Consider the following 112,107-nt stretch of genomic DNA (forward strand, 5'->3'; position numbering starts at 1 on the left):
GACCGGACCTAGCCTGAGCGCCATGTCCGACGCCGCCGACGCCTCGACCGGCGGGTCATCACGGCGTCGACGCCGTCGTCCACGGCTCTGGCGGGAGGGGCGCTCGACGACCCGCCGCTGGGACCTCGGTCTGCTGGCCTGGGCCGTTTGTGCGCTCGGCGCGGGCCTTCTGGCCCAGCGGGCGGCATCCGCGCTGTTCCCGCCGGAGACGGCCGGGGCGAGCGCGCGGACCATCGTGTGGGTGGCCCTCGGTGTGCCGGTCGGCGTCGCCTTCTCGCGCTCCCGGCCGCGCGGGTTGCTTCGCCTCCGTCCGGTCGACGTGCTCTACGGCATCGTCTTCGGCGTCGCTCTCCGCGCGATGCAGGGCGCCGTCGCCGGAATCGGGGGCGTCCCGGCCGCGTGGCCCTCCACCTTCTCCTCCGACGGATCGCTGCCGGAAGCGTTCCTCGCCGAGGCGCTCGCCGACACGATCGGCGCCGCGATGGTGGAGGAGTTCTTCTTCCGCGGGGTCGTGCTCGTCTGCGCGTACGTGCTCCTGCGGGAGCGCAGCGGGCGCGTCCCGGCGGCGATCGCCGCCGTCGCCTTCTCGACGGCGCTGTTCGTGCTCGCGCATCAGTTCGCGGCGGGACAGGACCATCTCGCGCCGATCGCGCTCGCCGCGGTCGGCGCCGTGACCGGGGCGTTCGTGGTGGCGACCGGGCGCGTCTGGCCGGCCGTCGCGGTGCACATGGTCTTCAACGCCACGGGGTACGCGCTGGTGGCTGCGGGCACCCTGCTCTCGTAGGGACGCACGCGCCCCGCCGTCGGGGGGTGCCGTCGGCGTTTGGCGATGGCATCCGGATGCCGTAGTCTTGCTCTTTGGTGCCCGCCTCCCTGCGAGCGGGTCGCCCGAACGTGAGCCCTCCACCGGCCCTGTTCCCCCGTCATCGGCGGGGCAACGGACCACCGGAGCGGGATTCACGAACTCCTCCGTTCGATCAAGAAAGCAGCACTACTGTGACGCGCACTTTCACCCCCAAGGCCGCTGAGGTCACGCGCGAGTGGGTCGTTATCGACGCCACCGACGTCGTTCTCGGCCGCCTGGCCTCGCACGCGGCGGTCCTCCTCCGCGGCAAGCACAAGCCCACCTTCGCCAACCACATCGACTCCGGCGACTTCGTCATCGTGATCAACGCCGAGAAGGTGGCGCTCACGGGTCAGAAGCTCCAGAACAAGAAGGCCTACCGCCACTCGGGCTACCCGGGCGGCCTCAAGTCCGTCACCTACGACGAACTGCTCGAGAAAAACCCCGTCCGCGCGGTCGAGAAGGCCATCCGCGGCATGCTGCCCAAGAACAGCCTCGGCGCGGCGCAGCTCAAGAAGCTCAAGGTCTACCGCGGCGCAGAGCACCCCCACGGTGCCCAGCAGCCCACGGCATACACCTTCGACCAGGTCGCCCAGTAAGCGCCGCCGGATAAGGACGAAACAGTGTCGAACATCGACTCCAGCAACTACAGCACCGAGACGCCGGCCGAGCAGTCGGTCGTCGCGGCCGAGCGCCCCGTGCTCTCGGTTCCCGGCGCAGCCGTCGGCCGTCGCAAGCAGGCCATCGCCCGCGTGCGTCTGGTTCCCGGCTCGGGCACGATCACGGTCAACGGCCGCACGATCGAGGACTACTTCCCGAACAAGCTGCACCAGCAGCTGATCAACGACCCGTTCACGGTGCTCGAGCTCGCGGGCTCGTACGACGTGATCGCGCGCATCTCCGGTGGTGGCCCCTCGGGTCAGGCCGGCGCGCTGCGCCTGGGCATCGCCCGCGCGCTCAACGAGATCGACGCCGAGAACAACCGCCCGACCCTCAAGAAGGCCGGCTTCCTCTCGCGCGACGCTCGCGTCAAGGAGCGCAAGAAGGCCGGTCTCAAGAAGGCCCGCAAGGCGCCTCAGTACTCCAAGCGCTGAGTTCGACCCTCCGTATGCCTCTCTTCGGCACGGACGGGGTGCGGGGGCTGGCCAACGGCCTCCTCACCGCCGAACTCGCGCTGCACCTGGCCCAGGCGACTGCTGTCGTCCTGGGCCAGGGCCGTTCTGCGGAGGCGCGGAAGGCCGAAGGCCGCCGGCTCACCGCCGTCGTCGCGCGTGATCCGCGGGTCTCGGGGGAGTTCCTCGCGGCTGCGGTCGCCGCAGGCCTGGCCTCGTCGGGCGTCGATGTCCTCGACGCGGGCGTCATCCCCACCCCCGCCACCGCTTTCCTCATCGCCGACCATGACGCCGACTTCGGCGTGATGGTGTCGGCGTCGCACAACCCCGCTCCCGACAACGGGATCAAGATCTTCGCGCGCGGGGGCACCAAGCTCCCGGACATCGTCGAGCAGCGCATCGAGCGCGCCCTCGAGGGGGAGCGTCTGCAGCCCACCGGTGCCGGTGTCGGTCGCATCCGACGCTTCGCCGATGCCGAGGACCGCTACGTGCTGCACCTGCTCGGCTCGCTCCCGCACCGGCTCGACGGCATCCACGTGGTGCTCGACTGCGCCCACGGCGCGGCGGCCGGGGTGTCTCCCGAGACGTTCAAGGACGCCGGCGCGCAGGTTACCGTCATCGGTGCCGACCCCGATGGCCTGAACATCAACGACGGCGTGGGCTCGACCCACCTCGACGTGCTCGCGGAGGCGGTGGTGCGCCTCGGCGCCGATGTCGGCATCGCCCATGACGGCGACGCGGACCGGTGCCTCGCGGTCGACGCGCAGGGCAACGTCGTCGACGGCGACCAGATCATGGCCATCCTCGCGGTGGCGATGAAGGAGCGCGGCGCTCTCGTCGACGACACCCTCGTGGCGACGGTCATGAGCAACCTCGGTCTTCATCGCGCGATGCAGGAGCACGGCATCCGGGTGCTGCAGACCGCGGTCGGCGACAGGTACGTGCTCGAGGCCATGAACGAGGGCGGCTACTCCCTCGGCGGCGAGCAGTCGGGTCACGTGATCATGAGCGAGTTCGCCACGACGGGCGACGGATTGCTCACGGGTCTGCACCTGGTGGCCGAGATGGCGCGCCAGGGCAAGACGCTCGGCGAGCTCGCCTCGCTGATGACCGTGTACCCGCAGGTACTGGTCAACGTGCGCGGTGTCGACCGCGACGGCGTCGCCGACGAGGTCGTGCAGCGCGAGGTCGCGGCATCCACCGCAGAACTCGGCGACTCCGGTCGCGTGCTATTGCGCGCCTCGGGGACCGAGCCGCTGGTGCGCGTGATGGTGGAGGCGGCATCCGAGGATGTCGCCCGCGCCCACGCCGACCGTCTCGCCGAGGTCGTGCGCGAGCGTCTGGCGCTGTAGGTCCGGTCGATTCGACAGGCCCAGGGACCCCGTGCGGGGTGCCTGGGCCTTCGTCGTCTGTGCGAGTGAGTTCGCGGGCGGGGCCCGGTCCCGTCGACAGGCTCAGGGGTCTCGGTGTCGGCGGCGGGTGGCGGGGCGCGGAGCGCCGCAGCGGTCAGTACTCGAGCGACTCGATGTAGCGCAGGAGCACGCCCTCGCGCAGCGCCCAGGGCGAGACCTCGAGCTCTTCGACATCCATGGCTTTCATCGCACGCTCGACGACGACCGCCGCCGCGACGATCTGGAATGTGCGATCGGCGGTGATGCCCGGCAGGGCCTCGCGTGCGTCGGCCGGGATGCGGGCGAGCCGGGGGATCCAGTCCTTCAGCTCTTTGCGCGGCAGCACCATACGGTCGATGCCCGACCATCCCGGCACCGGGTAGCCGGCGAGTTTCGCGAGCGAGCGGATGGCCTTCGACGACCCGATGACGTGGTCGGGGCGGGGGAGCGCGGCGAACCGCTCGGCCACAGGAGCGAGGACGGATGCCGCGTGCTGGCGGAGGGCGTCGATCTCGGCGTCGCTCGGGGGGTCGTGCGGGAGGAACTGCACGGTCGAGCGTCCGGCGCCCAGGGGCACCGATTCGGCGAGGTCGGGGAGCTCATCGGCGCCGCCCGCGATCTCGAGCGAGCCGCCGCCGATGTCGAACAGCAGGATCTGCCCCGCCGACCACCCGAACCAGCGTCGGACGGCGAGGTAGGTGAAGCGCGCCTCCGTCTCGCCGCCGAGCACCTGGAGCGGTTGCCCGAGCACCTCTTCGATCCTGGCGATCACGTCTTCGCCGTTCGTCGCGTCGCGCACGGCCGAGGTCGCCGTGGCGAGCAGTTCGTCGACCCCTTCGGCGCGGGCGCGCTCGCAGGCGGCGGTCACGGCATCCACGAGGCCCTGGACGCCCTCGGGCGAGATCGATCCGTCGGGCAGCAGATAGCGCATGAGACGGAGCACCGAGCGGTGGGAGCTCGTCGCGGTCGGCCGTCCTCCCGCCCGGGCGTTGGCCACCAGGAGGTGGACGGTGTTCGAGCCGATATCGAGGACTCCCAAGCGCACGGTCCGAGCGTAGCGAACGGCGCCGGGCGTGCGTCGCCGGGTGGTGCGGCCCCCGCGGGTAGCATGAGCGGGTGTCCGCCGCCGAGACGACCGCTTCCGCACCGTCGCTGAGCCCCTACCGTCAGATCGACCGCGACGACTGGGCCCGCATGGCCGGGGGTCTCCAGCAGCCGTTGACCGAGAACGAGATCGTGCAGCTGCGGGGCATCGGCGACCGCCTCGATCCGCGCGAGGTCGCCGAGGTGTATCTGCCGCTCAGTCGTCTGCTCAGCCTGTACGCCCGGGCCACGCGGCGACTGGGAGCCGACACGAGCGAGTTCCTGGGCGAACCGGATGCCACGACCCCCTTCGTCATCGGCGTCGCCGGATCGGTGGCGGTGGGGAAGTCGACCATCGCCCGCCTGCTGCGCGAGCTCATGAGCCGGTGGCCCGACACCCCGCGGGTGGAGCTGGTCACCACCGACGGGTTCCTTTACCCCAACGCGGAGCTCGAGCGCAGAGGGCTCATGGACCGTAAAGGATTCCCCGAGTCGTACGACCGTCGGGCGCTCGTGGAGTTCCTGAGCGAGGTCAAGTCGGGGGCGGAGGAGGCGCGGGCGCCGTTCTACTCCCACGTGCGGTACGACATCATGCCCGATGCGCACGTGAGCGTGCACCGGCCCGACGTGGTGATCGTGGAGGGTCTGAACGTGCTGCAGCCGCCGCCGTCTCCGAACGAGGTCGCGGTGAGCGATCTGTTCGACTTCTCGATCTACGTCGATGCCGACGCCGCCCACATCGAGCGCTGGTACGTGGATCGGTTCCTCGCCCTGCGCGACAACGCCTTCACGAACCCGACCTCGTTCTTCCGCGTCTTCGCCGACATCAGCGACGAGGAGGCGGTGGAGCGGGCCCTCTGGTACTGGCGCGAGATCAACCTGCCCAACCTCGAGGAGAACGTGCTGCCCACCCGGCATCGCGCCAAGCTCGTGCTGCAGAAGGGCGCCGACCACACCGTGGAGTCGGTGCTGCTGCGCAAGCTCTGACCGCATCCCCGCGGTCCGACGGGCGGCGCCGCGCCCGGTCGCCGCTCGGGGCACGGCGCGGAGGGGTTCCCTCAGCCCCGCCGCGTAGACTCGGTGACCATGTGCGGAATCATCGGTTACGTGGGTCCTCGGCAGAGCCAGGACATCCTTCTGGCGGGCCTTTCGCGTCTGGAGTACCGGGGGTACGACTCCGCGGGCATCGCCGTGATCGACGGTGACGGCGCTCTCGGCATGCGCAAGCGCGCCGGCAAGCTCGCGGTGCTGCGCGACGATCTCGAGTCCTCGCCGATGCCGAACGGCACGACGGGCATCGGGCACACCCGCTGGGCCACGCACGGCGGACCCACCGACGCGAACGCGCACCCCCACCTCGCCGATGACGACAAGCTCGCCGTCATCCACAACGGCATCATCGAGAACTTCGCCGAACTCAAGAGCGAGCTCGTGGGCGAGGGCTTCAGCTTCCGCAGCGAGACCGACACCGAGGTCGCAGCCGTCATGATCGGCCGCGAGTACGCGCGGTCCAAAGACCTCGTCGCCGCCTTCCGCGCCGTCGTGTCGCGCCTGGAGGGCGCCTACACGCTCCTCGCGATGCACGAGGACCACCCCGGCCTCGTCGTCGGCGCGCGCCGCAACTCCCCGCTGGTGATCGGCCTCGGCGAGGGCGAGAACTTCCTCGGATCCGACGTCGCCGCCTTCGTCGAGCACACCCGCAACGCGCTCGCGATCGGGCAGGACGAGATCGTGGCGATCACCCCCGACGGCGTCGAGGTCACCGACTTCTCCGGCGCCCCGGTCGAGGTCGAGGCCTTCGAGGTCACGTGGGACGCGTCGGCGGCCGAGAAGGGCGGCTGGTCGTCGTTCATGGCCAAGGAGGTCTCCGAGGAGCCCGAGGCCGTCGCGAACACCATCCGCGGCCGCATCCACGAGGGTCGGGTCGAGATCCCCGAGTTGGAGGGGATGGACGACTTCCTCGCCGACATCGACCGCATCCTCGTCATCGCGTGCGGCACCGCCGCCTACGCCGGAATGGTCGGCAAGTACGCCCTCGAGACCTGGACCCGCGTTCCCGTCGACGTCGAGCTCGCGCACGAGTTCCGCTACCGCGACCCGGTGCTCTCGTCCCGGACGCTGGTGGTGTCGATCAGCCAGTCGGGCGAGACCATGGACACGCTGATGGCCGTCAAGTACGCCCGCTCGCGCGGCGCGAAGACGCTGTCGATCTGCAACACCCAGGGCGCCACGATCCCTCGCGAGTCGGATGCCATCGTCTACACGCACGCCGGCCCCGAGGTCGCCGTGGCCTCGACGAAGGCGTTCGTCGCGCAGATCACCGCGCTCTACCTGCTCGCCCTGCACGTCGGGCGGGTGCGCGGAGCCATCGACCCCGTCGTCGCCGTCGAGGCCGTCACCGAGCTCGAGGCGGTGCCCGGCAAGATCGCGCGCGTCCTCGAGTCCGAGCAGACCCGCATCGAGCAGCTCGCGCACTGGATGGCCGACACCCGCTCGGTGCTGTTCCTCGGCCGCAACGTCGGCTACCCCATCGCTCTCGAGGGAGCGCTGAAGCTCAAGGAGCTCGCGTACATCCACGCCGAGGGCTTCGCCGCGGGCGAGCTGAAGCACGGGCCGATCGCCCTGATCGAGCCCGGGCAGCCGGTCTTCGTGGTCGTGCCGAGCCCCCGCGGCTCGGGCGAGATGCACAAGAAGGTCGTCTCGAACATCGAGGAGATCCGCGCGCGCGGCGCCCGCGTCATCGCGATCGCCGAAGAGGGAGACGTCGCCGTGCTCCCCGCCGCCGACGAGGTGCTGCGCATCCCTCTCGCGGCTCCCCTCTTCGAGCCGCTGCTCGCCGTCGTGCCGCTGCACATCTTCGCGATGGGACTGGCCGAGGCGAAGGGCCTCGACGTCGACCAGCCGCGCAACCTGGCGAAGTCGGTGACGGTCGAGTAGGACCGCCGATGGAAGGGGGCCGGATGCCGTGGCATCCGGCCCCCTCGTCGTCTCCGTCTACGGGGTCCGAGGCGTCCGCCCCGCCGCGGGCCGCATCGGACGCCGATCCCCCTGCGTCCGGCGCCGACAAGGGCGACCGACGTCGGCGGACACCGGCAGAATGGACAGGATGCCGGGAGGAGGCCGCATGATCGTCGGAATCGGCGTCGACCTCGTCGACGTGCCGCGGTTCGAGGAGCACCTCGCGCGGACGCCACGGCTTCTCGCGCGCCTGTTCGCGCCCGCGGAGCGGGTTCTCAAGCCACGGTCGCTCGCCGCGCGGTATGCGGCGAAGGAGGCGCTCATCAAGGCGCTGGGCGGGTCGGACGGCGTGCACTGGACCGATATCGAGATCGCCTCCGAGCCCTCGGGGCGCCCCGTCTTCGCCCTGCGGGGCGAGACGGCGTCCACCGTCGCCGCGCGCGGCATCACGGCGCTGCACCTCTCGATGTCGCACGATGCGGGGCTGGCGACGGCGTACGTGATCGCCGAGGCGGTTCCGGCCACGACTCCCCACGCGGGCGGAGAGCCCTCGCATCCGGCATCCATTCCCGTTCCGGCCCGAGAGGACACCGCATGAAGATGGCACCGGGCGTGCTGCGCGAAGCGCTGGTCGACGTCGACGCGATCACCGAGAACGTGCGGCACCTGCGAGCGCTCACCGGCGCCGAGGTGATCGCGGTGGTCAAGGCCGAGGGCTACGGGCACGGGGCGCACCGGTCGGCGGTGGCCGCGTTGCGCGGTGGGGCCGCGCGGATCGGCGTCTCCGACATCTCCGAGGCCCTGGCGCTTCGTCGGGCCGGCATCCGCGCTCCGCTCTTCGCCTGGCTGCACGCCCCCGGGGCGTCGTTCGACGAGGCCGTCCGTGAGGGGATCGAGCTGGGGATCTCCGACCTCGATCAACTGCTGCGGGCGGCTCAGGCGGCGACGGAGGACCGCCCCGCGGCCGTCCACCTCAAGATCGAGACGGGGCTCTCGCGCAACGGCATCGCCCCGGCGGACTGGCGGGTGGTGTTCTCCGAGGCGGCCCGTCTCGAGCGCATCGGCCGTCTGCGCGTCGTCGGGCTCTTCTCGCACCTGTCGAACACCAGCCTCGACGACGACCGCGCGGCACTGGCCCGATTCGAGGAGGGCGTGGTGCTGGCGGCGTCGACGGGCCTGCAGCCGCCGTTGCGGCACATCGCCGCGACGAACGCCGCGATCGCGCTCCCCGAGGCCCGCCTGGGCTGCGTGCGCATCGGCATCGGGCTCTACGGCGTCTCGCCCTTCGCCGACCGCACCCCGGCCGACCTGGGTCTGCGGCCCGCGATGACCCTGCGGGGCGCGGTCGCGGCCGTGCGTCGCGTTCCCGCGGGGACCGGCGTCTCGTACGGCTACGACTACCGCACGTCGGCCGACACGACGCTGGCACTGGTGCCGCTCGGCTATGCCGACGGCGTTCCGCGTCAGGCGTCGGGCCGCGGGCCGGTGTCGATCGGCGGTCGCCGCTTCACCGTCGCCGGTCGCATCGCGATGGACCAGTTCGTCGTCGACGTCGGCGAGCACCCCGTGGCCGTCGGCGACGAGGTCGTGCTCTTCGGTGATCCGACGCTCGGAGCGCCCTCGGCGCGGGACTGGGCGGATGCCGCGGACACGATCGACTACGAGATCGTCACGCGCGTGGGTGCGCGCGTCCCCCGACGGGAGGTGCACGCGTGAGCGTTCCGGAGGCGCTGCTGGGTGAGCGGGTGGTCGAGGCCCCCGCCGACATGGAGGAGCTCGGACGACGGATCGGGCGAGCGCTCGAGCCCGGGGACGTCGTGGTGCTCACGGGGCCCCTCGGCGCCGGCAAGACGACGCTGACCCGCGGCATCGGCGAGGGACTCGGCATCCGGGGGCCGGTGCAGAGCCCCACGTTCGTGATCGCGCGCACGCACCCCTCGCTGGTCGGCGGGACGCCATTGGTGCACGTGGACGCCTATCGACTCGGCGCCGCCGTGGAGCTCGACGACCTCGACATCGACGTCGCCCACAGCGCGGTGATCGTGGAGTGGGGCCGTGGCGTCGCCGAATACCTGGCCGACGCGTGGTGGGAGATCGAGATCTCGCGGCAGACCGGCGGTCGCGGCGTCGACAACGCGTGCGGCGAGATCGCCGTACACACCGTCGAACTCGACGCCGACGCCCCGCGCATCGTGACGATCTCGCATCGTCCCTGACGGCACGGCCGCTCTCGTCAGGTCGCCGGCGTCGCGCGCCCGCGTCGGGGCTCGGCGCCACGGCGGCGCGGTCGCGGAGACTGCGGCGTCCGTGCGGCCGCCCAGACCTCGCGCAGGGCGCGCAGCGTCTCGGCGGGCTGCTCGACGTGGGCGAAATGCCCGCTGTCGGCGAGGACGCGGTCGTCGACGTCGCGCATCAGGCGAGCCCAGGCCCGGGAGTCCTCCGCAGCGACGAAGACGTCGTGCGCGCCGCGCACAGAGCGCATCGGGCAGGCGATGCGGCGCCAGACGCCGTCATCGTGCGTGCGCGACATGCGCGCGGCGGTGAGGAAGGCCGACGGGCGGATCTCGTCGGCCAGTGCCGCGCTCACGGCCGGGTCGACGCGCTCCGGATGCCGGAACAGCGGCCGCGCGAGCGTGCGCAGCGCCCCCGTTCGACGCAGGACGCGTAGCAGGGGGCGGGCGAGACGACCGAGTGCGCGCAGGATGCGCATGGCCAGCACCATGCCCGCGAGCCAGGGCAGGCGGACCCCGCCGATCAGCGGGCGCTGCATCACCGCGCGGGCGCCCGCGCCGCTCGGGGAGACGACGCCCACGGCGACCGTCTCGGCGGGGAAGCGCGCGGCGACGTCGAGGGCGATCACTCCGCCCAGCGAGTGGCCCACGATGCGCCAGCGGGGATAGCCGAGCGCGCGCGCCACCGCCGCGACGGCGACGGCGAGGTCGGCGGGCGCGGGAACCGGGCCGGGGGACTCGCCCCAACCGGGCAGGTCGATCGCGACGATGTCCGAGAGCGGGAGCCCGAGATCGTCGGACGCCGCGATCATCGGCGCCCAGGTGGCCCACGACCCCGCCGCGCCGTGCAGCAGCACGGTCGCGACCGGACTGCCCGACGCCCTCCCCGCGCGCACGACGACGGGGCCGACCCCCGTGGGGACGACCATGCGGCGCAGCCCGAGTGCCGTGGCATCCATGCCCTTTCTTCGGAGCGGAGGGGCCGGCGGATGCCGTGACGCTCGGGGGAGGAGGGCGGCGGATACCCTGGAACGGTGATCTTGGGCATCGACACCTCGCTCGGCACCGCCGTCGCGGCGATCGCGCGCGACGGGGAGGTGCTCGCCGACGAACAGAGCGCCAATCCCCTCGGGCACGCCGAGGTCATCGGCGACCTGTTGCGCCGCGCATCGTCCGCCGTCGCCCCCACCCACGTGGCGGTCGGCATGGGCCCGGGTCCGTTCACCGGTCTGCGGGTCGGTATCGCCACGGCGCGCGTCTACGCGCTGGGCCGCGGCGTCCCGGTGGTGCCGGTGCCCAGCCACGACGGTGTCGCCCTCGGCGTCCAGCTCGCGGACGCCCTGACCGGCACCGAGACCGGGCGCTTCGCCGTGGTGACCGATGCGCGGCGACGCGAATTCGCCTTCAGCGTCTACGACGGCCTCGACGACGACGGTCTACCGGTGCGCCTCTCCGACGCCGCCCTCAGCCCGCGTGACGACCTCGACGCGCGCCTCGACGAGATCGGTGCCCGGCGATACGACGCCACGAGCGTGTCGGCGGCGATGATCGCCCTCGTCGCGGCGCGGGCGCTCGACGCCGACCGCACCCTCACCGGCGCAGAGCCGCTCTACCTGCGCAGCCCCGATGTCGTCGCCGCCCACGCGCCGAAAAGGGTCAGCTGATGTCGACCCGCGCGGCCACCGCCGCCGATCTCGACGCGATCATGGACCTGGAGCGCACGTCGTTCCCCACCGACGCCTGGAGCGCGGCCATGATGCGCGAGGAGCTCGCCTCCCCGCACGGCTTCTACGTCGTCGTCGAAGAAGCCGGGCGTCTCGTCGGGTACGCGGGCCTGCGCGCGGTGCGGGGGGCTCGGGATGCCGACGTCCAGACCATCACGATCTCGGCGGCCGCTCGCGGACGCGGGCGCGGGCGGGCCCTGCTGACCACGCTGCTCGATGAGGCCGTCGCACGCGGTGTGCACGACGTGTTCCTCGAGGTGCGCGCCGACAATCCGGTGGCGCAGGCGCTCTACGCGTCGGAGGGGTTCGCCGAGGTCGGGCGACGCCCCCGCTACTACCAGCCCGACGACGTGGACGCGATCGTGATGCAGCTCGACCTGCGGGGGTGGGCCGCCCGGCGCGCCGAGGTCTCGGGCGGCGCGGCGCCCGGTGTCGCGGCGTCCGACGCGCCGTCGGCTTCCGCGACCTCGTCGCCCACCGGAAAGGGATGGTGCTGATGGACGCGCCCCTCGTGCTCGGCATCGAGACCAGCTGCGACGAGACCGGCATCGGCATCGTGCGCGGCCGGACGCTGCTGAGCAACACGATCGCCTCGAGCATGGACGAGCACGCCCGCTACGGTGGCGTGGTCCCGGAGGTTGCGGCGCGCGCCCACCTCGAAGCGCTGCAGCCCTCGATCGACGCCGCGCTCGCCGAGGCCGGCGTGACGCTCGCCGACCTCGACGCCGTCGCGGTGACGAGCGGCCCGGGGCTCGCCGGAGCGCTCATGGTCGGGGTGGGGGCGGCCAAGGGCCTCGCCGTCGCGCTCGACAAGCCCCTCTACGCGGTCAACCACCTCGTGGGCCACATCGCCGCCGACATCCTGGATGCCGAGGCGGGGGAGCTCGAGTACCCCACGGTCGCCCTGCTCGTCAGCGGAGGGCACACCTCGCTCCTGCTGGTCCGCGACCTCACGAGCGACGTCGAGCTGCTCGGCGAGACCATGGACGACGCTGCGGGCGAGGCATTCGACAAGGTCGCGCGGCTGCTGAAGCTCCCCTACCCCGGGGGGCCCGAGATCGACCGCGCGGCGGCGAGCGGCGACCCCACGGCGATCCGCTTCCCGCGAGGGCTCTCACGCGCTTCCGACATGGCATCCCACCGCTACGACTTCTCGTTCTCGGGGCTCAAGACCGCGGTCGCCCGCTGGGTCGAGCAGCACGAGGCGACCGGTGAACCGGTACCGGTCGCCGATGTCGCGGCATCCTTCCGCGAGGCCGTCGTCGACGTTCTCGTCACCAAGGCCCTCGACGCGTGCGCGCGGTACGGCGTGCCCCGGCTGCTGCTGGGCGGAGGCGTGATCGCGAACAAGCGCCTGCGCGACGTCGCCCTCAAGCGCGCGGCGGCGGCGGGGGTCGCTGTGCGCATTCCGCCGCTGCGGTTGTGCACCGACAACGGCGCGATGATCGCCGCTCTCGCCGCGGAGCTCATCGCCTCGGGTCGGCGCCCGTCGACCCTCGCCTTCGGAGCCGACTCCACCCTTCCCGTCACCGAGATCCAGGTCGCCGAAGACCCGGATGCCCCCGCTCCGGATGCCGAGACCCGGTCGCCGTGACGGATCAGACCCCGCCCACGCGCCGTGCGCGCAAGGAGACCCCCGAGTCGGCCGCGGCGCCCATCGACCCGCGTCGGCCGTGGATGGTGCCCGCGGGCGAGCGCCCGGAGATCGCGGATGACGACCCCGAACGCCTCCCCACCGCGCAGCTGGAGATGGCGGCCTTCGGCGACCACCTGATCCCGTACGTCCCGCCCGCGCCGAAACCCCCGCCCTCGCTGGCGCCGTGGGCGCTCGCCGTGGCGATCCTCGCGCTGGTCGCCGCGCTCATCACCGGGTGGCTGCTTCCCCTGGGTGTGATCGGGGCGATCCTCGCCATCCTGTCGCTAAGACGCGCGCACGACAGCCGGCGCGTGGCCGTGTGGGCGTTGTCCCTGTCGTTGCTGGCCGTCGTGTTCAGCGCAGGGTGGTTGATCTGGGGGTTCTCGCAGCTCGCCGTGCGCTGAGGCGCGGGAGCCCGGCGGGCGTCAGACGCGGTCGGCCAGCAGAGCCAGGCGCGTCGACCCCACGCGGGTGAGCAGCAGGGTCGCCGCTTCGTCTCCGCGGAGCGAGAGCTTCCGGCGGAGCGCCGCCGGGTCGACGTCGACGCCGCGCTTCTTGATCTCGAGCGTGCCGATCCCGCGCGCCCGCAGCGCCTGTGCGAGCTTCTTCGGGTCGGCGGGCAGTTGCTCGCGCACCCGGAACGACTGCACGAACGGACTCGTCAGCGGTGCGTCGGAGGTGAGGTAGGCGATCTGCGGCGAGAGCATCCCCGCCTCGAGTGCTCGCGCGACCTCGCCGATGAGCCGGGCGCGGATGACCGCGCCGTCGGGCTCGTGCACGAAGGCGCCCAGGTCCCTCGGCTCGGCGTCGGGGCTGTCCGCCGGAGCCGTGAGCTCCCACGCGTCGGTGCCGCGCACCACGAGCGCGGCCCGTCGCACGTTCTCGCGCGCGAGCGCCCCCGCCCAGAGGACGAGCTCGATGGTCGAGCCGTCGGCGCTGATCCATTGGGCCTCGACGTCGTGGGGGATCCGCGCGCGATCGAAGCCGGGGCCGAGCTTGACCCCGCCCGGGGTGCTCCGCAGCAGCTCGAACACCCAGTCCAGCGACGGCGACCATTCGCCGGAGGCGACCTGCCGCGTCTCGGAGTGGCCCGCCGTGCGGCGTGCAGGGTCGAGCCACACGGCATCCGTCCCCGTCAGGTCGACCTCTTCGGCGCGCGCGTGCGCCACCGTGGCGGCGTCGCCGAACGGGGCGAGGTTGTACGCCGCGATGGCGGCGGTCACCTCGTCGGCGTCGACCGCGTGCACCCGGATGCCGAGTCCCGCCAGCCCGAGCGCGTCACCGCCGATACCGCAGCCGAGGTCGGCGACGCTCGACACGCCCGCGGCGCGGAAGCGGCCCGCGTGACGCGCGGCGATCGGAAGGCGCGTGGCCTGTTCGAGCCCCGCGCGGGTGAAGAGCATGCGGTCGGCGAACGCGCCGAACTTCGCGGTCGCTCGGACGCGGAGCCGGGCCTGGCCGACGACCGCCGACACGAGGTCGGGGGAGTGCCCGGCCGCCCGCAGCCGCGACACCGCGCGGGCGGCCTCGTCGGTCGAGCCGATGGGACCGAGCTCGTCGAGCAGGCGCAGGCCGTCGGGCGTGAGCAGGGCGGTCAGCTCGCTGGTATCCACCGATTCAGCCTAGGCGGGGGAGTGTGCTGGCACTCGCGTTGCGTGAGTGCCAGCGCTTCTCTACACTCGGATTAGCACTCTCCCCGCGTGAGTGCTGACAAGTCTTCTGTAACGAGAAAGAAGAGGTAGACCGTGTCGGTTTCCATCAAGCCGCTCGAGGACCGCATCGTCATCAAGCAGGTCGAGGCTGAGCAGACCACCGCGAGTGGTCTCGTCATCCCCGACACCGCCAAGGAGAAGCCGCAGGAGGGCGAAGTCGTCGCCGTCGGCCCCGGCCGTATCGACGACAACGGCAACCGTGTCCCCCTCGACGTCGCCGTCGGCGACCGCGTGCTCTACAGCAAGTACGGCGGCACCGAGGTCAAGTTCGGCGCCGAGGAGTACCTCGTGCTCTCGGCTCGCGACGTCCTGGCGGTCGTCGTCCGCTGATCGCGTGACTCGATCGAAGGCCCCGGGTGCTCGGCATCCGGGGCCTTCGTCGTCCCCGGGGGAGGGCGGGGGCGCGCGTCGTCCCCGGGGGTCGATGGACGATGCGGAGCGCTCGCCACGCGATGGCAGGAATGCGCGGGTGCGCGACCGTCGCCGCCTCGGGGGCGCGCGTAGGCTGTATCGGTGACCCCCGCTCCCTCCGCTCCGACCGGCGGGAGCACCCGCGGCGCCCTGTACGCATTGGGCGCCTACCTGCTGTGGGGCGTGCTGCCCATCTACTTCCTGCAGCTGAAGCCGACCGGCCCGTTCGAGGTGGTGGCCTGGCGCATCCTCCTCGCGTTCGTCTTCTGCCTGCTGCTTCTCACCGTGCTGCGCGCGTGGCGCCCGTTCCTCGCGATCGTGCGGCAACCGCGGCTGATGCTGTTGACCGCGGTCGCCGGTGTGCTCATCTACGTCAACTGGCAGACGTACCTCTTCGGTGCCCTCACGGGGCACGTCATCGAGACGAGTCTCGGCTACTTCATCAACCCCATCGTGACCGTGCTGCTGGGTGTCGTCGTGCTGCGCGAGCGTCTGCGGCTCCTGCCGTGGATCGCGGTGGGTATCGCCGTGGCCGCGGTCCTGGTGATCGTCGTGGGATACGGCGCCTTCCCGTGGATCGCGCTGACCCTCGCCTTCTCGTTCGGCTTCTACGGACTGGTGAAGAAGCAGATCGGTCCCGCGGTGGATGCCGTGAGCGGGCTGACCCTCGAATCGATGTGGTTGCTGCCGGTCGCCGTCATCCAGCTGATCTTCGTGGCGAACCTGACGGGCATCACGCTGGGCACGGCCGGGGTGCTGCACACCGTTCTCCTTTTGCTCGCCGGCGCGGTCACGGCCGTACCGCTGCTGCTGTTCGCATCCGGTGCCCGGCGCGTCCCCCTCACGGTGATCGGCCTGCTGCAGTTCGTCGCGCCGATCATCCAGTTCATCATCGGCGTATGGGTGCTCCACGAGCCCATGACGCTCGAACGGTGGGTGGGGTTCGCGCTCGTGTGGGTCGCGCTGGTCATGTTGAGCGTCGACTCGATCGTGGCCGCGCGGCGCCACCGGCGCGTGGTGGACGACGTCGCCGAACCGGTCTGATCCCCTCGTCCGACCCGCCGTCGCGTCCTCCGTTCGGTCGACAGACAATGTCGGCGGCGGGTGGGACGATGAGGGCGCGGAAGATGTCGTTCCGCGTTCGTCCTGCCCGATCCGGCCGTTTCTTCGTTCCGGGTCCGGCGACCCGTGCTCCTTCGGGGTCGCCGTCAAGACGCGGGCTGAACCGTTATGCGGCCGTGACCGCTTCGACGCACATCGTTAACGAACGGCAACACGCGGAAAATGCGCTGCCGATTAGGTTTAGGACACCAGGTGGCCCATAGGGTCGCCCAACGTTCATTCACAGCAAGGAGCACTATGAACGTCATTTCGCGCACGCGCGGCGCCAAAATCCTCGGCGGCATCGCCCTGGTCGGCGCCAGCGCGCTCGTCCTCGCCGGATGCTCCGGTGGCGGCAACGATGCCGCTGCACCGAGTGCATCGTCGGGCGGCGGCGGCGCCGTGTCCGAGGCCGACGGCACGTTCAGCGTCGGCACGATCCTGCCCGCCACGGGTAACCTCGCCTTCCTCGGCCCGCCCGAGGTCGCCGGTGTGAAGCTGGCCATCAAAGACATCGAGGCCACGGGAGACGCATTCCCGTTCAAGACCACGCTGACCGAGCGCGACTCGGGCGACACCACGACCGACATCGCGACCCAGTCGGCGTCCGAGCTCGTCAGCGCCGGAGCCGACGTCGTCATCGGTGCCGCGTCGTCGGGTGTCTCGTTCACCTTCATCGACCAGCTGGTCAACGCGGGCATCGTCCAGATCTCGCCGGCCAACACCTCGCCCGACTTCACCACCTACGCCGACGACGGGTACTACTGGCGTACCGCGCCCTCCGACGTGCTGCAGGGCCGCGTGCTCGGCAACCTGATGGTCGGCGACGGTGCCGCCAACGTGGGCATCATCTACATCAACGACCCCTACGGCACCGGCCTGAAGGACAACGCGACCACGGCCATCGAGGCCGCCGGTGGCGAGGTCTCGGTCGCGGTCCCCTACAACCCGGGTGACACGGTCTTCACCTCGCAGGTCGACCAGCTGCTCGCCTCCCAGCCCGACGCGATCGCGGTCATCGCGTTCGAGGAGACCTCCTCGATCATCCCGCAGCTGGTCAGCACGCAGGGCTACGCGGCGTCGAAGGTGTACTTCGTCGACGGCAACCTGTCGAACTCGTACGAGTTCCCGGCCGGCACGCTCCAGGGCGCGAAGGGCACGCTGCCCGGCAACCCCGCCGACACCGACTTCCAGTCGCGTCTGAAGGAGATCGACCCCGCGCTCACCGACTACAGCTACGCGCCGGAGTCGTACGACGCGGTCATCGTCGCGGCTCTCGCCGCGGCGCAGGCCAAGGACGACTCGGGCACGGCCATCCGCGACAACATGCAGTCGGTCTCCGAGGGCGGCGAGAAGTGCACGACGTTCGCCGACTGCCTCGCGCTGATCAACGACGGCAAGGACATCGACTACGACGGTGTCTCCGGTCCGATCACGTTCGACGAGAACGGTGACCCGACCGAGGCGTACATCGGCATCTACCAGTACGGTGCCGACAACAAGTACACCCTGCTGAACACGGAGTTCGGCTCGCTCAACGAGTGACCTGACTTCACGCGAGGGGCTCGGATCTGCGGATCCGGGCCCCTTTCGCATGCTCCGGAACTCGCTCGCACCCCTCCTCTCCGGGCAGAGGAACCCGGCTCACGGCGCGGGGGTCAGGCCGCACACCTGGGCGGTGAGCACGAGCAACGCGTCGGCGACGTCCTTCGAGCGCTCCAGGGGCACCACGATTTCCCGCCCGTCGACGCGGGCGACGAGGTCGAAGAGGGTGCCCACCTTGTCCTCGGCGATGGCGTGCGCGTCGCAGCGCTGCGGCACCACGGCGACCTCGACGACCGACGGCGCGTCACGCGCGGACACGCTCACCCCGAGCGGTGCCGCAGCGCCCGCGGCGAAGCGCAGCAGCACCGTTCCGCGCAGAGCGACGAGCTCGGCCGTCCCCTCGCCGCTCTGCGACGGCTCCACCGCCAGACGCAGGGTGATCGAGCCGTCAGGGCCCACGGCGGCTCCGGTGGCCGTCACCCGCACCACGGATGCCAGCTCCGCACGATCGCACGCGGTGGCGCTCGCCCGGTGCAGGAAGTCCAGGTCGTCGGACAGGGTCACGGTCGTCGTCGCGCCATCGGCCGTGACCGTGGCCTCGGGAACACCCGAGGCGTCGGTGCAGCGGATGGCGGGGAGGAAGACGGGGAGGTCGACCGTCCGCCCCGCCGCGAGGGTGGTCGGCCGTGTGGCATCCCATTCCGCGGGCCCGTCCAGGACGGGGGAGGAGAAAGATGCCTCTGTGAGCGTGGTGGCCACGGGGGAGGTGTTCGTCACGCGCAGCTGCACGCGGTCGACGGCGATGTCGCCGCGCCGCTGCACGAGGGCGACCTCGAGCGATGGCGCGGGCGGTGGGGAAGGCGCCGAACACGCCGCGAGTGCGGCGCCCACCAGGGTGAGCGCCGCACTCGCGGCGTATCGGCGGCGGATCAGGCCTCGGGGCCCTTCCCGTCGCGCTTGGCGTCCTCGTCGGCGGCGAGAGTGCCCAGGTACAGCTCGATGACGCGGGGGTCGGTGAGCAGCTCGCGACCCGTGCCCGTGTACGCGTCCTTGCCCTGGTCGAGCACGTAGGCGCGGTGGCAGATCTGCAGGCAGCGGCGCGCGTTCTGCTCGACCATGATGATCGTCACGCCGGCGCGGTTGATCTCCGCCACGCGAAGGAAGGTCTCGTCCTGTCGCACGGGCGAGAGACCCGCGGAGGGCTCGTCGAGCAGGAGGACGGAAGGATCCATCATCAGGGCGCGTCCCATGGCCACCATCTGACGCTCACCGCCCGACAACGAGCCCGCGCGCTGGCGACGCCGCTTGCCGAGCTCGGGGAACAGGCCCGTGACGAACTCGAAGCGCTCGGCGAACACCTTGGGGCGCTGGAAGAGCCCCATCTGCAGGTTCTCCTCGATCGACAGGCTCGGGAATACGTTGTTGTTCTGCGGAACCATGCCGACGCCCTTGCCGACGAGCTTGTCGGCCTTCAACGAGGTGATGTCCTCGCCGTTGAGCAGGACGGCGCCGCCGCGGATCTTCACCTGGCCGAAGATGGCCTTCAGCAGGGTCGACTTGCCGGCGCCGTTGGGGCCGATGATGCCGATGAGGTCGCCCTGGTAGGCGTCGACGGTGCACCCGTTGAGGATGTTGACGCCCGGGAGGTAGCCGGCGACGAGATCGTCGGTGCGCAGGACCGGGGTGCGGGTGGCGGTGGTGTCGGTCATCAGAGCTTTCCGTCCTTCTCGTCGGCGGTGAGCTCCGCCTCCGCTTCCGCGGCGGCCTCGGCCTGGATGGTCTCGAGCTGCGACGTGGTCATGTCGCCCAGGTCGGTGTCGTGGTGGGCGCCGAGGTAGGCGTCGATGACGGCCTGGTCGCTCATGACCGTCTCGGGCGGCCCCTCGGCCACCACGCGGCCCTCGGCCATGACGACGACCCAGTCGGAGATGTGACGGACCATGTGCATGTCGTGCTCGACGAACAGCACGCTCATCCCCTCCTTCTTCAGGTCGAGGATGTGGCCCAGGAGGCTCTGCGTGAGCGCAGGGTTGACACCGGCCATCGGCTCGTCGAGCATGACGAGCTTCGGGTCGCTCATCAGAGCGCGCGCCATCTCGAGGAGCTTGCGCTGGCCGCCCGAGAGCGACGCGGCGAAGTCCTCGCGCTTGGCATCCAGCTTGAAGCGGCGCAGCAGGTCGTCGGCGCGCTCGGTGTTGGCGGCCTCCTGCGAGCGCCAGGTGCCCGGGATGAGGGCGCGGAACAGATTCTCGCCCTTCTGCCCGCGGGCGCCGAGCAGCATGTTCTGCAGCACGGTGAGCCGACCGAGCGACTTCGTCAGCTGGAAGGTGCGCACCATCCCGCGGCGCGACACCTTGAACGCGGGGACGCTGGCGAGGTTCGAGCCCTCGAAGCTCCAGCGACCCGTGTTCGGCTTGTCGAAGCCGGTGAGCAGGTTGAACAGCGTGGTCTTGCCGGCGCCGTTCGGGCCGATGAGGGCCGTGATCTGCCCGCGGGGGATCTCGAGGTGCTCGACGTCGACGGCTTTCAGACCGCCGAACTGGCGGGTGACGCCGTCGGCGACGACGATCGGATCGACCTTCTCGCAGCCGGGTCGGACCTCTCCCTTGACGAGAGGATGGGTGACGGTCGTGTCAGACATTGAACGACAGCTCCTTCTTGTTGCCGAAGATGCCCTGTGGTCGGAAGATCACGAGGAGCATCAGTCCGATGCCGACGAGGATGAAGCGCACCTGGCCCGTCTGCGTGCTGGACATGAAGCCCAGGATGCCGACGTCGCGCAGTCCCACGATGATGCCGTTCGACAGCGAGAGCAGCACCCAGAAGAGCATCGAGCCCACGATCGGGCCGAGGAGTGTGGCGGCTCCACCGAGCAGGAGCGCGGTCCAGATGAAGAACGTCAGAGCCGTTCCGTAGTTACCGGGCTGCACGGCGCGGGGGAGGATGAAGACCACGCCCGCGAGTCCGCCCATGACGCCGCCGAGCACCAGCGCCTGCATCTTGTAGGAGTACACGTTCTTGCCGAGGCTGCGCACGGCGTCCTCGTCTTCCCGGATGCCCTTGACCACGCGACCCCACGGGCTGCGCATGAGCAGGAACACGAGGATCGTCGCGATGATGACGAGGCCCCAGCCGAACAGGCGCACCCACCAGTCGTTCGCGGAGTAGGTCCACGGTCCGATGCCGTACGTACCGGCCGGCAGCGGGTTGATCGCCTGGAACTCGCGGTTGTACCCGTTCAGGCCCTGGGACCCGCCGGTGACGCTGGTCAGACCCACGGTCGAGACGACATAGCGGACGATCTCCGCCGCCGCGATCGTCACGATCGCCAGATAGTCCGCCCGCAGACGCAGGGTCGGGATGCCGAGGAGGAAGGCGAACAGCACCGAGGCGACGATCGCGACGAGGATCGCGAGCCACACCGGGGCTGCGAACGACAGGGTCGCGATGGCGAAGGCGTAGGCGCCGACGGCCATGAAGCCCGCCTGACCGAAGTTGAGCAGCCCCGCGTAGCCGAAGTGGACGCTCAGGCCGATGGCGGCGAGGGCATAGGCCGCGGTGGTCGGGCTGATGAGCTCGCCCGCGGCGTTGTTGAAGATCGAAAGCCAGTCCATGTCGTTCTTCCTCAGCCGATCCGCTCTTTACGACCGAGCACACCTTGCGGCCGGAACAGCAGCACGCCGATGAGCACGATCAGGGCCACCGCGTACCGCAGGTCGGGTGGGATGACGATGGTCGACAACTCCGTGATGATGCCGATGATGAGCGATCCGACGAGGGCGCCGAAGGCGCTGCCGAGACCACCGAGGGTGACCGCCGCGAACAGCAGCAGCAGGATCGCGAAGCCCATGTCCCACGTGACTCCGCGGTACAGGCCGTACAGCACGCCGGACAGACCCGTGAGAGCGCCCGCGAGCACCCAGACGATGCGGATGACACGGTCGACGTTGATGCCGGACGCCGCGGCAAGCGATGCGTTGTCGCTGACGGCGCGCGTCGCCTTGCCGATGCGGGTGCGGGTCAGGAAGTACGCGACGAGTCCCAGCATGACGACGCTGATGCCCATGCTGATGATCGAGGTCAGGGTGACCGTGACCGGGCCGATCGTGACGTTGTCGGTGATGCCGGTGTCGATGTTGCGCGTGCCGCCGTCGAAGAAGTAGAGGTACAGGTAGCGCAGCACGATCGAGAGGCCGATCGTCACGATGAGCACCTGTACGAGTCCGACGCCGCGCTTGCGCAACGGTTTGAACAGCACGGCATCCTGCGTCCATCCCAACGCCGCCGAGAGGGCGACCGTGAGAAGGATCGCGAGGAGGATGTTCCACCCCATCGCCGTGAAGACGTAGAAGATGATCGCGCCGAAGGTCAGCATCTCGCCGTGGGCGAAGTTGTTCACGCCGGTGGTGCCGAAGATGAGCGAGATGCCGATCGCGGCGAGGGCGAGCAGCAGGCCGAAGTTGAGCCCGTAGAAGAAGCGCGAGAAGAGCGTGTCCCAGATGGAGCCCGTCGCAGCCGTGCCCTCACCGGTGGGGAAGAGGACGTTCACCGTGTTGGTCGTCCCGATCGTCACGTCGCGCGTGACGTTGTCGGGGTCGCGCGGGGCGACGCCGTCGGGGAGGGTGTCGACCTGCAGCGTCGCGGTGTAGGCGCCGGGTCCGGGGACCGCGACCGCCCAGCGTCCGTCGGCGCCCGTGGTGCCGATCTCCGAGAAACCGGAGCCTTCGACGCTGATCTCGACGCCTTCGACCGGTTCGTCTCCCGCGCGGATGATGCCGCCGATGGAGTACTGGGTGGCGACGTCGCCCGTTCCCGCCGAGGCGGAGGGGGTGGGGGCGGGCGTGGTCTGGGCGTTCGCGGGTGTCGCGAAGAACAGGCTCAGGACGGCGATCGTGCTCGCGAAGAGCGCGACGATCACGGCCAGTCGGGATAGGGTGCGCGATCGTATCGCGGTGGGGGAGGAATGACCCACGGAGTCTCCAGTTCGGCAGCGCTGACGAAGTCGTCCCGTCAGCTTCGACGGTCGACGCTACGAGCGTAATGTGTCGACGGTGTTTCGCAGACACTGTCGTTAGCGAACCGTGTCATCCGCGGTGCGTGCAGCGGCCAGGCCCACGGGAACAATTCCGGGGCCGCCGACGCTTTAGAATTCCAGGCGGAGCGCTTTCCCGGGCGCACCGGCCGACGACGTCCTTTCATCGAGCAGGCGCCGCGCGCGCAGGAGGATCCATGGAGCAGCACGACCCCTTCGGTTTCATCGGACTGACCTACGACGACGTCCTGCTCCTGCCGGGGCACACCGACGTCATCCCGAGCGAGGCCGACACGTCGTCGCGGCTCACGCGTCGGATTACGGTGGCCACCCCTCTGCTCTCCAGCGCGATGGACACCGTCACCGAGGCGCGCATGGCGATCGCGATCGCCCGCCAGGGCGGTATCGGCATCGTGCACCGCAACCTCTCGATCGAGGACCAGGCCGGCATCGTCGACCAGGTCAAGCGCAGCGAGTCGGGCATGGTCTCCAACCCGATCACCACGAACCCGGATGCCACGGTGGCCGAGGTCGACGCGATGTGCGCGCAGTACCGCATCTCGGGTCTGCCCGTGGTCGACCCCGACGGCGTGCTCGTCGGCATCATCACCAACCGCGACATGCGCTTCGTCTCGGGCTTCGAACGTCAGACCACGAAGGTCAAGGACGTCATGACCCAGGACGGCCTGATCACCGGGCACGTCGGCATCCACGCGAACGACGTCATCGCGACCTTCGCGAAGCACCGCGTCGAGAAGCTCCCCCTGGTCGACGAGAACGGCAAGCTCGCCGGTCTCATCACGATCAAGGACTTCGACAAGAGCGAGAAGTACCCCCTCGCCACCAAGGACGACCACGGGCGCCTCCGGGTGGGTGCGGCGATCGGCTTCTTCGGCGACGCGTGGCAGCGCGCCGAGGCCCTGCGCGACGCGGGCGTCGACGTGCTCGTCGTCGACACGGCCAACGGCCAGTCCGCCGGCGTCATCGACATCGTCCGTCGACTCAAGGCCGACGCGTCGTTCGACCACATCGACGTCATCGGCGGCAACGTCGCGACCCGCGAGGGCGCTCAGGCGCTCATCGACGCGGGAGTGGATGCCGTGAAGGTGGGTGTCGGACCGGGCTCGATCTGCACCACGCGCGTGGTCGCCGGCGTCGGCGTGCCCCAGGTGACGGCCATCTACGAGGCCGCGAAGGCCGCGATCCCGGCGGGCGTGCCCGTCATCGCCGACGGCGGTCTGCAGTACTCGGGCGACATCGCCAAGGCGCTCGTCGCCGGCGCCGACACCGTCATGCTGGGTTCGCTGCTCGCCGGCACCGACGAGTCGCCGGGCGAGATCGTCTTCCAGGGCGGCAAGCAGTTCAAGCAGTACCGCGGCATGGGTTCGCTCGGCGCGCTGCAGACCCGGGGCAAGAAGACGTCGTACTCGAAGGACCGCTACTTCCAGGCCGACGTGCCCAGCGACGACAAGCTGATCCCCGAGGGCATCGAAGGCCAGGTGCCCTACCGCGGACCGGTCTCCGCCGTCGCCTACCAGCTGATCGGCGGACTGCGTCAGTCGATGTTCTACGTCGGAGCGCGCACCGTGGAGGAGCTCAAGGCCAAGGGCAAGTTCGTCCGCATCACGTCGGCGGGGCTGAAGGAATCGCACCCGCACGACGTGCAGATCGTCGTCGAGGCGCCGAACTACAAGAAGTAACGCGCTTCCCACGAAGGGCCGGGTGGGCGACCACCCGGCCCTTCGTCGTGCACGGCGACGCGGATACGCTGAGCGCATGATCCGGAGCAGGAGTCACCCGGAGGCGTCCGTGTCGACGCGCCGCACCGAGGCGTTCACCGACGGGGTCTTCGCGATCGCGGCGACCCTGCTGGTGCTCGGGCTGACGGATCAGTCGCTCGGGACGGTGCGCACCGACGACGACCTCGTCACGGGCCTGCGCGACCTGGGCCATCCGCTCTTCTCGTTCGTCATCAGTTTTCTCATCCTGTGCGTGATGTGGATGACGCATGTGCGCCAGTTCGAGTGGATCGTCCGCATCGACAATGCGGGCATGTGGATCAACAACGTCCGCCTGCTTCTGATCGTGCTGGTGCCGTTCACGTCATCCCTCGACACCACATACAGCGACTTCCTCCTGGGACGTGTTCTCCTGCCCGTGAACTTCTTCCTGGCGATCGTGCTGGGGTGGCTGCAGTGGATGTGGGCGGTGCGATCCGGAGCCGTCACCGACCTGTCGGCCGTCGACGCCCGCCGTCTGGGGCGGGCGAGCGTCAGTGCGGTGGTCATCAGCGGGCTGGCGATGGCGCTCAGTCCCTGGCTCGGGTCCATCGGTTTCGTGCTGTTCGCCCTCGACGGACCGCTCACGCGGCTCCTGCGCGGCGCCGATGAGCCGTCGTCGCCGCCGTGGGTCGCTTCTCGCGACGGTGGAGGATCCGACGGGGATGTCGGGGGGCGCGGGTAGGCTGGTCGGGTGACCATGGAGATCGACCTCGGCCGCGCCAAGCGCGCCCGCCGCGCCTACACCTTCGACGACATCGCCGTCGTGCCGTCGCGGCGCACGCGCAATCCCGAAGACGTCTCGACCGCGTGGACCATCGACGCGTTCCCGTTCGAGATCCCGGTGCTCGGAGCCCCCATGGACTCCGTGGTCAGCCCGCGCACCGCGATCGAGCTGGGGCGCCTCGGCGGCCTGGGCGTGCTCGACCTCGAGGGTCTCTGGACGCGCTACGACGACCCCGAGCCGCTCCTCGCCGAGATCGCGACCCTCCCCGAGGCCGACGCCACGCGGCGCATGCAGCAGCTGTACTCCGAGCCGATCAAGCCCGAGCTCGTGCGCGACCGCCTCGCCGAGGTGCGCGCCGCCGGTGTCACCGTCGCCGGTGCCCTCACCCCGCAGCGCACGCACGACCTCTACGAGACCGTCGTCGCCGCCGGCGTCGACCTCTTCGTCATCCGGGGCACCACGGTGTCGGCCGAGCACGTGTCGAGCGTCGCCGAGCCGCTCAATCTCAAGAAGTTCATCTACGACCTCGATGTGCCCGTCATCGTCGGCGGGGCTGCCACGTACACCGCGGCCCTGCACCTCATGCGCACCGGAGCCGCGGGCGTGCTCGTCGGCTTCGGCGGGGGAGCCGCGTCGACGACCCGTGCCACCCTCGGCCTGCACGCGCCGATGGCGACCGCCGTGGCCGACGTCGCCGGCGCCCGCCGCGACTACCTCGACGAGTCGGGCGGACGCTACGTCCACGTGATCGCCGACGGCGGTGTGGGAACCTCGGGCGACATCGTGAAGGCCCTCGCCATGGGCGCGGATGCGGTCATGCTCGGCGTCGCGCTCGCGCGGGCCACCGATGCCCCCGGCCGGGGCTTCCACTGGGGCCCCGAGGCGCACCACGCCAAGCTGCCGCGGGGACGCCGGGTCGCGGTCGACCGCGTGGGTCCGCTCGAGCAGATCCTCTACGGCCCCGCGCCCGTCGCCGACGGCACCGCCAACCTGATCGGCGCGCTCAAGAAGTCGATGGCCACCACCGGGTACTCCGACCTCAAGGAGTTCCAGCGCGTCGAGGTCGTCGTCGCCCCGTACGGTCACTGACGCCGGAGACCGCATGACGTCCACTCCCGCGACCGCCCCCGCACCGCCTCAGATCTTCCCGCCCACGCTGCGGGAGGTCATGCTGCGGCCTCGGTGGATCGCCCTCCTGGCGTTCTCGCTCGTGGTGGCGGGAGCGCTCGCGTGGCTCGGGCAGTGGCAGCTCGGGAGAGCCGTCGACACGTCGCCGCCCGAGCCCGGGCAGACCGAGGTCGTGCGTCCGCTCGACGACGTCGTGCAGTCGGGCGACTACCTGCCCGAGCCGCTCGTCGGGCAGAGGGTTGAGGTGACCGGCACGTGGGTGGCATCCGAATTCATCGTCGTGGCGTCGCGCTTCAACGACGACGTCGAGGGCTACTGGGTGACGGGCCAGCTCCGCGTCTCGGGGACGACCGAGCCGACCTCGATCGCCGTGGCGACGGGGTGGACGAGCGATCTCGGCCGGGCGAACGCCGCCGCCGCGCAGTTGCAGGCCGACGCCCAGGCCGACCCGGGTGCCGAGGTCGAGGTGACCGGTCGCCTGATCTCCGACGAGGGCCCCTCGGTCCCGCCCGCCGGGGCCGATCCGCAGACGCTGGTGAAGATGTCGCCGGCCATGCTGCTCGGGCGCTGGAGCGATACGGCGGGGTTGAACGTCTACCGGCAGTACATCGCGTCGCAGACGGCCATCGGCCCCCTCGACGCCATCGCGTCGCCGGCGCCCGACGAGCGCTCGCGCGTCAACTGGCTGAACATCTTCTACGCCGCCGAGTGGGCGGTCTTCGCGGGTTTCGCTCTCTACCTCTGGTACCGCCTGGCGCGCGACGCCTGGGAGAAGGAGGTCGAAGACCTCGAGGACGAACAGTTCGAGGGCGAGCAGCCCGACCCCCTCGCGGCAGAACCCGCGGAACCCCGCGACTAGACTGGCATCCATGCCCCGCGCCCCCAAGCTCGCCTCGTTCCCGGCGATCCGCGGAGCCCTGAAGTTCTACCAGATCTGCTCGATCATCACCGGTGTCGGCCTGCTGCTGCTGGTCGCCGAGATGATCCTGAAGTACACGCCCATTCATGTGGAGCTGTTCCTGGGCGGATCCGGCGGCTTCCTGTGGTTCGCGGATGCCGTCCCCGGCCCCGACTGCCAGTGGTTCTCGCTCTTCGTGCCCGGCGGCAGCGGGTGCGAGATCCTGTCGACCGGCGACGGCGTCAACGTCTCGCTGGCCATCCTCGTCGCCCACGGCTGGTTCTACGTCGTCTACCTCTTCTCTTGCTTCCGCGTCTGGAGCCTGATGCGGTGGCCGTTCCGTCGGTTCGTCTTCCTCGCCCTGGGTGGCGTGGTGCCGTTCCTCTCCTTCATCCTGGAGGTGCGCACCGCCCGCGGCGTGCGCGCCTATCTCGCCGAGCGCGAGGCCGCCCCGGCCTCGGCTCCCGTCTCCGCCCCGGAGGGCACCCGGTGACCGAACAGACCGAAACGTCCCAGCGACCCGTCCTCGTCGTCGACTTCGGCGCCCAGTACGCGCAGCTCATCGCCCGCCGCGTCCGCGAGGCCGGCGTCTACAGCGAGATCGTGCCGCACACCGCCTCGGCGGAGGAGATCGCGGCCAAGAACCCGGTCGGCATCATCCTGTCAGGTGGTCCTTCGTCGGTGTACGAAGCCGGGGCCCCGAGCCTCGACACGGACGTGTTCGACCTCGACGTGCCCACGCTCGGCATCTGCTACGGCTTCCAGGTCATGGCGAAGGCGCTCGGCGGCGAGGTGGCCAACACGGGCCTGCGCGAGTACGGCGCGACCGACGCCACCGTGGTCACCGAGGGGACGCTGCTGCAGGGCCAGCCCGCCGAGCAGAACGTCTGGATGAGCCACGGCGACCAGGTCTCGCGTGCTCCCGAGGGCTTCGAGGTCCTCGCCCGCACCGCGCACACGCCCGTCGCCGCCTTCGCGAACGACACCCGCCGCATGTACGGCGTGCAGTGGCATCCCGAGGTCAAGCACTCCGATCACGGACAGAACGTGCTCGAGAACTTCCTCCACAAGGCTGCGGGTCTGCCCGCCGACTGGAACAGCGGCAACGTCATCGCCGAGCAGGTCGAGCGCATCCGCCAGCAGGTCGGCACCGGTCGTGTGATCTCGGCCCTGTCGGGTGGTGTCGATTCCGCTGTGTCGACGGCGCTCGTGCACGAGGCCGTCGGCGACCAGCTGATCGCCGTCTTCGTCGACCACGGACTCCTTCGGAAGGGCGAGCGCGAGCAGGTCGAGAACGACTACGTCGCGTCCACGGGCGTGAAGCTCATCACCGTCGACGCGCGCGAGACGTTCTTGAACGCCCTGGCCGGGGTCAGCGACCCCGAGCAGAAGCGCAAGATCATCGGCCGCGAGTTCATCCGTGCGTTCGAGAAGGTGCAGGCCGACCTCGTCGCCGAGGCCGCGGCCGAGGGTGAGCAGGTGCGATTCCTGGTGCAAGGCACGCTGTACCCCGACGTCGTCGAGTCCGGCGGAGGTGCCGGCACGGCGAACATCAAGAGCCACCACAACGTCGGCGGCCTGCCCGAAGACCTGCAGTTCGAGCTCGTCGAGCCGCTGCGCACCCTCTTCAAGGACGAGGTGCGCGCGATCGGCCGCGAGCTCGGCCTGCCGGAAGCCATCGTCGGCCGCCAGCCCTTTCCGGGGCCCGGTCTTGGCATCCGCATCGTGGGCGAGGTCACCGCTGACCGTCTCGAGATCTTGCGTGAGGCCGACGCCATCGCGCGCGCCGAGCTGACCAAGGCGGGCCTCGACGACGAGATCTGGCAGTGCCCCGTCGTGCTGCTCGCCGACGTGCGCTCGGTGGGCGTGCAGGGCGACGGCCGTACCTACGGCCACCCCATCGTGCTGCGGCCGGTGTCGTCGGAGGACGCCATGACGGCCGACTGGACGCGCCTGCCCTACGACGTGCTGTCGAAGATCTCGAACCGCATCACCAACGAGGTGCGCGACGTGAATCGCGTGGTGCTCGACGTGACGTCGAAGCCGCCGGGGACGATCGAGTGGGAGTGAGCTTCGGCTGACCCCGGCCCCGCAACGGCGCCGTCGTCCGGTTCCGGGGTGTCATCTTCGAGTCGAGAGCGGGGCCCCTTCCCCGATCGACTCGAAGACGACACCCCTCCACCGGAGGGCGGCGTCGTTGCTCTGTGTCAGCCGGTCGAGGTATGAGCGCGCCTGCGGCGCGCAGGTCGAGAGCGGGGCTCCTACCCCGATCGACCCGAAGACGGTGCCCCTGCGCCGTCCGGCGACGGCGGCGCTCTGTCGGTCCGCTGAGGGTATGGGGTCGAGAGCGGGGTCCCTTCCCCGGTCGACTCGATGACGACACCCCTCCACCGGACGGCGGCGTCGTTGCTCTGTGTCAGCCGGTCGAGGTCCCCTTGGCGGCGAATCCCCCTCAGACCGTGTCACGAGGTGGCCCCGGGGCCCCTTTCGTCGCCCCGGGGCCGCGCACGGCACCCGCGCGACGTCTGCAGCTGCACGCGCGGCGCCCCGGGGCCACCTTCCGCGACCCGACGAGCACGCCGAGATCACCGAGTCTCGGGCACGCCGTGGGGTGAGCTGCGGGTGGGGGAGGATGGGGACGTGAGCGACGCTGAGTTCCCCGACGCCTGGTACCTCATCCTGTCGAGCAGGCTCATCCCCGACCTCGACGGGGGGTACACGATTTCGACCCTCGCGCGGGCGCGGCAGATGGCGGATGCCGGAGCGGCGCCTCTGCTGCTGACCGTCGACCCGGGAACCGCCGACGCCCACACCGCGCACCGGCAGACCTTCGTCGAGCGAGGGGCCGTGTCGGCATCCGGGCTCTTCCGCAATCTCTTCGACGAGGCCGTCGCCCCTGACGGCGGAGCCGCGGAGTGGGTGCGCGACGCTGCCCACGCGGGTGAGCCGGATCCCTCCCTCGAATACCGGGACGTCGCCGGAGGGGCGGTCGAGCTGCCCACCGTCGTCGACCCCGACTGGCACCTGACGACGGCGCCGATCGTCATCCGGGATGCCACCGGCGGTTCCATCGGGGTGATCGACGGGTTCGGGGCGCTCTACCGCGCGTGGCTCACGCACCTCGGCACGCAGCTGCGGGCGCAGAACGAGCGACCTCTCGTCGTCATCTGCGAGTCGCGGCAGCTCGGCGAGCTGGTCGTCGGGTGGGGCGACGAGGACGTCCGGATCGTGCACACCGTCCACACGATCCACCTCGAGGCGCCCTACGGTGCCGACTCCGCGCTCAACCCGCTCTGGACGCGCTGGTTCGAGATCGCCCCGCGCTTCGACGCGGTGCTCTGGCCGACGGCGCACCAGCGCGACGACGTGCGCGAACGCTTCGGAACCGCGGCGAACGACCTCGTCGCGCCGCACGCCGTCCGCGCGCCCGGGACGGTCGTCCCCGCGGCGGGTCGCGACGCCGACCTGGTCGTCGTGCTCGGGCGCCTGGCTCCCGGCAAGCGCCTCTCCGCAGCCGTCCGCGCGTTCGCCCGGGTCGTCGCCGAGGTCCCGACGGCACGCTTGGAGCTCTGGGGGGCCGGTGCCCAGCGGGACGAGCTGGAATCCCTGATCGCCGAGCTCGGGCTGGCCGGCGCCGTGTCGCTCCCGGGGCTCACGAACGACCCCGGCGCCGTCCTCGATCACGCGGCGGTGTACCTGACGACCTCGGCGTTCGAGGGTCAGGGGCTCGCCCTCGCCGAAGCCCTCGCGCACGGGACCCCCGCGGTGGCCTACGACATCCGCTACGGCCCGCGCGACATGCTGGCCCGAGGCGGCGGCATCCTGGTTCCGGACGGGGATGAGGATGCGCTCGTCTCGGCTCTCGTCCGGGTGCTGACGGATGCCGAGGCGCGCGAGAGCCTGTCGGCGGAGGCCGTGGAGGCGGCGTCGGTCCTCAGCCCCGCGCGGGCGATGCGGACGCTCGCCGCAGCCTGCGGCGACGCGCTCTCGCGCCCGCGGCGCCGCTGAGCCCGGCGCTGGTCGTCACGCGTCGTCGCGTCGGTGGTCGGTGAGGTCCCGGGCTCAGGCGCGCTCTGTCTGGCGGATCGCCTTCATGGTGGCGGTCCGTCGGCTGCTGCGATCAGGCGCGCGCGGCCTCGCGGACGGCGCTCACGGCGGCGGCCGGTGAGCCCCGGAACGCCGGTCCGTGACCGGGGAGGACCCAGTCGGCATCCAGGTCGGCGATGTGCGCCAGCGAGGCCAGTGCCTCGGCCGGGTCGTCGGTGAAGGGCGCGGGGCCAGGACCTGTGCGGCCGGTGAGCACGTGGCGGGTGGTCAGAGCATCGCCGACGAAGACGGCGCGGACCTCGGGGGAGAAGACGGCGATGCTGCCCGGCGAGTGCCCGGGCATCGAGATGACCCGGGGCGCGCCGGGGAGGTCGAGCGTCGTGTCGCCGTCGATGACCTCGACGTCGGTCAGCCACTGCGGCCGCATCCCCTTGCGGAGGCCGAACGCGGCGAAGCTCACCAGCGGGCCGATCCGCATCGGACCGACGGGGGTCTTCGGCTTGTCGCCGCCCCGCGCGCGGTCGGCGTCGGCGGCGTGGACGAACACCGGAACGCCGTGGTCGCGGCGGAGGCGCTCGGCGAAGCCGACGTGGTCGCTGTCGCCGTGCGTGAGGATCACGCCGCGGATGTCGTCGAGCGGGCGGCCGATGGCATCCACCTCGCGCGTCAGATCGGCGTACATGCCGGGCAGGCCGGCGTCGACGAGGGTGATCCCGTCGGACGTGGAGATGAGGTACGAGGCGACGATGTCGTTGCCGAGGCGGTGGAGGGAGGGGGCGAGTCGCATGGGATGACCTTTCGCGGGATGGCTACGAGCAATAGCCATGATAGCTTATCTGTGTAGCCATGAGGAGGCCCGATGCCGACACCAGAACGCACGTCGCTCGCCGAGATCGTCACGCAGGCCGCCCGCCTGCTCGAGAGCGGCGGTCCGGCCGCTGTCACGATGCAGGCGGTGGCGGCGGCCGTCGGGGTCAAGGCTCCCTCGCTGTACAAACGCGTCCGCGACAGGGAGGCGCTCCTCGGAATGGTCGGCATCTCGACGGCGGACGAGCTGACACGTCGACTGTCGGATGCCGGGGGAGACCTCGGCGAACTGCTGACCGTCTTCCGCCGCTTCGGACAGGAGCGGCCCGAGGCGTTCCGTCTGCTGTTCGCGTCATCGATCGATCCGGAGCGGCTCGCGGCGACCAGTGAACCCGTGCTCCGCGCGACGGCGGCCATCGTCGGGTCCGAGCGTGCCCTCGATGCGGCGCGGTTGCTGACCTCGTGGGCGCTCGGATTCATCACGACGGAGCTGACCGGCGCCTTCCGTCTCGGGGGCGACCTCGACGAAGCGTTCGCCTACGGAATGCGTCACATCGTGGGTTCGTTGACAGCGGATCAGGAGGCGGTGCGGCCGGCCCAGGGGTCGTAGTCGGCGATCAGCTCCTCCTGCGCCGGGCGCTCGGCATCCGGGATGTGCTGGAGGTTCACGCGGACGCGGTACCAGAGCGAGCTCGAGCCGCGCATGCCGTCGACCATGACATCCGCCGGATGAAGGGCGGCGCTCGCCCCCGGATGCCGCGTCTTCCACGCCTCGAGGGCGTCGAGCGCCTCGGGCTTGGTCTTGGTGCGGGCGACCTCGATGAGCGGCATGGTCGAGGCGCGACGGCCGGAGCCGTCGGAGCCGCGCGGGGGCTTCTCGGCCGGGCCGAGCTCCGTCGCGAGGGCGAGGAGCGCGTCGAGGGATCCGGCGCTGTCGTCGATCCCCGCGTGCGGGTCGCCGATCGCGCGGAATCGTTCGGGCACGGTGAGGACGGTGAACTCCTCGGGCCGACGGCCCCGCACCTCGTCCCACGTGAGCGGGGTCGAGACGCGGGCGTCGGGGAGCGCGCGGATGGAGTACGCCGAGGCGACCGTGCGGTCCTTGGCGTTCTGGTTGAAGTCCACGAAGACGCTCTCGCCGCGCTCCTCCTTCCACCACCGGGCCGTGGCCAGTCTTGGCGCACGGTTCTCGACCTCACGTGCGAGGGTCTCCGCGGCCAGGCGGACGTCGGCGTACTCCCACTCGGGGCGGATGCGCACGAGGATGTGCAGGCCACGGGATCCCGAGGTCTTCGGCCAGCCGGTCAAGCCGTGGTCGGCCAGCACGTCCCGCGCGATGAACGCGACGTCGACGATCTGCGACCAGTCCACGCCTGGCATCGGGTCGAGGTCGACGCGGAGTTCGTCGGGGTGGTCGAGGTCTTCTGCGCGCACGGGGTGCGGGTTGAGGTCGAGGCAGCCGAGGTTCACGACCCACGCCAGGCCCGCGGCATCCCGGATCACCGTCTCTTCGGCGGAGGTGCCGGAGGCGTAGCGCAGGGTCGCGGTGTCGATGAAGGCGGGGTGGTTCTCGGGTACGCGCTTTTGGAAGAACGGCTCCTGGTCGAGACCCTTCGAGAAGCGCTTGAGCACCATGGGCCGCCCGCCCGCTCCGCGCAGGGCGCCGTCGGCGACGGAGAGGTAGTACCGCACGAGGTCGAGCTTGGTCAGGCCCGGCTCCGGGAAGACGACACGGTCGGGACTGGTCACGCGCACCTCCTGGCCGTCGATGTCGAGGATCTCGGGAGGAGTCTTGGCGGGGCTCATGCCGGGAGGCTAGTGCCGCGGCATCCGGCGCCCGTACCCCTTGCGGCAGTGCGGGGGTGGTGTGCGGGTGTCGCGCCGCGGCCTGCGCGGCGCGGGCGTGAGTGTCCAGGACACGCCGCGTGTGGTCCCCGGTCGGGGCGTGTCTTGGACACTCGACGGGAGAGAGGGGCGTCAGCGCGGGAACGACGAAGGGCCGCCCCGAACGGGACGGCCCTTCGCGCGACGGATGGAGACGTCAGTTGTTGCCGCGAACGATCGCGATGAGACGCAGGATCTCGACGTACAGCCACACGACGGTGACCATGATGCCGAAGGCGCCGACCCAGCCGTAGACGCGGGCGGCGCCGTTGCGGACGCCGCGCTGGATCTGGTCGAAGTCGAGCACCAGCGAGTAGGCGGCCATGATCACCACGAAGACGCCGATGATGACGCCGAGCGGGATGCCGAAGATCTCGACGTTGCTGCGCAGGCCGAAGGCTCCACCGGCGATCGGGACGTTGAACAGCATCAGGCCGAGGTTGACCAGGCTGAACACGAGGTAGCCGACCATCGCGATCATGAAGATCTTCGTGGCGCGGGCCGACGCGCGGATCTTGCCGCTCGCGAACAGGGCGAGCGTCACACCGACGACCGACAGGGTGCCCAGCGTGGCCTGGAGGACGATGCCGGGGAAGATGAACTCGAAGAACGCCGAGATGCCGCCGACGAACAGGCCTTCGAACGCCGCGTAGGCGACGAAGACGGGGACGGAGGGCTTCTTCTTGAAAGTCGCGACCATGGCCAGCACGAAACCGACGAGGCCACCGACGATCATCGGAGCGGCGCTCGGGTTCGGGTTGGCCGCGCTGACGCCGGCCATCGACCAGATCCAGCCGACGACGGCGGTGACGACCAGGATGCCGAAGAGGGCCAAGGTCTTCATGACGGTGTCTTCGACCGTCATGCGGCCGGTGTCGACGGCGCTCGCCGACGGTGCGGCGTACGCGCCTTCGATCGACGCGGCGGCGGCGGGGTCGACGGCCGGGGGCGGGCTGTAGCGCGTCTGGGCGCCACCGGCTCGAGGGTCCTGGAACGCCGGGTTGTTGAATGCCGGGTTGTTGAGGGCCACGGGAACTCACACTCCAAAAGATGGTGATCACAGCACCGTGCTGTCAGACAACACTAGCCGAGAGGGCCGCGGGAATCCTTGTGCTGACTGGGATTCTGCTTTGAGCGGACCCGCTGTTCACCCGCCCTCGCTACCGTGACGGGGTGCCTGTCGTCATCGGTCATCGCGGCGCCCCCGGATACCTCCCGGAGCACTCCCGATCCTCTTATCTGCGTGCGATCGCGGCGGGGGTGGATGCCGTCGAGCCCGACGTCGTCCCCTCGAAGGACGGCGTGCTCGTGGTGCGGCACGAGAACGAGATCTCCGCGACGACCGACGTCTCGACCCGGGCGGAGTTCGCCGCACGGCGCACGTCGAAGGTGATCGACGGAGAGCGTCTGACGGGCTGGTTCACGGAGGACTTCACGTGGGCGGAGCTGCAGACCCTCCGCTGCCGCGAGCGCATCCCGGCGATCCGGCCCGCGAGCGCCGCGCACGACGACGTCGATCCCGTACTGCGCCTGCGCGACGTCCTCGATCTCGCGCGCGACGGCGGCGTCGGGGTCGTCCTCGAGATCAAGCACGCCGCGGCCTTCTCCGGCCTCGGGTTCGACATGGCCGAGCTCGTCGCGGCCGAGGTGCGCGAGAGCGGATGGGCGGATGCCGCGGACGCGCTGGTGATCGAGTCGTTCGAGCCCCTCGTGCTCGCGCGGCTGCGGGAGCGCGGCATCCGGGTTCCGCTCGTGCAGTTGATCGAGGCGGACGGGGCTCCCTGGGATCTGCGCGAACGCGACGGCTCCGACGCCGCGACCTACGTCTCGATGCTGACGGGGACGGGGTTGGACGCGCTCGCCGATGCGGCCGAGGGCATCAGCCCCGACAAGAGGCTCGTCCTCGCCCCCGACCGGTGGGGGCGTGCGAAGGGACCCGCCGCGTTCGTCGGCGCGGCGCACGACCGCGGCCTGCGCGTGTTCACCTGGACGTGCCGCCCCGAGAACGCCTTCCTCCTGCCGGGGTACCGCCGGGGTGGCGGGAAGGCCGCTCTCGGCGACTGGCGGGGGGAATGGGCCGTGCTGCGCGACGCCGACCTGGACGGGGTGTTCGTCGACCACCCCGACCTGGGCGTGGAGTTCTTCCGGGCGCAACCCCGCCCGTCCTCCGGCGCGTCCGCGTGAGGATGACGGCATGACGGTGGATGTGACGGTGGTCGGCGGCGGCATCTCGGGGCTCGCCTGCGCGCGGGCGGTTCAGGATGCCGGGCGGTCGGTGCGCGTGCTCGATCGCGGTCGGCGCGTGGGCGGGCGTCTGTCCAGCCGCACGATCGACGGGCGCGCGGTGGATCTCGGGGCGTCGTACTTCGTCGTCGGCGAGGCGGAGGGGTTCGCCCACGTCGTGGCCGACTGGGAGGAACGCGAGCTCGCGCGCCCCTGGACCGACACGTTCCAGGTGATCCAGCCCGACGGCTCGCACGCCCCGAAGCCCGGACCGATGCGGTGGGCGGCTCCCCTCGGACTGCGCTCCCTCGCGCTCGACCTGGCCCAGGGGCTGGACGTCGAGGCGGAACGCGTCGTCGGGCGCGTCGAGCCCTTCCGCGTCGACGGCGAGGACGCCGGCGAGGTGGTGCTGGCCATGCCCGCGCCGCAGGCCGCGCGGCTGACGGGGGAGGCCCCGGGCGGGGAGCAGGAGTGGGAGCCCGTGATCGCCGTGGTGCTGCGGTGGGACGAGCGGCGGTGGGATGCCGACCTGCACGGCGCTTTCGCGGCCGATGACGCCGACGTCTCGTTCCTCGCCGACGACGGCGACCGGCGCGGGGACGGCGCCCCCGTGCTGGTGGTGCACACGACGGGCGAGCGCGCGCACCGCCACCTCGATGATCCGGACGCGGCGGTCGCGCCCGTCGTGGCCGCGACGAAGCGTCTGCTGCGGATCGACGACGACCCGGTCGCCACCCACGCGCACCGGTGGACGTTCGCTCGTCCGACCGAGACGACCGGGGAGCCGTTCTTCCGCTCGCCGGGCCTGTCGGCGTGCGGCGACGCCTGGGGCGAGAGCGCGGCGGTGCGCACCGCGTGGACCTCGGGCGATGCGCTCGGGCGGACGCTCGCGGCATCGTGAGCCGCGTCCGGTCGCGGCGAGAAGCGCGGGAGCCGGGCGCTGTGAGGGCCAGGGACGCCGGCGCGGTGGACGGTCCCGAACCTCACCGCACTGTGCTCTTCGCCCGGACGCGTCAGCGCAGGCGGGCCGCGAGTTCCACGGCGTCGTACGGCGCCCGGCCCCGCGCGTCGTTGTCGAAATACACGTAGACGTCGCGGGGGATGCCGTCCGGGGAACCGTCGAGGAGCCCACGGATCCGCGCTGCCCACGCGTCGAGCTCGTCGGCCGCGTACCCGCTGGCGTACAGCTCTCGTGAGCCGTGCAGGCGGATGTAGGTGTGGTGCGCGGTGTCGGCGTCGAAAGCGGGCCACCGCCCCGCGGTGTCCGCCTGCACCAGCGCGACGTCGTGCGCGCGCAGGACATCGGCCGCGCGCGGATAGGCGAAGGACTGGGCGCGGGGCTCGAGCGCATGGCCAAGCGGCACGTCGGCGTCGATCTCGAGCCAGGCGCGCCCCTCGAGACGTTCGTCGTGCCGGCGCGCCAGGGCGAGGGCTTCCCCGGTCGTGCGGGGAAGCTGGGCGAGGAAGCCGTCGAGGTCGGCGGGGTCGAATTCGACGCGTTCAGGCAGCTGCCAGAGGACGGGGCCGAGCGCGGGTCCGAGGGCCAGCACCCCCGACGCGAAGAAATTCGCGAGCGCCGTTCCCACACCGTGCAGCCGCAGCATGTGCGTCACGTAGCGAGATCCCTTGACCGCGAAGACGAAGTCGTCGGGGACGTCGCTGCGCCACCGCTGATAGCTCGACGGCCGCTGGAGCGAGTAGAAGGATCCGTTCAGCTCGACGCTCGGGAGGCGCTCAGCCACGTACGCGAGCTCGCGCCGTTGCACGAGCCCGCGCGGGTAGAAGTCGCCGCGCCAGCGCGGGTAGCGCCACCCCGAGACGCCGACGTACGCGGTCCCGGTCAGGCGTGGCCCTTGGCGGCGGGGAATCCGGGAGCATCGGCGGGATCGGCGTCACCGTCGACGGCGTCGCCGGTGTGGTCGTCGAGGTCGACGTGCTCCTCCGCCTCGGCGGCGTCTTCGCGGACCTCGTCGGTGACGGCGTCGGTGGGCGCGGCGGAGTCGGCGTGGGCGTCGTCGGAGTGGCGGGAGGGGATGTCAGGAGTGCTCATGACTCCACCGTGCTCCTCGACGCCGTGCGGGCGAACCGGCTTGACACGTGCGTGCGGGTCAGTCGCCGGCATCCGGGATCGAGGGCTGCGTGGCGGGCCAGGCCGGAAGGGGATCGGCGAACGCCGCCCAGGCGGCCGGGCCGGCCGCGAGCTCGGCGTCGGTGAGGGCGGCCTCGTCGAGGATGTGCGCGAGGCGCGGCGCCGACAGGTCGAGACCGGTGAAGGCGATCTCCTGACCGAAGCCCATGCGGCCGTCGTCGGCGCCGAGGGGTTCGATCCACATCGCCGAGCCGACGTGCTCCCAACGGGCCAGGATGCCGGGCCGCGAGGCGAGGCGGCAGAAGCCCGCTGAGCGCACGAGACGACCGGCCGCGCCGTCGTCCAATCGGTCGAGGGCGGCGGACAGGCGCTCGGGGTGGAAGGGGCGCACCTGCTCGTAGACGAGCGTCGCGACGCGGTTGTCGCGCATGAACGGGTCGTGTTCGCCGTTGAGCGCCCGCACCCATCCCGCGCGCTCGAGCAGCTCGCCCTCGTGCCTCGCGGGGGAGCGCAGGTCGCTCACGGGATCACGGGACAGTCGCAGCACGGCGCGGGGATTGAGGTGCGAGGCGAGTGCCATCTGCACGGCGAGAGCGGGTGTGGGGACCTGCTCCCAGTTGATCCACACGATGCGGGTCGCGAGCTCGAGCGCGAGCGCGGCCTGGCGCGCGCGGGCGCCGACGTCGCCACGGGTGTCGCCGGGGCGGGCGGATGCCACCAGGGCGGCGTCGTCGAGCAGGTCGCCGATCATGTGGCGGGCGTCGACGACGCAGACCGCGTCGACGTCTGCTCCTCCGCGAGCCACGAGCACGTGGATCAGATCGACGTCGCTGCCGAGGTCGACGACCGCGTGGTCGTCCGAGGCGCGGGGGCGCGGGGTCGGGAGAGCGTGCGCGGCTCGCAGATCGGCGAATCGCAGAAGGTGAAGAGGGCGTTCGAGAGCGACGGCGGTCCTCTCGGCGTAGGACCGGCGTTCCGGGGCGCAGACGCCCATGATGGCGATCGTGCGGGGCATGGCATCCACCTCTCGGTTGTCTCCGGATCGTGAACACCCTAGCCTGTTATTGATAACGGTTATCAAAAAGGAGGATGCCATGAAGGTCCGCGCATCGATCAAGTCTTTGAAGAAGCAGCCCGGCGCGCAGGTCGTGCGTCGGCGCGGCAAGGTCTTCGTGATCAACAAGCTGAACCCGCGCTTCAAGGGGCGGCAGGGGTAGGCCTGGGCGCAGTCGTCCGTCGTTCGGAGGCTCGGCGGCATGGAGGCCGTGGGGCGGGTCGTCGGGGTCGTGATCGGGTTCGCGCTCGCCGGGCACGCGGCGTGGATGGGTCGCCAGGCCTGGCGTCGCCGCGACGCGAGGGGGATCCACGAGGCCGCCGCATCCTGCGGGACTCGCGTGGTCCGTCCGCCCGATGAGGAGTGACGCCGCGATAACGCGAACGAGAACTGTTCCCGACATGACAAACACATTGCAATCTGTTTATGCGTCTGGTGGAGTGAGGGCGTGGACAAGATCGCGGGACTCGACGAGGCCGCGGAGCTGTTCAAGGTCCTCGGCAGCCCGTCGCGCCTCGCGCTCGTCTGGCTGCTGAACCACGAACCGCTCACGGTCGGCGCGCTGGCAACGTCATCCGGACTCTCTCAACCGCTCGTGTCGCAGCATCTGCGCACTCTGCGGCAGGCGGGCCTGGTGACCTCGGAGCGTGACGGGAAGGAAATCCGCTACGCCCTGGCCGACCAGCACGTCGCCCATGTCGTGCTCGACGCGATCGCCCACGTCACCGAACCGACCGACCAGGGGAGCGAACAATGAGCACCGCCGAAACCCACGCCGAGCACACCGTCGACGAGCACGCCCACGGCGACGACTGCGGACACCAGAAGATCGAGCACGGCGATCACATCGACTACGTCCACGGCACCCACCACCACGCCTTGCACGGCGACCACTACGACGAGCACGAATCCCAGGCCGAGCACTCGATCGCCGACCACCGTCACGGCGACGACTGCGGCCACGAGAAGGTGGAGCACGACGACCACGCCGACTACGTGCACGACGGCCACCGTCACGCGCTGCACAGCGACCACTACGACGAGCACTGACCTGCTCCGGCGGCATCCCCTGTCACGAGCGCGGGATGCCGATCTTCGGGCCCGTCCTCCCCGCGAGGGGAGGGCGGGCCTCTGTCGTGTCCCGGCGGGCGCGAGAGCCGCGCGCTCCGCCGGCGGCGGGCCTCAGACCTGGACGCGGAAGGAGCGACCCTCGAAGGCGATCACGTCGCCGGCCTGCAGCTGACGCCCGCGTCGCCGTTCGATCTCGCCGTTGACCTGGACGTAGCCGTCGATGATCGCCTCTTTGACGTCACCGCCCGAGTCCAGCACGCCCGCGAACTTCAGGAACGGGCCGAGGCGGATCATCTCGCTGCCGACCGAGACGTCCTGGGGTGCGGGGGAGGTCATTCCTCCAGCATGGCAGGTGACGGGGAGTGCTCGGCATGGTGCCTCGGCGGCGGGGACGTGGACGCGACGGCGGGAGTCGAACCCGCCACGCCTTCGGTTATGAGCCGAGGCCCGGGACCGCCCGGATCGCCGCGATGTGCCCCCACGCTAACCTCGCCCCGCCGTCCGACGAAGGTGCGTTGCGGTGCGTGACGGGAGGTGTCGCCGCGTGTCGCTCAACCCGCGCGCCGCCGCTCGATGATCGCCCGCGTCGAGTGCTCCAGGTGCGCACGGACGGCGTGTTCGGGGTCGCGCAGCGCCTCGGTCACGTAGGCGCGGTGCTCCTCGGTGAGGGCGCCGGACGCGTACGCGGGCCGCACGTGCGTCAGCAGCAGGTGCATCTCGGAGTCGAGGCGACGGTATTCCTCCGCGATCCGCGCGCTGCCGGCCGCTTCGACGAGCGCCAGATGCACGCGGGCGTGGGTAGCGAGCGTCGCCGCCCAGTCGCCCGATGCCTCCGCCGCAGCCAGCTCGTCGAGCGCCGCGTCGACGTCGGGAGGACGGATGCCGCGGTCGCGGACGATCCGCAGCGCCTCGGTCTCGAGGGCGCACCGCAGCTGCTGCAGCGCGACGAGAGCGTCATCGTCGAGCGACGACACCCGCACGCCGCGGTACGGCTCGGCGGTGGCGAGTCGTTCGGCGGTGAGCCGCGCGAGCGCCGTCCGGGCGGTGTGGCGCGAGACGCCGAAGGTGTCGCTCAGCTCCTCCTCGCGCAGGGGTGCGCCGGGCGCGAGCTCCCCCGACAGGATGCCGGCGCGGACGGCGTCGGCGACGACATCGGCCGCGCGAGGACCCGGGGTGGGGGCGTCACGCGCGAGACGTGGCATCCGGAACCTCCTGACGCCGACGAACGGGAGCAGAGACAACTGCGAGACCCGCCGCGATGAGCGCGAGACCGAGGGCGCCCACCGGGGTGAGGTGCTCCTCCAGCACGAAGAGGCCGAGGAGGGTCGCGGCGAGCGGCTCGGCGAGGGTGAGTGTCGACACCGTCACCGCGGTGAGGCGCGCGAGCCCCCATCCGAAGAGCAGGTACGCGACCGTGGTCGTGACAACGCCCAGCCAGAGCGCGAGCGCGAGACCGTTCGGGGTGAGCAGCCACTCCGTGCCCGCGAGCAGGAGGACGGGGACGCTCGCGACCGCGGCCACGCCGAAGACCGTGCCCATCACGCGCGTGGAGTCCCACCCCCTCTCGATCAGGGCCTTGCCGCACACCGTGTAGAGCGCGTACGACATCCCCGCGCCGACCGACCCGAGCAGTCCTCCGGGGGCCAGCGCCACGGTGCCGCCGGTCACCCCCGACACCAGCACCACCCCGGCGAGGGCGACGGCGGTGGCGAGCATCCACCGCGCAGAGGGGGCGCGGCGCAGGCGCACGGCATCCACGATGCCGGTCGCGATGGGGGCCGACCCGAGCGCGACGACCGTGCCGATGGCGACGCCGTTCTCGCGCGTGCCGAGGAAGAACAGCGGCTGGTAGGCGAGAACGCCGATCGCACCGACCGCGATGAGCGCGGCGGTCGACGCCCGCGTCGCTGTCGCGGGGCGGGGCGCGGATCTGCGGGCGAGGGCGAGCACTCCCAGGATGCCGCCGCCGACCACGATGCGTGCCGCGCCGACGGCGATCGGCGAGGCGTCGACCCCGGCCAGGGCCTGCGCGGTGCCGGTCGTGGAGAAGCACAGCGCCGCAGCGAGGATCGCGAGAGCGGGAAGCATGGATGGATTGTTACACAATCCGCCCGTGACCTCAGATCCGGAGGGCCGCCACCATGGAGCGCAGCGCGCGCAGGGCGGCCTGCTGCTCGGCATCCGTCATCCCGTGGAGCATGCGCCGCTCGACATCCCGCACGGCCGCGCTCGCCGCGGCGAGCGTCTCGTGGCCCTTCGCCGTGAGGCGTGCGGGCAGGACCTTGCCGGAGGTCGGGGTCGCGGGTCGCTCGACGATGCCGTCGCCTTCGAGGGTGTGGAGGAGCACGTTCATCGACTGCCGGGTCACGAATGCCCCGCGCGCGAGGTCGGAGTTCGACAGGCCCGGGCGCTGCGCGAGCAGCTCGAGGCAGGAGTAGTGCGTGATCGTCATGCCGAGCGGGCGGAGCACGTCTTCCATCGCCGCTCGCAGCGCGCTGGCCGCCTCTTTCAGCAGATAGCCGAGGGAGGTGTCGAGATCGATCCGCTCTTGCGTCATGTCAGTATTCTGACATAGGCTTGGTGTCAGATAACTGACACACAAGGAGCTCTTATGCCTGTCACCGGTCTCGACTTCGTCTCCCTGCAGGTGCGCGACCTCGCCGCCTCCCACGCGTTCTACGAGCGCTACCTGGGCCTCGAGCGATCGCCCGCCGGCCCGCCGCACGCGGTCGTCTTCTCCACCGCCCCCATCGCCTTCGCGCTCCGCGACCTCGCCCCCGGCACCGACCTCTCCGGCGTCGCGCAGCCCGGCGTGGGCGTCGCCCTGTGGCTGCTCGCGACCGACGTGCAAGCGATCCACGACGCCCTCGCCGCGGACGGCCAGCGCATCGTCATGGATCCGATCGACGGTCCCTTCGGTCGCACCTTCACGTTCGCCGATCCCGACGGCTATCACGTCACCCTCCACGACCGCGGCTGAGCGGCCCGGGGAGGCGGTCGAGCCCCGACCGCCCCGAGCGGACGCCCAGCCTGCGACGGGTAACGTTGACGCATGGCGACGACGGCGGGGCGAGGCATCCTGGCCCTGGGCGTCTTCGGCATCCTTCTGGCCTTCGGTGCGGTGATCGCCGTGCTGGTGGATCCCTTCGCGCGGGTGCCCATGATGGTCGATCCCACGACCGAGTGGCTCGCGCGCGTGCTTCTGGCCCTGGGCGTCGCCTGGCTCGTGATCGGCATGCTCGCCGCTCGCACGAGCCTGGTCCGTCGGCCCGGCGCCGCGGCCGCGCGCGCGACCTGGATCGCCTCGACGCGACCCTGGCGGGCCCGCGAGTCGAGCCTGGGTCTGCTGCCGTTGGATCGCTGGCTGATGATCCTCGTACCCGGCGGGCTGCTCGTCACCACGCGCATCGTCCAGACCCCGCGTGACGGACTCCTCGGCGTCGCCGTCGCGATCCTGGGGTGGCTCCTGTTCGCCACCGCCGTGCGGCTCCTGCTCGGCCGCCGATCGCCGTGGCCCATCATCGCGGCGGTCGGGGGAGCCCTCGTGCTGCGCTGCGTCGTCGGGCTCCTGGCCGTCGCCCTGTCGGGCCCCGACGGCGTATGGCCGTCGCTGTGGGCGGTGCCGGCCGTGCGAATCCTCTACCTGATGGTGGCGTTCGCCCTCGTGGCGTGGGTCTTCGTCGCCGCGGGCTGGTCGCTCGCTCCGCAACTCGGTCGCCCTCGCGCCGCGGGCATCGCCCTCGCGGGCATGGGGATCGGCTACGCGCTCCCCGCCGCCACCGTCGCCGTCGCGGGAGCGGGCGACGCCCTGCGCTCCTGGAACGAGCAGATCGGCATCCTGCCGTGGGATCTCGCGCGCCTCACCGGTATGCGCGACGGCGCCTTCCCGGTGGAACTCGTGAGCGTCACGGCCGTGATCGGCGCGATCGCCACGATCGTCGGCATCCTGCTCGCCCTGCCGCGCCGCGTGTACGCACGCCGCACGCGCTGAGACTCGGCGCCCTCGAGCGCCCGATCGCGGACGCCCCGCCCGCATGGGCGACGTTCAGCGACCGAGCGTCTGATCGAACGGTCCGCCGCGGCGGATCTCGCGCACCTCTTTACCGAGCGGGAACAGCGAGACGGGCACCAGCTTGAAGTTCGCGATACCGAGCGGGATGCCGATGATCGTGACGCACAGCACGAGCCCCGTGACGATGTGCTCGAGGGCGAGCCACCAGCCGGCGAGCACGACCCACACGAGGTTCCCCAGGAACGACCCCACGCCCGCCGTCGGCTTCGCCACGATCTCGCGGCCGAACGGCCACAGCGCGTACAGCCCGATGCGGAACGAGGCGATGCCCCACGGGATCGTCACGATCAGGATGCAGAGCACCACCCCCGCGGCGAGGTAGCTGAGGAAGAGCCAGAAACCCGACAGCACGAGCCACAGGACGTTGAGGATGAGGCGCATGCGTCCATCCTCGCGGTTCGGAACGCGGCGCCCGACGGGTTTGACACCGCTTCACCTAACCTCCCGACGGTGGGGGTGCAAGCGCCCTTCGCACACCACCTCGGGGGTCTAGCGTGGGGCACCCCGAGGGAAGGAACCGATCATGTCCGACGTCACCCGCGCCACCCCCGAACGCCGCGTCCTTTCGAGCTTCAGCGACTACACGGGGGCACAGGCCGCCGTCGACCGCCTGTCGGACGCCGGGTTCCCCGTCGAGCACACCGCCATCGTCGGACACGGCGTACGCATCGTCGAGCAGGTCACGGGGCGCATGACCCGTGGACGGGCGGCGCTGCTGGGTGCCGCGTCGGGCGCGTGGTTCGGCCTGATGATCGGCGTGCTGATCGGTCTGCTGAGCGTCGGAGGATTCCTCGGGTTCGTGCTGCTGGGTCTCGTGCTCGGTGCCGTGTGGGGCGCGGTCTTCGGTTTCGCCGGACACGCCTTCACCGGTGGTCGCCGCGACTTCTCGTCGGTGCAGGGCTTCGAGGCCGAGCGCTGGGACGTGACGGTGGATGCCGAGCACTTCTCCCGCGCGCAGTCGCTGCTGTCGTCGGGTGCGGCGGGGGAGGGTCGCGCGTAACGTCGGCGCACTGCTGTCGGGCGGGTTCCGGCGTCGTGGGGCACCGCGCGTGGCCCCGGGGCGTCGGGGGTGACCCCAGGCCACCGGCGCGCGTCGCGCTCGTGAGGCCGCCCGGCCGCGAGGCCGATGTCGGAGGCCCCGCCTAGACTTGAAGGCGCCATGACCGACGCCTCCACGCCCCTCATCGTCGGCGGTTCCGCACCGTCGGCCGCCCGACCCGACGCCGATCTGCTCGAGGGGCTGAACGGTCCGCAACGGGAGGCCGTGACCTACCGGGGTCAGGCGCTGCTCATCGTCGCCGGCGCCGGCTCGGGCAAGACGAGCGTGCTCACCCGGCGCATCGCCTCGCTGCTGCGCACGCGCGAGGCGTACCCGAGCCAGATCCTCGCGATCACCTTCACCAACAAGGCCGCCGGCGAGATGCGCGAGCGCGTCCATCAGCTCATCGGGCAGAAGGCCGACGGCATGTGGATCTCGACCTTCCACTCCGCGTGCGTGCGCATCCTCCGCCGCGAGGCGGAGCAGTTCGGCTTCACGAAGTCGTTCACGATCTACGACTCCGGCGACTCGCGCGCGCTCATCAAGCGTCTCGTGAAAGAGCACGAGGGCGACTCGTTCGGCCTCACCCCCGCGGGGACGCAGAGCCGCATCTCGAAGCTCAAGAACGAACTGGCAGACGCCGAGTCGTACGCCCGCTCCGCCAACATGAGCGACCCCGCCGAACGCGTCTTCGTCGAAATCTTCTCGTCCTACCAGCGCGAACTGCAGCGGGCCAACGCCTTCGACTTCGACGACCTCATCGCCCAGACCGTCTACCTCTTCCGCGCGTTCCCCCAGGTCGCCGACGTCTACCGCAAGCGGTTCCGGCACATCCTCGTCGACGAGTACCAGGACACCAACCACGCGCAGTACGCACTGATCCACGAGCTCACGCGCCCCGTCGGCTCCGACGCCGAGCCGTTCTCCTCGGGCGGCATGATGATCTTCGACGCGGAGCCCGCGGGCGAGGACGCGGCATCCCTCACCGTCGTCGGTGACTCCGATCAGTCGATCTACGCGTTCCGCGGTGCCGACATCCGCAACATCAGCGAGTTCGAGCGCGACTACCCGGGCGCCAAAGTCGTGCTGCTCGAGCAGAACTACCGCTCGACGCAGAACATCCTGTCTGCGGCCAACGCGGTCATCGCCAACAACTTCGACCGCAAAGACAAGAAGCTCTGGACCGACGTCGGCGCGGGCGACCCGATCATCGGGTTCACCGGCTACTCGCAGCACGACGAGGCGCAGTTCGTGGCCGACGAGATCGAGGCCCTGCACAAGAAGGGCGTCGACTACTCCGGCGTCGCGGTGTTCTACCGCACCAACTCGCAGTCCCGTGCGCTGGAGGAGATCTTCATCCGCTCCGCGGTGCCCTACAAGATCATGGGCGGCACCAAGTTCTACGAGCGCGCCGAGATCAAGGACGCCCTCGCCTACCTCGTGGCCGTCGCCAATCCGGCCGACTCGATGGCCCTGCGCCGCATCCTGAACCGTCCGCGCCGCGGTATCGGCGACGTGACCGAGACGGCGATCGCACGCTATGCCGCCGAGCACGACATCACCTTCCGCGACGCCCTCGCCAACTCCGCTCAGCTCGGCGTCGGCCCCAAGCTGCAGAAGGCGATCGATCAGCTCGACGCCGTGCTCACCGAGGCCACGGCGGTCATGCTGCCGGCATCCGGAGAACTCGCCCCCTCCACCTCGGTCACCGAGGGCCTGACGCTGCTGCTCAACAAGAGCGGCTACTTCGACGCCCTGCGCGCGAGCAAAGACCCGCAAGACGAAGCGCGCCTCGAGAACCTCGACGAGCTCATCGCGGTGACGCGCGAGTTCGCGCGCAACAACCCCGAGGGCACGATCATCGACTTCCTCACCGAGGTGACCCTCGTGGCGGATGCCGACGACCTCGACGACGCGTCGGGCTCGGTCTCGCTCATGACCCTGCACACCGCGAAGGGCCTCGAATACGACGCGGTGTTCCTCACCGGAGTCGAGGAAGACCTGCTGCCGCACCGGATCTCGGCCAACGAGCCGGGCGGGCCGCAGGAGGAACGTCGTCTGTTCTACGTCGGCATCACGCGCGCCCGCAAGCGACTGCACGTCTCGCTCGCGATGACCCGCGCGCAGTTCGGCGAGGTCACGGTGGCCATGCCGAGCCGGTTCCTGCAGGAGATCCCCGCCGACCTCATCGACTGGCGTCAGTCGCCGGGCGACGTCAACGGCCGCGGCGGATCGCAGTCCCGCGCGCTCAACGCGCGCGGCCGTCGCCCCGGCCAGCCCGGCGGGGGCAATCGCTACGGCGACGACCTCGTCCCCCTGCCCAAGCGCGCACCGGCCGACCCGAGCAAGTTCCCGAACCGCATCCCCGCGAAGGTGCGCGACAACGGCGACATGGTTCTGGCCGCGGGTGATCGCATCCGCCACGACGACTTCGGCGAGGGCCGAGTGGATGCCGTGACCGGCGAAGGCGCGAAGCGCGTGGCGCACGTGCGCTTCGACACGGTGGGTCCGAAGAAGCTGCTGGTGAAGATCGCGCCGATCGCGAAGCTGTAGCGCGTCCGCGCGAGTCGGGGGAGGTCACGCGGGCCGGCCCGCTTCGGTGCCTGCTGCGGCGGGCGACGCGGGCTGCGTCGGTGCGTGCTTCGGGCTGCGGGGAATGGGGCCGCAATGTGGTTCGGGGCGAGTTTTTGCGTTCCGGGCGTGATTTCTCCGCCCCGAGTCGAGGAATTCGCCCCGAACGCCCCGCACGGCGACCCGACGCCCCGCACGCCGACCCGGCGACCCGACGCCCCGCGCATCAGCGCGTTGCCGTGCCGCGCGGTGCCGCGCCCCGCCAGGGCCCACGGGGCCCTGGCCCCCGGACCGCCCGGATAGGCTGGCGGAATGGCTCTGTTCTCGCGCCGCAAGAAGTCCGAATCCGACGACGCATCGGTCGACCGGCCCGACACCACGATCGAACCGGGCGAACAGCCCGTCGACCCCGCCGGCCCGAGCGATGCCGCTCCCGCCGCTGACGCGACCCCCGCCGCTCCGGCCGAGGCCGCGCCGACCGTCGGCATCTCGATGTCGTCGTTCCGCGGAGTGGGGGCGGGGCCCGAGCCCGCACCGACCTTGACGAACGCCCCGCCGGTCGCCGCACGCCCGTCGGCCCGTCAGCCCGGCCCGATGGAGGCCCCCGAGGCGCCCGAGACGGTGCAGGGCCTGCGCGACAACGCGTTGCTCGGCAACGCCCTCGCCGAGATCTCGGGGCAGCCCGAGCCGGCCCAGCTGCTCAACGTCGCGCGTCAGCTGCTGCAGGGTCACGTGTTCCTGCGCGTGAAGGGTGACGCGCGGGCGCTGCTGGCCGAGGGCAAAGACCTTCCGCTCGCCGTCGCCAACCGCGGCGACGAGCAGCTCGTGCTCGCGTACAGCGGGGGCCTGGCGCTCCGCGCGAGCGTCGAGGCGGACGGCGACCACGACACCTCCGCGATGGGCCAGCCCATCATGGCCCTGCTGCGACACGTCCTCTCGGGCTCTTACGCCGGAATCGTGCTCGACCCGGCATCCGGTGACAACCGCGCCGTGCTGCCCAAGGCGCTCCTCGAGCGCATGGTGGCCGAGGTCGACCCGGAGCTGCGCATCAAGACCGCCCTGTGCGACACGCGTACCGACGAGACGGTGGCCACGATCGTCGAGGCGATCGTCGCCGAAGCGCCGATGTGGATCGCCGTCAACCGCACAGAGGAGGGCGGACCGATCGGCGTCGCCGAGTCGCGTTCGGCCGCGGGCGAGCGTTTCCTCGAGGTCTTCAGCCACCCGCTCGAACTCCTCGCGCTCGGCCGCGGTGATCAGCCGCTGCCCATCAGCCGTGCGCAGCTGTCGAAGGCCCTCGCGAGCGACCCCGCGCTCACCGGCATCCTGATCGATCCGGCGGGCCCGTGGATCCGCCTCACGCGCGACGAGCTCGCGCCCGTCATCGACCTCGCCGCGCAGGACGCCGCCGCGGAGTCCTGAGCGCACGACGACAGCGGGCCGCCCCCTTCTTGGAGGGGCGGCCCGCCGTCGTTTCCGACCGGATCCTGGATGTCGAGGAGCTCGGCCCTCACACCCCGTACAGTTCGCCGACGGGGACCGCCACCGGCAGCACGTTGCCGGCGGGAGCGAGCGGGCACGCCCACATCGGGTCGTAGGCGCACGAGGGGTTGTAGGCGAAGTTGAAGTCGATGACGAGGGTGTCGGGGGCGGCTCCGCGGCCGAGGTCGGCGCCCTTGATGGTGTCGAGCAGGTAGCGTCCGCCTCCGTACGTGCCGCCCGGCCGACCGGCGGCCGCGTCGCGCACGGGCACGAACAGTCCGCCGCCGTAGGACGTGAGGCGCCACACGTCGAGCGATCCGGTGTCGGGGAGCTCCACGCGACCGATGCGCTCGAAGCCGACCTCGCCGTCGGTGCCGGTGGTCGCGACGAACGACGCCTCGTCGGCGTCGAGCAGCGGCACCTCGAAGCGCCAGGCGACGTCGTAGGGGGCGAGGGGCAGGCCCTCGAATCCGTCGCGCTGCTCCGGGAGCAGCGGCGTCGCGGGGTGATCGGCGAAGAGCGCGTCGCGCTCGATGCGCCAGAGCTCGTGGGCGTCTTCGGGGTCGTCGGCCTCGCGCACGGCGTCGTAGAGCGCGAACACGCGGCGGCGCCAGTCGGCGATGTCGAGGGCGGTGCGGGCGGCGGCGGTGGTCATGACTCGAGCGTAGGCCGGGGGTGGATGCCGGGGCCCGGGGTGGACAGCGATGCGGCGTGCCGCCCGCGTGCGCGCGGGCGGCACGCGAGCGGGGCGTGCGCGGGCGCGTGCGCGGTGGCCCCGGGGCCACGCGCGGCGCACGGTGCGACCGCCGTCGCGCAACGGGGCAGACACGGCGCGGGCCCGCGCACTAGCGTCGGCACATGGCATCCCCTCGCATCACGCTGACCGTCCCGGGCCCCGACGGCGACCGCGAGGTCGGCATCTCGAACCCCGACCGGGTGCTCTGGCCCGAGGTCGGGATCACCAAACGCGAGCTGGCCGAGTATCTCATCGCGGTGGGCGGCCCCTTCATCGCGGCGAACGGACACCGGCCCGTGTCGCTCGAACGCTTTCCCGAGGGTGTGGGCGGCGAGGCCTTCTTCTCGAAGAACCCGCCGAAGGGGGCGCCGGCGTTCGTCGAGGCCGTGACGGTCACCTACAACAGTGGGCGGCGGCATCCGCAGCTCTTCCTCGGCGAGATCGCCTCGGCGGTGTGGGCCGCGCAGATGAACACGATCGTGTTCCACCCCTGGGCCTCGCTCGCGACCGACCCCGACCATCCCGTCGAACTGCGCATCGACCTCGACCCGCAGCCCGGCACCGGCATCGCCGAGGCCGTCACGGCGGCGCAGGAGCTGCGGGTGGTGCTGCGCGAGGCGGGCCTCGAGCCCTGGATCAAGACGAGCGGCAACCGGGGCCTGCACGTGTTCTGCCCGATCGAGCCCACGCACGAGTTCCTCGACGTGCGGCACGCCGTCATCGCCGCCGCACGCGAACTGGAACGTCGGATGCCGGATGCCGTGACCACCAGCTGGTGGAAGGAGGAGCGGGGCGAGCGCATCTTCGTGGACTTCAATCAGGCGAATCGCGACCGCACCTTGGCCGGCGCGTACTCCCCGCGGGCCCTGCCCACCGCCACGGTGTCCACCCCGGTGGCCTGGGACGAGCTCGACGGCGTCGACCCGCTCGCGTTCACGGTGCGCTCGGTGCCGGAGCGGTTGGCATCCGTCGGGGATCCGTGGGAGGGCTTCGCCGAGAAGCCCGGACGCATCGACACGTTGCTGGAGTGGTGGCAGCGCGATCTCGAGAACGGGCTCGGCGAACTGCCGTTCCCGCCCGAGTTCCCCAAGATGCCCGGCGAGCCACCGCGCGTGCAGCCGTCACGGGCGAAGTCGCCGGCGGAGTGACGCGGCGCAGCGCGGACGAGGGCGGAGAACAGGAGATCGTTCCGGGACAGGACGGCGAGAGAGATCGGCGTCCGGTTCTCGACTGATCGCCTGTTCACGCGAGTGCCGACCCGTGGCGCGGATGCCGATGGCGGCGCGACCGCGCGGCCGCCGCGTCGCCGCGCGCCTCCCGTCACCGGGCACCGAATCGCACGCCGCGCGTGCCTCCGGTCATCGTGCGTCGCCCGGCACGGAAGCGCTCCGCGCGGGTGCGGTCGACCATCGGCATGACCGGCACCGAAGCCGCTGCCGCCGTCGCCCGCGCCTCAGACGCCGGCCGCCAGCGCGTCGCCCGCTGCGCTGCGGTAGTACAGCACCGCCCGGCCGTACCGGGCGCGGTTGAGCAGCCCGGCGCGTTCCATCACGCGCAGGTGCTGGTTGACCGCGGAGGTCGAGACACCGAGCCCCAGGGCGAGATCGGTCGAGGATGCCGGCTCACCCAGCGCTGCGAGAAGGGTCGAGCGGGTGCGTCCGAGCAGGTCGGACACGGCGTCGGGTTCAGGCTGCGTGCTGCGCGACCACATCGCGCCTTGCCCGCGCGCCGGATACATGACCGTCGGTGGGAGATCGTCGTCGATGGGGGTCGAGACGCGGACGGTGAACATCGACGGCACGAGGGTGAGGCCGTCGCCGAGCACGGGCCGACGGCGCATGTCGGGGTTCCACAGCCGCACGTCGAGGTGGCGGCCGTCGTAGCGGGCGGCATCTGAGAGTCCGTTGAGCACGGCGCCCAGACCCGACTGCGCGGCGATCCGCCCGCGATAGGCGATGTCGGCCCGCAGGACGGCGCTCATGCGCGGCCAGTGCGGGGCGAAGCAGAGGTCCCACGCGGTGGCGAGAGCGCGTTGCAGACGAGCGACGACCAGGTCGTGCCGCCCGCGGAACACCGGCGGGACCTCGCCATGGAGGCGCTCGAGGTCGGCGACGAAGCGCGCCCGGGGGATGCGTCCGAGCGCGACCAGCTCGTCGTCGAGCGAGGTCAGCGGCGACGACGGGCGGGGGTTCACGAAGTCCGCCGTCCATTTGCGGTCGTTGACGAGCCCGAGGAGCACCTCGAGGTCGAGCAGGGGGCGCACCGACGCGATGCGCTCCAGCCACGGCTGCTGAAGGGGGAAGCCGTCGGGTTGGGAGAGGGCGCGCAGCCCCAGCCCGAGCTCCGACAGCGGTGAGACGCCGAACCGGATCGCCGAGATATCGGCGGCGTCCAACTCGTACCGGATCATGAAGCCTCACGCTACATCGATTGAGGCCGCCGGCGACGCCTGCCTCAATGAGATGGTGACCAGCACGATCCCGACCGTCCCGCTGAGAACCCTCGTGCAGACGGATCGCACACTGCGCCGCCTGCTCACCGTCACCCTCGTCGACACGCTCGGCCGCGGCGCGTTCTTCACGCTGACGACGCTGTACCTGACCCTCATCGTGGGGCTCGAGCCCGTCGCGGTCGGTATCGGCCTCACGATCGCCGGGGCGGTGGGCGTCGCGAGCTCACTGACCTTCGGTCACCTCTCCGACCGCGTCAGCGCGCGGAAGATGCTCATCGTCCTGCACGTCGTGCAGGGGGCGGCGCTCATCGGCTACCTCTTCGTCCGCGATCTTCCGACGCTCGTGATCGTCGCCTCGCTCGTGCTGCTCGCGCAGCAGGGAGGGGGGAGCGTGCGCTCCTCCGTCGTCGGGCGGGCGTTCCGCGGTGAGGACCGGGTGCGCATCCGCGCGACGATGCGCACCGTCACGAACGTCGGCATCGGAGTCGGCACCGCGGTCGCAGCCGTCCCCCTCGCGCTCGGTACGCCGTTCGCGTTCCACCTCACGATGACGATCGCGGGCTCGCTCTTCCTGCTCTCCGCCGTGCTCGTCGCCGGTCTCGACCCGCGGCGCGTCGACGTCCGGCGGGAGGACCCGGATGCCGAGACCCCGGCCTCCGCGCCGGTCGCCGCCGTGCGGAGCCCCTACCGCGACCCGCGCTTCCTGTGGCTGACCGCACTCATGGGGGTGTTCGGCATCCAGTTCGGGGTGTTCGAGATCGGCGTGCCCCTGTGGGTCGTCGCGCACACGATCGCCGCCGACGTCGTGGTCAGTCCGCTGCTTCTGGTCAACACGGTGGTCGTGGTGCTGCTGCAGGTGCGGATGAGTCGCGGGACCGGGACGTTCTCGGGAGCCGGGCGGGCGATGATCCGCGCCGGGTGGCTCATGGTCGCCGCGTGCGCCCTGTGGGCCGGGGCGGGATGGATCGGCGGTGAGGGATGGGGGCCCGCGACGGCGGTGATCGTCGTGCTGCTCGCCGCGGCCGTCGCCCACTCGCTCGCCGAGATCACCTCGAGCGCCGCGGGGTGGAGTTTGAGCTTCGACCTCGCGCCTCAGGAGCGCATGGGGAGCTACCTGGGCGTCTACGGCACGGGCTATGCGGTCGGGGCGATGATCGCCCCCGCCGTCGTGACGATGACGGCGATCGACCTCGGTACCGCCGGGTGGGCGATCCTCGCGGCGATGTTCGCTGCCGCCGCAGCCGGTGTCGTGCTGATCGCCCGGCAGGCGGATGCCGTGGAGGTGCGCTGAGCGGCCTCCGGCGTCGCGAGGACAGGGGATACCTCGAGAACAGGACGCGGGCGACCTGATCGTCCTGTTCTCGCAGCATCCCCTGTTCTGGTGGCGGGGCGGTGCGCAGGAACGAGCGGCGCGCGACCGGCCGGGCCCGAGGTGCCGCTCGTGCATGACGGAGCGGCCCGCACCGCGCCCGGGCTCGCTGCGAGTCAGTCCAGAACGTCGCCCAGGTCGTACGAGCTCACGGTGTCGAGCTGCGCGAAGGTGCACGAGCCGGCGTCGCGGTCGGGGCGCCACCGATCGAACTGCACCGTGTGCCGGAAGCGCATGCCCTCGAGCTGGTCGTAGCGCACCTCGAGAACGCGCTCGGGACGCAGCCGCACGAACGACACGTCTTTGGACGCCGAGAAGCGCGAGCGGTCGGTCTCGCCGGTGACGGCGGCGCCCTCGTCGTCGCGCTCGACGTACGGCTCGAGCTCGTCGATCAGCTCGCGGCGGCGCTTGTCGGTGAAAGCCGACGCACCCCCGACGCCGTGAAGTCGACCGTCGTCGTCGTAGAGCCCCAGCAGCAGGGAGCCGACGCCCTCGCCGGACTTGTGGATGCGGTAGCCGATCAGCACGACGTCGGCCGTGCGCGCGTGCTTGATCTTGAACATCGTGCGCTTGTTCGGCGCGTAGGGCTGCGCGAGAGGCTTGGCGATCACACCGTCGAGACCGGCGCCCTCGAACTCGGCCAGCCACCGGCGCGCGAGGTCGGGATCGTCGGTGGTGCGGGTGACGTGCACCGGGTGCGGCACGCCACCGAGCAGATCGACGAGCTGCCTTCGGCGCTCGGAGAACGGCTCGTTCTGCAGGTCGCGCTCGCCGCGGGCGAGGAGGTCGAACGCGATGAACATCGCCGGGGTCTCCTCGGCGAGCAGGTTCACCCGGGATGCCGCGGGGTGGATGCGCTGCGAGAGGGATTCCCAATCCAGCCGTTGGGTGCCCGGTTCGCCGCGCGCCACCACGACCTCACCGTCGATGAGGCACGGCTCGGGGAGCAGTCGCGCGAACGCCTCCACCAGTTCCGGGAAGTACCGGGTGAGAGGCTTCGCGCCCCGGCTGCCGATCTCGACGTCGGTACCGTCCCACGAGATCAGCGCACGGAACCCGTCCCACTTCGGTTCGTAGCTGAAGCCCCCGTCGACCTTGGCGTGGTCGGGAACCTCGGGCACCGACTTCGCCAGCATCGGTGCGGGGATGTCGTAGGACACGGTCGTCAGCTCTCGTCGCCCGCGAGCGGCACAGGGTCTTTGCGCTTCTTGCGGCGGGCCCACTCGGCCGGCTTGTCGGAGCCGTTCCAGACGGTGATGATGCCCCAGACGACGGCCGTGAGGGGCACGGCCAGCAGGGTGCCCAGGATGCCGCCGATCGCGGTCCCGCCGGCGAGCACGACCAGCACGACGAACGAGTGCAGCTTCATCGACCGGCCCATGAGGACGGGCTGGAGGAAGTTGCCCTCGAGCTGGTTGACCACGACCACGATGCCGACGACCACCAGGGCGATCACCCACCCGTTGGTGACGAGAGCGACGAGCGCGGCCAGGATGCCGGCCGTCACGGCGCCGACGATCGGGATGAACGCGAGCAGGAAGACGAGCACGGCCAGCGGGAGCGCCAGCGGCACACCCAGGACGGCCAGGCCGATGCCGATCCCGATGGCGTCGACGGCGGCGACCGACGCCGTCCCGCGCACGTACGAGCCGAGGACGGTGACCGTCTTGTCGCCGATGCGACGCGCGCGCTCGTAGTCGCTGCCGTGGAACGGGCGGAGGACGAACTCCCACATGCGCGGGCCGTCCTTGAGGAAGAAGAACAGGATGACGACCATGAGCACGAAGCCCGTGACGAACGAGGCCACGGCGCTGACCCCCGCGAGGGCGCCGGTGCCGAACTGCGCGCTCGTGACGAAGTCGCCGATCGCCTGGACGGCCTGGTCGACCTGATCGGGCGAGATGGCGAACGGCAGGGTGTGGTACCAGTCCTGGGCTTTCTGGAATCCTTCGACGGCCTGCGAGCTCAGGGTGTCCCACTGGTTGATCACGGCGTTGACGACGAGCCACCCGAGGGCCGCGAGTACGACGACGACCGCGAGCAGCGTGAGCAGGGTCGCGAGGACCGCCGGGACGCCCTTGCGTCGCATCCACATCGTGACCGGCCCGAACGCCGACGCGAAGATGAGCGCGAGGATCAGGGGGATGATGACGAGCGTCACCTGACGGATGCCCCAGATGACCCCCGCGACCAGCACGACGACGATGATGATCTGCACCGCGCGTACGGCGAGACGCCCGAACCCATCGGCCCACAGGCTCTTCGGCGGCGTCTGCACGGTCTCGGCGACGGCTTCGACCGCGCGACGCGGCGCGGGATGGCGAGAGAAGAGGCCCATGCGACGACGTTAGCGGGAGGTCCCGACATCGTCCGCGCGGCTTGCGCGGGTGGGGACCGGCGGATAGGGCGGCGATCCGTGAGACCCCGGCGCGGACGACCGAGAGCGATCGCGGCGCCGGGGTCTCGGCATCCGGGGTCAGACGAAGGCGCTCATGCCCGTGATGTCGCGGCCGAGAAGGAGGGCCTGCACGCTCTCCGTGCCCTCGTAGGTGTGGATCGCCTCGATGTCCGACATGTGCTGCATCACGCCGTTCTCGAGCAGGATGCCGTTGCCGCCCAGCAGGTCGCGCGCGATCGACGCCACCCGGCGGGCCGCGCGCGTGTTGTGGTACTTGGCGAGGGAGGCCTGGGTGGGTCGAAGGCCGCCGGAGGTCTCGAGGTCGGCGAGGCGCCGGCAGTACAGCTGCATCGCGGTGAGTTCGTCGAGCATCTGCGCGAGGCGCTCCTGGACCATCTGGAACTTCGCGAGGGGCTTGCCGAACTGCATGCGCTCTGTGGCATACGTCCGCGCGATCTCGTAGCAGGCTGTCGCGTGGCCCAGGGCCGACCACGCGACGCCCGAGCGGGTGGCGAACAGCACGACCGACGCGTCCTTGAACGTGCGGGTGCCCGGGAGCACGGCATCCGCGGGGAGACGCACGTCGTCCATCGCGATGTGGGCCTGATGGATGCCGCGCAGCGACACCTTCCCGGTGATGACGGTGCCCGTGTAGCCCGGGGTGTCCTGCTCGACGAGGAAGCAGCGCACGTTGCCGTGGTCGTCGCCGCCCTCGTCGTCGACGCGGGCCCAGACGAAGGTGATGCCGCCGGAGGCGCCGTTGCCGATCCACTTCTTCGTGCCGCTCAGCGACCAGCCGTCGGGGGTGCGGGTCGCGGTGGTCTCGAGCGAGACGGAATCCGAGCCGTGGTCGGGCTCCGTGAGCGCGAAGGCGCCGAGGACGGTGCCGGCGGCGAGGGGGGTGAGCCAGCGCTTCTGCTGCTCAGGCGATCCGTAGAACGCCAGCGTGCGCAGCGCGAGGCCGCCCTGCACGGCGAGGGCCGTGGCGAGCGACCCGTCGTGGCGCGAGATCTCCATGTTGACCAGTCCCGCGGCCAGGGGAGAGGTGCGCGGAAGGTCGGGGTGCTCGATGCCGTCGGTGAACAACTCGAGCTCGCCCATGCGCCGCACGAGGTCGATCGGGTAGGTGGCGGCATCCCACTCGCCCTGCATGCGTTCGCCGACCTCGTCGGCGAAGGTCTTCGCGGCATTCCACGCGGCGCGGTCGGCGTCGGGGATGTCGGCGAAGACGGCGTAGTAGTCGGTGTCGCGGCGGCCCAGCAGGTCGTAGTGGGCGACGCGCTCTCCGGGGAGGGCGCGGGCATCGGCGTCGATGGTCATGGTTCCCAGTATCGCTCATGCTGATACTCGGTGTCACGCCGTGGGGGTTTCTCACGGCAACCCCTCGCACTCGCCCCGCGTGCGCGCCGACGCGCTCCTCGAGTGTCCAGGACACGCCGCATGGCGCCGCCGCGAACGGCGTGTTCTGGACACTCAACAGGGGGGATGCCGGGGGCAGCGGCGGTTCGGGAAGAGCGACGAGTGTCCAGGACACGCCGGGTAGCGCCCCTGCGAACGGCGTGTCTTGGACACTCGACAAGGGAGGAACCCGCGGCTCGGGCAGTGCCGCGCCGCGGCGCGGGAGGCCTTGGGTCAGTCGCCGAGCGAGGCGCGCAGGCGGCGCGTCACCTCGGCGGCGGGCATGCGGCGCGGGAACGCTGCCACGATGAGGTCGTCGCCCGACGCGTCGTCGCCGTCGGCGTGTACGCCGTAGCGACGCAGCACGTCGTCGAGTGCGCGACGCAGAACGGATGCCGGCACCCGGGCGCCCCGCATGAGCCGGCGCAGCACGTGGTTGTGCACCGCCGTGACCAGGGCCGCGAAGCCGACGGCATCCAGGGGGTCGAGGCCGGGGAGGGCCTCGCGGAGGTATTCGTCGAAGAGGCGTTCGTAGCGGAACACCGTGACGATCTCGCGGTCGCGCAGATCGGGGATCTCCCGCACGATCACATAGCGACGGCGGGCGAGCTCGGGGTCGGCCGCGAAGTGGCGGAACACCCGCACCGACGCCTCGCACACCGCGGCCCACGGGTCGTCGTGCGGCTGCGACAGATAGGCGCGCGTCTCGGCGAGCAGCACCTCGTGGTCGGCGAAGACGACGTCTTCCTTCCCGCCGAATTGCCGGAAGAACGTCGAGCGCGACACCCCCGCGGCCTGCGCGATCTGCTCGACCGAGGTCTGGTCGTAACCGTTCGCGACGAAGAGGTCGATGGCGGCGGCGACCACGGCCGTCCGGCTCGGCGGGGCAGGGGTCTCGCTCACGTCATGAGCCTAGGCGTCGGATGGGGGAGAATCGCGCGATTCCCGGCCGCGGGCGGTGAGCTCGTCGCGGACGGCCTTTCGGACGACACCGTAGACCGCGGAGAGGGCGACGGCGGCCATGACCACGACGAAGACGAGCGAGGTGAGCGGGTCCATCCGTCCACGCTGTCACGCCGGCGTTGTCGGCGCATCCTCCACCTGCGGCTAACCGAAACCGCCGCCGGGGGCAAGTGGATGCCGAGACCTCGGCCCCCGCGATGGGATGGACCGCATGACCTCCCCCCTGTGGCTCCGTGATCAGACGCCCGTCGAGGGCACGCCGTCCGAGTCCGGCGCACGGCACGACGTGGTGATCGTCGGCGCGGGCCTCACCGGCCTGTCCACCGCCGTCATGCTCGCCGAGGCCGGCCTCGACGTCGCGCTGGTCGATGCGGGCGGGGTGGGGCAGGGGGCCACCGGCGCCTCCGTCGGCATGGCATCCCTGCTGCAGGGGACGACCCTCGCGTCGCTGCGGAGGCACCACCCGGCGAGCCTGGTGCGCGCCTACGTCGACGCGAACCGCGCGGGCCTGGAGTGGCTCGCCGACCGCGCCGGCGGTGCCGCCGACCGTCGCACCGCTTTCACCTTCGGGCGGGGGATCGCCGCCGACGCCGCCCTCGACGCCGTGCGCGACGCGGCCCGCGACGCCGGTCTCACACTGCGCGATGACGCCCCCGCCGACCTCGGCGGCCGCACTCCCGTGCGCGCCCTCGCCCTCGACGATCAGCTGGCCCTCGACCCCGCGCTGCTCGCGCGGACGCTCGCCCGCACCGCGGTGGAGGCCGGAGCGACCCTGCACACCGGCGTGCGCGTGACCGACGTGCATGCCCTTCCCACCGGCCGCGTCGAGACCGACCGCGGCCCGCTTCTCGGCGACACGGTCGTCCTCGCGACCGGCACGCCCATCACCCGCCGCGGCCTCTACGACCTGAAGACCCGGGCCCTGCGCTCGTGGGCGATCGCCTTCGAGCTCGAGGGGGATGCCGAGGCCCCCGGCGGCATGTGGAGCGAGGTGGGCGTCGACGGGCGCAGCGTCGTGGCGGCCCCGTCGTCGTTCGGGCGTTCCGCGCTCATCGTCACCGGGGCGCGGCATGCGGTCGGGTCGGCATCGTCGGAGGTCGCGCTCGCCGAGGGGCTCGCCGCGTGGGCACGCCGGACGCTCCCCGTCGGCGCGGAGATCGCCCGCTGGTCGGGGCAGGACTACCAGTCGCACAACCTCGTGCCGTTCGTGGGCGGGATGCCACGCGGTCTCGGCCGCCTGCGTTTCGCCACGGGATACGCCGGGTGGGGCATGACCAACGCCCCGGCGGCGGCGATGCGCCTGACCGCGGAGATCCGCGGCGTCTCGCGCAGTGAACGACCCGAGTGGATGCGGACGATCGGCACGCGCCTGACCGTGCCCGCCGATCTCGGTCGAGGGATCGGCGAGGCCGCGCGGCGTGCCCGGGTGGCCGCGATGGCGCTCGCCGAGGCGGTTCCCGCGCCGACGAAGAGACCCGCGGAGGGCGCCGGACTCGTGGCCCGCCAGGGACTGCGTACGGCCGCCGTCTCCACGATCGACGGACGCACGCGCGCGGTCACCGCGCCGGCGCCGCTGACGTGGAACGACGCCGAGCGCACGTGGGACAGCCCCATCGACGGCTCGCGCTACGCGCCCGACGGCACGCGGGTCGAGGGCGCGGCATCCGCGGATCTGGGAGCCTCCGTGCGGTGAGGACAGTGTGTCCTGCCATCGCCATGTGCGGGCGTCGCGGGCGGACCTTCCGGGGCTTCGGCTCGCGGACGGACGTCCCGTCGCTCAGCTCTTCGCGCCGGTGAGAGCGAGCGCGCCGCCGAGGCCGATCATCATGACGCCGCCGGTCGCCGACAGCGTCGAGATGCGCTTCGGCGACCGCGCGAACCATGCGCGCGCCGTGCCGGCGGCGACGGCCCACGCGCTGTCGCAGGTGAGGGCGAGAACCTGGAAGATCAGGCCCAGGAGCAGCAACTGCAGCCACACGGCACCCGCGTGAGGATCGACGAACTGGGGCAGCACGGCGACGAAGAACGCGATCGTCTTGGGGTTCGTCATCCCCACGATGAAGCCCTGGCGCAGCAGGGTCCATGACGAGGCGGGTGCGGCGGAAGCGCCGGCGACGTGCGCGTGGCGGTGACGGATGGCCTGGATCCCCAGCCACACGAGGTAGATCGCGCCCACGATCTTCAGCACCGTGAAGGCGACGATCGAGGATGCCACGATGGCACCGACCCCGAAGGCGACGGCGAGCACCGCGGGGACCGTGCCGAGGGCGTTGCCCACGACGCTGAGCACTCCGGCGCGGCGGCCCAGCGCGATGGAGCGACCGATGACGAAGAGCACGCTCGGACCCGGGATGACGATGATGACGACCGACGCGGCCACGAAGGCGACGAGGTTCTCGATCGGAGGCACGCGTGCAGCGTACTGCCCGTGCGCATAGCGGACGTTTCCTCCTCGTGCCCGCGCCCGCGAAGCACGCGTGAGGGGTCAAGAACTGTCGCTTGCGCAGCGGCCAGGCGACAAATTCTGACCCCTCACGAGCAGTGCAGGCCTGCGCGCGCTAGGCGGGTACGGCCTCGCGCGCGAGCAACTCGGTGATCCGACCCACGCAGCCGCCGCAGCCGGTGCCGGCGCGGGTGGCGGCCTTGACGCAGGCGACCGTCGGCTCGCCGGTCGCCACGGCGTCGCGGATGGCGCCCGCGCTCACGCCGTTGCACCAGCACACCGTGGCGTCGGCGGCGAAGGGGTCGGCGACCACGGCCATACCGGCGTCGGGCGCGTCGAGCCGCAGGAGCGACGACCGATCGGCGGGCAGCTCCGAGCCCCGCTCGAACAGCAGGGCGAGTTCGGCGCCGGTGCGCGGCATGCCGACCGCGACGAAGCCGGTGAGGACACCGTCGACGGTGACGAGTTTGACGTACGCACCGCGCGCGGGGTCGGCCCAGATCGTGACCTGCGGGCCATGGCATCCGGGAGCGTGCGCGAAGGGGTCGGCGTCGACGGCGCCGCCGGCGACCACGTCGATGCCCTCGGCCTTGAGCATGACGACGCCCGGGCGCTCGGCCGGTGCGGGGGCCGAGGCTCCGGACGAGAGCAGCGTCGCGAGGCGGTCGGCCTGGCGCCAGCCGGGGCCGATCAGTCCGCTCGGCCCGCCGGGGACGCGTCCGTCGGGCGCCGCGTCGGCGGGGTCAGCGACGTGCGCGCAGTCGCCGACGGCGAAGACGTTCTCGTCGGTCCAGGAGCGCGAGGAGCCGTCGACGAGCACACCCGCCGACACCGCGAGTCCGGCCCTCGCGGCGATCTCGGTGCGCGCACCCACCCCGCACGACAGCACGAGCAGGTCGCCCGCGAGCACGCGCCCGTCGGCGCAGACCAGGCCGTCGAACCACGCCTGCCCGTGGTCGTCGTAGCGGTGCACGATGCTCTCGGCTCGCGCGTGGTGCCTCATCTCGACCCCCGCGGCCACCGCGGCGGCGGCGAGGACGCGCCCGCTGTTCTCGTCGAGCGTGCGGTTCATCGGCGCGGCGGAGTGGTACGCCACCGTCACTTCGGCGCCCGCCTCGGCCGCGGCGAGGGCGAGCTCCATGCCGAGCACCCCCGCGCCGAGCACGACGATCCGCCTCCCGGCCGAGACCGCAGCACGCACCACCTCGGCGTCGGCGAGGTCGCGCAACGCCACGACGCCGCGCGGAAGGTCGCCGTCGAGGGCCGCGGAGCGTCGCACCCCGGCGAGCGTGGGCACGTTCGCGCGGGCGCCCGTCGCCAGCACGAGTCGGTCGTAGGGCAGACGGATGCCGTCTTCCAGCCGCACCGAGCGGAGCGTGCGGTCGACACCGGCCACCGCGACCCCGAGGAGGAACCGCGCTCCCGCCTCTTCAGCGACGCGGCGGTCGCCGAGGTCGAGCCCGGCGCGATCCATGCGTCCGACGGCATATTCGGCGATCAAGACGCGGTTGTACGCGTCGTGGGGCTCGGCGCCGACGACCGTCAGGTCGATGCGCCCCTCGCGCACGGCGGGCAGCAGACCCTCGACGAGCCGCGCTCCGACGGGGCCGTAGCCGACCAGCACCACGCGTTCAGGCATGGGTTCCCTCCTTGGTGCGAACAGGGTCCGGATGCGCCGAGACCACCACGGACCCCCGCGGGAACGCGGGCACGGGCACAGCGGCCTCCGGAGCCACGCGCACCCGCGTGCGCTTGAACTCCGGCATGGCTGAAATCGGGTCGACGAGCGCCTCGGTCAGCCGGTTGGCGCACTCCTCGCCCGCGTAGTGGAACGGCAGGAAGACGGTGTCGTGGCGGATGTCCGTCGTCACGGTGGCGCGCGCCCGCACGGTGCCGCGCTCGTTCGACACGGCGACGAGGGCATTCTCGCGGATGCCGAGCCGCGAGGCCGTCGCGGGATGGATCTCGAGCCGCGCCTCGGGGCGGGCTCCGTTCAGCTCGGCGACGCGGCGGGTCTGCGCGCCCGACTGGTACTGCTGCAGGTAGCGGCCCGTGACGAGGGTCAGCTCCTCGCCGCGGTCGGTGGGCGCCGGGGGAGTGGCATCCACCGCCACGAGACGCGCGCGGCCGTCGGCGTGAGCGAAGCGCCGGGTGAACGGACGCGGGGTGCCCTCGGCGCGGTACGGCCAATACGCCTCGACGCCGGTGTCAAGCAGCGCGTGCGAGAGGCCCGAGTAGTCGGCGATGCCGCCCTCTGAGGCTCGGGCGAGCTCGTCGAACACCACCGAGGGCTCGGTCGACCAGGTGGATGCCGCGCCCAGACGCCGCGCGATCTCGGCCAGGATCCACAGCTCGCTGCGGGCGCCCTCGGGTCCGGGAAGCGCTCGGCGACGGCGGATCACCCGACCCTCGAGGGAGGTCATCGTGCCCTCCTCCTCGGCCCACTGCAGCACGGGCAGCACGATGTCGGCGAGCTCCGCGGTCTCGGAGAGGAAGAAGTCGAAGACGATGAGGGTGTCGAGGGCTTCCAGTCGCGCGTGAACGGCGTCGACATCGGGAGCCGACACGACAACGTTCGACCCGGCGACGAGCAACGTCTTCACCGGCCCGCCGAGTTCGGCCAGAAGAGCGGTGGCCGGGATGCCGGCATCCGGAATTTCATCGGGATCGATGCCCCACACCCCGGCGACGTGGCGGCGGGCGTCGGGGTCGCGGATGGAGCGGTAGCCGGGCAGTTGGTCGGCCTTCTGCCCGTGCTCGCGCCCGCCCTGGCCGTTGCCCTGCCCGGTGAGGGTGCCGTAGCCCGAGCCCTCGCGGCCGACGAGGCCGAGGACGAGGGCGAGGTTGATCGCGGCGGTTGCGGTGGCGGTGCCGTCGACGTGTTGTTCGACGCCGCGTCCGGTGAGGATGTACGCGCGCCCCGCCGCGAGCCGGCGAGCGGTCTCGCGGAGCTGAGCAACTGGGATGCCGGTGGTCGAGGACGTCCGCTCCGGCCACCACGCCCCGACCGATCGCCGCACCGCGTCGAACCCCGTCGTGCGCTCCTCTATATACGCGCGGTCGAGGAGGTTCTCGGTGATGACGATGTGCGTGATGCCGAGCAGCAGCGGAAGGTCGGTGCCGGGAGCGGGCTGCAGGTGGGTTCCGGCACCGTCTTCGGTGAGGCGCGCGGTGGCCGAGCGGCGCGGGTCGACGACGATCAGCCCGCCGGCTGCGCGCGCCCCGGCGAGGTGGGCGAGGAAGGGCGGCATGGTCGCGGCGACGTTCGAGCCGAGCAGCAGGATCGCCGAGGCGTCGTCGAGGTCGGTGACGGGGAAGGGCAGGCCCCGGTCCATCCCCAACGCGCGGTTGGATGCCGCTGCCGCCGACGACATGCAGAAGCGGCCGTTGTAATCGATGCGGGAGGTGCCGAGCGCGACGCGGGCGAACTTGCCGAGCTGGTAGGCCTTCTCGTTCGTGAGACCGCCGCCGCCGAAGATGGCGTTGGCGTCGGGGCCGTGCGTGGCTTTCGTGTCGCGGAACGCCGCGGCCACGGCATCCAGTGCTTCATCCCAGGTGACCTCGGCGAGGGTCCCGTCGGGGCGCCGCATCAGCGGCATCCGGAGTCGGTGGGGGGATGCCAGGAGCTCCGCCGACGTCCAGCCCTTGGCGCAGAGCCCTCCCCGGTTGGTGGGGAAGTCGCGGCCCGTGACCGTCGTGGCGCCCGCGTGGCTGACGGTCATGGCGCACTGCAACGCGCAGTAGGGGCAGTGGGTGTCGGCGGAGCTCATGGGGTCAGATCCGCGTTCCGGTCTTCTTCGACATCCGCAGGTAGACGCCCGCGGTGAGGGCGAGGAACGCGACGTACGCGAGGGCGAACCAGCCGAGGGCGGGGGTGTACGAGCCGAACGTCGTCTTCGAGAAGCCGAGCAGCTGCGGGATGAAGAAGCCGCCGTAGGCGCCGATCGCCGAGATGAGGCCGAGGGCCGCGGCGGCCTTGCGCTGCGCGCCGACGCCGCCGCCGTTGGCCTTGAGGGCGAAGATCGTCGGGATCATGCGGTACGTCGAGCCGTTGCCGATGCCCGCCGCCGCGAACAGCACGAGGAAGCACAGCAGGAAGACCGCGAAGTTCTGCATCGGCAGGGTGAGCATCACACTCAGGATGCCGAGCCCCATCACCGTGAAGGCGCCGATCGTGATGACGGTGCCGCCGAAGCGGTCGGCGAGCTTGCCGCCGTAGGGACGAGCGAGCGAGCCGACGAGGGCGCCGAGGAACGCCAGGGTGACGGTCGCGGTGCCGATGGCGATGCCCTTGAAGTCGGGGAACGTGTCGGCGAGGAGCTTCGGGAAGACGCCCGCGAAGCCGATGAACGAGCCGAACGTGCCGATGTAGAGCAGCGAGAGCACCCACATGTGCGGCTCTTTGAGAGCGGCGAGGGATGCCGTGATGTCGGCCTTCGCGGCGGAGAGATTGTCCATGCGGAGGTACGCGCCGACCATCGCGACGAGGATCAGCGGCACCCAGATGAGGCCCGCGAGCGGCAGGTTGAGGGTCGCCGCGGCGCCGACGGTGATGACGATGGGGACGACGAACTGCGCGACCGAGGCGCCGAGGTTGCCGCCGGCGGCGTTGAGTCCGAGGGCGTATCCCTTCTGCGCGGCGGGGTAGAAGAACGTGATGTTCGACATGGAGCTGGCGAAGTTGCCGCCGCCGAAGCCGGCGAACGCGGCGATCAGGAGCAGGAGGCCGAAGGGCGTCGCGGGGTTCGACACCGCGATGGCGAGCCCGATGCTCGGGATGAGCAGAAGAGCGGCGGAGACGATGGTCCAGTTGCGGCCGCCGAAGCGCGGAACCATGAACGTGTAGGGGATGCGCAGCGTCGCGCCGACGAGGCTCGGCATGGAGATGAGCCAGAAGATCTCACCCGTCGAGAGCTGGAAGCCCGCCGCAGGCAGCGAGACGACGACGACCGACCACAGCTGCCACACGACGAAGCCGAGGAACTCGGCGAAGATCGACCACCGCAGGTTGCGGGAGGCGATGGCCTTGCCCTCCTTCGCCCACTGGGTGGCGTTCTCGGGGTTCCAGTTGTCGATCCAGCGGCCGGGGCGGTGTTGCAGTTCGGCGCTCTCGGCCTCGGGCGTTGCGGCCGCGGGCGGCGTGGCGGTTTCGGGGCGCGGGTCGGTGACGGTCACGGGGTCCTCCGGTGGGCGATGCGGGGGAGGTGCAGCGCCTCGCATGGGCGGGGCGTGCCGTCAGCGTAGGGAGGAGGGGTTTCCCAGGAGGGCGTTAGCGGGGGCGGGGAGGTAACGCTTGGCTCACCCGCGGTGGGGAAGGGGGAGAGGGGGAGTTTACGTGGGCGTTACATGCGAGCGGTCATCCGGTAGGAGAGGCGTAAGGGCTCTTGTGCGGTGTCAGAGCGCGCCTTTGGTCACCGACGCCCGCCAATAAGTCCCGGCGAAGGACCTCAGAAACCAGGTTGTCTCTAGATCCAGTGGTTCAAATCTAGGAAGAGCAGTTTCGGCGGGCGCGCGGGCTGAAGAAGCGCAGGGGGCATACCAAGTCCGGCAGAGCGTATTCGGCCTCTGCCTTAGGGCGTGGACTTGTGCTCACTGAGCTTCTCCCTCACAGAATGCCGGTTCTCCGGTGTGTCTATGATCGTGGTGACCTCCGGGAACGCTTCGCCTAATCAGATATGCCGGGTGTGTGCTTGTCGGCGTGCTCGATGCCGTACCGCTATCGATACCGAACGACCGCCCCGCGAATGGCATCCGCGTACTGGTAGATCTCGTCGAGCTCGTCGATCGGGTGCCGCGTCTCGACCTTCTGCTCGTCGAGAAGTCCGAGGTATTTCTGGCGCCCGTTGAAGTGCAGCCGGGCGATGGGCTTGCGGTTGTTGTCGTCGAGGAGCACGGCGAAGTAGCTCTTCGCATCGCGATGGGTGATTCGCTGGGGCTTGGTTTCGCCGCAGGCGATGGCCTTTACGATCTGGTAGCCCTCGAGCTCCTCAAGCGTCGTCTCGATCTCGGTGTCGCGGTTCAGATCGTCCTGCGCGGCCGGCTCGCTTGAGACAGTGGCAGGCTCTGTGGTCGGGATGGCAATCCCAGCCCCAGCTCCCAAGGCGGTCTTCAGCCGGTCGTTGACGCTCTCGGTTAGGAACTGACGGGAGGCCTTTCCGACGAGCGCCGTGAACTGTTCGCGGACGCGCGCTGTGTACGAGCCCTCGTACACGCGCTGAGTGAAGAACTTGATCCACTCGTCGCTCGGCTCGCGGAACTGACCGGCGATCTCGCGCTTGAGCGCACCCACGTACTTCAGTTCCTCGGCTGCGCTGATGATCGACTCGAGATCGAAGCTGTCCTTGCTCAGCTTCTGGACCTCGGGGATCAGCGTGTCGTCGATGTCGAGCAGATCCAGAACCAGGAACGGCTTGGCATCCATCTTGTTGGGTGCGTCGAGGTCGGTGAAGAACTGCCAGATGACGCCGTTGGTGAGCGCAGCGATCCGGGCGTTCGTCGTCGAGAAGTAGCGGAAGAGCTGGGACGCGTGCTCGATCTTCGGCACGCCGGTGGAGGCTTTGCACTCGATGAGGATTTGAACTTCGCCGCCCCGCATGATCGCGTAGTCGACTTTCTCGCCCTTCTTGATCCCCACGTCCGCGGTGAACTCGGGGACGACCTCAAGCGGGTCGAATACGTCATAGCCGAGGATCGTCGAGATGAAGGGCATGACGAAGGCATTCTTCGTCGCTTCCTCTGTACCGATCGCCGAGGCTTGATTGCTCACCTTTGTCGCGAGCGCGGCGATGCGTTCGTGAAACTCCATTGGTCCCCCCACAGTGACGAATATGTGGTGACCATAGCGGAATCACAGAAAATCCATGTTGAGGACTCGCTGGCCTGCGCCCAACCCCGATGCTGAGGTACACCCGGTTCTGTCGCAAAGCGCGCTAGGCGTCGTGCTGCGCTGCTCACCTCGATGAGAGACGAGAGCGACCCCGCGGGTATACCACCACCCCGACTGTGATCACCGCGGCGCCAATCAACCGGGCGGTAGACGCGGGTAGACCGAGAGAGATGCCTCGGTAGTGAGTGACATTCGGATCTGCCGGTGCAGGTCCTGACCGACCAGGCGCGGGCGATGGGCCGACCGCCGGTTAGGGAGAGTCGATTGTTAGGTCGGCTCACGCGAAGCGGCGCACCTCGGCTGGCCGACGCTGTGGAGCCCGCGCTGGCTGACTCGTAGGCGTCAGACGAGGCACGGGGAGGGTCGAGCACATAGCGACCAACACCGGTGGTGTTACGCCCTACTACGCCCCAGATCGCCCGCCCTCACGGCATCCCGTAGCTTCATCTCACCAACCCCTCCGAAGGCAGGTGAAGCCATGTCCCGCACGATCTCGTCGACAGTCCACCCGATCCAGCGCTGCATGGCAGCCTCGAACCCCTCGGCGTGGTGGGACGGCCTCGTCATCGAGGCTGACGGCTCGACCGTGACGGTCGCGCTGCTGAACGGCACGACTGTGCAGCTGCGGATCGTCGGCCCGGCCGTCGCCATCGCGGTGGGCGAGCCGCTGGCGTACCACCCGGTCGCCGAACTGCTCAGCGCGTCCGCGATCATCACGACCGCGCGCGCCGCATAGCCGAGCGGCCGCCGACGAAACGTCAGCGGCCGCAACGAAAAGCGATCTCAGGCGCTCATCGACGCCATCATGGCCTCGCACTTCACGACCATGTCGTCGCAGGCCATCGCGCAGTAGCGGCACATCTCGTCCATGTCGGCGTGGGCGCGGCACTCGGCGGCGCAAGCCTTGCCCATGGTCATGCAGGCGGTCATCATGGCGCTCATCACGTGCATGTTCATCCCGGCCGGACGCATCATCATGTGCATCGTCGCCTGAGCCATCTCGACCATGTTCGAGCACATGGCGCAACAGGTCGCCATCTCGGGGCCGTGCATCATGTCGCTGCCGGCGCACATCGCCGCGGCCATCGCGCACGCGTTCAGAGACTGCATGCATTCCTGCATGGCATCCATGTCCATGGTCATCTCGCCCATGTCCATCGACTTCATCATGGCCATCGTGTCCATTGCTTCTCCCGAGTGCTCGTTGTGACGGAGGGACCGGATGCCGCGAAGGGACTCCGGCGTACGGGCGATGCTACGCCGGAGGCGGTGACGGTCGACAGTGCCCGCGGCAGGTTCATCAGGTCGTGTAATGCCCATCTACCGGTGACGTCGAACGCCCGCCGCGGGCGATGAGCGTCCACCTTCACCGAACGCGGATGCCGACCGACCTCAGCTCCATTCCGGCGAGCCGCTGCACGACCTCGCGGTCGCCGCGGCGCCATGCGCCGAGGGCGTCGGGGTCGACCTTCGCGATGTCGGCCACCTTCTGGTGGGTGAGGGCGCGGAGCGCGAGGAGGTCGGAGTCGAGACCGGCGCGCAGCTGAGCGCGGGTGCGCGTCGCGCGCGTGACGAAGCGCAGGCGGGGAAGGAGCCACACGAGCAGCACGATCAGGATCGGCAGGCCGGCGACGCCGATCCCGAGCACGGTCGCCGCCTGCAGCACGAGGTCTTGTTGCGTCTGACCGGCCGAGGCGAGGGTGTCGCCTGCGGAGCCGGCCGTGTCGAAGGGGGCGCTGATGCCCGACCCGATGAGGGGGACGCCGCTCAACCGGGCGCCGACATCGGTCATCGACGATCGGAAGTCCGCGCCGGCGGTCTGCATGTCGCGCCCGAATTGCGCGAGTCGGCTGACGGTGGAGAAGACCGTGATCCCCGTCGCGACGCTCAGCGCGATGAGAACGAGGGCGACGACGTCGACCGTCACCTGACGCACCCGCTGCGCCGCGAAGTCGGAATACAGTTTCACGTCGTCACTCTCGCACGGGATATCGCCGAGACGCGTTACGCGATGCGCCGGAATCGCGGACCGGAATAGCCGTCGCGTTCGACGGATCCGGTGAACATCTCGACCGGGCGCACCCAGTACGAATAGTCGTCGTAGAGCTTTCGGTAGGAGACGAAGATCTCCTCGGTCTCGGAATGCCGGGTGATGCCGAACACCTCGTACCGCTGGCCTTTGAAGTGTTCGTAGATGCCGGGTTCGATTTCCACTCTCCGACCATCCTTCCCCCGAACGACGCGTCAGCGCGCACGGTCTCGGTGTCCGAGTCTGCCAGCAGCAGCGGCTTCGCCGAGCGAGCGAACCTTGGCACTACCTCCACCCCCTGTCGAGGCACTGCGTCGTTCGCCGAAGCCGTCCTACCGTCGCCGCCGACCGGGAGGACGTGATCATGATCGATCGCATCGAACACATCTGGGGCACGCGCACGCCGTTCGCGCAGGGGGAGCGGTGGCCGGTGCGCGTCGACCTGAAGCTCGCCGACGGGCTCACGGAGGACGACGTCGACCGGTGGGTGCAGTCGGCGTGCGTGCTGTGCAGCAACGGGTGCGGCACAGACATCGCCGTGAAGGACGGGCGGATGGTGGGGGTGCGCGGTCGCCCGATGGACATCGTCAATCACGGGCGCCTGGGTCCGAAGGGACTGTTCGGCAGCTGGCAGGGGATGACGAGTCCCGACCGCCTCACCCGACCCCTGATTCGCGTGGACGGCGAACTGGTCGAGACCGACTGGGACACCGCGATGACCCGGATCGTCGAACGCAGCCAGAATCTGCTGCACGAGAAAGGCCCACTGACCCACGGCTTCTACAGCTCGGGGCAGCTGTTCCTCGAGGAGTACTACGCCCTCGGCATCATCGGCAAGGCGGGCCTCGGCACCCCGCACATGGACGGCAACACCCGGTTGTGCACGGCCACGGCTGCGGCATCTATGAAGGAGAGCTTCGGTTCCGACGGCCAGCCCGGTAGCTATGCCGACATCGACGAGTGCGACGCCATCTTCCTGTTCGGACACAACATGGCCGAGACGCAGACCGTGCTGTGGACGCGCGTGCTCGACCGCCTCGCCGGCCCCAACCCGCCGCGCGTGGTGTGCGTCGATCCGCGGTTGACCGAGGTCGCCCGCCGCGCCGACGTGCACCTTCCGGTGCGACCGGGCACGAACCTCGCACTGATGAACGGACTGATCCGCGAACTGCTCACGAACGGCTGGATCGATGAGGACTACATCACCGCGCACACCGTCGGCTTCGACGAGCTGAAGACCACGGTCGAGCCGTGGACGCCCGAGGCCGTCGCCGAGACCTGCGGCGTCGACGCCGACGACGTGCGCGCAGCCGCCCGGATCTTCGCGGATTCGCCGCGCGTGCTCTCGACGGTGCTGCAGGGGTTCTATCAAGCGTCGGATGCCACGGCATCCGCGTGCCAGGTCAACAACCTGCACCTGCTCACCGGCAGGATCGGGCGACCGGGTGCCGGGATCCTGCAGATGAACGGGCAACCGACCGCGCAGAACGCGCGCGAGGCCGGGGCGGACGGCGACCTGCCGGGGTTCCGCAACTGGGAGAACCCGGAGCACGTGCGCCAGCTCGCCGAGCTGTGGGGCGTGCACGTCGATCAGATCCCGCACTGGTCGCCGCCGACGCACGCGATGCAGATCTTCCGGTACGCCGAGCAGGGGAGCATCGAGTTCCTGTGGGTGCAGGCGACGAACCCGGCGGTGTCGATGCCGCAGTCGGAGCGGATCCGGCGCATCCTCGCGAAGCCCGAGCTGTTCCTCGTCGTGCAGGACCTCTACCTGACCGAGACGGCGATGCTGGCCGACGTCGTGCTGCCGGCGGCGGGATGGGGCGAGAAGCAGGGGACGTTCACCAACGTCAACCGCACGGTGCACCTGTCGGAGAAGGCCGTCGAGCCGCCGGGGGAGGCGCGCAGCGACCTCGACATCTTCCTCGACTACGCCCGGCGCATGGACTTCCGCCGCGACGACGGCGCCCCGCTGCTCGACTGGTTCGGGCCCGAAGACGGCTTCCGCGCCTGGCAGGAGTGCACCCGCGGGCGGCTCTGCGACTACACCGGCCTCAGCTACGACAAGCTCCGCGGCGGCAGCGGCGTGCCCTGGCCGTGCAACGACGAGCACCCCGACGGGACGGTGCGCCTGTACGGCGACGGCGTCTTCCCCACCGACCTCGACCGCGCCGAGACCTACGGGCACGACTTGCTCACCGGGGCGACCATCGGACCGGTGACCTACAAGGCGATGCGCGTGGACGGCCGCGCGATCCTCAAAGCCGCGGCCTACAACCCGCCGCACGAGGCGCCGAGCGCGGACTTCCCCCTCCAGTACTCGACCGGGCGGACGGCGTACCACTTTCACACCCGGACGAAGACGGGGCGCACGCGGCAGCTGCAGCGCGCGGCACCCTCGGCGTGGGTCGAGTTGTCGCGGACGGATGCCGCGGAGCGCGGCATCCGCGAAGGCGACCTCGTGCGGGTGACCTCGGCACGCGGCGAGATCGTCGTGCCGGCCCGTGTCGGCGACGTGCGGGAGGGGTGCGTGTTCGCGCCGTTCCACTACGGGTACTGGGAGGAGGGGCGATCGGGGCCCGGTGGGCATCCGACCGCGGCCAACGAGCTCACGATGACCGAGTGGGACCCGGTGTCGAAGCAACCTCTGTTCAAGGTCGCGGCGGTGCAGGTGCACAGGGTCGCGGACGGGGTGGCGCCGGCGCCGGCGCCGACGACGACGGCATCCCGTCCGGCCTCCTCCGTGCCCGCCACCGTCGGCGGACCCGAGGGGGAGGCCCAGGAGTCGCTGCGGCCTGTCGAGCCGCCGCAGATCGCGACGGGGGAGGAATCGTGAACCTCGCGTCGTACCTCGGGCTGCTGCACGCGGGGGAGGACGTGCTCGCGCAGTCGTTCCGGCAGCTCGCCGACGGCCACGGCGACGAACCCGACGTCTTCCACCTCTCGCACACGCTGGCGCAGCAGTGCGACGAGCACGTCCGCCGGCTCGCCCCGGTCGTCGAGCGGTACGGCGAGGAACCGGATGCCGAACCCGAGCGCTTCCACGCGGAGGCGATGAACGAGAGTCGGGGCGGGCCCCTCGGGCTGCTGCGCGACCTGCAGGACCTGCATGCTCTCGTGGCCTTCGTCGACACGACGTGGACGGTGGTGAAGCAGGCCGCCCTGGCTCTGCGCGACGAAGAACTGCTCGCGATCATCGAGGACTGCGAGGCGCAGACGAAGACGCAGCAGGCCTGGCTCTCGACGCGGCTGAAGCAGGCCGCCCCCCAGGCGCTGCTCGTGGCGTCATGATGGAGCGGGTCGGCGCGCGGCTGCGGCAGCGACCGAGCGGTGCGGCCTTGTATGCAGGGGTGCTGTCGCTGGTTGCGCTCGCGCTCGCCGGCGCGGTCGGGCTCGCCACCCGGCAGCCGTGGCTGTTCCCGAGCCTCGGGCCCACCGTGATGCTGTTCTTCGAGTCCCCCGAGACGCCGTCGTCACGCCCGCGGAACGCGCTCGTGGGGCACGGGGTGGGGCTCGTCGTCGGAGCCGCGTGCTTCTACGCCCTCGGGCTGAACGGGCAGCCGCCCGTGCCGTCCGGGGGTCTCACCGCGAGCTACCTCGCCGCGGGAGCCGTCTCCGTCGCGACCACCACGGTGGTGCTGACGTTGCTGAAGACGCCCCACCCGCCCGCGGGGGCGACGACGCTGATCGTGAGTCTCGGCATCCTGACCCAGCCGACGCAACTGGCCGCGATGGCGGGGGCGATCGTCCTGGTCACTGTGGCGGGGTGGGGGCTGAACAGGCTGCTGCTGGGGAGGGAGCACGAAGGAGGATGAGCTCAGCCGGTACCCCTCCCGGGCGGACCGTGGTGCCAGGGTCACGGCCGCAAAGAGCAGTCGACCCACCGGGATGCGCAGGATCGGTTACCTGTGCGTTTCCCGAGTGCAAGAATCCCTGACACCCCGAATCCTGGCGCGCGAAGGAGCGGCCGATGTTCTCGCTGACCGGTGTCCACCTGCATCCGACGTGGAAGCGCGTCGAAGACGACTTCGTGATGGGCGCGTGCTCGCGTCGACTGTTCGGGTACGTCAGTCGGGATCCCGAGGGCGTGTGGAGCGCGTTCGACGAGGAGGCGCGCGTCGTCGCAGCAGGTGTCGACCTCCGGGAGGTGTCCGAGGCCTTGTGGGCGCATCATCTCGCGACGCACGACGACCACTGCGCCCCCGCCGGCGAGGCGCCATGGTGGCGCCGGCCGATCCGCGTCGCGCGGGAACGTCACGTCGCCTCAGCGCGGTGACCGCTCGGCCCGCGCGCCCCGAGGGGTGAGCCGGGCCGCGGCGCAACCCTCGGACGAGGTCGCGACGAACGGCCCTACGGTGACCGATGTGACGCAGCCCACTCCGACGCTCCACACGGTGAACGACCTCGCTCTCCGGTCGTTCTCAACCCGGCGCGCGAACGCTCCCATCTACGTCCTCCTCCACGGCATCGGCATGTCGCACCGGTACCACGCGCGCTTGCACGCGCAGCTGGCGACGGATGCCGAGGTGCACTCGATCGACCTGCCCGGCTTCGCCGGACTCCCCAAGCCGGGCCGCAATCCCGGCATCCGGGACGTCTCGGAGGCCCTCGGGCTCGTGCTCGATCTGCTGGACGTGCGGGCCGCGGTGGTGGTCGGGCACTCGATGGGCGCGCAGTGGGCGGTCGAGTTGGGCGTGCGGCGGCCCGACCTCGTCGGCGGGGTCGTCGCGTTCGGGCCCGTGACCGATCGCGCACGGCGCAGGCCGCTGACGCAGGCGGCGCTGCTGGTGCGCGACTCCGCTCTCGAGCCGCCTCGCCTCAACGGCATCGTCGTCACCGACTACGCGCGCTGCGGACCCGCCTGGTACGCCCGTCAGGCCCGGCACATGCTGAGCTACCCGATCGAGGACCGCGTCGCGATGCTGACCGTGCCCCTGCTCGTCGTGCGGGGAGGAACGGACCCGATCGCGCGACAAGCTTGGGCGGAGCTCCTGGCCGCGCGCGCGGCCGACGGCGAGGTGGCGGTGATCCCGGGCCATCGTCACCTGGCGCACTTCACCGCACCCGCGGCGTCGGCGGAGCGGATTCGGGCCTTCGCCGCGGCGAAGGTGCGCCCTCCGCTGCCATGAGGGCGGTTCGTCGTCGCCGGGCGTGAGGTGTGACTCGACTCAGCGAGCCCTGTCATCCCTCTGGCCGCGGGGAATGGTCAGCCCGACGGCCAGGCCCCCGACGATGAGCGCGATCGCCAAGAGCCCGATCAGTCCGGGGAGCACGATCGTGGGGGCAGCGGCTTGCTCGGCGATGTCGAGGGAAGGACCGATCTCGTCGAGCCAGATGCCGTACGCGGTGCCGTCGATGATCAGCAGCACGATGATGGTCATTCCGATCGCCGCCGTGAGCAGCCCCCACACTGAACCTCGCATCCCCGCAGCCTTGCAGGATGCGAGCGAGATGCGAAGCCGAAAGAGCACGAGGCGCTAGGCGGAAGCACCCGGGACGCCGTGGTCGTCATCGTGTCGCGCCCGATGGAGGGGCGAGAAGAGGATGACGAGGGCGGCGACGGCGAAGACGATCGCGGCCACGCCGAGGGCGACGGGATAGCCGAAGAGGGTCACGAGGAAGCCGGCGGAGAGCGCTCCGAAGAAGAAGATGACGCGGTTGGCGGTGCGGATGGTCGAGTTCATCCGGCCCTGTAGGAAATCGGGGGCGACGGCCTGTCGATAGCCCATCTCGTTGGCATCCTCGATCCCCTGCGAGAGGGCGTAGAGGAACTGCACGGCGGCGAGCAGGGGCAGGAGAAGCGCGAGGGACGTCGTCGCGGTGAGGGGGAGGAGCGCCAGCGCCAGCCAGGGTGCGACGGTGAGGGTGCGCCCGAGGAGAATCGCACGTCCGGCCCCCAGGCGCGCGCCGATGCGGGGGGCGACGACCGCGCCGAGGAAGCCGCCGACCCCGCCGACGGCGAGGATCAGGCCGAACGCCCACTCCGGCACGCCGAGCTCCCGCAGCGTGAAGACGCCGAAGAGCGTCGTCACGATGCTGTGCGCGAGGAACCACGTGTGCACAGAGAGGGCGAGCGGGCGGAGCGTGCGATGCCGGTAGGTGTACCGCACTCCCTCGACGATGTCGTGACCGAGATGGCGACCGAGCGGGCGGGGCTCGGCCCGCGTCTCGGTCACGCGGATACGCGACTGCAGCAGCGCCGAGACCGCGAGCAGGCCCGCCTCGACGAGGAACAGCACCGGCGCGCCCACGAGGGTGAGCAACGCGCCGCCGAGGGCGGGGCCGGCTGTGCCGGCGACGGTCGCACTCTGCCCGAGGCGGGCGTTCGCCATGACGAGGGACCGCCGGGCGACCAGATGGGGCAGAAGCGGTTGCGCCGCGGAATCGGCGAACAGCGTGAGGACGCCCAGCGCCAGGACGACGACCGCGAGCGATGAGAACGTCAACGTGTCGGTGAGCAGGAGCACGGGGATCGTCGCGAGCACCACCGCCCGGCCGACGCTCGTCAGCACCAGCGTGGGCTGGCGTCGCCACCGGTCCATGAGGGCGCCGATGATGAGCCCGAGGAAGAGGTACGGCACGACACCCAGGGCGCTCAGGATGCTGATCTGCATCGGCGTCGCCTGGATGACCGTGACGATGAGGACCTGAAAGGCGACCCCGGCGATCGCCGTGCCGAAGGCGCGGAGGGTCGTCGCGCTCCAGAACAGCGCGAATGCCGGCGTGCGCAGGACTTCCGCCGGCCCGACGGGCCCGGCTGGTCCCGCGGCGGCGTTGCTCACACCGATCAGCCTAGGCGGGGGCCGATCGAGCGGTCCGTCTCTCGAGCGGCGTGCACCCCGGCGACGAGGCCTCTCCCGGCACCGCGGGGTGAGAGCCTTCCGCTTCCGCCGGCCGACGGCATGATCGTGTGACGGGATCGGCACAGGCAGGACAGATACGCGAGTCCGATGCCGCAGATTGTTCGGCGGTCGTCGGTGCGAACCGCGCGAACTCCCGGAAAGTGGTTTCAATGAGAGGATGAATGCGTGACCGAGGAGATCCCTTTTCCGCCCCGACGCAACGCCGCCGTTCTGCAGGAATGGGTCGACGATTTCCTCGCGGCCGGCAACAGCAATGGCGCCGACATCGTGGTCGCGCAGCAGGACGGCGAACGCACCAATGACACGGGTCTCGTCATCATGCGACTGCGCAAGGCGCGCGCCAGCATCTACATGGAGCCTCGCGGTTTCGACGACCCGGCGTGGGAGATGACCCTCACGGCCCGACCGGAGGATCTGACGGCACCGCCCCACGAGATGGGCGCACTGGGGGCCGAGATCGTCGTCGCCGCCAACCTCTGCACCTACCTGCAGTACCGTTCGCTCGAGTGGGACCGCAACAGCGGTCGACACTGACGACGACGCCCGTCCGCCCGGGTCGCCGCCCTCAGCTCTCGTGCAGCACGGCCGTGAGCTCGGGTAGCAGGTCGCGCGCGAGGAAGCCGATGCCGACGCGCTCGGTCAACCGGTCTCCGGCGCGCGCGTGCGTCCATCCGCCCCACACGGCCGCGCGCTCGGCATCCATCCCCTGCGCGGCGAGGCCCACGATCGCGCCGGACAGCACGTCGCCGCTGCCCGCCGTGCCGAGTCCCGACCCGCCGGGCTCGGCCTGCCAGCAGCGGCCGTCGGGATGCGCGACCGTGCCGAAGCAGTGCACCACGGCGTCGTAGCGCTCGGCGATCTCGGAGATGTCGGCCGCGCGGTCGCGGCCGAGGTCTCGCTCGAGCAGCAGCTCGGCCTCCTCCTCGTTCGCGTTGATCAGCAGGTCGGGCGGCAGCAGGCCGCGATCGAAGGAGGGCAGGATGCCGAGCGCGAACGCGTCGAGCACGAGCCGGGCCACCTCGGCTTCGGCCACGGCGTGCAGCGCCGCGCGGGTTGCATCCGGGTCGTCGAAACCGGGGCCCAGGAGCACGGCGTCCGCGGAGTCGAGCGCCGAGTGCAGGGAAGCGTCGACGGGATCCGAACCGGTGGGCAGCTCGTAGACGCCGGCTTCGGGCATCGCGGTGCCGAGGCCGGCGGCGACTCCGGCGGGCGCCGCGATGCCGACGCGACCCGCTCCCACGCGCAGTGCGGCCTCGGCCGACAGCAGCACGCCGCCGGGGGAGCGGCGGGACCCGCCGACCACGACGATCTGCCCGCGCGACTTCTTCGAGCCGCCCGGGTCGGGCACGCCCCACGCGCGGAGGAACGCCAGGGTGACGGGTTCGGGCATGGTCTTCGCGGGCACGTTCTTGTCAGGCATCGTCTTCTCCGGAGTGCACGGTGACATCGGCGCCCTCGCTCTCGAGGTGGTCGACGGCCGAGAAGGAGACCAGCTCCCACCCCTCGTCGCCCCGCACGAGCTCGGTCACGGACGCGTTGCGCACCGTGTGCGTGGAGGCGAACGCCAGCAGCTTCGCCTCGTCGAGGGGGAGCAGCACGTAGAGCATCAGCATGATGACCGCGTCGTGCGCGACGACGAGCACGGTCGGCCCGGGTCGATCGAGGGCCTCGCCGAGGAACGATCGCAGCCGCAGAGCGACGTCGGCCCATGACTCCCCGCCCGGGGGTCGGTGGAAGAACTTGCCGAGGTGCCGTCTGCGCGCGGCCTCCTCCGGATGCAATTCCTCGACGCCCTTCGCGGTGAGCAGGTCGAGGATGCCGAGTTCGCGGTCGCGGAGTCGTTCGTCGACGAGCGCGTTCGGCGCGGGGGATCCGCTCGCTATCGACAGGGTCTGCAGGGCGCGGTGGTAGGGCGACGACCAGTACTCGTCGATGCTCGACTCGACCCCGCGGAGCCACGTGCCGAGCGCCTCGGCCTGTTCACGTCCGACCGGGGAGAGCTGCACATCGGCGTCGCGGGTGTCGAGCGCGATCACCGGCGAGCCGTCGCGTTCCGCCTGGGATGCGGCGACGTTCCCGTCGCTCTCACCGTGTCGGACGAGCCAGAGTCGGTTCACTGCCATGGCGGCACGGTAGGTCGACATCGGCGGTCGGCGCGCGGGCGTTGACAGCGGCCGGGCCTGACGGCGTTCCTCCGACGACCTCCCCGGCGAGGGGTCGTCGCGCGAGAGCCCGCCCGCGCCGAGGCGCGAGCGGGCTCCGAGCGAGCGCAGGTCAGCGCAGGCGGAACTCCACCGTGGTGGTGTTGCCGGCGGCATCCTGCACGACCATCGTGTTGTCGCCCGAGACGGCGCCGAAGACGCCCGGTGCGACGAAGTTCACGTCGGACCACTCGTTGTCGACGAGGTCTTTCACGACACCGTTGATGGTGGCGCGATCGATCTTGCCGGCGTCGTACAGCTTGAAGCTCACCTTGTCGTAGGCCTCGGCCGTGCCCTGCGTGAACTCGGCACCCTGCTTGACCGTCACGGTGGGGGCCGTCGTGTCGGACGGGGTGTCGTCGGCGGCGACCACGCGGATGTCGTCGACGAATCCGGTGTTGTCGCCCTCGGTGGTGGTCGCCACGAACGAGATCGTGTGCTCGCCCTGCGTCACGGTGAACGGCTCCGTCTCGTAGTACCGGTAGTCGCCGCCCACCGGGACGTAGTGACCGAGCGTCTGCCCGTCGACCTGCACGTCGAACTCCTGTTGCCCGCCGAAGCCGACGCGGTTCGCCGCGGCGAACGTGATCGCGTAGGTGCCGGCCGGGAACACCACGGTCTGGTCGATGCGACTCGCCAGCCCCGAGTCGCTCTTCAGGTACGCGGTGCGCTCGCCCTGCGGGGCGGGCGAGGCGGGGACGAACACGCTGTTGTTGTGCTGGATGCCGGCGCGAGCGCTGAACGTCCAGCCGTTCACCATCGGACCGTTCGCCGTCCCGCCGGTCGCGGGACGCTCGAACCCGGCGTTGAGGATGCTCACCAGCGGCGGCTCCTCCGACACGTCGGGGTTGACGAAGCACCGGTTGTCGCCGCCCGGGTTCGGGTCGGAGCCGAACGACGCGACGGTGCAGTCGACGCCGTCGGTGAAGGTGCCGAACACGAACTGTCCCGCGGAGCCGAAGGCCACGTTCGCCTCGCCGTCGAAGACGCACGTGCCGCCGTCGGCGTACTGGCAGAACGCGTACCCGTCGGGTGCGTTCTGCACGTCGAGCACCTTGTATAGCCGCGACGTCACGCCCGAGGCGCTGTCGCCCGGGGCGATCGCGACGGCCCGCAGATAGGTCGTCTTGAGCGGTTCGAGGAAGATCTGCCCGGTGTACGCGGGGGAGGATGCCGTGGGCTCGCTGCCGTCGGTCGTGTAGTAGATCTGCGCGTCCGGAGTGCCGCTGGTGATCGTCACGGCCTCGATGGACGGGTACATGCCGCCGGGCAGACTGAACACCGGGGCGTCGGTGACGCCCGCCGTGCTCGACGGGGTCACCTCGACCAGGGCGACGCCGTACTCCCCGTCGGGGAGGGTGGCGCGCACCGCGACGCTGCGCTCGGTGTCGACCGCGGGAGCGGTGAAGACGCCGTTCGCATCCACGCTGCCGTTGTCGTCGCCCACGATCGACCAGGTGGGCGTGCCGGTGCCGTCGATCACGCTCGCGTCGAGCTGCACCTGGCCGCCGCCGGCGACCTCGGAGCGCACGGGGGTCATCGCGACCTGCGTGGCCGCCGGCGCAGTGGTGTAGATGGCGTAGCTGTGTTCGGCGCCGACGGTGTCGTCGGTGAAGGCGTTGCCCGTGGGCGTGAGCGTGCCGGTCGAGGCCGGCAGCAGCGCGTTGTCTTCGGGCTGCGCGATCGCATCGGTGTAGGGGATGCGGGTGAAGTCGTCGGTGGCGTCGCCGCCCTCGAACTGTACGCGCACGTCTTTCGAGGCACCCTCCTGCGTCTCGACGAGAACCGTCAGCTCACCGTCCGGAGCGCGGAACGCCGTGGCACGCACGTCGTCATCCGACACCTCGGTGCCGAGCACGGTGCTGTGCGCCGGGACGTAGCGCATCAACGGTCCGGCCTCGTAGAACGCGGCCGTGGGCGCGAGGCCGAGGATGAGCGAATCCCACAGGTTGTAGGAGCCGTTCGTGTCGCCGGCGGGGTCGCCGGTCATGACGCCGTTGAGCTGCCAGATGAGGTTCGAGTGCACGCCGTCGTTGGCGCTGCGGACGATGTAGTTGGCGTACCCGGTCTCCCACACGCTCGTGCCGGGGTTGGTCCACCCCATCTCCGAGAGGTTCAGCGGGGCGTCGCCGATCACCGCGCGACGCTGGGCGATGGCATCCCCCATCGCGTCGTACGACTCGCCGTACAGGTGGAACGAGTACTGGTCGAACACGTCGCCGGCGTTCTCGGCCATGTACTGGGTCCACGCGACCGCGTTGACCTCCTCCGGGCCCCAGATCTGCACGTCGTCGCGCAGGCCGTCGGCCGTCAGCCGGTCGCTCACGGCGCGCGCCATATCGGCGTAGTAGGCCTTCTCGTCGCCGGGCGCCCAGAAGTCCCAGCTGCCGTTGGGCTCGTTGTAGAACGTCAGATAGTCGACGTTGTCGTAACCGCGGTCGAAGAGGTTCTGCAGCAGCGCGGACGCCGAGGCGCCGTAGGCCGGCAGGTCGGCCGGTGCCGAGATGTACGGGTCGGGGGCGCCCGGGATCGTGAACCAGTCGTGGACGCGCTCGCCGACCTTCCATCCGAAGTTCAGCTCGATCTCGGTGCCCGCGTTCTTGAAGGCGTCGAGATAGCGATAGAACGCCTGCATCTCGGGGCTCTCGAAGTCGTACTGCCCCTTCTTGAGCTCCATCCAGTCGATCTGGAACCACACGCGCGCCACCTTCGGCCGCAGCGTCTGGATGCGCTCGACGTCGACCTCCCAGTCGGCGTCGTCGTAGCCGTACTTCGTCGTGCCCTCGAGCAGGCTCCACGGGATCACGTTGACGCCGACGCCGAGGTAGTCCTCCTGCACCGTCTGATCGAGGTGGACGGTGACGGTGCGCTGCTCGTCGGCCGCGGACGCCGCGGTCGGGAGGAGCAGGGCGCTGGCGACGACGCTGGTCGCCGCCGTGAGGGCGAGGGCTGTGCGCCGTCGACTCATGGGATCTCCTATCGCCATTGATGCGGGGATGGCGCGAGGAGCCACGTGAGAATGTAGTCCTGCTACGCCAGGGGTGACGAGAGTGAGGCTATGCGTTCATCGCGGGAGAAGCAAGTGGCGGAATAACGCGGAAGAGGCTGCGTTGCGCGAGGTAGTGAAGGTAGTAACGCTACGTATTCGACGGGACGCGGCGGGCGTGTGGGCGCACCGATGCGCCCTCTCGCGTGCCGGGGCGTCGGCGCGCGAGAGGGCGCGGAACGGGGTTCAGGCCGCGGGGACGCCGATCGCCGCGGTGGCCTCCGCCGAGAGCGCGCGCACGGTCTCGGCGTCCCGGGCAGACAGGGCGGCGGCGGGAACCATCCACGACCCGCTGACGGCGAACACCGACGGCAGCGCGAGGTACTCGCCCGCGTTGGCCGCCGACACCCCGCCGGAGGGGAGGAACCGCACGTCGGGGAACGGACCCGCGAAGGCCCTCAGGGCCGCGGGGCCGCCCACGGCCGCGGCCGGGAAGACCTTGAGGTGGTCCAGGCCCGCGGCCACGGCCCGCTGGATCTCGGTGGCCGTCGCGATACCGGGCACGAGCGGTACCCCGCGCGCGGCGGCGCGCTCGGCGACGGCGTCGTCGAAGCCGGGCGAGACGAGATACGTCGCCCCGGCGTCGACCGCCGCGTCGACCTGGGCGACGGTGGTGACGGTGCCGGCTCCGACCGCGAAGTCCGAGCGGCCGGCGATCGCGCGGATCGCCTCGAGGGCGGCGGGGGTGCGCAGGGTGATCTCGGCGCACGGGATGCCGCCCGCGGCCAGGGCGTCGGCGAGGTCGGGGGCGAAGGAGGCGTCGTCGAGCACGACGACGGGCACGATGCGGCTGCCGTTCAGCATGGTCGTCACCTCACGCGTCCTGCGAGGTGGGCGCCACGACGATCTCGCGGAAGCTCACGTGCTGCGGCTGCTGGTAGGCGGTGAGGATCGCCGCGGCGATGTCGTCGGGCACGAGACCCCCGCCGATGCTCTTCTTGTACGCGTTGTAGCCGTCGAGCACGTCTCCCTCGCCGGTGTTACCGAGCAGGCCGGTGTCGACCATGCCCGGCGCCACGAGCAGGACGCGCACACCGTGGGCGGCGTTCTCGCGACGCAGGCCCTCGGTCATGGCGTGGACGGCGTACTTGGTGCCGTTGTAGACGACGTGGTTGTCGTAGAGCTGCTTGCCCGCGATGGAGCCGATGTTGACGATGGTGCCGCGGCCGCGCTGCTGCATACCGGGGAGAACGAGCTGCGAGTTCTTCACCAGGGCCACGCAGTTGACGTCGAACTGCTCCTGCACGAGCGCCGGGTCCTGCTCCGCCACCGCGGACAGCGCCATCAGGCCGGCGTTGTTCACGAGCAGGTCGACCGGGCCGAAGCGCTCCTCGGTGCGGGCGAGGGCGGCGGACACGGCGGCGGTGTCGGTCACGTCGGCCTCGACGAGCTCGGCATCCGGCAGCTCGAGGGCGGCCATCGGCGCGAGGCGGCGGGCGATGAGCAGCAGGGGGTGGCCGGCGGCCGAGAAGGCGCGCGCGGTCGCGGCGCCGATCCCGGAGCTGGCGCCGGTGATGACGACGAGGGGGAGGGAGGTCATGGGATCTCTTTCGCGGGGAGGGTTCGGGCGAACAGGGCGGCGGCGTCGGACGCGGCGGCGAAGCGCTCGCGGAGCGCGTCGTAGGCGGCGACGCCGGCGGGGTCGGGGACGATGCGCTCGAGCTCCTCGTGCGCGTCGTCGACGGCGTCGAACGAGCTCCACGTGCCGGAACCGACGAAGACGAGCGCTGCAGCGCCGAGCGTCGCGGCTTGCTGGTCGACGGAGGTGCGCAGCAGCGGGGTGCCGAGCACGTCGGCGTAGATGCGGTTCCACAGGGGTGACCGGCTGCCGCCGCCCGACACCAGCAGATCGGCGTCGCCGGGCAGACCGCCGAGCGCGCGGATGTGGCGCAGGCTCCGGTCGAGGGCGAAGGCCACGCCCTCGAGGCACGCGCGGACGAGGTCGGAGGTGCCGGTGCCCAGCTCGAGACCGGTGAGCGCGCCGCGCACGCCGCTGCCGCCCTCGAGCGGCGTGCCGCCCGCGAGCGTCGGCACGAGGACCGCCCCGCGCGCGCCGCGGGGGCTGCCGTCGGCGCGGTCGATGAGCTCGCCGATGTCGCCGCCCGGCGCGAGCAGGTCGCGCAGCCACGTCAGAGTCGTCCCGCTGCTGAAGGTCGACAGCGCGCTGACGTGCAGGCCGGGAACGGCATGGCGGAAGACGTAGGGGCGGGTGGCGACGTCGACCACCGGCGCGCGGGAGGTCACCGTCATCCAGCTCGACGATCCGAGCGCCGCGTAGAGGCGACCCTCCCGCGTTCCGCGGGAACCGAGCGCCATCGCCGCGTTGTCGACTGCGCCGGCGTGCACGGCGACCCCCGCGGGAAGGTCGAGCGCCTCGGCGGCCTCCGGGCGGAGCGTGCCGACGACCTCGGCCGCCTCGCGCGGGGCGGCGAACAGCGAGCGGTCGATGCCCGTCGCCTCGAGCACCTCGTCGTCGTACGCGCCCGTGGTGAGGTCGTAGGCGCCGGTGCCGGATGCCATGGAGTGATCGGTGGCGATCTCACCCGTGAGGCGGAGCGTGATCCAATCCTTCGAGCCGAGCAGCCATCGGGTGCGCGACCACTGCTCGGGGTCCTCGCGCTGCATCGTCCGCGCCTTGAACACGGGGTACAGCGCGGCGCCGAAGCCGTTGCCGGTGCGCAGGTACCAGGAGTCCTCGTCGATGCGCTCGAAGACGTCGGCGCTGCGGCCGCGGGTGTCCGACCAGATCGGGGTCGTCTGCGAGACCAGTCCGCCGCGCGCGTCGACCTGCACGACACCCAGGCTCTGCCCCGACAGCGCGATGCCGATCACGGCGTCACGAGCGCCGGGTACCGCCGCCAGCACGGTGCGCGTGGCCACGGTCACGGCATCCCACCAGTCCTCGGGTCGCTGTTCGGCGCGACCCGGCGCGGGGTGGGAGGTGGCGTAGGTCACCACCGTCTCCGACAGCGACCGGCCGTCCGCCGACCACAGCGAGGCCTTGCAGCCCCCGGTGCCGAGGTCGAGGGCGAGAGCGAGCGGCCCCATCGGTCAGCGCGTGGCCAGGGCGAGGTCGCTCAGCCGCTCGAAAGCGGGCCCGGAGGTGGGGATGTCGACGTCGAACACCTCGGCGATGACCTGCGTCCATCCGTGCACGAAGTAGATCCACCCATCCTCCACGCGCAGGGCGCGGGCATCGGACTGCGCGCGAGCCTGGTCGAGGAACACCAGGTCCCCGCGGTAGTTGAGGTCCCACGCTACGCCGTCCTGCGGGAAGACCGCGTCATCCGGCAGAGGCGAGCCCGGGGCGTCCTTGCCGAGGCCCGTCGCGTTCACGACGAGCGATCGCGGTGCGAGGTCGGCCAGCACGCGGGCGTTGTCGGCGGGGGTGGGGGTCAGGTAATACTCGAACCGGGTGTCGGTCGGCAGCGAGGCGTGGATCTCGCGCAGGTGGTCGAGGCGACCGGCCGAGCGGTTGGTGACGACGATGCGGGCCGGGCGATCGAGCCCGCGTTCGCGCTGCGACAGGTACCAGCTGATGGCGATGGTGGAGCCGCCCGCCCCCAGCAGCAGCGCGTCGGCCGGGCCGCCGGCCCAGAACCCGTCGGGCAGGAAGGCGTCGAGCGCGAGTCCGCTGGAAATGGGGTCCTTGGCGTGGCACACGAGCCGGCCGTCGCGCTTGGACAGGCAGCTCGTCTCGCCCATGAGCGAAGCGAACGGGTCGACCTCGTCGAACAGGTCGCGGCACGCGGCGTACAGGTCGATCTTGTGCGTGGTCACCAGAGCGCCGAGGCTCAGCGGATCCTCGGCGATGAAGCGCACGACGCGGCGGTAGTCCTCGGCGGGCGCGTGCAGCGGCAGGTCGATGCCCTGCAGCACGGCATCCGTCAGTCCGAGGTGCTCGGCCCACAGCGGGAAGACGTGCTGGATGGACGAGCGCCCCGTGGTGACGCCGATGAAGTACAGCGTCGGCACGGTCGCCGGACGCAGCGTGTCGGCGGTGAGGGTGGGAAAGGTCATGGCTTCTCCTTCGAGGCCGAGACGGCGATGAGGGCGGCGTCGGCGTTCATGCCGAAGCGGGTGACCCCGAGCCGGGCCATCTCGCGGACGGTGTCGATGTCGCGGATGCCGCCGGCCGCCTTCAGCGCGGCGCGGCCGGCTGCGCGGTCGGCGATCAGGCGGATGTGGGCGAGAGAGGTGGGCACGCCCGACCACCCGGTTCCCGTCTTGATCCACGGGATGCCGGCCGCCACGGCGGCGTCGACGCCGCGGCGGATGTCGTCGTCGTCGAGGCGCCCGACCTCGAGGATCGCGCGCAGCGGAACCCGGCCGTCGACGACCTCGGCGACCGCGGCGAGCTCGCGCTCCACGTATGCGCCGTCGCCGGAGCGCAGGCGCCCGATCGCGACGACGACGTCGAGCTCCTGTGCGCCGAGCTCGAGCAGTTCGGTCGCCTCGGCGACCTTGGTCGCGGTGGTCGCGCCGCCGCTGGGGAAGGCGACCGGCGAGCCGGCGAGCACGGAGCTCCCTTCGAGGCGGTCGCGGAGGTGGGGCAGCCAGTTCGGCAGCACGTGGGCGCTGACGAAGCCGCCCGCCACCGCGCGCCGCGCAAGCTCGTCGACGTCGTCGCGATCGTGCTGCGCCTGGACGCAGCTGATGTCGATGTGGCGGGCGAGGTCGGCCAGGACGGCGTCTGCGTCAGGCACGGTAGCCCCCGTGGTCGGGGTTGGCCCGGGTGGTCCACCCGGAGCCGTCGGCGACGACGAGCTGCTGCATCCCGCCTGCGTCGGAGATGAGCCCGTAGTCCTGACCGGCTTCGGTGGCGTAGGCGAAGAGGGTGACGAGGGTGTCGTCGCCGACGTTGACGCTGCGGTGCACCCATCCGCCGGGAACGTGCACGACGACGCCCGGGCCGATCGGCAGCGCGCGCGACTCGCCGTCGACGGACTCCAGCAGCATGACGCCCGATCCGGACAGGCCGTAGTACAGCTCGGCGAACTCGGACTGCGCGTGCAGGTGCCCGCGCGTCATCGCGAATTCGTCGCCGATGCGGCCGGGACGCAGCACGCTCAGCCCGATCGTCAGAGCGCCCCGCCCGGTCTCGGGCGTACTGCTCTCGACCCAGTACACGGGCTCGCCGGTATCGCGGCCGAGCGCTTCGACGAACGCGGCCCCGTCGCGGTAGACCCCGGCGAGGTCGCCGAGACGCTTCTCGTATCTCTCGGACCGTCCGTCGAGCAGCCCGCGGGCGGCATCCACCGACAGTCGGGCGGGTTCGGCCGGTCGTGCAGCGGCGCACATCAGTGGATCTCCTTCACGCGCGACCGCGACGGTCGCTGAGTAGTGAGACTACAAGAAAGTTGCACGAGGAGGCAATTCCCCGTCTCGGGACGCCAACATGGGGCTGCTACAGGTAGTTGTGCTACTTCTGGAGGATGAGCTTTTCCGCAATCACCGACGGGTGGATGCTCCACCACGCCGGCGGCGACGTCCCGGCGTCGTTCGCGGCGATCCCCGCGCATCCGATCCCCGCGACCGTGCCCGGCGTCGTGCACACCGACCTCCTCGCCGCCGGTCTCATCCCCGACCCGTACGTCGACGACAACGAGGCGCTGCTGGCGTGGATCGGGCACAACGCCTGGGCGTACGAGACGACCTTCACCTGGAGCCCGGACGGGGAGACGGTGCACGACCTCGTCGCGGAGGGCCTCGACACCGTCGCCCACGTGACCCTGAACGGTGTGGAGATCGCCCGGACCCGCAATCAGCACCGCACGTACCGCTGGCGGGTCGACGGCATCCTGCGCGAGGGCGAGAACCGCTTGCGCGTGGAGTTCGCCTCGCCGATCGCGTACGCCCGCGAGCGCGAGGCCGTGCTCGGGGAACGTCCGCACTCGTACGAGCATCCCTTCAACGCGATCCGCAAGTCGGCGTGCAATTTCGGGTGGGACTGGGGCCCCGCGCTGGTGACGAGCGGGATCTGGCGCCTGATCGGCATCGACGCGTGGAGCGGATGCCGTCTGGCCACCGTCCGCCCCCAGACCGGCGTCGGCGGCGACCCGCGCCGCCTGCGCGTCGAGGTCGAGGTGCAGCGCGAGGCCGCGGGCGAGGTGGCCGTGCGCGCCGAGGTCGCGGGGAGCGTCCTCGAGGCGGTCGTCGCGGCGGAGGCGACGAGCGCCGTGCTGGAGGCGGTGATCCCGGATGCCGAGCTGTGGTGGCCGCGCGGATACGGCGCGCCCGCGCTGTCGTCGCTCGTCGTCACGGCCGGGCCGGACCGCTGGGAGAAGCGCATCGGCTTCCGTGCCGTCGAGATCGACACGACCCCCGACGATGACGGCGCCCCGTTCGTCGTGCGGCTGAACGGCCGCGGCGTCTACGTGCGCGGGGCCAACTGGATCCCCGAGGACACCTTCTTCTCCCGCATCACCCGCGAACGGCTCGCCGAGCGGTTCCGCGACACGACCGACGCCGGCATGAACCTCCTGCGCGTCTGGGGCGGCGGCATCTACGAGTCCGACGACTTCTACGACCTCGCCGATGAGAACGGCATCCTCGTCTGGCAGGACTTCCTCCTCGCGTGCGCGGCGTACAGCGAGGACCCCGAGCTGTGGGACGAGTTCGCCGCCGAGGCGCGCGACAACGTCACGCGCCTGGCCCCGCACGCGAGCCTCGTGGTGTGGAACGGGGGCAACGAGAACATCTGGGGCTGGGTGGACTGGAAGTGGCGGCCGCGGTTGCGCGGTGCCACGTGGGGCGAGGGGTACTACCAGGAGCTGTTCCCCGGGGTCGTCGCCGAGCTGGCGCCCACGACCCCCTACTCGCCCGGGAGTCCCTACGGGTTCAGCAGGTACGTGCACCCGAACGACTCCGCGCATGGCACCACGCACATCTGGGACGTGTGGAACCAGGTCGACTACGACGTCTACCGCGACTACCGCCCGCGCTTCGTGTCGGAGTTCGGGTTCCAGGGCCCGCCGGCGTGGTCGACGCTCTTCTCGGTCGTGCACGACGAGCCCGCCGATCCCTACGGTCCCCTGATGCTCGTGCATCAGAAGGCCGTGGACGGCAACGGCAAGCTCGAACGCGGGCTCGGGTCCCACATCGCCGCGCCCCGCACGATCGACGACTGGCACTGGGCGACGCAGCTCAACCAGGCCCGCGCGGTGGCGTTCGGCATCGCGCACTTCCGGTCGCTGCACCCCCTCAATCAGGGGGCGATCGTCTGGCAGCTCAACGACTGCTGGCCGGTCATCTCGTGGGCGGCGGTCGACTCCCACGGCCACCGGAAGCCACTGTGGCACGCCCTGCGCGCCGTGTTCGCCGACCGGTTCGCGTCGTTCCAGCCGCACGAGGAGGGTCTCGTGCTCGCGCTCCACGACGACCACGACGACGAGTGGACCGGGACCGTCGCGCTACGTCGCCTGACCCTCGACGGGGTCGAGAGGGCGCGCGTCGAACGACCCGTGCGCGTCACCGCCCGCTCGGCGGCACTCCTGGAGGTGCCCGAGGAGGTCCGCACCACCGAGGACGCCGCGCAAGAGGTACTCGTCGCGGAGCTGCCGGGCGGCGGACGGGCGTTCTGGTTCTTCGCCGAGGACCCCGCCCTCGCTCTCGACCCCGAACCCGTGTCGGTATCCGTGCGGGCCGTCGACGGCGGCTACGAAGCGACCGCCGTTGCGCGCGCGGTCGCGAAGGACGTCACGTTGCTGGTCGACCGGGTGCACCCCGCGGCGCGCGTGGATCGCGCCCTCGTCACCCTGCTCCCGGGGGAGTCGGCCGTCTTCCGCATCGACGCCCCCGCGGGCCTCGACGCGGAGGCGTTCGGCCGCGCGCCCGTCCTGCGCTCGGCCAACGACCTCGTGCCCGTCGCACGGCCCGCGCTGCGTTGACGCCGGCCCCGGGCCGTGCTCCCCCCAACGGAGCGCGGCCCGGGTACGCGGTCGTCAGCGCCAGGCGAGCCAGGCCTGGGGATTGCGCCGGAGCACCGCATCGGCGAGGTCGCCCCCGCCCTCGCGACGCAGGCGCGGCACGAAGCGCTCGCCGAGATAGCGCAGCCCCGGGATGCCGCCGTATGCGGCGTACCGCGTGCGGCGGGCGACGTCGCCGCCGAGGAGGATGCGGCGGGCGGCCCCGGCTTCCGCCGCTCGCACGAGGCAGTCGAGGATCACCGCGTCGGGGTGCTCCCGGGCGCGCGCGGGACCGTCGTAGCCGAGGTAGGCGCCCGTGGCCGCGAGCTCGGCGTGGAGCACGGGGTCGGGATTGCGGTCGATGTGGGCCAGGGCCACGCGGTCGGCCGCGACCCCCACGGCATCGAGGGCCGCGAGCGCCTCGAACGCCGCCGTCCCGTGCTCGAGGTGCACCATGACGGGAGCGCCGGTCGCGGCGTGGGCGCGACCGACGGCCTCGATCGTGCGGGTGGAGTGCGCGTCGATGCGCCAGTAGCCGAGGCCCGCCTTCAGCACGCCGGCGCGCACCGCCGGGTCGCGCTCGCCGCCCGGCTCGGCCGCCCCCGCCACGAGATCGGCTTCGAACGCCGCGGCGAGCTCGTCGACCCCCGCGTCGAGGAGGGGGTCGCCGTCGCGGTAGTGCTCGCGGCGGTGCAGGCCGGTCGTCAGCACCACGGTCACCCCGGCTGCCCGGGCGATGCGCCGCGTGGCCGCCGGACGGCGCCCGAGGCCGAGGGGGGTGGCATCCACCATCGTCTCGAATCCGGATGCCGCGAACTGGCGCGTCTCCTCGAGGGCGGCGTCCTCGTCGTCGAGGTCGTCGCCGGGCAGGAGCGGCGACACCTGGAACAGGTGCTCGTGGTAGTCGACGCGCCCCAGGGTCTCGGGGGCGACGTCGCCCATCGCCGTCCGGACGAAGGGAGTCATGCGGGCACGGGGTGCGCGGGGGTCGCCCCGCGCAGCAGGGCCAGCATGTCGGCGACCGCCATGCGCCCCATCCCGTCGACGCCCTCGCGCGTCTGGGCTCCGAGGTGCGCGGTCAGCACGACGCGGTCGGCGAGATCGTCGGCCAGCAGGGGCGACCCCGTCTCGCCCACATTCTCGGTCGCGAGGGTGTCGGCGGCGTACGCGATCACGCGTCCGCGACGCGCGGCGCGCGCCACGGCCTCCTCGTCGACGAGGTCGGCGCGCGCGGTGTTGACCAGCAGCACGGGGCGCTCGTCGGTCGCGAGCCATCGCTCGTCGATCACCGTCTGCCCTCCGGGCGCGTGTAGTGTCACGACATCGCAGCGGCTCGCGAGTTCCGCCACATCGGTGCGCTGCACGCTCTCGAACAGGGGGTCGGACGGATCGACCCAGGGATCGGCACCGAGGACGGTGGCTCCGAACGCCCGAAGCCGTTCGATGACGAGGCGGCCGATGCGCCCGAGACCCACGACTCCCACCGTGAGCGCCGACAGCTCGCGCGCGGAACGGCCCGACCAGTCGCCCGCCCGCACCCGGCGGTCGGCGGCCGGGATGCCGCGCAGAGCGGTGAGCAGCAGGGCGAGGGTGTGCTCGGCCACGGCGGCGGAGTTCGCACCCGGCGTGTTCGTGACGGGGATGCCGCGCGCGGCGGCGGCGACCAGATCGACGTTGTCGACGCCCACGCCGTAGCGCGCGATGCCGCGCAGCCGCGGCGCGAGCTCGAGGTGCGCGGCCGTGACCGGCCCGGTTCCGGCGATCCACCCGTCCGCCTCGGCCAGCAGGGGGGCGAGCTCGTCGAGCCGGTGCGCGGAGCCGGCGCGGACGAGCCGGTACCCGGCGTCGGCGAGCGCCCCCGCGGCGTCGAACGCCCCCGAGCCGAACGAGCGCGAGGTCACCAGGACCGTGGCGGTCACGACGGGTCCTCGCCGGTGTCGTCGGACTGGCGCATCGCCGCCAGCTCGCTCTTCATGCGCCGCACGGCCGCGGTGTGCTCGGGGGAGCGGCGCAGGGCGACGCCCGTGGCGAGGATGTCGATGACGACGAGGCCGGCGAGGCGGCTCGTCGACGGCGTGTAGACGTCGGTGTCCTCGAACGTGCGCACGATCAGGGGGACGTCGGCCATCTCCGACAGGGGGCTCGTGCGCCCGGTGAGCGAGATGACGGTTCCGCCGGCCTTGTGCGCGGCGCGCGCGACGGTGAGGGTCTGCTCGGTGTGGCCCGTGTTCGAGATCGCCACGGTGACGCTGCGCGGGCCCGACATGGTGGCGGCGATGAACTGCTGGTGGAAGTCCTCGGGCGCCTGGCAGGGCACGCCGAACAGGGGGAACTTCTGCTGCGCGTCCTGAGCGATCACGCCGCTCGCGCCGAAGCCGACGAAGAGGATGTCGCTGGCATCCAGGATCGCGGCGATCGCCTTCTCGACGGCCGCCGGTGCGAGGGTGCGCCGGGCGCGGTCGAGGCTCGAGATGGTGTGGTCGAAGATCTTCTCCGCCACATCGCCCGGGGAGTCGTCGGCGGTGATCGACGAGTGCGTCACCGGGAGACCGAGGGCGAGGGTCTGCGCCAGCTGGATCTTGAAGTCCTGGAATCCTTCGCACCCCACGGAGCTGCAGAAGCGCATGACCGTGGGCTCGCTCACTTCGGCGGCCTCGGCCAGACCCGCCATCGTGAACTGCGCGGCGCTGACGGGGTCGTCGAGGACGATCGCGGCGACCCTCTGCTCGGAACGGCGCAGGTGGGGCACTTGCCGGGTGATGCGCTCGAGGAGAGTGTCGGTGGACTCTTCGCTGGCCTGCTCGACGTCGAGGGTCATCGCGAGCTCCTTCCATGTAGTATGGCTACATCTTAGCGGACTCGCGCTCCATGGTGGAGTGCCGAAGGGGGACGATGATGTACCGGGAACGGCTGGAGCTGACGGATCGCGTCGCGGTGGTCACGGGAGGATCGCGGGGGATCGGCCTCGCGGTCGTGACCGCCCTCGTGGAGTTCGGTGCGCGCGTCGTGATCGCCGACGTCCTCGACGAGGCCGGGACGGAAGCGGCATCCTCCTTCCCCGACGGTCGGGTGTCGTACGTGCACCTCGATGTGACCGACCCCGCCGCCGTCGAAGCCGCCTTCGCGGACGTCGCGCAGCGCCTCGGGTCCGTCGACGTGCTGGTGACCTCGGCGGGGATCGCCAACCACCAGCCCTCCCTCGAGCTGGAGCGCGAGACCTGGGACCGGGTGCTCGCCGTCAACGCGACCGGAACCTTCTGGTGCGCCCGCGAGGCAGCCCGCCACATGCAGGATCGCGGCGGATCGATCGTCGCGATCGGCTCGATGTCGGGCGAGCTCGCGAACGCACCTCAGCGCCAGGCCGCGTACAACGCGTCGAAGGGCGCCGTGCACCTGGCGGTGAAGTCGCTGGCCATCGAGTTCGCCGAGCAGAACATCCGCGTCAACGCGGTCGCCCCCGGCTACGTCGGCACCGACCTGACCAAGCAGGGCGTCCCCGACGAGTGGTGGGACGACTGGGTGCGGCGCACGCCGATGGGTCGGCTCGGGGCCCCCGAGGAGATCGGATCGTTGGTGGCCTTCCTGGCATCCGATGCCGCGTCGTACATGACCGGTTCGGTGGTGATGATCGACGGCGGTTACTCCGCCTGGTGAGCCGTCGAGCGGCCCGCGCCGGCTCCCCGACCGGGGTGCGGCGCGGGCCGTTCTCGTGCGCGGGAACCGGATGCGGTGACGGGCGGTGCGGACCGCTGTCCCGCCCGTCGCGGCACAGGGCACGACCGCGACGCGTCGAATCCGATCGCGTCGACGGCCGCCCCGGTCATCCCGCGAGGACGGCGGTCCCCCGCCGCGCCCGCATCTCGTGCGTTCCGGCCTCGATGCGGCGGTGCAGCCCCGGGAGCTCGATCTCGGCGATCACCCCGATCGGCACGGTGCACGCGAGCACGACCTCGTCGCCCTCGAGGTGCCACGCGACCGACAGCTCGCCGTACGGCGTGCGCACGGACGCGTCGGCGCGCGCGAGCGATGTGCCGATCATGCGCGGGGCGATCCGCGCGCGCCGCCAGCCCGGCTCGAGCGGCGAGAGACCCGCGACGTCGGCGTAGAGCCAGTCGTCGAGCGTGCCGAGGAAGTAGTGCCCGCGCGAGCGCGACTCCTCTCTCCAGTGCTCCCAGAGCGAGGTCGCGCCGCGCTCGACCCAGAAACCCCAGCTCGGGAAGGTGGTCTGCAACGCCACTGCGAGCGCCGTCTCCCCGTGGCCGTAGCGGGTGAGCTGGGGGAGCAGGTGCTTCGTGGCCAGGGCGCCGGTGGAGAGGTGGTGGCCGCGTTCGACGACGTCGCGAGCGAGGCGGTCGGCGGCGGCCTGCCGATCGGCCTCGGGCAGGACGTCGAAGGCGAGCGCGAGCACGGTGTGCGCCTGCCGGTACCCCGCGTCGCCGACGCCGCGCACCTCGCCGCTGTCGGCGTCCCAGAACTCCCGGACGAAGGCGCGGCGCGCGGCGGATGCCGCGGTGCGCCACTCGTCGACCTCGCGCCCCAGGACGAGGGCCATCTTCGCGGCCGCGTCGCACATCGCGATGACGAAGGCCGTCGCGGCGATACGGGTGTCCTCGGGCGCGTTGCCGCCGCCGGCGTCCGTCTCGGGGCTCACCCAGTCGCCCAGGGTGGTGTCGGAGAGACCGTCGACCGCTCGCGCGATCTCGAAGCGCAGGTAATCGCTCGCGTCGGCCCAGACGTCGGCGAGCACGCGCTCGTCGCCCCGCTGGCGGTAGATCTCCCACGGCACGAGCAGCAGCGCCGAGTGCCAGGTGGGGGCGGGCGACCAGTCCATGTGCCAGCCGCCGTGCGGGGCGATGACCTCGGGAGCTCCCGCGCCGTGGCGGGAGGCGGCGATGTCGTCGGACCACTTGGCGAGCAGCTCGTGCACGTCGAGGTTCAGCAGCATCATCTCGGCGCCCACCATGCCGTCGCCGGTCCACCCGTTCTTCTCGTACTTCGGGGTGTCGGTGGGCAGCCCGTGGAGGTTGTTCAGGATCGTGCGGACGGTGAGTTCGTGCAACGTGTCGAGCAGGGGCGACGAGCTGGAGAAGCTCCCGGTGCGCGGCGCGCGGGTGTGCACGACGCGCGCTCGCAGGGCGGGCAGCATCCGGGCGCGCACCTCCACGTGCTGGAACCCGTACCAGGTGAATCGCGGATGCCAGCGCACGGGCGCATCCGCGAGCGTCAGGCGCGCGGTCTGGAACCGCCCGTCGAAGTACCCCTTCTCGTCGTCGTAGTTGGGCGTGCCGTCGGCGCGCAGCGTCTCGCCGAAGCGCAGCTCGACGACGGCTCCGTCGTCGGCGTCGGCGGCGACCTCGACCCACCCGGCGATCACGCGGGGGAACGACACGACCCACCGATCCTCGGCCAGGGCCGTCACCGACACCGGCTCGAGCAGGTCGCCCTCGACGATCGGCGGCTGACGCTGGGGCACGGGGCGTCCCCGGGGTCCGTCGACGACCGGAGCCGGCATCCACTCCCCGTCGTCGTACGCGGGGGTGCTCCAGCCGGGTCGTTCGCGCCGCGCGTCGTGGTCCTCGCCGGCGTACAGGTCATCGAGGAGCGTCGGGCCGGATGCCGTGCGCCAGTCCGGCCCGCTCACGACCACCCGCTCGCCGGCCGCGCCGCGCACCACGAGCAGGACGCGCGCGCAGGGGTCGGCGTGCCAGGGGGCGCGTTCCCAGTCCCAGGTGTTGCGTCCGCGCATGCCGTAGAAGCCGCGGCCCAGTTCGAGCCCGAGTGCGTGCGATCCCGGCTGGAGGCGATCGGTGACGTCGACGACGGTGTACTGCGCGGTGACGTCGTAGTCGGTGAAGCCGGGCCCGAGCACGCCGTCGTCGACGGGCCGCCCGTCGAGCTCGACCCGCGCCAGCCCGCCGGCGGCGATGACGAGGAACGCCTCGTCGACCTCGCCGTCGATCTCGAACGCCGTCCGCACCAGAGGGGCCGCGATGGTCTCAGGGGGACCCGCCACGAAGAGGGCCCCGCGCCAGTCGCCGTCGGTGACGGCGGTGACGAATGCGCCCGAGGCGACGGCGTCTCCCGCGGTCGTGGTGACCACGACCGTCCAGGCGTAGCGCCGCAGCGGCTTCAGTGCCGGCCCCTCGTAGGCGACGTCGACGCTCCGCTCGGAGTCGACGCGGCCGGTGCTCCACACCGTGCCGTCGCGGTCGGCGACGGTGAGGCGGTACGACAGCTGGCGCGCGCCCGGAACGTCGCTGCGCAGCACCCATCCGAACCGCGGATCGCCGCCGACGCCGACGGGGTCGACCGTGTGCTCGACCGTCAGGTCGCCGACCGCGATCACGCGCGCACCTGCAGCTCGGCGCGCTCGGGGGCGTCGGCCCAGGTGTTCTCGAGGGCGGCCTCGACGTCGGGGTGGGCCTCGAGGAAGCGACCCCACGCGACGGGGCGGTCCTGCGGACGGGTCTGTTTCTGGTTGATCTCGCCCAGCAGGCTCCAGCGGCGGTCGCCGAGCTGCGTCGGTTCCCGGGGGGCGTCGAGGTAGGACGTGTAGTCGAAGACGTCGACGTCTGCGCCTGCGCGCACGACGCCGAGGCGGAAGTCCGCCGTCATGAACCAGGTGACGGTCTCCCCGGCGCGCGAGCCCTGCACGCCCGACCCCGACTGCTGCAGGAGGTAGGCCAGGCCCTCGTTGTCGGGGTGGCGCTGCCGCCACTCCTCGCCGAAGGCCCCGATCGTCGTCACCTCGAGGTCGGTCCACGTCTCGCGGATGCCGCGCAGCCAGCCCGTCCACGCGTCGAGGGTCGTGGGGTCGTGCGCCAAGCCGCGCGCGACCTCGCTGATCTCGTAGTTGACGGTCAGCCACCCCAGGCCGTTGCGCTGCACGTTGCGATCGTTCAGATGGGCCTCGCTCGTGGCGTACAGCTCGCGCAGCGCGTCCTCTCGGGGGAGGCGGTGCAGGGTCTCGATGGGCCCGAGGCCGAGACGCGAGTTGAACGCCGTCGACATCCCCGCCCCGCGGGCGGCGACGAGGTCGACCGTCCAGCCGTCGAGCTGCACCGCGTCGATGCGGTCGTCGCCGCGGCCGGGTACGAGGAAGTGGTTCCGGGAGGGGTAGTAGGGGTACGCGAGCGAGCCGTCGCCGTCCTGGAGGTCGATGTCGAACTGACTCCAGATGTTGCCCTGCACGGTGCGGATGCCGAGATCCCGGGCGCGGGAGATGTTCTCGGCGGCGAGGAACCCGGCGACGAGAGAGGTGGTGGCCCGGTCGAAGGACGCGTGCAGCAGGTCGACGGCATCCGAGATGTCTCGGGCCACCTCGTCGCGCGAGCCGTACAGATTCGCGAAGAAGCCGCCCGGGACGAAGGTGACGTCGTCGCCGTGCTCCGTCGCGATCCGCGCGAGGGTGCGCCGGATGTCGCGGTAGCGCGGCGAGTCGTCGGTCAGTGCTCCCCACGACAGGGCCCAGGTGAGCCGCGCGTCGGGCACCGCGCTGCGCACGGCGTCGGAGAAGCGTTCGACGAGGGCGGCGGAGTGCAGCGGCGTCTCGTCCTCCCACAGGGAGCGGTCGCGCGTCGCTTCGATCTGGTGACGCCGCACGATGGTGTTGATGGTCAGTCGGCGGCCGATCGGCGTCGAGGGGAAGTCCATGAGGCGACACCCTATTAGCCGGAGGCGTCGTCTGCGTAGTCTGACTAGCGATTGCTCTGCAATCCAACCCGTTTATCTCGAATCAGGTGGCGTTCACTCCCCTTTTGTGTAGTATCGCTACCGACGTACTCCGGTCGCAGCGGCGTGACCGGCGATCACTGAAGATGAGGGGACGAGCCATGACGAAGTGGCTGAAGCACACGGCGATCGCAGCCGTGACGTTGACGGCGGTGGGCGCGCTCAGTGGGTGCGCCGGGGGTTCGAGCGGAGGCCCGACCGAGCTCAGCTTCCTGATGTGGGGGGACGGGGGCGACACCCAGACCGCCTACGAGGACGTCATCTCGAAGTTCGAGGAGGCCAACCCCGACATCACGGTGAACGCCGAGTTCTTCAACACGAACGACTACGACAACATCCTCAAGACCCGCCTCTCCGGCGGCGCGGGGCCCGACATCTACGGCTTCGACCTCGGCAACATCAAGACGTTCGTCGATGACGGTTTCGCCGCTGACCTCTCCGACGGCGGAGAGAGCTACCTCTCCAAGCTCACCCCGGAGGCGGCGAAGGACAGCCAGCGCGAGGGCGGCACGTACAACCTGCCGATCTCGCTCTCGGGCAACGGCATCATCTACAACAAGGCGCTCTTCGCGCAGGCCGGCATCACCGAGACGCCCACGACCTACTCCGAGCTCCTCGCCGACTCGAAGAAGCTCTCCGACGCCGGCGTGATCCCCTTCGCGATGAGCGCGCAGGACAACTGGTGGCCGCAGTTCATCGTCTACTACGCGCTCGCAGAGCACGGGGCGAACGAGGAGCTCGGCGAGCAGATGGCCGCGGGTGAGACGACGTTCTCGCAGAGCGACGCCTGGGCGGAGTCGCTCGACGTGGTGCGCGACCTGACGCCGTACTACATGCCCAACCCGGTCGGCACGAGCCAGACCGCCGCGCAATCGGCGTTCCTGGGCGGCCAGGCGGCCATGTTCCCCGCCACCTGGATCCTCTCCGACGCCCGTGAGGCCGGCCTGGACCTCGGCTACATGAACTTCCCGACGGTGGACCAGCCCTCCGACGACCTGTGGGGCACCTACCAGGTGCGCTTCGGCCTCAACCCGAACAACGGCGACGACAAGCTCGCCGCGTCGCAGAAGTTCCTCGACTTCTTCCTCCAGGACGACACCTACAAGACGTTCCTCGACAAGGTGAAGCTCTTCCCGACCACCGAGGGCGTGGAGATCGGCGCCGACGTCGACCCGCTCTTCCCCGACATGCAGGCCGCGTGGGAGGGCAAGACCTTCGTGGCGGCGTTCTCGCCGACCGATCCGAGCATCCAGGACGCGTTGCTCGTGGGCCTGCAGAACATCATCAGTGGGCAGAAGAGCACTGAACAGGTGCTGGGCGACCTCGACCTCGCGCTCGAGCAGTACCGCGCCAACAACCGCTGAACATCCGAACCGCCTCGCTCGGGAGATCCCGGGCGAGGCGGTTCCTTTTCCGAAAGGCGCTCTCATGCCCCGCTCCCTTCCCCTGACGGCCGCGGCCGCCACCGCCCTGGCCGGACTCGCCGTGGCATCCCTCACCGGATGCCAGTCCGCCGCGAGCGACGAGACCACCCTGAGCTTCCTCATGTGGGGCGACGGGGGCGACACCCAGAAGGCGTACGAGACGGTCATCGACGCGTTCGAGGCCGAGAACCCCGGCATCACCGTGAACGCGGAGTTCGTCAACACGAACGACTACGACAACGTGCTCAAGACGCGCCTCTCCGGCGGTGCCGGCCCCGACGTCTACGGCTTCGACCCGAAGAATCTCACCGATTTCGTGCGCGACGGCTTCGCCGCCGACCTCTCGGGCGCCGACTTCTTCTCGCGGCTCGACGACGCGGCGGCGCAGGAAGCCCGTCGGGGAGCGGACGGGGATGCCGCGTACTCCGTGCCCATCTCGCAGTCGGGCAACGGCATCATCTACAACACCGCCCTGTTCGAGAAGGCGGGCATCACCGAGGTGCCGCAGACCTACACCGAGCTCACGGCCGCAGCCGAGAAGCTCTCGGCGGCGGGGATCACGCCGCTCGCGATGAGCGCGCAGGACAGCTGGTGGCCGCAGTTCGTCGCCTACTACGCGATGGCGCAGCACGTGTTCCCCGACGATCCCGGCGCGATCGAGGAGCTGCTCGCCGGGGAGAAGACCTTCGCGGACATCCCCGGCTACGCCGCGTCGCTCGAGGTCGTGAAGGACCTCGTCCCGGCGTACATGCCCGATCCGCTCGGGACGAACCAGTCGGCGGCGAAGTCCGCCTTCCTCACCGGTCAGGCGGCGATGTTCCCCGCGACCTGGATCCTCTCCGATGCGCGAGCGGCGGGGGTGGAGCCCGGCTACATGAACTTCCCCACGCTGGACGCCGATGTCGCCGACATGTGGGGGAGCTACCTCGTCGCGTGGGGGATCAACCCCGAAAACGATCGCGTCGAAGCGGCCGAGAGCTTCATCGACTTCTTCTTCCAGGACGACGTGTACACCGACTTCCTCACCTCGGTGAAGGCGTTCCCCACGACCGAGGGCATCGACGTCTCGGCGAACGACCCGCTCTTCCCCGCGATGACGGCGGCGTGGGAGGGGAAGACCTTCCGCCCCGTCGTGATCCCCGCGCACCCGCAGCTGCAGGAGACGCTCCTGGTGGGCATGCAGAACCTCATCGCGGGCCGCGCGGACGTCGACACCGTGATCACCGAGCTCGATGCGGCGCTCGTCGAGGTCCGCGCGAACGCCGACTGAGACGCGACGGGTCGCCGGTCGAGCCGGTACCCGTGGCATCCGCCTCCGTCATGTCGTGTTCGGGGCGCGATTCTCCGTTCGGGGCGAGTGTCTCCCGCCCCGAACGGCAGAACGCGCCCCGCACCGTCGATGGGGAGAGCGGCTGCTCGAGCGGAACGGTAGCGCGGCTACGCGAAATGGTGAATTCCTGCGTGGATGCCGGATCCGCAGCATCAGAATCGCCCACCACATGTAGTATGGCTACACAACGAGAACGAGGATGTGCTTGTGACCTCCCTGCTGACGATCGCCGACGATCGCACCACCGCGACGTTCGACCCCGAGACGGGCGGATTGCGCGCTCTCGACGGCCCGAACACCGGTCTCGCGCCCCTCGCGGGCGGGCGTCCGTCGCTGTTCGTGATCGAGATCCCGCGGGGAGGCGACCGCACGGTCGTCGTCGAGACGGCCGCGCAGACGTTGACGCACGTCGAGCGGGAGGGTGACACGGCGCTGCGCCTGGTGTGGCGCGATCCCGTGACCTCCGCCGGCGAGCGGCTGACGGGTGAGATCGTCGTCGGGGCGCGCGTGCGCGACGGGGTGCTGCGGCTGTCGCTGTCGTTCCACCTCGACTCCGGCGGCGTCGAGGCCGTCCGCTTCCCCTCGCTCGGCGGCATCCGTCCGGTCGAGGGCGCACTCGAACTCCGCGGCGTCGACTACTCCACGGGGACGCGCGTATCGCTGCTGCCGGTGTTCGACTCCAACGCCCCCTACTGGGGAACGCTGTACCCCGACTACGCCAGCGGCAACCTGCGCCCCGAGCTGGTGGGGACGCCGACGTCGCCCTTCGTCGTGCTCGCGAGCGAAACGGGCGGGCTCACGGTGCAGCCCGCTGCCCGCACCCTCGACTTCATCGGCTGGCGCGCGAGCCTCGTCCCGGGCTTCGCCGACAGCCTGCGCCGCACCGCGGCCGACGATGCGGCCGTCACCCTCGACGCCATCCACTTCCCCCAGGGCGAGGGAACCGAGGCCACGCTTCCCGAAATGGCTCTCGCGCCGTACGCGGGGGAGTGGCAGGACGGCCTCGCGGCCTACCTGCCCACGCAGGAGCCGACCCGGCGGAGCGCGGCATCCTGGCTCCAAGAGCCGCGCTCGTGGCTGCAGGTGCAGCTCATGTCGACCGAGGGTGAACCCCGCTACGACTTCGACGCCCTCGTCGACATCATCGAGGAGTGCGCGCGCGAGGGCATCGGCGCGATCCAGATCGTCGGCTGGAACGAAGGCGGTCAGGACGGTCTCGTGCCCCGGCACCGGCCCGCCGCGAAGCTCGGCGGCGAGGAGGGTCTTCGCCGCGCCCTGGACCGCGCGCGCGAGCTCGACGTCGCCACCGTGCTCTACGTGAAGTACGTCTGGGTCGAGAAGCCCGGCCCGCTGTGGGACGAGCTCGAGCCCTTCGTCTCGCGCGACGTCAACGGGCAGCCCTATGCGCAGCCCGGTCCGGTGTACCACTCGTCGCGCAAGCGCTACGGCATCGCGACCCCCTGGTACGTGCCGCTGTGCTTCGGCGTCGAGGCGCTGCGCCGCCGCTTCGCCGACGAGGTCGCCGAGATGGCCGCGTGGGGGGCCGACGGCATCCTGGCGGATGAGTCGCTCTATCACGGTCGTGCGCTGCTGTGCTTCGCCGACGACCACGGGCATCCGGTGGGCGCGAGCGCGTTCACGTGGGATGCCGACGTCGTCGAGGAGATCCGCGCGGGGCTCGGCGACCGCGCCGACACCTTCGTCATCGCCGCCGAGGGCGCGTACGACGACCAGTTCGCGCACTACGACGTGTCGTACTTCCGCAGCGCCTCGCCGACGCACCGCCCGCTCGGCCGGCAGCTGCGTCCCGATGCCCGCATCGTGACCGCGCTCACCGGGTTCGACGACCGCTCGATGGTCGCGCAGTGCCTTCTCTACGGGTACGCGATGAGCCTCGAGCCGTACAACTTCAAGGGTCGACCGGGCGACATGCCCGCGACCGTGGCCCTCGCCCGTGCGGCCGACGCGCTGCGCGAGCGCCACCGCGACCTGCTCTGGAACGGGCGCCTCGTCGCCGACCACGACGTCGTCGCCCACCGCCCCGACGGCACGGTCCACGACCTCCTCACCGTGTGGGAGGGGGCCGGCGGCACCCGCGCCGTCGTCGTGGCCACCTACGACGACGAACCCCTGTCGCTTCACCTGTCGGGTCTCGGCGCGGCCGAGACCGACGACCTCGACGGGCGCCGCGCCCCGGTCTCGGACGGGCGCATCGATGTGCCCGCCCGGGGCGTGACCGTCGTCATCCCCTCTTCCGACTCGATTGGAACGCTATGAGCAGCACACGCGTCGAGGACCCGCGGGTCCTCGCCCTGGACGACCCCACCGCGACGCAGGCGGTGACCACGCGCTCGCTGAAGGCGCGCCTGTGGACCGGGCGTTCCACCGCGGGCAGGTTCTGGATCGCCGTCGCCCCCGCGCTGGTGCTCTACACCGTCTTCACGGTGTATCCGATGGGACAGGTCATCGTCGCGAGCTTCACCGACGCCCGCGGGTTCAACCGCGCGTGGGAGTTCGTGGGAGCGGACAACTTCGTGCGCATCTTCTCGGGCGACCCCGTGCTCATGGAGGCGATCGGCAACACCGCGATATACGGGTTCTTCAAGATCATCGTGCAGACGATCCTGGCGTTCCTCATCGCGGTGCTCCTGCACCGCCAGCTCCGGCTCGGCAACATCTACCGCGCGATCTTCTTCGCACCGATGGTCATCTCGCCCGTGGCGATCGTGTTCACGTGGAGCTTCATGTACGACCCCACGTCGGGCACGTTCAACACGCTGTTGCGCAGCATCGGTCTCGGCGGGCTCGCCCAGGACTGGCTCGGCAACTACGACCTGGCGCTGTACAGCGTCATCCTCGTCGACCTCTGGAGCGGGCTGGGCTTCAACGTCGTCATCTTCCTCGCGGGGCTCTCGACCATCCCCGGCGAGATCCTCGAGGCGGCCAAGGTCGACGGCGCGCGGGGCTGGAAGGCGATGCGCTTCATCACGATCCCGCTCATGATCCCCTCGATCGGCCTCGTGCTCGTCCTGTCGATCAACGGCGCGCTGCGAGCCTTCGACACCGTCTATCTGATGACGAGAGGGGGACCGGGCAACTCGACGCAGCTGTTCATGACGCAGGTGTTCCAGGAGGGCCTGGTCAACAACAACTTCGGCTACGCCTCGGCGATGGCCGTGCTCGTGCTGATCGTGCTGATCGCGATCGCCGCCGTGCAGAACAGACTCAACAACCGCGTCGCCGCCGAGGAGGGCAACCGATGAGCACGCAAGCCACCCCCCGCGTGGACACGCGGTCCCTGCTCCGCCTGGCCCGCCGCCTCCCGATCAACCTGCTGCTGATCGTGCTCAGCATCGCGATGATCTACCCGATCGTCATCATCGTCATCACGGCGTTCAAGCCGAACCTCGAGGTGCTGACGAACCCGACCGGTCTGCCGCAGGCGCCGACCTTCGACAACTTCGTCACCTCCTGGCAGGATGCCGGGTTCGCGAACCTCTTCTTCAACTCGGTGCTGCTGACGGTCGTCAGCATGACCGTCGCCACCTTCGTCGCGGCGCTGGCGTCGTACGCGATCGTGCGTCAGGCCACCCGCATCGGCTCGGGCGTGTACCTGCTGCTGGCGGCCGGTATCTTCCTGCCGATGCAGCTCGCGCTCGTACCGCAGTTCCGCGTCGTGCGCGACCTCGGCCTCATCAACAACTACGCCGGCGTCATCCTCATCTACATCGCGGGTGCGCTGCCCTTCGGCGTCTTCCTCATGGCGGCCTTCATGCGCCAGGTGCCGAAGGAGATCGTCGAAGCCGCGGTCATCGACGGCGCGGGCTACTTCACCCTCTTCCGCCGCATCTTCCTCCCGCTGGCCCGCCCGGCGATCGCGACCTTCTGGGTGCTGCAGGGCGTGGGCGTGTGGAACGATTACCTCGTCCCGCAGCTGCTGCTCACCGACCCGTCGAAGCGCACCCTGACGACGGGCGTGCTGTACTTCAAGGCGCAATACCTCGCCGACTGGGGCAACATCATGGCGGCCGTGCTCATCATGAGCCTGCCCATCCTGCTGCTGTTCGTCTTCGCGCAGCGTTTCTTCGTCAGCGGTCTGTACGCCGGGGCGGTGAAGTGAGGGCATGACCTCGCTCGACGACCGGGAGAGGGCGCGGTCGCTGGCCTCGCCGCTGTACGGCGACCGCTGGGTGCAGGATCACGCGACCCTGCCCGTCTCCGCGCCGCCCGTCTCGGCGCGGGGCGGCGGTGCGCTCGCCGTCGACCGCGACGTGGTCCCGCTCGACGGCGAGTGGCTGCTCGCGGGCGCGCCCGCGGGCCGGGAGTTCGCGATCGAGCGGTGGTTCGCCGGTCCGCGACCGCCGGCGCCGGTGGGCTGGCACCGACCCGACACCGACCGCTCGGACTGGATCCGTGCCGCCGTCCCGGGAACGGTGCAGGCGGCCCTGACCGCCGCGGGCGAGATCCCCGACCCGCTGCTGCACGACCACACCCACGCGGAGCTCGTCGCGCACGGGGCGCCCGCCGAATGGCCGTGGCACTTCCGGCGCACCCGCGTCGAGGAGCAGCAGTGGTGGTACGCCCGCCGATTCGACGTGCCGGCGTCGTGGCTCGGGCAGCGCGTGCGCCTGTCGTTCGACGGCGTCGACGACGCGGCATCCTTCTGGCTCAACGGCGAACCGATCGCCCGCCACTCCGGCATGTACGGCGGTCCCGACATCGACGTGACGGCCCTGCTGCGCGGGGACGGTACCGACGAGATCGTCGTGCGCATCGACCCGCCCCCGCGCGACTGGCACGGGGTGCTCAAGCCCTCACCCGGGTGGGGATGGCACTACGGACACCTCATCTCGATGGGGATCTGGCGCGCAGTGCGCCTGGAGCGCGTGCCCGACCTCGAGCTCGAGGATCTGTTCGTCTCGACCGTGCACGCCGCCGAGGGGGCGGCGCGGATCCGCGTGCAGTGGGACCTGACCGCTCACACCGACGGCGGTGCCGCCCCGACCCGCATCCGCGTGCTCGACCCCGACGGGACAGTGGTCTCCGACGTCACGGCGCAGGTCGTGGCGGCCCGCGGCACGTCCCGGCACGCGGTCGAGATCGACGTCCCGGACGCCCGGTTGTGGTGGCCGTTCGGGTACGGGGCGCAGCCGCTGTATCGCGTCGAAGCGGCGGTCGACGGGTCCGCGCGCACCGTGTCCATCGGCATCCGCACCGTCGAGATGCGCGCGCTGCCCGAGGTGTCGGGCGACGACGTGTACGACTGGCGGTTCGTGGTCAACGGCCGGCCCCTCTTCCTCAAGGGCGCCAACTGGTGCTTCACCGATCCGATGGCGCGTCGCGGATTCGACGTCGACCGGCACATCCTCGACCTGTGCGTGCGGGCGAACCTGCAGATGCTCCGCGCCTGGGGCGGCGGCACCGTGGAGAGCGACGCCTTCTACGACGAGTGCGACCGTCGCGGCATCCTGGTGCTGCAGGAGTTCCCCCTCAGTTTCGGACTGGATGCCACGGGCGCCACGCTCGCCACCGTCGACGCGCAGGCCTCCCGCATCGTGCGTCGACTCCGCTCGCATCCCTCGCTGGTGATGTGGGGCGGGGGCAACGAGAACCCCGACACCGTGTCGGGCGATGACCTGCTCACCGTCATCGGCACCCGCGTGCGGCAGTACGATCCGACGCGTCCGTTCCACCGCACCGACCCGTGGGGCGGCAGCGAGCACTACTACGGCGTCTACCACGAGGGTCACCCCGTCGAGGCGTACGCGACGCACGTCCCCCCGGTGTTCGGGGAGTACGGGCTGTCGAGTCAGTGCGACCTCGACAGCATGGCGCGCTTTCTCGATCCGGCGCTGCTGGAGCAGTGGCCGCCGCCCGCGCACGGCGCGATCCTGCAGCACCAGGCGCAGTTCTCGCTGTTCGACCTGTTCAAACAGGCGCGCTACGCCCATTACGGACCGCTCACCGATTGGGCCACGTTCGTCGAGTACTCGCAGCTCGCCCAGGGCGACGCGCTGCGCTTCGCGTCGGAACGGCTGCGTGCGCACGCGGGTACCCGCACGTCGGCGTATTGGTTCTACAAGGTCGGCGAGGTGTTCCCCGGCGCGTCGTGGGCGATCGTCGACTACTACGGCCGCGCGAAGCTGTCGTACTACCGCGCGCGGCAGTTCGGTGCGGCGCAGTCGGCGTTCGCGGTGTACGACCGCACCGCGCTCGAGGCGGGCGAGGTGCTCTCGGCCGAGGTGCACGCGTCCAACGACACGCCCCACCCCCTGACGGCGACGGTGAGCGCCCGCCTCTACGACGCCCGCTTCGGCGTGATCGCCGAGCGGTCGGCCTCCGTGGATCTGGATGCCGACGCCCACGCGCGCGCGTTCACCCTCGACGCCGAGCTTCCCGACGACGGTCCCCTCGTGCTGGCGGTGTACCTCCGCGACGCGGACGGGGCCCGCATCTCGTCCGCCTGGTACGCGCTGAACGCGCAGCCGAAGAGCGCCGAGGCGACCGCGATCGAGGCGCTGCCGCTCGACGAGCTGGCCGACCGGCCGATCGAGGAGCTCCTCGCGCCCTACGCCACCGGCCCGGCGCCGCTGAAGGAGCAGCCGCGCACGCGGCTCGAGGCCCGCTGGGGAGACGGCGTTCTGCGCGTGCGCAACGTCGGCGACGTGCCCGCGCCCCTCGTCCTCGTCGACGGGTTCCCCACCGCGTTCGGCACCTGGCTCGACGACAACGCCTTCGGGCTCGAGGCGGGGGAGGAGCGCGCGATCGCGTTCGCCCTCGCCGGCGCCACCTGGCCCGATGCGCGCGTGCGCGCGTGGAACGCGGATGCCGTGGAGGTGAGCGCGTGAGCACCCCTCGGATTCTGGCCACGTGCGGCGGGTGGGCCGACACGTCGTGGGGTGACGTGGCCTTCGGTCCCCTCCTGCACCACGCTCTCGACCTCACCGGCGTCGAGGGCAGGCCCCGCGTGGTCTTCATCAACACGGCCGGCGGCGACCAGCGGATCGACGAGGGGCGAGAGCTCGCCGCGGCGATGGTGTCGGGGGTGGATGCCGTTCACCTACGGCTCTACGGCCGCACGGTCGTCGACTTCCGCGAGGTCCTGCAGTCGGCCGACCTCGTCTGGACGGGCGGGGGGAGCGTCGTCAACCTCTTGGCGCTCTGGCGGGCGCATGGCCTCGACACCGCCCTGCGCGATGCGTGGCGCAGCGGCGTGCTGCTGGCGGGAACGTCCGCGGGCGCGCTGTGCTGGCACGAGGGCGGTCCCACCTCCGGATTCGGCGAGGTGCGGACGATCGACGACGGCCTCGGGTTCCTCCCCGGCTCGCTCGGGGTGCACTACGACTCGCAAGCCGAGCGGCGGCCGGCCCTGCGGCGGGCGGTCGACGCGGGCATCCTCCCCGGTGGCTTCGGCCTCGACGAGGGCACCGCGGTGCTGTACGAGGGCGACCGGGCCGTCGACTTCGTCACCGAGCGCGCGGGCGGGCGCGTGCACCGCGTCGATGCGCACGTGCCCGACGAACCGGTGCCCACGCGCCTCCTCTGAATCGGTGTCCGTGCGTCGCCGACGCCGCGACCCGACCCGTCGGAGCCGGTGCGCCCGCGGCATCCCGCCCGCGATCGCGACTCGTGTCGGCGCCGCATGCACGACGAAGGCCCGGACCGAGAGGCCCGGGCCTTCGTCGTCCCTCAGGGGACGGGCGTCAGCACGACCGCGTCGACGAACGCCGTCGCGTCTCCCGTCGCGGCCGAGCCGCGGAACGTGATCTGCCGATCGCCCGCCGCCACCGTGAACGTCGGCGAGGTGTGCGCCGTGAACGTGTTCGTCGGCGGGGCGAAGCTGTCGACCACCGTTCCGTCGACCACCACCTGGATCGTCTGCACCGCGCTGTACCCGGGTCGACGTGACGCCTGGTAGCTCAGCGTGTAGGTGCCGGCATCCATCTTCAGGGTCTGCGCGAACGACCCGTGCTCACCGTTGCGCGACTGCAGCAGGGCGGTCTGCGTGCCCTCCGGGGCCGTCGGTGCGCCGAAGGCGCTGCCGTTGCGCTGAATGCCCGAGCGGCCCACGAACGACCACCCCTCGGTGAACGGCGCCGACTTGACGCCCGTCGTGGACGGCGCCTCGAAGCCCGTGTTCGACAGCGTCGCGGGCTCCGGGGCGACGGGGGCCTCGATGCGCACCGCGTCGAGGAACGCCGTGCGATCGCCCGAGGGCGCGGTGGCCCGGAAGGTGATCGTGTGGCGTCCGCCGGTCGAGGTGAACGCGTTCGAGCGCTGCGTCGTGTACGAGCTCGTCGAGCCCACGGCGAACGACCCGATGACCGTGTCGTCGTAGAGCACGTCGAAGCTCTGCGCGGGGTAGCCCGAGCGGCCCGACAGGGCGAACACGACCTGGTAGTCCCCCGCGGGGAAGGCCACCTGCTGCGAGATGGTGCCCTGCACCCCGCCGTCGGTCTTGAGGTAGGCCACCTGCTGACCCTCCGGCGGCGTCGGCGGGCCGAGCGGCCCCTGACCGTTCTGGATGCCCGAGCGGCTGTCGAACGTCCAGCCGTTGGTGAAGGGCCCGGTCTTGGACTTCGTGCCGCCGGGCTTCTCGAACCCGGCGTTGGTGAGGGTGACCAGCGGGTACGACGACGGCAGCTCGGGGCTGACGTAGCACCGCTGCGTGCCCGAGGGGTTCGGGTCGCCGAGGGTCGCGGTGTCGCACGACACCGGACCCGTCTTCGCCTGGTAGCTGAACAGTCCGTCGCCGCCGAACGCGACGCTCTGCTGCCCCGAGAAGAAGCACTGGCCGCCCTCGTTCGCGCAGAGGGTGTAGCCGTCGGGACCCTCCGAGACGCCGCCGACCTTGAAGAGGCGGCTCGTGACGCCGGACGGTTGCCTGTTCGCCGCGAAGGCTGCCGCGCGGTACAGCTTCGTGGAGCTCTCGGCCAGGATCACCGGTCGCTCGTACAGCGTGGAGCTCGCGGTCGGTGCCGAACCGTCGGTGGTGTACCGGATCTGCGCGCCGGAGGTCGCCGTCGAGAGCGCGAGCACCTCGGACCCGGCGTACACCCCGCTGTCGAGGTCGAACTGCACGGGGTCGACCCGCGCAGACGTCAGCTGGGGCGTGACGGTCACGAGCGCGATGCCCGACGAAGTGGAGTCGGCGGTGCTGGTCGCACGCACGGCGATCTTGCGCTCGGAGTCGACCGCGGGCGGCGTGTAGACGCCCGAGCTCGACACGGAACCGTTGCCCGAACCCTCGACGGACCACGTCACGCCGGGAGCGCCGTCGATCACGTCGGCCGTCAGCTGCACCGTCGAGCCCGACGCCACGGTCGGCTCGACGTCTCCCATCCGCACCTGCACCGCGGGGTCGGCGGTGGTGTACACCGCGAACGAGTAGCCGGTCCCGAGGTCGTCCGAGAAGCTCGTGCCGGCGGGAAGGGTGGCCGAGACCGCGGGCAGGAGCGCATTGGCATCCGGCACGAGATCATCGGAGTACACGACCCGGTGGAAGTCGGCGTCCACCGTCGTCCCGCCGAAGTCGACGGTCAGATCGGTCGGGGCCGCCCCCTTCGACTCCACCAGCACGGTGTAGTCGCCCGCCGCGTCGCGGAAGGCCGCGGACCGCACGTCGGACGACGACGACGTGGATGCCAGCACCTGGCTGTGCGCGGGGATGTACCGGTTCAGCAAACCCGCCGACAGGAACGTCTTTCGCGGTTCGAGCCCGAGGGGGAGGGCGTCCCACATGTTGTAGGTGCCGTTGGTGTCGCCGTCGGGGTCGACGGTCCAGGTGCCGTTGAGCTGCCAGACGAGCATCGAGTGCAGGCCCAGGTTCGCTCCGGCGATCACGTAGTTCACGTAGCCGGAGTTCCACCCGCTCGCGTTGTCGTCCGACCAGCCGAACTCCGACATGTTGACGGGCTTGCCGCCCGCGACGTTCTTCCGGGCGTTGATGCTTCCCGGCACGGAGCCGTACGAGTCGCCGTAGGTGTGGAAGCTGTACTGGTCGAACGCATCACCGCCGTTCTGCGCCATGTAGGTGGTCCACGCGGGGGCGCCGGTCTCCTCCGGGCCCCAGATCTCGACCTCGTCGCGCAGGCCGTCGGCGACCAGGCGCTGGTGCACGGCCTGGGCCATCTGCACGTACGCGGCCTGTTGATCGCCCGGCGCCTCGAAATCCCAGCTGCCGTTGGGCTCGTTGTAATACGTCAGGTACTTGACGTTGTCGTAGCCGCGCACGTTCTTGAGCTGGTCGATCAGAGCGGACGCGGATGCCGCGTACGCGGCGTTGTCGGCCGGGGCGCTGGTCCACGGGTCGACCCCGGGGATCGAGAACCAGTCGTGCACGGTCGAGCCGACCTTCCACCCGAAGTTCAGCTCGATGTCGGTGCCGGCGGCCTGGAAGGCGTCGAGGTAGCGGTAGAACGCCTTCATCCGATCGCTGTCCCACGTGTAGACGCCCTTGTCGGGCTCCATCCAGTCGATCTGGAACCACACGCGGGCGACCTTCGGTCGAATGGTCGCGATGCGCTCCGCATCGACCGCCCAGTCGGCGTCGGAGTACCCGAAACCCCGTGAGCGCTCCATGAGGGCCGAGGGGATGACGTTCACGCCGATGCCGAGGAAGTCGTCCTGAACCACGGTGCCGGTGTCGACCGAGACGGTCGCGGCGTCCGCCGCCGTGGCGGGGCCGGCCGACCCGGCGACGGCCAGTGCGGCGATCACCCCGCCGATGGTCATGAGGGCTGTGCATCGGCGCAGCCGGGGGGAGGGTCTCATCAAGGCTCCATCTCCATTGAGGGTTGATAGAGGTAGTTGTACTACAGAATTTCAGTCCGAGAAAGGGAATCGGGTCAATCGAGAGCGCTAATGGCACCTCAATGGGTAGTGAGGCTACTCGGGGGGGGGGGGGGCGTCTCACCACCGCGAGGCCCCCTCGCGAGACGACGCCTCGACTGCCGCGGCCGTCAGCCCGCGGCCGGCCGCCCGCTCCCGCGCACCGGTTCGGTGACGGGCGCCGTCGACGCGCACCGCCTCAGCTGGTCCCCGCCTCCAGGAAGGATGCCGCCAGGTGCGCGTTCCGGCGCGCGATGAGGCGGCGCAGATACGGCACCAGGATGAGGCGCTCGACGATGACCCCGAAGACGGGCGAGGCGAGCTCGATGGTGTCGGTCATCTTCGTTCCCCCGCCCGGCGTCTGCTCGAAACGGTGCTCATGACGGAAGGAGCGGAACGGGCCCCAGACCTGCTCATCGACGAAACGGGAGGGCGCGCGCATCTCCGAGAT

105 protein-coding genes and 1 tRNA gene (1 of these 106 running past the window's edge) are annotated in these 112,107 nt (G+C 71.1%); 53 read left to right on the plus strand and 53 right to left on the minus strand.

Annotated features, from left to right (window positions below):
- Positions 1-22: 22 nt before the first annotated feature.
- The 4 genes from AB0N80_RS05525 (at position 23) to glmM (ending at position 3,308) form a co-directional block, all read left to right on the plus strand.
- Positions 23-784 (plus strand): CPBP family intramembrane glutamic endopeptidase, encoded by a 762-nt coding sequence (locus tag AB0N80_RS05525; protein ID WP_363578012.1) that lies wholly within the window; start codon positions 23-25, stop codon positions 782-784.
- Between the two features lie 212 nt (positions 785-996).
- The gene (gene rplM / locus AB0N80_RS05530; protein ID WP_058597861.1) at positions 997-1,443 is read left to right on the plus strand and encodes a 50S ribosomal protein L13; all 447 of its coding nucleotides are present in this window, start codon (positions 997-999) and stop codon (positions 1,441-1,443) included.
- Positions 1,444-1,467: 24 nt separating this feature from the next.
- Entirely contained in the window at positions 1,468-1,938 is a 471-nt protein-coding gene (gene rpsI / locus AB0N80_RS05535; protein ID WP_058597862.1) for a 30S ribosomal protein S9, read from the plus strand.
- A 14-nt stretch (positions 1,939-1,952) separates the two neighbouring features.
- Positions 1,953-3,308 carry a phosphoglucosamine mutase gene (glmM, locus tag AB0N80_RS05540; RefSeq protein ID WP_363578014.1) on the plus strand — a complete coding sequence of 452 codons (1,356 nt, stop codon included), beginning with the start codon at positions 1,953-1,955 and terminating at the stop codon, positions 3,306-3,308.
- Positions 3,309-3,462: 154 nt separating this feature from the next.
- Here glmM and AB0N80_RS05545 read toward each other — a convergent pair whose 3' ends face one another.
- A complete protein-coding gene (locus AB0N80_RS05545) occupies positions 3,463-4,392 on the minus strand; it encodes a Ppx/GppA phosphatase family protein (RefSeq protein ID WP_315993541.1) in 930 nt (309 codons plus the stop codon).
- Positions 4,393-4,463: 71 nt separating this feature from the next.
- On the opposite strand from AB0N80_RS05545, the gene coaA reads away from it, so the two are divergent.
- The 5 genes from coaA to tsaE all read left to right on the plus strand — a co-directional run bounded on the left by coaA (position 4,464) and on the right by tsaE (position 9,604).
- Positions 4,464-5,417 (plus strand): type I pantothenate kinase, encoded by a 954-nt coding sequence (gene coaA / locus AB0N80_RS05550; protein ID WP_363578016.1) that lies wholly within the window; start codon positions 4,464-4,466, stop codon positions 5,415-5,417.
- Positions 5,418-5,516: 99 nt separating this feature from the next.
- Positions 5,517-7,367 (plus strand): glutamine--fructose-6-phosphate transaminase (isomerizing), encoded by a 1,851-nt coding sequence (gene glmS, locus AB0N80_RS05555; protein ID WP_363578018.1) that lies wholly within the window; start codon positions 5,517-5,519, stop codon positions 7,365-7,367.
- Positions 7,368-7,554: 187 nt separating this feature from the next.
- Complete coding sequence (locus AB0N80_RS05560) at positions 7,555-7,986, plus strand: holo-ACP synthase (protein ID WP_363578020.1); 432 nt, start codon at positions 7,555-7,557, stop codon at positions 7,984-7,986.
- Entirely contained in the window at positions 7,983-9,104 is a 1,122-nt protein-coding gene (gene alr / locus AB0N80_RS05565) for an alanine racemase (RefSeq protein WP_363578022.1), read from the plus strand. Before AB0N80_RS05560 ends, alr begins: the two co-directional genes overlap by 4 nt.
- A 50-nt stretch (positions 9,105-9,154) precedes the next feature.
- Entirely contained in the window at positions 9,155-9,604 is a 450-nt protein-coding gene (tsaE, locus tag AB0N80_RS05570; RefSeq protein WP_363578186.1) for a tRNA (adenosine(37)-N6)-threonylcarbamoyltransferase complex ATPase subunit type 1 TsaE, read from the plus strand.
- A gap of 17 nt (positions 9,605-9,621) precedes the next feature.
- On the opposite strand, the gene AB0N80_RS05575 is transcribed toward tsaE, so the two are convergent.
- Positions 9,622-10,578, minus strand: coding sequence for an alpha/beta hydrolase (locus AB0N80_RS05575; protein ID WP_363578024.1), 957 nt, complete (start codon positions 10,576-10,578; stop codon positions 9,622-9,624).
- Positions 10,579-10,653: 75 nt separating this feature from the next.
- Between AB0N80_RS05575 and tsaB the strand changes: the two genes are divergently transcribed.
- The 4 genes from tsaB to AB0N80_RS05595 are packed head-to-tail and all read left to right on the plus strand — an operon-like array spanning position 10,654 to position 13,383.
- On the plus strand, positions 10,654-11,283 hold the full coding sequence (gene tsaB / locus AB0N80_RS05580) for a tRNA (adenosine(37)-N6)-threonylcarbamoyltransferase complex dimerization subunit type 1 TsaB (RefSeq protein WP_363578026.1): 630 nt from the start codon (positions 10,654-10,656) through the stop codon (positions 11,281-11,283).
- Complete coding sequence (rimI, locus tag AB0N80_RS05585) at positions 11,283-11,840, plus strand: ribosomal protein S18-alanine N-acetyltransferase (protein ID WP_363578028.1); 558 nt, start codon at positions 11,283-11,285, stop codon at positions 11,838-11,840. Before tsaB ends, rimI begins: the two co-directional genes overlap by 1 nt.
- Entirely contained in the window at positions 11,840-12,937 is a 1,098-nt protein-coding gene (gene tsaD, locus AB0N80_RS05590; protein ID WP_363578030.1) for a tRNA (adenosine(37)-N6)-threonylcarbamoyltransferase complex transferase subunit TsaD, read from the plus strand. The genes rimI and tsaD overlap by 1 nt, the downstream gene beginning before the upstream one ends.
- Positions 12,934-13,383, plus strand: a complete 450-nt coding sequence (locus AB0N80_RS05595; protein ID WP_315993532.1) for a hypothetical protein — start codon at positions 12,934-12,936, stop codon at positions 13,381-13,383. Before tsaD ends, AB0N80_RS05595 begins: the two co-directional genes overlap by 4 nt.
- Before the next feature lie 21 nt (positions 13,384-13,404).
- On the opposite strand, the gene AB0N80_RS05600 is transcribed toward AB0N80_RS05595, so the two are convergent.
- A complete protein-coding gene (locus AB0N80_RS05600) occupies positions 13,405-14,592 on the minus strand; it encodes an SAM-dependent methyltransferase (RefSeq protein WP_363578032.1) in 1,188 nt (395 codons plus the stop codon).
- A gap of 132 nt (positions 14,593-14,724) precedes the next feature.
- On the opposite strand from AB0N80_RS05600, the gene groES reads away from it, so the two are divergent.
- From groES to AB0N80_RS05615, 3 genes are all read left to right on the plus strand, one after another.
- A complete protein-coding gene (groES, locus tag AB0N80_RS05605) occupies positions 14,725-15,021 on the plus strand; it encodes a co-chaperone GroES (RefSeq protein ID WP_013583903.1) in 297 nt (98 codons plus the stop codon).
- A 183-nt stretch (positions 15,022-15,204) separates the two neighbouring features.
- Entirely contained in the window at positions 15,205-16,146 is a 942-nt protein-coding gene (gene rarD, locus AB0N80_RS05610) for an EamA family transporter RarD (RefSeq protein ID WP_363578034.1), read from the plus strand.
- A 315-nt stretch (positions 16,147-16,461) separates the two neighbouring features.
- Entirely contained in the window at positions 16,462-17,748 is a 1,287-nt protein-coding gene (locus AB0N80_RS05615) for an ABC transporter substrate-binding protein (protein WP_363578036.1), read from the plus strand.
- A gap of 99 nt (positions 17,749-17,847) precedes the next feature.
- Here the strand turns inward: AB0N80_RS05615 and AB0N80_RS05620 are convergent, their stop codons facing one another.
- The 5 genes from AB0N80_RS05620 to AB0N80_RS05640 all read right to left on the minus strand — a co-directional run bounded on the left by AB0N80_RS05620 (position 17,848) and on the right by AB0N80_RS05640 (position 22,666).
- Complete coding sequence (locus AB0N80_RS05620; protein ID WP_363578038.1) at positions 17,848-18,570, minus strand: hypothetical protein; 723 nt, start codon at positions 18,568-18,570, stop codon at positions 17,848-17,850.
- Between the two features lie 107 nt (positions 18,571-18,677).
- Positions 18,678-19,457: an ABC transporter ATP-binding protein gene (locus AB0N80_RS05625; protein WP_363578040.1), complete on the minus strand. Its 780-nt coding sequence runs from the start codon at positions 19,455-19,457 to the stop codon at positions 18,678-18,680.
- Positions 19,457-20,389, minus strand: a complete 933-nt coding sequence (locus AB0N80_RS05630) for an ABC transporter ATP-binding protein (RefSeq protein WP_315993526.1) — start codon at positions 20,387-20,389, stop codon at positions 19,457-19,459. The genes AB0N80_RS05625 and AB0N80_RS05630 overlap by 1 nt, the downstream gene beginning before the upstream one ends.
- Complete coding sequence (locus AB0N80_RS05635; RefSeq protein ID WP_315993525.1) at positions 20,382-21,362, minus strand: branched-chain amino acid ABC transporter permease; 981 nt, start codon at positions 21,360-21,362, stop codon at positions 20,382-20,384. Before AB0N80_RS05635 ends, AB0N80_RS05630 begins: the two co-directional genes overlap by 8 nt.
- Before the next feature lie 11 nt (positions 21,363-21,373).
- The gene (locus AB0N80_RS05640) at positions 21,374-22,666 is read right to left on the minus strand and encodes a branched-chain amino acid ABC transporter permease (protein ID WP_315993524.1); all 1,293 of its coding nucleotides are present in this window, start codon (positions 22,664-22,666) and stop codon (positions 21,374-21,376) included.
- A gap of 311 nt (positions 22,667-22,977) precedes the next feature.
- Between AB0N80_RS05640 and guaB the strand changes: the two genes are divergently transcribed.
- The 7 genes from guaB (at position 22,978) to AB0N80_RS05675 (ending at position 31,319) form a co-directional block, all read left to right on the plus strand.
- Positions 22,978-24,480 (plus strand): IMP dehydrogenase, encoded by a 1,503-nt coding sequence (gene guaB / locus AB0N80_RS05645; protein ID WP_363386854.1) that lies wholly within the window; start codon positions 22,978-22,980, stop codon positions 24,478-24,480.
- Between the two features lie 76 nt (positions 24,481-24,556).
- Positions 24,557-25,243 (plus strand): TMEM175 family protein, encoded by a 687-nt coding sequence (locus AB0N80_RS05650; protein ID WP_363386851.1) that lies wholly within the window; start codon positions 24,557-24,559, stop codon positions 25,241-25,243.
- A 15-nt stretch (positions 25,244-25,258) separates the two neighbouring features.
- The gene (locus AB0N80_RS05655) at positions 25,259-26,374 is read left to right on the plus strand and encodes a GuaB3 family IMP dehydrogenase-related protein (protein ID WP_076673877.1); all 1,116 of its coding nucleotides are present in this window, start codon (positions 25,259-25,261) and stop codon (positions 26,372-26,374) included.
- 13 nt (positions 26,375-26,387) lie between these two features.
- Positions 26,388-27,272, plus strand: a complete 885-nt coding sequence (locus AB0N80_RS05660; RefSeq protein ID WP_363578042.1) for an SURF1 family cytochrome oxidase biogenesis protein — start codon at positions 26,388-26,390, stop codon at positions 27,270-27,272.
- A 10-nt stretch (positions 27,273-27,282) separates the two neighbouring features.
- Positions 27,283-27,804, plus strand: a complete 522-nt coding sequence (locus AB0N80_RS05665; RefSeq protein WP_363386845.1) for a DUF3817 domain-containing protein — start codon at positions 27,283-27,285, stop codon at positions 27,802-27,804.
- On the plus strand, positions 27,801-29,381 hold the full coding sequence (gene guaA, locus AB0N80_RS05670) for a glutamine-hydrolyzing GMP synthase (protein WP_315993519.1): 1,581 nt from the start codon (positions 27,801-27,803) through the stop codon (positions 29,379-29,381). Before AB0N80_RS05665 ends, guaA begins: the two co-directional genes overlap by 4 nt.
- Before the next feature lie 570 nt (positions 29,382-29,951).
- Positions 29,952-31,319, plus strand: coding sequence for a glycosyltransferase (locus AB0N80_RS05675; protein ID WP_363578044.1), 1,368 nt, complete (start codon positions 29,952-29,954; stop codon positions 31,317-31,319).
- Between the two features lie 112 nt (positions 31,320-31,431).
- Here the strand turns inward: AB0N80_RS05675 and AB0N80_RS05680 are convergent, their stop codons facing one another.
- Complete coding sequence (locus tag AB0N80_RS05680) at positions 31,432-32,145, minus strand: MBL fold metallo-hydrolase (protein WP_363578046.1); 714 nt, start codon at positions 32,143-32,145, stop codon at positions 31,432-31,434.
- Between the two features lie 72 nt (positions 32,146-32,217).
- On the opposite strand from AB0N80_RS05680, the gene AB0N80_RS05685 reads away from it, so the two are divergent.
- Positions 32,218-32,775, plus strand: coding sequence for a TetR-like C-terminal domain-containing protein (locus tag AB0N80_RS05685; protein ID WP_363578048.1), 558 nt, complete (start codon positions 32,218-32,220; stop codon positions 32,773-32,775).
- Here the strand turns inward: AB0N80_RS05685 and ligD (AB0N80_RS05690) are convergent.
- Together ligD (AB0N80_RS05690) and AB0N80_RS05695 are read right to left on the minus strand one after the other, a co-directional pair.
- Positions 32,742-33,971: a non-homologous end-joining DNA ligase gene (gene ligD, locus AB0N80_RS05690; protein WP_363578050.1), complete on the minus strand. Its 1,230-nt coding sequence runs from the start codon at positions 33,969-33,971 to the stop codon at positions 32,742-32,744. The two genes, AB0N80_RS05685 and ligD (AB0N80_RS05690), sit on opposite strands and share 34 nt — an antisense overlap.
- A 235-nt stretch (positions 33,972-34,206) precedes the next feature.
- Complete coding sequence (locus tag AB0N80_RS05695; protein WP_363386830.1) at positions 34,207-35,079, minus strand: Bax inhibitor-1/YccA family protein; 873 nt, start codon at positions 35,077-35,079, stop codon at positions 34,207-34,209.
- 143 nt (positions 35,080-35,222) lie between these two features.
- Here AB0N80_RS05695 and AB0N80_RS05700 point away from each other — a divergent pair, with 143 nt between their 5' ends.
- Together AB0N80_RS05700 and AB0N80_RS05705 are read left to right on the plus strand one after the other, a co-directional pair.
- The gene (locus AB0N80_RS05700; protein ID WP_363578052.1) at positions 35,223-36,233 is read left to right on the plus strand and encodes a glycerophosphodiester phosphodiesterase family protein; all 1,011 of its coding nucleotides are present in this window, start codon (positions 35,223-35,225) and stop codon (positions 36,231-36,233) included.
- Between the two features lie 10 nt (positions 36,234-36,243).
- A complete protein-coding gene (locus AB0N80_RS05705; RefSeq protein ID WP_363386823.1) occupies positions 36,244-37,173 on the plus strand; it encodes an FAD-dependent oxidoreductase in 930 nt (309 codons plus the stop codon).
- A 112-nt stretch (positions 37,174-37,285) separates the two neighbouring features.
- Here AB0N80_RS05705 and AB0N80_RS05710 read toward each other — a convergent pair whose 3' ends face one another.
- Genes AB0N80_RS05710 through AB0N80_RS05720 form a run of 3 tightly spaced genes read right to left on the minus strand, consistent with a single transcriptional unit; the run spans position 37,286 to position 39,376 of the window.
- A complete protein-coding gene (locus tag AB0N80_RS05710) occupies positions 37,286-38,116 on the minus strand; it encodes a DUF72 domain-containing protein (protein ID WP_363578188.1) in 831 nt (276 codons plus the stop codon).
- Positions 38,113-38,322 carry a hypothetical protein gene (locus AB0N80_RS05715; RefSeq protein ID WP_363578054.1) on the minus strand — a complete coding sequence of 70 codons (210 nt, stop codon included), beginning with the start codon at positions 38,320-38,322 and terminating at the stop codon, positions 38,113-38,115. Before AB0N80_RS05715 ends, AB0N80_RS05710 begins: the two co-directional genes overlap by 4 nt.
- 58 nt (positions 38,323-38,380) lie before the next feature.
- Positions 38,381-39,376 (minus strand): GTP-binding protein, encoded by a 996-nt coding sequence (locus AB0N80_RS05720; RefSeq protein ID WP_363578056.1) that lies wholly within the window; start codon positions 39,374-39,376, stop codon positions 38,381-38,383.
- A 79-nt stretch (positions 39,377-39,455) separates the two neighbouring features.
- Here AB0N80_RS05720 and ykgO point away from each other — a divergent pair, with 79 nt between their 5' ends.
- The 3 genes from ykgO (at position 39,456) to AB0N80_RS05735 (ending at position 40,465) form a co-directional block, all read left to right on the plus strand.
- Entirely contained in the window at positions 39,456-39,578 is a 123-nt protein-coding gene (gene ykgO, locus AB0N80_RS05725; protein WP_056226526.1) for a type B 50S ribosomal protein L36, read from the plus strand.
- 285 nt (positions 39,579-39,863) lie between these two features.
- Complete coding sequence (locus tag AB0N80_RS05730; protein ID WP_363386810.1) at positions 39,864-40,172, plus strand: metalloregulator ArsR/SmtB family transcription factor; 309 nt, start codon at positions 39,864-39,866, stop codon at positions 40,170-40,172.
- The gene (locus AB0N80_RS05735) at positions 40,169-40,465 is read left to right on the plus strand and encodes a hypothetical protein (protein WP_363578058.1); all 297 of its coding nucleotides are present in this window, start codon (positions 40,169-40,171) and stop codon (positions 40,463-40,465) included. Before AB0N80_RS05730 ends, AB0N80_RS05735 begins: the two co-directional genes overlap by 4 nt.
- A 132-nt stretch (positions 40,466-40,597) precedes the next feature.
- Here AB0N80_RS05735 and AB0N80_RS05740 read toward each other — a convergent pair whose 3' ends face one another.
- The 5 genes from AB0N80_RS05740 to AB0N80_RS05760 all read right to left on the minus strand — a co-directional run bounded on the left by AB0N80_RS05740 (position 40,598) and on the right by AB0N80_RS05760 (position 43,043).
- Positions 40,598-40,822, minus strand: a complete 225-nt coding sequence (locus AB0N80_RS05740; protein WP_363578060.1) for an RNA-binding S4 domain-containing protein — start codon at positions 40,820-40,822, stop codon at positions 40,598-40,600.
- A gap of 58 nt (positions 40,823-40,880) precedes the next feature.
- Positions 40,881-40,956: transfer RNA gene (locus tag AB0N80_RS05745), tRNA-Met, on the minus strand.
- Positions 40,957-41,037: 81 nt separating this feature from the next.
- Complete coding sequence (locus tag AB0N80_RS05750) at positions 41,038-41,688, minus strand: GntR family transcriptional regulator (RefSeq protein ID WP_363578062.1); 651 nt, start codon at positions 41,686-41,688, stop codon at positions 41,038-41,040.
- Positions 41,669-42,574: an EamA family transporter gene (locus AB0N80_RS05755; protein WP_315993503.1), complete on the minus strand. Its 906-nt coding sequence runs from the start codon at positions 42,572-42,574 to the stop codon at positions 41,669-41,671. The genes AB0N80_RS05750 and AB0N80_RS05755 overlap by 20 nt, the downstream gene beginning before the upstream one ends.
- Before the next feature lie 31 nt (positions 42,575-42,605).
- On the minus strand, positions 42,606-43,043 hold the full coding sequence (locus AB0N80_RS05760; RefSeq protein ID WP_315993502.1) for a MarR family transcriptional regulator: 438 nt from the start codon (positions 43,041-43,043) through the stop codon (positions 42,606-42,608).
- Positions 43,044-43,097: 54 nt separating this feature from the next.
- Here AB0N80_RS05760 and AB0N80_RS05765 point away from each other — a divergent pair, with 54 nt between their 5' ends.
- Both AB0N80_RS05765 and AB0N80_RS05770 read left to right on the plus strand, forming a co-directional pair.
- The gene (locus AB0N80_RS05765) at positions 43,098-43,466 is read left to right on the plus strand and encodes a VOC family protein (RefSeq protein WP_363578065.1); all 369 of its coding nucleotides are present in this window, start codon (positions 43,098-43,100) and stop codon (positions 43,464-43,466) included.
- 72 nt (positions 43,467-43,538) lie between these two features.
- Positions 43,539-44,477: a hypothetical protein gene (locus AB0N80_RS05770; RefSeq protein ID WP_363578067.1), complete on the plus strand. Its 939-nt coding sequence runs from the start codon at positions 43,539-43,541 to the stop codon at positions 44,475-44,477.
- 54 nt (positions 44,478-44,531) lie between these two features.
- Here the strand turns inward: AB0N80_RS05770 and AB0N80_RS05775 are convergent, their stop codons facing one another.
- Positions 44,532-44,939 carry a YccF domain-containing protein gene (locus AB0N80_RS05775; RefSeq protein ID WP_315993499.1) on the minus strand — a complete coding sequence of 136 codons (408 nt, stop codon included), beginning with the start codon at positions 44,937-44,939 and terminating at the stop codon, positions 44,532-44,534.
- A gap of 142 nt (positions 44,940-45,081) precedes the next feature.
- Between AB0N80_RS05775 and AB0N80_RS05780 the strand changes: the two genes are divergently transcribed.
- The 3 genes from AB0N80_RS05780 to AB0N80_RS05790 all read left to right on the plus strand — a co-directional run bounded on the left by AB0N80_RS05780 (position 45,082) and on the right by AB0N80_RS05790 (position 49,590).
- A complete protein-coding gene (locus AB0N80_RS05780; RefSeq protein ID WP_315993498.1) occupies positions 45,082-45,558 on the plus strand; it encodes a general stress protein in 477 nt (158 codons plus the stop codon).
- A gap of 159 nt (positions 45,559-45,717) precedes the next feature.
- Positions 45,718-48,150: a UvrD-helicase domain-containing protein gene (locus AB0N80_RS05785; protein WP_363578069.1), complete on the plus strand. Its 2,433-nt coding sequence runs from the start codon at positions 45,718-45,720 to the stop codon at positions 48,148-48,150.
- Positions 48,151-48,480: 330 nt separating this feature from the next.
- Positions 48,481-49,590, plus strand: coding sequence for an SseB family protein (locus AB0N80_RS05790; RefSeq protein WP_363578071.1), 1,110 nt, complete (start codon positions 48,481-48,483; stop codon positions 49,588-49,590).
- An 88-nt stretch (positions 49,591-49,678) separates the two neighbouring features.
- Here the strand turns inward: AB0N80_RS05790 and AB0N80_RS05795 are convergent, their stop codons facing one another.
- Entirely contained in the window at positions 49,679-50,305 is a 627-nt protein-coding gene (locus tag AB0N80_RS05795; protein ID WP_363578073.1) for a DUF1684 domain-containing protein, read from the minus strand.
- Between the two features lie 203 nt (positions 50,306-50,508).
- Here AB0N80_RS05795 and ligD (AB0N80_RS05800) point away from each other — a divergent pair, with 203 nt between their 5' ends.
- A complete protein-coding gene (gene ligD / locus AB0N80_RS05800; RefSeq protein ID WP_363578075.1) occupies positions 50,509-51,534 on the plus strand; it encodes a non-homologous end-joining DNA ligase in 1,026 nt (341 codons plus the stop codon).
- A gap of 305 nt (positions 51,535-51,839) precedes the next feature.
- On the opposite strand, the gene AB0N80_RS05805 is transcribed toward ligD (AB0N80_RS05800), so the two are convergent.
- Entirely contained in the window at positions 51,840-52,796 is a 957-nt protein-coding gene (locus AB0N80_RS05805) for a DUF5937 family protein (protein WP_315993493.1), read from the minus strand.
- A 55-nt stretch (positions 52,797-52,851) separates the two neighbouring features.
- On the opposite strand from AB0N80_RS05805, the gene AB0N80_RS05810 reads away from it, so the two are divergent.
- The gene (locus tag AB0N80_RS05810; RefSeq protein WP_363578077.1) at positions 52,852-54,129 is read left to right on the plus strand and encodes an MFS transporter; all 1,278 of its coding nucleotides are present in this window, start codon (positions 52,852-52,854) and stop codon (positions 54,127-54,129) included.
- 194 nt (positions 54,130-54,323) lie between these two features.
- On the opposite strand, the gene AB0N80_RS05815 is transcribed toward AB0N80_RS05810, so the two are convergent.
- The 5 genes from AB0N80_RS05815 to AB0N80_RS05835 all read right to left on the minus strand — a co-directional run bounded on the left by AB0N80_RS05815 (position 54,324) and on the right by AB0N80_RS05835 (position 59,062).
- Positions 54,324-55,367 (minus strand): ATP-dependent DNA ligase, encoded by a 1,044-nt coding sequence (locus tag AB0N80_RS05815; protein WP_363578079.1) that lies wholly within the window; start codon positions 55,365-55,367, stop codon positions 54,324-54,326.
- Between the two features lie 5 nt (positions 55,368-55,372).
- Positions 55,373-56,545 carry an AI-2E family transporter gene (locus AB0N80_RS05820; protein WP_315993490.1) on the minus strand — a complete coding sequence of 391 codons (1,173 nt, stop codon included), beginning with the start codon at positions 56,543-56,545 and terminating at the stop codon, positions 55,373-55,375.
- Positions 56,546-56,683: 138 nt separating this feature from the next.
- Positions 56,684-57,925, minus strand: a complete 1,242-nt coding sequence (locus AB0N80_RS05825; protein WP_363578082.1) for an acyl-CoA dehydrogenase family protein — start codon at positions 57,923-57,925, stop codon at positions 56,684-56,686.
- Between the two features lie 312 nt (positions 57,926-58,237).
- A complete protein-coding gene (locus AB0N80_RS05830; RefSeq protein ID WP_363386759.1) occupies positions 58,238-58,906 on the minus strand; it encodes a TetR/AcrR family transcriptional regulator in 669 nt (222 codons plus the stop codon).
- 9 nt (positions 58,907-58,915) lie between these two features.
- Complete coding sequence (locus AB0N80_RS05835; protein WP_363578084.1) at positions 58,916-59,062, minus strand: hypothetical protein; 147 nt, start codon at positions 59,060-59,062, stop codon at positions 58,916-58,918.
- 115 nt (positions 59,063-59,177) lie between these two features.
- Here AB0N80_RS05835 and AB0N80_RS05840 point away from each other — a divergent pair, with 115 nt between their 5' ends.
- Positions 59,178-60,659: an FAD-dependent oxidoreductase gene (locus AB0N80_RS05840; RefSeq protein ID WP_363578086.1), complete on the plus strand. Its 1,482-nt coding sequence runs from the start codon at positions 59,178-59,180 to the stop codon at positions 60,657-60,659.
- 84 nt (positions 60,660-60,743) lie between these two features.
- Here AB0N80_RS05840 and AB0N80_RS05845 read toward each other — a convergent pair whose 3' ends face one another.
- The 5 genes from AB0N80_RS05845 to AB0N80_RS05865 all read right to left on the minus strand — a co-directional run bounded on the left by AB0N80_RS05845 (position 60,744) and on the right by AB0N80_RS05865 (position 68,214).
- Positions 60,744-61,376 (minus strand): LysE family translocator, encoded by a 633-nt coding sequence (locus tag AB0N80_RS05845; protein ID WP_363578088.1) that lies wholly within the window; start codon positions 61,374-61,376, stop codon positions 60,744-60,746.
- Between the two features lie 148 nt (positions 61,377-61,524).
- A complete protein-coding gene (locus AB0N80_RS05850) occupies positions 61,525-63,048 on the minus strand; it encodes an FAD-dependent oxidoreductase (RefSeq protein WP_363578090.1) in 1,524 nt (507 codons plus the stop codon).
- Positions 63,041-65,179, minus strand: a complete 2,139-nt coding sequence (locus AB0N80_RS05855) for a molybdopterin oxidoreductase family protein (RefSeq protein ID WP_363578092.1) — start codon at positions 65,177-65,179, stop codon at positions 63,041-63,043. Before AB0N80_RS05855 ends, AB0N80_RS05850 begins: the two co-directional genes overlap by 8 nt.
- Positions 65,180-65,183: 4 nt before the next feature.
- A complete protein-coding gene (locus AB0N80_RS05860) occupies positions 65,184-66,584 on the minus strand; it encodes an MFS transporter (protein WP_363578094.1) in 1,401 nt (466 codons plus the stop codon).
- A gap of 541 nt (positions 66,585-67,125) precedes the next feature.
- Entirely contained in the window at positions 67,126-68,214 is a 1,089-nt protein-coding gene (locus AB0N80_RS05865; protein WP_363386744.1) for a type I restriction enzyme HsdR N-terminal domain-containing protein, read from the minus strand.
- 559 nt (positions 68,215-68,773) lie between these two features.
- On the opposite strand from AB0N80_RS05865, the gene AB0N80_RS05870 reads away from it, so the two are divergent.
- The gene (locus AB0N80_RS05870) at positions 68,774-69,031 is read left to right on the plus strand and encodes a nuclease (protein WP_363578096.1); all 258 of its coding nucleotides are present in this window, start codon (positions 68,774-68,776) and stop codon (positions 69,029-69,031) included.
- Between the two features lie 47 nt (positions 69,032-69,078).
- Here the strand turns inward: AB0N80_RS05870 and AB0N80_RS05875 are convergent, their stop codons facing one another.
- The 3 genes from AB0N80_RS05875 to AB0N80_RS05885 all read right to left on the minus strand — a co-directional run bounded on the left by AB0N80_RS05875 (position 69,079) and on the right by AB0N80_RS05885 (position 70,509).
- Complete coding sequence (locus tag AB0N80_RS05875) at positions 69,079-69,480, minus strand: aldehyde dehydrogenase (RefSeq protein WP_363578098.1); 402 nt, start codon at positions 69,478-69,480, stop codon at positions 69,079-69,081.
- 181 nt (positions 69,481-69,661) lie between these two features.
- Positions 69,662-70,264 carry a hypothetical protein gene (locus tag AB0N80_RS05880; RefSeq protein ID WP_363578100.1) on the minus strand — a complete coding sequence of 201 codons (603 nt, stop codon included), beginning with the start codon at positions 70,262-70,264 and terminating at the stop codon, positions 69,662-69,664.
- A gap of 35 nt (positions 70,265-70,299) precedes the next feature.
- A complete protein-coding gene (locus AB0N80_RS05885) occupies positions 70,300-70,509 on the minus strand; it encodes a DUF1653 domain-containing protein (protein WP_363578102.1) in 210 nt (69 codons plus the stop codon).
- A 179-nt stretch (positions 70,510-70,688) separates the two neighbouring features.
- Here AB0N80_RS05885 and AB0N80_RS05890 point away from each other — a divergent pair, with 179 nt between their 5' ends.
- The 5 genes from AB0N80_RS05890 (at position 70,689) to AB0N80_RS05910 (ending at position 75,453) form a co-directional block, all read left to right on the plus strand.
- Positions 70,689-73,160, plus strand: coding sequence for a nitrate reductase (locus tag AB0N80_RS05890; RefSeq protein WP_363578104.1), 2,472 nt, complete (start codon positions 70,689-70,691; stop codon positions 73,158-73,160).
- Positions 73,157-73,615: a hypothetical protein gene (locus AB0N80_RS05895; protein WP_363578106.1), complete on the plus strand. Its 459-nt coding sequence runs from the start codon at positions 73,157-73,159 to the stop codon at positions 73,613-73,615. Before AB0N80_RS05890 ends, AB0N80_RS05895 begins: the two co-directional genes overlap by 4 nt.
- A gap of 59 nt (positions 73,616-73,674) precedes the next feature.
- Positions 73,675-74,139: an HPP family protein gene (locus AB0N80_RS05900; RefSeq protein WP_363578108.1), complete on the plus strand. Its 465-nt coding sequence runs from the start codon at positions 73,675-73,677 to the stop codon at positions 74,137-74,139.
- A gap of 155 nt (positions 74,140-74,294) precedes the next feature.
- Positions 74,295-74,600: a hypothetical protein gene (locus tag AB0N80_RS05905; RefSeq protein ID WP_315993473.1), complete on the plus strand. Its 306-nt coding sequence runs from the start codon at positions 74,295-74,297 to the stop codon at positions 74,598-74,600.
- Between the two features lie 88 nt (positions 74,601-74,688).
- Positions 74,689-75,453, plus strand: coding sequence for an alpha/beta hydrolase (locus AB0N80_RS05910; protein ID WP_363578110.1), 765 nt, complete (start codon positions 74,689-74,691; stop codon positions 75,451-75,453).
- 39 nt (positions 75,454-75,492) lie between these two features.
- Here the strand turns inward: AB0N80_RS05910 and AB0N80_RS05915 are convergent, their stop codons facing one another.
- Both AB0N80_RS05915 and AB0N80_RS05920 read right to left on the minus strand, forming a co-directional pair.
- Positions 75,493-75,747 carry a hypothetical protein gene (locus tag AB0N80_RS05915; protein WP_363386723.1) on the minus strand — a complete coding sequence of 85 codons (255 nt, stop codon included), beginning with the start codon at positions 75,745-75,747 and terminating at the stop codon, positions 75,493-75,495.
- 54 nt (positions 75,748-75,801) lie between these two features.
- Entirely contained in the window at positions 75,802-77,106 is a 1,305-nt protein-coding gene (locus AB0N80_RS05920) for an MFS transporter (protein ID WP_363578112.1), read from the minus strand.
- A 246-nt stretch (positions 77,107-77,352) separates the two neighbouring features.
- Between AB0N80_RS05920 and AB0N80_RS05925 the strand changes: the two genes are divergently transcribed.
- Positions 77,353-77,721, plus strand: a complete 369-nt coding sequence (locus tag AB0N80_RS05925; protein ID WP_315993469.1) for a hypothetical protein — start codon at positions 77,353-77,355, stop codon at positions 77,719-77,721.
- Positions 77,722-77,752: 31 nt separating this feature from the next.
- Here AB0N80_RS05925 and AB0N80_RS05930 read toward each other — a convergent pair whose 3' ends face one another.
- From AB0N80_RS05930 to AB0N80_RS05970, 9 genes are all read right to left on the minus strand, one after another.
- On the minus strand, positions 77,753-78,607 hold the full coding sequence (locus AB0N80_RS05930; RefSeq protein WP_363578114.1) for an ADP/ATP-dependent (S)-NAD(P)H-hydrate dehydratase: 855 nt from the start codon (positions 78,605-78,607) through the stop codon (positions 77,753-77,755).
- Entirely contained in the window at positions 78,600-79,310 is a 711-nt protein-coding gene (locus AB0N80_RS05935; RefSeq protein WP_363386716.1) for a histidine phosphatase family protein, read from the minus strand. Before AB0N80_RS05935 ends, AB0N80_RS05930 begins: the two co-directional genes overlap by 8 nt.
- Before the next feature lie 151 nt (positions 79,311-79,461).
- Positions 79,462-82,356 carry a chitobiase/beta-hexosaminidase C-terminal domain-containing protein gene (locus tag AB0N80_RS05940; RefSeq protein ID WP_363578116.1) on the minus strand — a complete coding sequence of 965 codons (2,895 nt, stop codon included), beginning with the start codon at positions 82,354-82,356 and terminating at the stop codon, positions 79,462-79,464.
- Positions 82,357-82,620: 264 nt separating this feature from the next.
- Complete coding sequence (eda, locus tag AB0N80_RS05945; RefSeq protein ID WP_363386710.1) at positions 82,621-83,238, minus strand: bifunctional 4-hydroxy-2-oxoglutarate aldolase/2-dehydro-3-deoxy-phosphogluconate aldolase; 618 nt, start codon at positions 83,236-83,238, stop codon at positions 82,621-82,623.
- A 10-nt stretch (positions 83,239-83,248) separates the two neighbouring features.
- Positions 83,249-83,974 (minus strand): SDR family oxidoreductase, encoded by a 726-nt coding sequence (locus AB0N80_RS05950; protein ID WP_363578118.1) that lies wholly within the window; start codon positions 83,972-83,974, stop codon positions 83,249-83,251.
- Entirely contained in the window at positions 83,971-85,482 is a 1,512-nt protein-coding gene (locus tag AB0N80_RS05955) for an FGGY family carbohydrate kinase (RefSeq protein WP_363578120.1), read from the minus strand. The genes AB0N80_RS05950 and AB0N80_RS05955 overlap by 4 nt, the downstream gene beginning before the upstream one ends.
- A 3-nt stretch (positions 85,483-85,485) precedes the next feature.
- A complete protein-coding gene (locus AB0N80_RS05960) occupies positions 85,486-86,454 on the minus strand; it encodes a shikimate dehydrogenase (protein WP_363578122.1) in 969 nt (322 codons plus the stop codon).
- On the minus strand, positions 86,451-87,140 hold the full coding sequence (deoC, locus tag AB0N80_RS05965; RefSeq protein ID WP_363578124.1) for a deoxyribose-phosphate aldolase: 690 nt from the start codon (positions 87,138-87,140) through the stop codon (positions 86,451-86,453). The genes AB0N80_RS05960 and deoC overlap by 4 nt, the downstream gene beginning before the upstream one ends.
- A complete protein-coding gene (locus tag AB0N80_RS05970) occupies positions 87,133-87,735 on the minus strand; it encodes a glucose-6-phosphate isomerase family protein (RefSeq protein WP_315993460.1) in 603 nt (200 codons plus the stop codon). Before AB0N80_RS05970 ends, deoC begins: the two co-directional genes overlap by 8 nt.
- 134 nt (positions 87,736-87,869) lie before the next feature.
- Here AB0N80_RS05970 and AB0N80_RS05975 point away from each other — a divergent pair, with 134 nt between their 5' ends.
- The gene (locus tag AB0N80_RS05975; protein ID WP_363578126.1) at positions 87,870-90,323 is read left to right on the plus strand and encodes a glycoside hydrolase family 2 protein; all 2,454 of its coding nucleotides are present in this window, start codon (positions 87,870-87,872) and stop codon (positions 90,321-90,323) included.
- A 54-nt stretch (positions 90,324-90,377) separates the two neighbouring features.
- On the opposite strand, the gene AB0N80_RS05980 is transcribed toward AB0N80_RS05975, so the two are convergent.
- Genes AB0N80_RS05980 through AB0N80_RS05990 form a run of 3 tightly spaced genes read right to left on the minus strand, consistent with a single transcriptional unit; the run spans position 90,378 to position 93,159 of the window.
- Positions 90,378-91,307 (minus strand): aryldialkylphosphatase, encoded by a 930-nt coding sequence (locus tag AB0N80_RS05980; RefSeq protein WP_363578128.1) that lies wholly within the window; start codon positions 91,305-91,307, stop codon positions 90,378-90,380.
- Positions 91,304-92,260, minus strand: coding sequence for an NAD(P)-dependent oxidoreductase (locus AB0N80_RS05985; protein WP_363578130.1), 957 nt, complete (start codon positions 92,258-92,260; stop codon positions 91,304-91,306). Before AB0N80_RS05985 ends, AB0N80_RS05980 begins: the two co-directional genes overlap by 4 nt.
- Complete coding sequence (locus AB0N80_RS05990) at positions 92,257-93,159, minus strand: SIS domain-containing protein (protein WP_315993456.1); 903 nt, start codon at positions 93,157-93,159, stop codon at positions 92,257-92,259. Before AB0N80_RS05990 ends, AB0N80_RS05985 begins: the two co-directional genes overlap by 4 nt.
- Before the next feature lie 74 nt (positions 93,160-93,233).
- Between AB0N80_RS05990 and AB0N80_RS05995 the strand changes: the two genes are divergently transcribed.
- Positions 93,234-93,995: an SDR family oxidoreductase gene (locus tag AB0N80_RS05995; RefSeq protein ID WP_315993455.1), complete on the plus strand. Its 762-nt coding sequence runs from the start codon at positions 93,234-93,236 to the stop codon at positions 93,993-93,995.
- Positions 93,996-94,161: 166 nt separating this feature from the next.
- On the opposite strand, the gene AB0N80_RS06000 is transcribed toward AB0N80_RS05995, so the two are convergent.
- A complete protein-coding gene (locus tag AB0N80_RS06000; protein ID WP_363578132.1) occupies positions 94,162-96,687 on the minus strand; it encodes a family 78 glycoside hydrolase catalytic domain in 2,526 nt (841 codons plus the stop codon).
- Entirely contained in the window at positions 96,684-97,994 is a 1,311-nt protein-coding gene (locus tag AB0N80_RS06005; protein ID WP_363578134.1) for a DUF3863 domain-containing protein, read from the minus strand. Before AB0N80_RS06005 ends, AB0N80_RS06000 begins: the two co-directional genes overlap by 4 nt.
- Before the next feature lie 179 nt (positions 97,995-98,173).
- Here AB0N80_RS06005 and AB0N80_RS06010 point away from each other — a divergent pair, with 179 nt between their 5' ends.
- From AB0N80_RS06010 to AB0N80_RS06040, 7 genes are all read left to right on the plus strand, one after another.
- On the plus strand, positions 98,174-99,436 hold the full coding sequence (locus AB0N80_RS06010; protein ID WP_315993452.1) for an extracellular solute-binding protein: 1,263 nt from the start codon (positions 98,174-98,176) through the stop codon (positions 99,434-99,436).
- A gap of 64 nt (positions 99,437-99,500) precedes the next feature.
- Entirely contained in the window at positions 99,501-100,766 is a 1,266-nt protein-coding gene (locus tag AB0N80_RS06015) for an extracellular solute-binding protein (RefSeq protein WP_363578136.1), read from the plus strand.
- 267 nt (positions 100,767-101,033) lie between these two features.
- Positions 101,034-103,103, plus strand: a complete 2,070-nt coding sequence (locus AB0N80_RS06020; protein ID WP_363578138.1) for a DUF6259 domain-containing protein — start codon at positions 101,034-101,036, stop codon at positions 103,101-103,103.
- Positions 103,100-104,089: a sugar ABC transporter permease gene (locus AB0N80_RS06025; protein WP_363578140.1), complete on the plus strand. Its 990-nt coding sequence runs from the start codon at positions 103,100-103,102 to the stop codon at positions 104,087-104,089. Before AB0N80_RS06020 ends, AB0N80_RS06025 begins: the two co-directional genes overlap by 4 nt.
- Positions 104,086-104,946 (plus strand): carbohydrate ABC transporter permease, encoded by an 861-nt coding sequence (locus tag AB0N80_RS06030; protein WP_363578142.1) that lies wholly within the window; start codon positions 104,086-104,088, stop codon positions 104,944-104,946. The genes AB0N80_RS06025 and AB0N80_RS06030 overlap by 4 nt, the downstream gene beginning before the upstream one ends.
- A gap of 4 nt (positions 104,947-104,950) precedes the next feature.
- The gene (locus tag AB0N80_RS06035; RefSeq protein ID WP_363578144.1) at positions 104,951-107,674 is read left to right on the plus strand and encodes a sugar-binding domain-containing protein; all 2,724 of its coding nucleotides are present in this window, start codon (positions 104,951-104,953) and stop codon (positions 107,672-107,674) included.
- A complete protein-coding gene (locus tag AB0N80_RS06040; RefSeq protein WP_363578146.1) occupies positions 107,671-108,372 on the plus strand; it encodes a peptidase E in 702 nt (233 codons plus the stop codon). The genes AB0N80_RS06035 and AB0N80_RS06040 overlap by 4 nt, the downstream gene beginning before the upstream one ends.
- 143 nt (positions 108,373-108,515) lie before the next feature.
- On the opposite strand, the gene AB0N80_RS06045 is transcribed toward AB0N80_RS06040, so the two are convergent.
- Together AB0N80_RS06045 and AB0N80_RS06050 are read right to left on the minus strand one after the other, a co-directional pair.
- Positions 108,516-111,599 (minus strand): chitobiase/beta-hexosaminidase C-terminal domain-containing protein, encoded by a 3,084-nt coding sequence (locus AB0N80_RS06045; RefSeq protein WP_363578148.1) that lies wholly within the window; start codon positions 111,597-111,599, stop codon positions 108,516-108,518.
- A 256-nt stretch (positions 111,600-111,855) separates the two neighbouring features.
- Positions 111,856-112,107, minus strand: the 3' portion of a protein-coding gene (locus tag AB0N80_RS06050) for an SRPBCC family protein (protein ID WP_363578150.1). The gene runs 210 nt beyond the window's last position; the window shows 252 of its 462 coding nt (coding positions 211-462); its start codon lies beyond the right edge, outside the window — the gene reads right to left on this strand; its stop codon occupies positions 111,856-111,858.

Source organism: Microbacterium sp. NPDC089188 (assembly GCF_040685155.1).
GTDB lineage: Bacteria > Actinomycetota > Actinomycetes > Actinomycetales > Microbacteriaceae > Microbacterium > Microbacterium galbum.

Bases quoted from the DNA above. Each gene is read 5' to 3' on its own strand.
- AB0N80_RS05835 (WP_363578084.1), bottom strand. From the start codon at position 59,062: ATGGACCCGCTCACCTCGCTCGTCTTCGTCGTGGTCATGGCCGCCGTC.
- AB0N80_RS06025 (WP_363578140.1), top strand. From the start codon at position 103,100: ATGAGCAGCACACGCGTCGAGGACCCGCGGGTCCTCGCCCTGGACGAC.
- AB0N80_RS05625 (WP_363578040.1), bottom strand. From the start codon at position 19,457: ATGACCGACACCACCGCCACCCGCACCCCGGTCCTGCGCACCGACGAT.
- AB0N80_RS05795 (WP_363578073.1), bottom strand. From the start codon at position 50,305: ATGACCACCGCCGCCGCCCGCACCGCCCTCGACATCGCCGACTGGCGC.
- AB0N80_RS05905 (WP_315993473.1), top strand. From the start codon at position 74,295: ATGTTCTCGCTGACCGGTGTCCACCTGCATCCGACGTGGAAGCGCGTC.
- AB0N80_RS06035 (WP_363578144.1), top strand. From the start codon at position 104,951: ATGACCTCGCTCGACGACCGGGAGAGGGCGCGGTCGCTGGCCTCGCCG.
- AB0N80_RS05990 (WP_315993456.1), bottom strand. From the start codon at position 93,159: ATGACCCTCGACGTCGAGCAGGCCAGCGAAGAGTCCACCGACACTCTC.
- AB0N80_RS05680 (WP_363578046.1), bottom strand. From the start codon at position 32,145: ATGCGACTCGCCCCCTCCCTCCACCGCCTCGGCAACGACATCGTCGCC.
- AB0N80_RS05560 (WP_363578020.1), top strand. From the start codon at position 7,555: ATGATCGTCGGAATCGGCGTCGACCTCGTCGACGTGCCGCGGTTCGAG.
- rimI (WP_363578028.1), top strand. From the start codon at position 11,283: ATGTCGACCCGCGCGGCCACCGCCGCCGATCTCGACGCGATCATGGAC.
- glmM (WP_363578014.1), top strand. From the start codon at position 1,953: ATGCCTCTCTTCGGCACGGACGGGGTGCGGGGGCTGGCCAACGGCCTC.
- ykgO (WP_056226526.1), top strand. From the start codon at position 39,456: ATGAAGGTCCGCGCATCGATCAAGTCTTTGAAGAAGCAGCCCGGCGCG.
- AB0N80_RS05705 (WP_363386823.1), top strand. From the start codon at position 36,244: ATGACGGTGGATGTGACGGTGGTCGGCGGCGGCATCTCGGGGCTCGCC.
- guaB (WP_363386854.1), top strand. From the start codon at position 22,978: ATGGAGCAGCACGACCCCTTCGGTTTCATCGGACTGACCTACGACGAC.
- AB0N80_RS06030 (WP_363578142.1), top strand. From the start codon at position 104,086: ATGAGCACGCAAGCCACCCCCCGCGTGGACACGCGGTCCCTGCTCCGC.
- AB0N80_RS05685 (WP_363578048.1), top strand. From the start codon at position 32,218: ATGCCGACACCAGAACGCACGTCGCTCGCCGAGATCGTCACGCAGGCC.
- AB0N80_RS05785 (WP_363578069.1), top strand. From the start codon at position 45,718: ATGACCGACGCCTCCACGCCCCTCATCGTCGGCGGTTCCGCACCGTCG.
- alr (WP_363578022.1), top strand. From the start codon at position 7,983: ATGAAGATGGCACCGGGCGTGCTGCGCGAAGCGCTGGTCGACGTCGAC.
- AB0N80_RS05995 (WP_315993455.1), top strand. From the start codon at position 93,234: ATGATGTACCGGGAACGGCTGGAGCTGACGGATCGCGTCGCGGTGGTC.
- AB0N80_RS05865 (WP_363386744.1), bottom strand. From the start codon at position 68,214: ATGGAGTTTCACGAACGCATCGCCGCGCTCGCGACAAAGGTGAGCAAT.
- AB0N80_RS05980 (WP_363578128.1), bottom strand. From the start codon at position 91,307: ATGACTCCCTTCGTCCGGACGGCGATGGGCGACGTCGCCCCCGAGACC.
- AB0N80_RS05790 (WP_363578071.1), top strand. From the start codon at position 48,481: ATGGCTCTGTTCTCGCGCCGCAAGAAGTCCGAATCCGACGACGCATCG.
- AB0N80_RS05890 (WP_363578104.1), top strand. From the start codon at position 70,689: ATGATCGATCGCATCGAACACATCTGGGGCACGCGCACGCCGTTCGCG.
- AB0N80_RS06045 (WP_363578148.1), bottom strand. From the start codon at position 111,599: ATGAGACCCTCCCCCCGGCTGCGCCGATGCACAGCCCTCATGACCATC.
- AB0N80_RS05740 (WP_363578060.1), bottom strand. From the start codon at position 40,822: ATGACCTCCCCCGCACCCCAGGACGTCTCGGTCGGCAGCGAGATGATC.
- AB0N80_RS05820 (WP_315993490.1), bottom strand. From the start codon at position 56,545: ATGGGCCTCTTCTCTCGCCATCCCGCGCCGCGTCGCGCGGTCGAAGCC.
- AB0N80_RS05650 (WP_363386851.1), top strand. From the start codon at position 24,557: ATGATCCGGAGCAGGAGTCACCCGGAGGCGTCCGTGTCGACGCGCCGC.
- AB0N80_RS05850 (WP_363578090.1), bottom strand. From the start codon at position 63,048: ATGCCTGAACGCGTGGTGCTGGTCGGCTACGGCCCCGTCGGAGCGCGG.
- AB0N80_RS05875 (WP_363578098.1), bottom strand. From the start codon at position 69,480: ATGGACACGATGGCCATGATGAAGTCGATGGACATGGGCGAGATGACC.
- AB0N80_RS05635 (WP_315993525.1), bottom strand. From the start codon at position 21,362: ATGGACTGGCTTTCGATCTTCAACAACGCCGCGGGCGAGCTCATCAGC.
- AB0N80_RS05760 (WP_315993502.1), bottom strand. From the start codon at position 43,043: ATGACGCAAGAGCGGATCGATCTCGACACCTCCCTCGGCTATCTGCTG.
- AB0N80_RS05780 (WP_315993498.1), top strand. From the start codon at position 45,082: ATGTCCGACGTCACCCGCGCCACCCCCGAACGCCGCGTCCTTTCGAGC.
- AB0N80_RS05915 (WP_363386723.1), bottom strand. From the start codon at position 75,747: ATGCGAGGTTCAGTGTGGGGGCTGCTCACGGCGGCGATCGGAATGACC.
- AB0N80_RS06015 (WP_363578136.1), top strand. From the start codon at position 99,501: ATGCCCCGCTCCCTTCCCCTGACGGCCGCGGCCGCCACCGCCCTGGCC.
- AB0N80_RS05825 (WP_363578082.1), bottom strand. From the start codon at position 57,925: ATGACCATCGACGCCGATGCCCGCGCCCTCCCCGGAGAGCGCGTCGCC.
- AB0N80_RS05525 (WP_363578012.1), top strand. From the start codon at position 23: ATGTCCGACGCCGCCGACGCCTCGACCGGCGGGTCATCACGGCGTCGA.
- AB0N80_RS05720 (WP_363578056.1), bottom strand. From the start codon at position 39,376: ATGCCCCGCACGATCGCCATCATGGGCGTCTGCGCCCCGGAACGCCGG.
- AB0N80_RS05615 (WP_363578036.1), top strand. From the start codon at position 16,462: ATGAACGTCATTTCGCGCACGCGCGGCGCCAAAATCCTCGGCGGCATC.
- AB0N80_RS05970 (WP_315993460.1), bottom strand. From the start codon at position 87,735: ATGTGCGCCGCTGCACGACCGGCCGAACCCGCCCGACTGTCGGTGGAT.
- AB0N80_RS05660 (WP_363578042.1), top strand. From the start codon at position 26,388: ATGACGTCCACTCCCGCGACCGCCCCCGCACCGCCTCAGATCTTCCCG.
- AB0N80_RS05930 (WP_363578114.1), bottom strand. From the start codon at position 78,607: ATGCCTGACAAGAACGTGCCCGCGAAGACCATGCCCGAACCCGTCACC.
- AB0N80_RS05665 (WP_363386845.1), top strand. From the start codon at position 27,283: ATGCCCCGCGCCCCCAAGCTCGCCTCGTTCCCGGCGATCCGCGGAGCC.
- eda (WP_363386710.1), bottom strand. From the start codon at position 83,238: ATGCTGAACGGCAGCCGCATCGTGCCCGTCGTCGTGCTCGACGACGCC.
- AB0N80_RS05960 (WP_363578122.1), bottom strand. From the start codon at position 86,454: ATGACCTTTCCCACCCTCACCGCCGACACGCTGCGTCCGGCGACCGTG.
- AB0N80_RS05715 (WP_363578054.1), bottom strand. From the start codon at position 38,322: ATGAGCACTCCTGACATCCCCTCCCGCCACTCCGACGACGCCCACGCC.
- AB0N80_RS05575 (WP_363578024.1), bottom strand. From the start codon at position 10,578: ATGGATGCCACGGCACTCGGGCTGCGCCGCATGGTCGTCCCCACGGGG.
- AB0N80_RS05975 (WP_363578126.1), top strand. From the start codon at position 87,870: ATGAGCTTTTCCGCAATCACCGACGGGTGGATGCTCCACCACGCCGGC.
- AB0N80_RS05765 (WP_363578065.1), top strand. From the start codon at position 43,098: ATGCCTGTCACCGGTCTCGACTTCGTCTCCCTGCAGGTGCGCGACCTC.
- AB0N80_RS05955 (WP_363578120.1), bottom strand. From the start codon at position 85,482: ATGGGGCCGCTCGCTCTCGCCCTCGACCTCGGCACCGGGGGCTGCAAG.
- AB0N80_RS05770 (WP_363578067.1), top strand. From the start codon at position 43,539: ATGGCGACGACGGCGGGGCGAGGCATCCTGGCCCTGGGCGTCTTCGGC.
- AB0N80_RS05655 (WP_076673877.1), top strand. From the start codon at position 25,259: ATGGAGATCGACCTCGGCCGCGCCAAGCGCGCCCGCCGCGCCTACACC.
- ligD (WP_363578050.1), bottom strand. From the start codon at position 33,971: ATGAGCCCCGCCAAGACTCCTCCCGAGATCCTCGACATCGACGGCCAG.
- AB0N80_RS05855 (WP_363578092.1), bottom strand. From the start codon at position 65,179: ATGAGCTCCGCCGACACCCACTGCCCCTACTGCGCGTTGCAGTGCGCC.
- AB0N80_RS06005 (WP_363578134.1), bottom strand. From the start codon at position 97,994: ATGGACTTCCCCTCGACGCCGATCGGCCGCCGACTGACCATCAACACC.
- AB0N80_RS05935 (WP_363386716.1), bottom strand. From the start codon at position 79,310: ATGGCAGTGAACCGACTCTGGCTCGTCCGACACGGTGAGAGCGACGGG.
- AB0N80_RS05940 (WP_363578116.1), bottom strand. From the start codon at position 82,356: ATGAGTCGACGGCGCACAGCCCTCGCCCTCACGGCGGCGACCAGCGTC.
- AB0N80_RS05775 (WP_315993499.1), bottom strand. From the start codon at position 44,939: ATGCGCCTCATCCTCAACGTCCTGTGGCTCGTGCTGTCGGGTTTCTGG.
- AB0N80_RS05805 (WP_315993493.1), bottom strand. From the start codon at position 52,796: ATGATCCGGTACGAGTTGGACGCCGCCGATATCTCGGCGATCCGGTTC.
- tsaE (WP_363578186.1), top strand. From the start codon at position 9,155: ATGGAGGAGCTCGGACGACGGATCGGGCGAGCGCTCGAGCCCGGGGAC.
- AB0N80_RS06010 (WP_315993452.1), top strand. From the start codon at position 98,174: ATGACGAAGTGGCTGAAGCACACGGCGATCGCAGCCGTGACGTTGACG.
- AB0N80_RS05840 (WP_363578086.1), top strand. From the start codon at position 59,178: ATGACCTCCCCCCTGTGGCTCCGTGATCAGACGCCCGTCGAGGGCACG.
- AB0N80_RS05735 (WP_363578058.1), top strand. From the start codon at position 40,169: ATGAGCACCGCCGAAACCCACGCCGAGCACACCGTCGACGAGCACGCC.
- AB0N80_RS05750 (WP_363578062.1), bottom strand. From the start codon at position 41,688: ATGCCACGTCTCGCGCGTGACGCCCCCACCCCGGGTCCTCGCGCGGCC.
- ligD (WP_363578075.1), top strand. From the start codon at position 50,509: ATGGCATCCCCTCGCATCACGCTGACCGTCCCGGGCCCCGACGGCGAC.
- AB0N80_RS05870 (WP_363578096.1), top strand. From the start codon at position 68,774: ATGTCCCGCACGATCTCGTCGACAGTCCACCCGATCCAGCGCTGCATG.
- AB0N80_RS05950 (WP_363578118.1), bottom strand. From the start codon at position 83,974: ATGACCTCCCTCCCCCTCGTCGTCATCACCGGCGCCAGCTCCGGGATC.
- AB0N80_RS05755 (WP_315993503.1), bottom strand. From the start codon at position 42,574: ATGCTTCCCGCTCTCGCGATCCTCGCTGCGGCGCTGTGCTTCTCCACG.
- tsaD (WP_363578030.1), top strand. From the start codon at position 11,840: ATGGACGCGCCCCTCGTGCTCGGCATCGAGACCAGCTGCGACGAGACC.
- AB0N80_RS05630 (WP_315993526.1), bottom strand. From the start codon at position 20,389: ATGTCTGACACGACCGTCACCCATCCTCTCGTCAAGGGAGAGGTCCGA.
- glmS (WP_363578018.1), top strand. From the start codon at position 5,517: ATGTGCGGAATCATCGGTTACGTGGGTCCTCGGCAGAGCCAGGACATC.